General features: G+C 73.4%; 92 protein-coding genes and 1 pseudogene (1 of these 93 running past the window's edge). 51 read left to right on the top strand and 42 right to left on the bottom strand.

Translation table 11 applies throughout. From position 1 onward, the window contains the following. Positions 1-239: the 5' end (the start) of a TetR/AcrR family transcriptional regulator gene (locus tag ACZ55U_RS03500; protein WP_465521953.1), read on the bottom strand. Its footprint begins 424 nt before the window's first position; the window shows 239 of its 663 coding nt (coding positions 1-239); the start codon lies at positions 237-239; its stop codon lies beyond the left edge, outside the window. Between the two features lie 100 nt (positions 240-339). Here ACZ55U_RS03500 and ACZ55U_RS03495 point away from each other — a divergent pair, with 100 nt between their 5' ends. From ACZ55U_RS03495 to ACZ55U_RS03470, 6 genes are all read left to right on the top strand, one after another. Next, a complete protein-coding gene (locus ACZ55U_RS03495) occupies positions 340-1,353 on the top strand; it encodes a zinc-binding dehydrogenase (protein WP_465521951.1) in 1,014 nt (337 codons plus the stop codon). Between the two features lie 88 nt (positions 1,354-1,441). Beyond that, positions 1,442-2,038 (top strand): DUF1349 domain-containing protein, encoded by a 597-nt coding sequence (locus ACZ55U_RS03490; protein ID WP_465521949.1) that lies wholly within the window; start codon positions 1,442-1,444, stop codon positions 2,036-2,038. A gap of 161 nt (positions 2,039-2,199) precedes the next feature. After that, positions 2,200-5,103 (top strand): penicillin acylase family protein, encoded by a 2,904-nt coding sequence (locus tag ACZ55U_RS03485; protein ID WP_465521947.1) that lies wholly within the window; start codon positions 2,200-2,202, stop codon positions 5,101-5,103. A gap of 317 nt (positions 5,104-5,420) precedes the next feature. After that, positions 5,421-5,972: a YceI family protein gene (locus ACZ55U_RS03480; protein ID WP_465521945.1), complete on the top strand. Its 552-nt coding sequence runs from the start codon at positions 5,421-5,423 to the stop codon at positions 5,970-5,972. Between the two features lie 127 nt (positions 5,973-6,099). Continuing rightward, a complete protein-coding gene (locus ACZ55U_RS03475) occupies positions 6,100-7,329 on the top strand; it encodes a threonine synthase (protein WP_465522226.1) in 1,230 nt (409 codons plus the stop codon). A 192-nt stretch (positions 7,330-7,521) separates the two neighbouring features. Continuing rightward, positions 7,522-8,856 carry a hypothetical protein gene (locus ACZ55U_RS03470; protein ID WP_465522224.1) on the top strand — a complete coding sequence of 445 codons (1,335 nt, stop codon included), beginning with the start codon at positions 7,522-7,524 and terminating at the stop codon, positions 8,854-8,856. A gap of 118 nt (positions 8,857-8,974) precedes the next feature. Here ACZ55U_RS03470 and ACZ55U_RS03465 read toward each other — a convergent pair whose 3' ends face one another. The 6 genes from ACZ55U_RS03465 to ACZ55U_RS03440 form a co-directional block, all read right to left on the bottom strand. After that, a complete protein-coding gene (locus tag ACZ55U_RS03465) occupies positions 8,975-10,030 on the bottom strand; it encodes an MDR family NADP-dependent oxidoreductase (protein ID WP_465521943.1) in 1,056 nt (351 codons plus the stop codon). Next, complete coding sequence (locus ACZ55U_RS03460) at positions 10,027-11,736, bottom strand: phytoene desaturase family protein (RefSeq protein WP_465521941.1); 1,710 nt, start codon at positions 11,734-11,736, stop codon at positions 10,027-10,029. Before ACZ55U_RS03460 ends, ACZ55U_RS03465 begins: the two co-directional genes overlap by 4 nt. Continuing rightward, on the bottom strand, positions 11,733-13,517 hold the full coding sequence (locus ACZ55U_RS03455) for a phytoene desaturase family protein (protein WP_465521939.1): 1,785 nt from the start codon (positions 13,515-13,517) through the stop codon (positions 11,733-11,735). Before ACZ55U_RS03455 ends, ACZ55U_RS03460 begins: the two co-directional genes overlap by 4 nt. Beyond that, positions 13,504-22,743, bottom strand: a complete 9,240-nt coding sequence (locus tag ACZ55U_RS03450; RefSeq protein WP_465521937.1) for a non-ribosomal peptide synthetase/type I polyketide synthase — start codon at positions 22,741-22,743, stop codon at positions 13,504-13,506. The genes ACZ55U_RS03455 and ACZ55U_RS03450 overlap by 14 nt, the downstream gene beginning before the upstream one ends. 69 nt (positions 22,744-22,812) lie before the next feature. Beyond that, positions 22,813-23,670, bottom strand: coding sequence for a sterol desaturase family protein (locus ACZ55U_RS03445; RefSeq protein ID WP_465521935.1), 858 nt, complete (start codon positions 23,668-23,670; stop codon positions 22,813-22,815). A gap of 310 nt (positions 23,671-23,980) precedes the next feature. Beyond that, positions 23,981-25,408: a helix-turn-helix domain-containing protein gene (locus ACZ55U_RS03440; RefSeq protein WP_465521933.1), complete on the bottom strand. Its 1,428-nt coding sequence runs from the start codon at positions 25,406-25,408 to the stop codon at positions 23,981-23,983. A gap of 362 nt (positions 25,409-25,770) precedes the next feature. Here ACZ55U_RS03440 and ACZ55U_RS03435 point away from each other — a divergent pair, with 362 nt between their 5' ends. Further along, the gene (locus ACZ55U_RS03435; RefSeq protein WP_465521931.1) at positions 25,771-28,983 is read left to right on the top strand and encodes a M28 family peptidase; all 3,213 of its coding nucleotides are present in this window, start codon (positions 25,771-25,773) and stop codon (positions 28,981-28,983) included. Positions 28,984-29,068: 85 nt separating this feature from the next. Here the strand turns inward: ACZ55U_RS03435 and ACZ55U_RS03430 are convergent, their stop codons facing one another. Then, positions 29,069-29,674: a hypothetical protein gene (locus ACZ55U_RS03430; protein WP_465521929.1), complete on the bottom strand. Its 606-nt coding sequence runs from the start codon at positions 29,672-29,674 to the stop codon at positions 29,069-29,071. A gap of 200 nt (positions 29,675-29,874) precedes the next feature. Between ACZ55U_RS03430 and ACZ55U_RS03425 the strand changes: the two genes are divergently transcribed. Both ACZ55U_RS03425 and ACZ55U_RS03420 read left to right on the top strand, forming a co-directional pair. After that, positions 29,875-31,113, top strand: a complete 1,239-nt coding sequence (locus tag ACZ55U_RS03425) for a cytochrome P450 (protein ID WP_465521927.1) — start codon at positions 29,875-29,877, stop codon at positions 31,111-31,113. 223 nt (positions 31,114-31,336) lie between these two features. After that, positions 31,337-33,139: a penicillin-binding transpeptidase domain-containing protein gene (locus ACZ55U_RS03420; protein ID WP_465521925.1), complete on the top strand. Its 1,803-nt coding sequence runs from the start codon at positions 31,337-31,339 to the stop codon at positions 33,137-33,139. A gap of 69 nt (positions 33,140-33,208) precedes the next feature. Here ACZ55U_RS03420 and ACZ55U_RS03415 read toward each other — a convergent pair whose 3' ends face one another. After that, the gene (locus ACZ55U_RS03415; protein WP_465521923.1) at positions 33,209-34,483 is read right to left on the bottom strand and encodes an RNA polymerase sigma factor; all 1,275 of its coding nucleotides are present in this window, start codon (positions 34,481-34,483) and stop codon (positions 33,209-33,211) included. Then, entirely contained in the window at positions 34,480-34,851 is a 372-nt protein-coding gene (locus ACZ55U_RS03410) for a YciI family protein (RefSeq protein ID WP_465521921.1), read from the bottom strand. The genes ACZ55U_RS03415 and ACZ55U_RS03410 overlap by 4 nt, the downstream gene beginning before the upstream one ends. Before the next feature lie 215 nt (positions 34,852-35,066). Between ACZ55U_RS03410 and ACZ55U_RS03405 the strand changes: the two genes are divergently transcribed. The 3 genes from ACZ55U_RS03405 (at position 35,067) to ACZ55U_RS03395 (ending at position 38,549) form a co-directional block, all read left to right on the top strand. Further along, positions 35,067-36,077 (top strand): hypothetical protein, encoded by a 1,011-nt coding sequence (locus ACZ55U_RS03405; protein ID WP_465521919.1) that lies wholly within the window; start codon positions 35,067-35,069, stop codon positions 36,075-36,077. Between the two features lie 130 nt (positions 36,078-36,207). Next, positions 36,208-37,128, top strand: coding sequence for a glycerophosphodiester phosphodiesterase (locus ACZ55U_RS03400; RefSeq protein WP_465521917.1), 921 nt, complete (start codon positions 36,208-36,210; stop codon positions 37,126-37,128). Next, positions 37,125-38,549: an MFS transporter gene (locus ACZ55U_RS03395; protein WP_465521915.1), complete on the top strand. Its 1,425-nt coding sequence runs from the start codon at positions 37,125-37,127 to the stop codon at positions 38,547-38,549. The genes ACZ55U_RS03400 and ACZ55U_RS03395 overlap by 4 nt, the downstream gene beginning before the upstream one ends. A 172-nt stretch (positions 38,550-38,721) precedes the next feature. Here the strand turns inward: ACZ55U_RS03395 and ACZ55U_RS03390 are convergent, their stop codons facing one another. The 3 genes from ACZ55U_RS03390 to ACZ55U_RS03380 all read right to left on the bottom strand — a co-directional run bounded on the left by ACZ55U_RS03390 (position 38,722) and on the right by ACZ55U_RS03380 (position 42,698). Beyond that, the gene (locus ACZ55U_RS03390; protein WP_465521913.1) at positions 38,722-40,455 is read right to left on the bottom strand and encodes a DUF8189 domain-containing protein; all 1,734 of its coding nucleotides are present in this window, start codon (positions 40,453-40,455) and stop codon (positions 38,722-38,724) included. An 81-nt stretch (positions 40,456-40,536) separates the two neighbouring features. Then, positions 40,537-42,111, bottom strand: coding sequence for a trypsin-like serine protease (locus ACZ55U_RS03385; protein ID WP_465521911.1), 1,575 nt, complete (start codon positions 42,109-42,111; stop codon positions 40,537-40,539). Between the two features lie 65 nt (positions 42,112-42,176). After that, positions 42,177-42,698 carry a hypothetical protein gene (locus tag ACZ55U_RS03380; protein WP_465521909.1) on the bottom strand — a complete coding sequence of 174 codons (522 nt, stop codon included), beginning with the start codon at positions 42,696-42,698 and terminating at the stop codon, positions 42,177-42,179. A gap of 434 nt (positions 42,699-43,132) precedes the next feature. On the opposite strand from ACZ55U_RS03380, the gene ACZ55U_RS03375 reads away from it, so the two are divergent. Both ACZ55U_RS03375 and ACZ55U_RS03370 read left to right on the top strand, forming a co-directional pair. Further along, positions 43,133-46,651: an ALF repeat-containing protein gene (locus ACZ55U_RS03375; protein WP_465521907.1), complete on the top strand. Its 3,519-nt coding sequence runs from the start codon at positions 43,133-43,135 to the stop codon at positions 46,649-46,651. Between the two features lie 116 nt (positions 46,652-46,767). Beyond that, complete coding sequence (locus tag ACZ55U_RS03370) at positions 46,768-47,265, top strand: hypothetical protein (protein WP_465521905.1); 498 nt, start codon at positions 46,768-46,770, stop codon at positions 47,263-47,265. 148 nt (positions 47,266-47,413) lie between these two features. Here the strand turns inward: ACZ55U_RS03370 and ACZ55U_RS03365 are convergent, their stop codons facing one another. The 4 genes and pseudogenes from ACZ55U_RS03365 to ACZ55U_RS03350 all read right to left on the bottom strand — a co-directional run bounded on the left by ACZ55U_RS03365 (position 47,414) and on the right by ACZ55U_RS03350 (position 49,817). Continuing rightward, positions 47,414-47,779 (bottom strand): hypothetical protein, encoded by a 366-nt coding sequence (locus ACZ55U_RS03365; RefSeq protein WP_465521903.1) that lies wholly within the window; start codon positions 47,777-47,779, stop codon positions 47,414-47,416. A 323-nt stretch (positions 47,780-48,102) separates the two neighbouring features. Beyond that, positions 48,103-48,327: pseudogene (locus tag ACZ55U_RS03360) on the bottom strand (helix-turn-helix domain-containing protein); the annotation flags it as partial. 87 nt (positions 48,328-48,414) lie between these two features. Beyond that, positions 48,415-49,455 carry an alcohol dehydrogenase catalytic domain-containing protein gene (locus ACZ55U_RS03355; protein WP_465521901.1) on the bottom strand — a complete coding sequence of 347 codons (1,041 nt, stop codon included), beginning with the start codon at positions 49,453-49,455 and terminating at the stop codon, positions 48,415-48,417. A 218-nt stretch (positions 49,456-49,673) separates the two neighbouring features. Continuing rightward, positions 49,674-49,817: a hypothetical protein gene (locus ACZ55U_RS03350; RefSeq protein WP_465521899.1), complete on the bottom strand. Its 144-nt coding sequence runs from the start codon at positions 49,815-49,817 to the stop codon at positions 49,674-49,676. A gap of 320 nt (positions 49,818-50,137) precedes the next feature. Here ACZ55U_RS03350 and ACZ55U_RS03345 point away from each other — a divergent pair, with 320 nt between their 5' ends. After that, positions 50,138-51,079: an ROK family protein gene (locus tag ACZ55U_RS03345; protein WP_465521897.1), complete on the top strand. Its 942-nt coding sequence runs from the start codon at positions 50,138-50,140 to the stop codon at positions 51,077-51,079. A 293-nt stretch (positions 51,080-51,372) separates the two neighbouring features. Here the strand turns inward: ACZ55U_RS03345 and ACZ55U_RS03340 are convergent, their stop codons facing one another. The 6 genes from ACZ55U_RS03340 to ACZ55U_RS03315 all read right to left on the bottom strand — a co-directional run bounded on the left by ACZ55U_RS03340 (position 51,373) and on the right by ACZ55U_RS03315 (position 56,936). After that, positions 51,373-51,768 carry a DUF2267 domain-containing protein gene (locus tag ACZ55U_RS03340; RefSeq protein WP_465521895.1) on the bottom strand — a complete coding sequence of 132 codons (396 nt, stop codon included), beginning with the start codon at positions 51,766-51,768 and terminating at the stop codon, positions 51,373-51,375. A 307-nt stretch (positions 51,769-52,075) separates the two neighbouring features. Beyond that, positions 52,076-52,672 (bottom strand): acyl-CoA thioesterase, encoded by a 597-nt coding sequence (locus tag ACZ55U_RS03335; RefSeq protein ID WP_465521893.1) that lies wholly within the window; start codon positions 52,670-52,672, stop codon positions 52,076-52,078. Beyond that, entirely contained in the window at positions 52,669-52,938 is a 270-nt protein-coding gene (locus tag ACZ55U_RS03330) for a hypothetical protein (RefSeq protein WP_465521891.1), read from the bottom strand. Before ACZ55U_RS03330 ends, ACZ55U_RS03335 begins: the two co-directional genes overlap by 4 nt. 871 nt (positions 52,939-53,809) lie before the next feature. After that, complete coding sequence (locus tag ACZ55U_RS03325; protein WP_465521889.1) at positions 53,810-55,198, bottom strand: NAD(P)/FAD-dependent oxidoreductase; 1,389 nt, start codon at positions 55,196-55,198, stop codon at positions 53,810-53,812. A 138-nt stretch (positions 55,199-55,336) separates the two neighbouring features. Next, entirely contained in the window at positions 55,337-55,831 is a 495-nt protein-coding gene (locus ACZ55U_RS03320; RefSeq protein ID WP_465521887.1) for a flavoprotein, read from the bottom strand. Between the two features lie 157 nt (positions 55,832-55,988). Beyond that, entirely contained in the window at positions 55,989-56,936 is a 948-nt protein-coding gene (locus tag ACZ55U_RS03315) for an FAD-dependent oxidoreductase (RefSeq protein ID WP_465521885.1), read from the bottom strand. Positions 56,937-57,064: 128 nt separating this feature from the next. Here ACZ55U_RS03315 and ACZ55U_RS03310 point away from each other — a divergent pair, with 128 nt between their 5' ends. Then, the gene (locus ACZ55U_RS03310) at positions 57,065-57,994 is read left to right on the top strand and encodes a LysR family transcriptional regulator (protein ID WP_465521883.1); all 930 of its coding nucleotides are present in this window, start codon (positions 57,065-57,067) and stop codon (positions 57,992-57,994) included. An 85-nt stretch (positions 57,995-58,079) separates the two neighbouring features. On the opposite strand, the gene ACZ55U_RS03305 is transcribed toward ACZ55U_RS03310, so the two are convergent. Next, positions 58,080-58,565 carry a cysteine/serine endopeptidase inhibitor gene (locus ACZ55U_RS03305; RefSeq protein WP_465521881.1) on the bottom strand — a complete coding sequence of 162 codons (486 nt, stop codon included), beginning with the start codon at positions 58,563-58,565 and terminating at the stop codon, positions 58,080-58,082. 264 nt (positions 58,566-58,829) lie between these two features. Here ACZ55U_RS03305 and ACZ55U_RS03300 point away from each other — a divergent pair, with 264 nt between their 5' ends. The 10 genes from ACZ55U_RS03300 to ACZ55U_RS03255 all read left to right on the top strand — a co-directional run bounded on the left by ACZ55U_RS03300 (position 58,830) and on the right by ACZ55U_RS03255 (position 70,602). Beyond that, positions 58,830-59,021 (top strand): hypothetical protein, encoded by a 192-nt coding sequence (locus ACZ55U_RS03300; protein ID WP_465521879.1) that lies wholly within the window; start codon positions 58,830-58,832, stop codon positions 59,019-59,021. 560 nt (positions 59,022-59,581) lie between these two features. Beyond that, a complete protein-coding gene (locus ACZ55U_RS03295) occupies positions 59,582-60,619 on the top strand; it encodes a TauD/TfdA dioxygenase family protein (RefSeq protein ID WP_465521877.1) in 1,038 nt (345 codons plus the stop codon). A 28-nt stretch (positions 60,620-60,647) separates the two neighbouring features. Continuing rightward, positions 60,648-61,886 (top strand): ROK family protein, encoded by a 1,239-nt coding sequence (locus tag ACZ55U_RS03290; RefSeq protein WP_465521875.1) that lies wholly within the window; start codon positions 60,648-60,650, stop codon positions 61,884-61,886. A gap of 94 nt (positions 61,887-61,980) precedes the next feature. Next, the gene (locus ACZ55U_RS03285) at positions 61,981-63,567 is read left to right on the top strand and encodes an ABC transporter substrate-binding protein (RefSeq protein ID WP_465521873.1); all 1,587 of its coding nucleotides are present in this window, start codon (positions 61,981-61,983) and stop codon (positions 63,565-63,567) included. Between the two features lie 21 nt (positions 63,568-63,588). After that, complete coding sequence (locus ACZ55U_RS03280; protein ID WP_465521871.1) at positions 63,589-64,533, top strand: ABC transporter permease; 945 nt, start codon at positions 63,589-63,591, stop codon at positions 64,531-64,533. A gap of 4 nt (positions 64,534-64,537) precedes the next feature. Beyond that, entirely contained in the window at positions 64,538-65,386 is an 849-nt protein-coding gene (locus tag ACZ55U_RS03275) for an ABC transporter permease (RefSeq protein WP_465521869.1), read from the top strand. Further along, positions 65,383-66,981: a dipeptide ABC transporter ATP-binding protein gene (locus ACZ55U_RS03270; RefSeq protein WP_465521867.1), complete on the top strand. Its 1,599-nt coding sequence runs from the start codon at positions 65,383-65,385 to the stop codon at positions 66,979-66,981. The genes ACZ55U_RS03275 and ACZ55U_RS03270 overlap by 4 nt, the downstream gene beginning before the upstream one ends. A gap of 46 nt (positions 66,982-67,027) precedes the next feature. Further along, positions 67,028-69,424 carry an arylsulfatase gene (locus tag ACZ55U_RS03265; protein ID WP_465521865.1) on the top strand — a complete coding sequence of 799 codons (2,397 nt, stop codon included), beginning with the start codon at positions 67,028-67,030 and terminating at the stop codon, positions 69,422-69,424. Between the two features lie 109 nt (positions 69,425-69,533). Further along, entirely contained in the window at positions 69,534-70,187 is a 654-nt protein-coding gene (locus ACZ55U_RS03260; RefSeq protein WP_465521863.1) for a 4'-phosphopantetheinyl transferase family protein, read from the top strand. Positions 70,188-70,218: 31 nt separating this feature from the next. Further along, positions 70,219-70,602 carry a barstar family protein gene (locus ACZ55U_RS03255; protein ID WP_465521861.1) on the top strand — a complete coding sequence of 128 codons (384 nt, stop codon included), beginning with the start codon at positions 70,219-70,221 and terminating at the stop codon, positions 70,600-70,602. A gap of 151 nt (positions 70,603-70,753) precedes the next feature. Here ACZ55U_RS03255 and ACZ55U_RS03250 read toward each other — a convergent pair whose 3' ends face one another. Further along, complete coding sequence (locus ACZ55U_RS03250) at positions 70,754-71,437, bottom strand: polysaccharide deacetylase family protein (RefSeq protein ID WP_465521859.1); 684 nt, start codon at positions 71,435-71,437, stop codon at positions 70,754-70,756. Between the two features lie 52 nt (positions 71,438-71,489). Here ACZ55U_RS03250 and ACZ55U_RS03245 point away from each other — a divergent pair, with 52 nt between their 5' ends. The 3 genes from ACZ55U_RS03245 (at position 71,490) to ACZ55U_RS03235 (ending at position 74,495) form a co-directional block, all read left to right on the top strand. Then, the gene (locus ACZ55U_RS03245) at positions 71,490-71,759 is read left to right on the top strand and encodes a hypothetical protein (protein WP_465521857.1); all 270 of its coding nucleotides are present in this window, start codon (positions 71,490-71,492) and stop codon (positions 71,757-71,759) included. Positions 71,760-72,001: 242 nt separating this feature from the next. Next, positions 72,002-73,684: a CehA/McbA family metallohydrolase gene (locus ACZ55U_RS03240; RefSeq protein ID WP_465521855.1), complete on the top strand. Its 1,683-nt coding sequence runs from the start codon at positions 72,002-72,004 to the stop codon at positions 73,682-73,684. Between the two features lie 316 nt (positions 73,685-74,000). Next, positions 74,001-74,495: a hypothetical protein gene (locus ACZ55U_RS03235; protein ID WP_465521853.1), complete on the top strand. Its 495-nt coding sequence runs from the start codon at positions 74,001-74,003 to the stop codon at positions 74,493-74,495. Between the two features lie 45 nt (positions 74,496-74,540). Here the strand turns inward: ACZ55U_RS03235 and ACZ55U_RS03230 are convergent, their stop codons facing one another. Then, entirely contained in the window at positions 74,541-75,956 is a 1,416-nt protein-coding gene (locus ACZ55U_RS03230; RefSeq protein ID WP_465521851.1) for a hypothetical protein, read from the bottom strand. 225 nt (positions 75,957-76,181) lie between these two features. Here ACZ55U_RS03230 and ACZ55U_RS03225 point away from each other — a divergent pair, with 225 nt between their 5' ends. From ACZ55U_RS03225 to ACZ55U_RS03205, 5 genes are all read left to right on the top strand, one after another. Then, positions 76,182-76,805: a Crp/Fnr family transcriptional regulator gene (locus ACZ55U_RS03225; RefSeq protein ID WP_465521849.1), complete on the top strand. Its 624-nt coding sequence runs from the start codon at positions 76,182-76,184 to the stop codon at positions 76,803-76,805. 144 nt (positions 76,806-76,949) lie between these two features. Next, on the top strand, positions 76,950-77,822 hold the full coding sequence (locus ACZ55U_RS03220; RefSeq protein ID WP_465521847.1) for a hypothetical protein: 873 nt from the start codon (positions 76,950-76,952) through the stop codon (positions 77,820-77,822). A 371-nt stretch (positions 77,823-78,193) separates the two neighbouring features. Further along, positions 78,194-78,988, top strand: coding sequence for a hypothetical protein (locus tag ACZ55U_RS03215; RefSeq protein WP_465521845.1), 795 nt, complete (start codon positions 78,194-78,196; stop codon positions 78,986-78,988). After that, on the top strand, positions 78,985-79,290 hold the full coding sequence (locus ACZ55U_RS03210) for a helix-turn-helix domain-containing protein (protein ID WP_465521843.1): 306 nt from the start codon (positions 78,985-78,987) through the stop codon (positions 79,288-79,290). The genes ACZ55U_RS03215 and ACZ55U_RS03210 overlap by 4 nt, the downstream gene beginning before the upstream one ends. Positions 79,291-79,295: 5 nt before the next feature. After that, positions 79,296-80,369: a hypothetical protein gene (locus ACZ55U_RS03205; RefSeq protein WP_465521841.1), complete on the top strand. Its 1,074-nt coding sequence runs from the start codon at positions 79,296-79,298 to the stop codon at positions 80,367-80,369. A gap of 97 nt (positions 80,370-80,466) precedes the next feature. Here ACZ55U_RS03205 and ACZ55U_RS03200 read toward each other — a convergent pair whose 3' ends face one another. Then, on the bottom strand, positions 80,467-80,925 hold the full coding sequence (locus tag ACZ55U_RS03200) for a DinB family protein (protein ID WP_465522222.1): 459 nt from the start codon (positions 80,923-80,925) through the stop codon (positions 80,467-80,469). Positions 80,926-81,236: 311 nt separating this feature from the next. Between ACZ55U_RS03200 and ACZ55U_RS03195 the strand changes: the two genes are divergently transcribed. Further along, on the top strand, positions 81,237-82,049 hold the full coding sequence (locus ACZ55U_RS03195; RefSeq protein WP_465521839.1) for a class I SAM-dependent methyltransferase: 813 nt from the start codon (positions 81,237-81,239) through the stop codon (positions 82,047-82,049). Positions 82,050-82,199: 150 nt separating this feature from the next. Here the strand turns inward: ACZ55U_RS03195 and ACZ55U_RS03190 are convergent, their stop codons facing one another. From ACZ55U_RS03190 to ACZ55U_RS03180, 3 genes are all read right to left on the bottom strand, one after another. Then, positions 82,200-82,907 (bottom strand): hypothetical protein, encoded by a 708-nt coding sequence (locus ACZ55U_RS03190; protein WP_465521837.1) that lies wholly within the window; start codon positions 82,905-82,907, stop codon positions 82,200-82,202. Positions 82,908-83,124: 217 nt separating this feature from the next. Next, complete coding sequence (locus ACZ55U_RS03185) at positions 83,125-83,406, bottom strand: hypothetical protein (RefSeq protein WP_465521835.1); 282 nt, start codon at positions 83,404-83,406, stop codon at positions 83,125-83,127. Positions 83,407-83,585: 179 nt separating this feature from the next. Further along, complete coding sequence (locus tag ACZ55U_RS03180; protein ID WP_465521833.1) at positions 83,586-84,893, bottom strand: MFS transporter; 1,308 nt, start codon at positions 84,891-84,893, stop codon at positions 83,586-83,588. Positions 84,894-85,200: 307 nt separating this feature from the next. Between ACZ55U_RS03180 and ACZ55U_RS03175 the strand changes: the two genes are divergently transcribed. Then, positions 85,201-86,604 carry a condensation domain-containing protein gene (locus ACZ55U_RS03175; RefSeq protein WP_465521831.1) on the top strand — a complete coding sequence of 468 codons (1,404 nt, stop codon included), beginning with the start codon at positions 85,201-85,203 and terminating at the stop codon, positions 86,602-86,604. A gap of 230 nt (positions 86,605-86,834) precedes the next feature. Beyond that, positions 86,835-87,644: an AAC(3) family N-acetyltransferase gene (locus tag ACZ55U_RS03170; protein WP_465521828.1), complete on the top strand. Its 810-nt coding sequence runs from the start codon at positions 86,835-86,837 to the stop codon at positions 87,642-87,644. 56 nt (positions 87,645-87,700) lie between these two features. Here the strand turns inward: ACZ55U_RS03170 and ACZ55U_RS03165 are convergent, their stop codons facing one another. The 5 genes from ACZ55U_RS03165 to ACZ55U_RS03145 form a co-directional block, all read right to left on the bottom strand. After that, positions 87,701-89,230, bottom strand: a complete 1,530-nt coding sequence (locus tag ACZ55U_RS03165; protein WP_465521826.1) for a M1 family metallopeptidase — start codon at positions 89,228-89,230, stop codon at positions 87,701-87,703. A gap of 171 nt (positions 89,231-89,401) precedes the next feature. Next, positions 89,402-90,922, bottom strand: a complete 1,521-nt coding sequence (locus ACZ55U_RS03160) for a M1 family metallopeptidase (protein ID WP_465521824.1) — start codon at positions 90,920-90,922, stop codon at positions 89,402-89,404. A gap of 180 nt (positions 90,923-91,102) precedes the next feature. Next, positions 91,103-91,975 (bottom strand): sulfurtransferase, encoded by an 873-nt coding sequence (locus ACZ55U_RS03155; protein WP_465521822.1) that lies wholly within the window; start codon positions 91,973-91,975, stop codon positions 91,103-91,105. A gap of 167 nt (positions 91,976-92,142) precedes the next feature. Continuing rightward, entirely contained in the window at positions 92,143-92,466 is a 324-nt protein-coding gene (locus ACZ55U_RS03150) for a hypothetical protein (RefSeq protein WP_465521820.1), read from the bottom strand. Positions 92,467-92,629: 163 nt separating this feature from the next. After that, complete coding sequence (locus ACZ55U_RS03145) at positions 92,630-93,292, bottom strand: polysaccharide deacetylase family protein (RefSeq protein ID WP_465521818.1); 663 nt, start codon at positions 93,290-93,292, stop codon at positions 92,630-92,632. 473 nt (positions 93,293-93,765) lie between these two features. Here ACZ55U_RS03145 and ACZ55U_RS03140 point away from each other — a divergent pair, with 473 nt between their 5' ends. Next, positions 93,766-94,623: an SAM-dependent methyltransferase gene (locus ACZ55U_RS03140; RefSeq protein ID WP_465521816.1), complete on the top strand. Its 858-nt coding sequence runs from the start codon at positions 93,766-93,768 to the stop codon at positions 94,621-94,623. A 54-nt stretch (positions 94,624-94,677) separates the two neighbouring features. Here the strand turns inward: ACZ55U_RS03140 and ACZ55U_RS03135 are convergent, their stop codons facing one another. Next, complete coding sequence (locus ACZ55U_RS03135) at positions 94,678-95,547, bottom strand: Fpg/Nei family DNA glycosylase (RefSeq protein WP_465521814.1); 870 nt, start codon at positions 95,545-95,547, stop codon at positions 94,678-94,680. A 220-nt stretch (positions 95,548-95,767) separates the two neighbouring features. Between ACZ55U_RS03135 and ACZ55U_RS03130 the strand changes: the two genes are divergently transcribed. From ACZ55U_RS03130 to ACZ55U_RS03110, 5 genes are all read left to right on the top strand, one after another. After that, a complete protein-coding gene (locus ACZ55U_RS03130) occupies positions 95,768-96,283 on the top strand; it encodes an SRPBCC family protein (protein WP_465521812.1) in 516 nt (171 codons plus the stop codon). Positions 96,284-96,381: 98 nt separating this feature from the next. Continuing rightward, positions 96,382-97,041, top strand: coding sequence for a hypothetical protein (locus ACZ55U_RS03125; RefSeq protein ID WP_465521810.1), 660 nt, complete (start codon positions 96,382-96,384; stop codon positions 97,039-97,041). Between the two features lie 122 nt (positions 97,042-97,163). Next, a complete protein-coding gene (locus ACZ55U_RS03120; RefSeq protein ID WP_465521808.1) occupies positions 97,164-97,955 on the top strand; it encodes a DsbA family protein in 792 nt (263 codons plus the stop codon). Further along, the gene (locus ACZ55U_RS03115) at positions 97,952-98,572 is read left to right on the top strand and encodes a vitamin K epoxide reductase family protein (RefSeq protein ID WP_465521806.1); all 621 of its coding nucleotides are present in this window, start codon (positions 97,952-97,954) and stop codon (positions 98,570-98,572) included. Before ACZ55U_RS03120 ends, ACZ55U_RS03115 begins: the two co-directional genes overlap by 4 nt. 54 nt (positions 98,573-98,626) lie before the next feature. Further along, positions 98,627-99,220 (top strand): dihydrofolate reductase family protein, encoded by a 594-nt coding sequence (locus ACZ55U_RS03110; RefSeq protein ID WP_465521804.1) that lies wholly within the window; start codon positions 98,627-98,629, stop codon positions 99,218-99,220. 25 nt (positions 99,221-99,245) lie between these two features. On the opposite strand, the gene ACZ55U_RS03105 is transcribed toward ACZ55U_RS03110, so the two are convergent. Further along, positions 99,246-100,229, bottom strand: a complete 984-nt coding sequence (locus tag ACZ55U_RS03105; RefSeq protein ID WP_465521802.1) for an adenosine deaminase — start codon at positions 100,227-100,229, stop codon at positions 99,246-99,248. 56 nt (positions 100,230-100,285) lie between these two features. Further along, positions 100,286-100,474, bottom strand: a complete 189-nt coding sequence (locus ACZ55U_RS03100; protein WP_465521800.1) for a hypothetical protein — start codon at positions 100,472-100,474, stop codon at positions 100,286-100,288. Between the two features lie 104 nt (positions 100,475-100,578). On the opposite strand from ACZ55U_RS03100, the gene ACZ55U_RS03095 reads away from it, so the two are divergent. Together ACZ55U_RS03095 and ACZ55U_RS03090 are read left to right on the top strand one after the other, a co-directional pair. Further along, positions 100,579-100,860 carry a DUF6158 family protein gene (locus ACZ55U_RS03095; protein WP_465521798.1) on the top strand — a complete coding sequence of 94 codons (282 nt, stop codon included), beginning with the start codon at positions 100,579-100,581 and terminating at the stop codon, positions 100,858-100,860. A 145-nt stretch (positions 100,861-101,005) separates the two neighbouring features. Continuing rightward, positions 101,006-102,394, top strand: coding sequence for an NADP-dependent succinic semialdehyde dehydrogenase (locus ACZ55U_RS03090; RefSeq protein WP_465521796.1), 1,389 nt, complete (start codon positions 101,006-101,008; stop codon positions 102,392-102,394). Between the two features lie 30 nt (positions 102,395-102,424). Here ACZ55U_RS03090 and ACZ55U_RS03085 read toward each other — a convergent pair whose 3' ends face one another. Next, on the bottom strand, positions 102,425-102,784 hold the full coding sequence (locus tag ACZ55U_RS03085; RefSeq protein WP_465521794.1) for a hypothetical protein: 360 nt from the start codon (positions 102,782-102,784) through the stop codon (positions 102,425-102,427). 59 nt (positions 102,785-102,843) lie between these two features. Further along, positions 102,844-103,860 (bottom strand): non-homologous end joining protein Ku, encoded by a 1,017-nt coding sequence (gene ku, locus ACZ55U_RS03080; protein WP_465521792.1) that lies wholly within the window; start codon positions 103,858-103,860, stop codon positions 102,844-102,846. A gap of 596 nt (positions 103,861-104,456) precedes the next feature. Between ku and ACZ55U_RS03075 the strand changes: the two genes are divergently transcribed. Next, on the top strand, positions 104,457-105,896 hold the full coding sequence (locus ACZ55U_RS03075) for an amino acid permease (protein WP_465521790.1): 1,440 nt from the start codon (positions 104,457-104,459) through the stop codon (positions 105,894-105,896). 278 nt (positions 105,897-106,174) lie between these two features. After that, positions 106,175-107,353, top strand: coding sequence for a helix-turn-helix domain-containing protein (locus ACZ55U_RS03070; RefSeq protein ID WP_465521788.1), 1,179 nt, complete (start codon positions 106,175-106,177; stop codon positions 107,351-107,353). Positions 107,354-107,456: 103 nt separating this feature from the next. Here the strand turns inward: ACZ55U_RS03070 and ACZ55U_RS03065 are convergent, their stop codons facing one another. Beyond that, on the bottom strand, positions 107,457-108,245 hold the full coding sequence (locus tag ACZ55U_RS03065) for a serine protease (protein ID WP_465521786.1): 789 nt from the start codon (positions 108,243-108,245) through the stop codon (positions 107,457-107,459). A 693-nt stretch (positions 108,246-108,938) separates the two neighbouring features. On the opposite strand from ACZ55U_RS03065, the gene ACZ55U_RS03060 reads away from it, so the two are divergent. The 3 genes from ACZ55U_RS03060 to ACZ55U_RS03050 all read left to right on the top strand — a co-directional run bounded on the left by ACZ55U_RS03060 (position 108,939) and on the right by ACZ55U_RS03050 (position 113,937). Then, the gene (locus ACZ55U_RS03060) at positions 108,939-109,580 is read left to right on the top strand and encodes an aggregation-promoting factor C-terminal-like domain-containing protein (RefSeq protein WP_465521784.1); all 642 of its coding nucleotides are present in this window, start codon (positions 108,939-108,941) and stop codon (positions 109,578-109,580) included. Between the two features lie 251 nt (positions 109,581-109,831). Beyond that, positions 109,832-110,836 (top strand): glycosyltransferase family 2 protein, encoded by a 1,005-nt coding sequence (locus ACZ55U_RS03055; RefSeq protein WP_465521782.1) that lies wholly within the window; start codon positions 109,832-109,834, stop codon positions 110,834-110,836. A 179-nt stretch (positions 110,837-111,015) separates the two neighbouring features. Continuing rightward, positions 111,016-113,937 (top strand): FAD-binding and (Fe-S)-binding domain-containing protein, encoded by a 2,922-nt coding sequence (locus ACZ55U_RS03050; protein WP_465521780.1) that lies wholly within the window; start codon positions 111,016-111,018, stop codon positions 113,935-113,937. Between the two features lie 108 nt (positions 113,938-114,045). On the opposite strand, the gene ACZ55U_RS03045 is transcribed toward ACZ55U_RS03050, so the two are convergent. Next, a complete protein-coding gene (locus ACZ55U_RS03045; RefSeq protein WP_465521778.1) occupies positions 114,046-114,549 on the bottom strand; it encodes a DUF1453 domain-containing protein in 504 nt (167 codons plus the stop codon). A gap of 69 nt (positions 114,550-114,618) precedes the next feature. Here ACZ55U_RS03045 and ACZ55U_RS03040 point away from each other — a divergent pair, with 69 nt between their 5' ends. After that, positions 114,619-115,242: a TetR/AcrR family transcriptional regulator gene (locus tag ACZ55U_RS03040; RefSeq protein ID WP_465521776.1), complete on the top strand. Its 624-nt coding sequence runs from the start codon at positions 114,619-114,621 to the stop codon at positions 115,240-115,242. Positions 115,243-115,343 lie beyond the last annotated feature (101 nt).

The raw sequence follows: 115,343 nt of genomic DNA, 5'->3' as shown, positions 1-115,343 counted from the left end.
CGGGCCAGCAGCGCACCCTTCGAGCCGAAGTAGTGGGTGGCCAGGCCCCGGCTGAAGCCCGCCGCCTCCCCGACCCTGGCCAGGGTGACCCCGGTGCTGCCGTGCTCGGCGATCAGCCGGGCGGCGGCCGCGATCAGCGCCGACTCGGCACGGGCCCGCCGTTCGGCCTGGGTCCGGCGCGCCGGCGCCTCACGAAGCGCCCCGGTGCCACCGGCTCGTTCCCCATCGTGCGTAGACATAACACCATGCTAGTGTCGAACTTGCTTGTTGAATAACAAGTAACTTCCGGGGTGGCGGGCACTCCCCCGACCTGCCGCCCCCGCGAGAAGGGAAGTCCCGATGACCGCCACGATGCTCGCCGGCCGACTCGACGTCGCCAAGGGCGCCTTCGCCGTGGAGGAGGTCCCCGTCCCGACGCCCGGCCCGGGCGAGGTCCTGATCAAGGTCGAGGCCGCCGGCGTCTGCCTCTCGGACGTCCACCTCATCGAGGGCATGCTCAAGCCGCTCTACCTCAAGGGCGACAAGGTCACCCTCGGCCACGAGGTCGCGGGCACCGTGCACACCCTCGGCGAGGGCGTGACCACCGCGGCCGTCGGAGACCGGGTGCTGCTCCAGGCCGGCGAGACCCGCGACGGCGTGGTGTACACCCGCGGTGTGGACTACGACGGCGGGTGGGCCGAGTACGTGCTCGCCACCGCCACCACGCTGGTGCCGATCCCGGACGACCTCCCCTTCGAACAGGCCTGCTTCATCCCCGACGCGGTCTCCACCCCCTGGGCCGCCATCACCGCCACCGGCGCGGTGCGCCCGGCCGAGGCGGTCGGCGTCTGGGGCGTCGGCGGCCTCGGCGCCCACGGCGTGCAGCTGCTGCGGGCGATCGGCGCCTTCCCGATCGTCGCCGTCGACCCGCTGCCGGCCGCCCGCGAGCGCGCCCTGGCCTTCGGGGCCGACGCCGCGCTCGACCCGGCCGACCCCGGCTTCGCCGGGCTGCTGCGCGAGGCCACCGGCGGCCGTCCGCTGTCCGCCGCCTTCGACTTCGCCGGGGTCGCCCCGGTGCGCGAGCAGGCCATGGCCACCCTCGGCCAGAACGGCCGCCTGGTCCTGGTCGGCCTCACGGACAAGCCCCTGACCGTCACCAACGGCACCCGGATGAGCTACCTGCGCCAGGAGATCCGCGGCCACTACGGCTCCCAGGGCGAGGACGTCGTCGACCTGGTCAACCTGGTCCGCGGCGGACGGCTGGAGTTCTCCCGCTCGGTGAGCGGCACCTTCCCGCTGGCCGAGGCCGCCCGCGCGGTCCAGGCGCTGGAGCACAAGGAGGGCAACCCGATCCGCCTGGTGCTGAAGCCCTGACCCGGGCCCCTCGCCGCCGGGGCGGGCAGTCCGGATATCCTTTCGGGAATTTCGGCAAGTTTCAGCAAGTCGGCGAAAGGATGACCGCATGCGCCCGCCCCGCGACATCCCCTGGCACGAGGGAAGCTGGCTCAACGAGCCCGAGGACACCCGGACCGACGGCGCCGACCTCCTGGTCACCGCCCGGGGCCGCAGCGACTTCTGGCGCACCACCGGCTACGGCTTCGTCCGCGACGACGGCCACGCACTGCTCACCGGCTTCCCGCCGGGCAGCGCCACCGAGGTCACCTTCGTCGCCGACTTCGCCGCCCTCTACGACCAGGCCGGCCTGCTGATCCGGGTCGACCCCAGGACGTGGATCAAGGCCGGCGTGGAGATGAGCGACGGCCTTCCCCACCTCGGCGCGGTGGTCACCCGCGAGGTCTCCGACTGGTCCCTCGCGCCGGTCCCGGACTGGCACGGCCGCGCCGTCACCGTCCGCGCCAGCCGCGCCGGCGACGCGGTGACCATCCGCGCCCGCTGCGAGGACGGCCCTTGGCGCCTCCTGCGCCTCGCCCCACTCGACCCCGAGGCGGCGGCCACCGCCGGCCCGTTCTGCTGCTCCCCCGAACGCGCCGGCCTCCAGGTCCGCTTCACCCGCTTCGCCCAGGGCCCCGCCGACTCGGCGCTGCACCTGCCGGACTGAGCCCGGCAGGTGCGGCGCCGTCCCCCTCCCCACCCAGATCGCACCGGCTACCGACCAGGCGCCGGCATCCGAACCCCCCACCGGCAACCGCCCCGCAGCAGCCGCGGCGACCGGCGGCGGCGACGCACCGCCGGGCCCAACTCCGCGCCGCCGCACGGAAAATGGCATGCACGCCACTAGCCAACCGTCCAGTAGCGCCCCTACCGTCGACTCTCCGCGACTCGACGGAGGAGTCCGCTTTGCGTCCACGCCAACGCCCCCGCCCCCGAGCCCTCCGGCTCCCGGCCGCCGCCCTCGCCTCGGCCCTGCTCGTCACCGCAGCCCTCACCGCCCCCGCCGCCACCGCCGCGCCCACCCCCGCGACGACGGCCACCGCCACCGACTACTGCGGCGGCCACTGCGCCGACATCCTCCCGCCCGGCGAGAACGGCAACGCCACCCTCGCCGAGATCCTGCTCAACCGCGCCTTCGGCACCCGTCCCGCGCACACCGACGACCAACTCGGCCCCTACGCCGCCCTCGCCTCCGGCTACCCCGGCCTCACCGAGGCCAAGCTGCGCGACTTCTTCAACGACGCCTCCTTCGGCGTCCCCGCCGACCAGGTCGCCACCAGCACCAGCCCGCGCCCGGACGTCACCATCGTCCGCGACAAGGCCACCGGCGTCCCCCACATCACCGGCACCACCCGCTACGGCACCGAGTTCGGCGCGGGCTACGCCGCCGCCCAGGACCGGCTCTGGGTGATGGACCTCTTCCGGCACGTCGGCCGCAGCCAGCTGTCCGGCTTCGCGGGCGGCGCCGCGGCCAACCGCCAGCTGGAACAGAGCTTCTGGCAGGCCGCGCCCTACACCGAGGCCGAACTGCAACAGCAGATCGACACCATCGCCGCCCGAGGCGGCCGGGCCACCCAGGCGCTCGCCGACGCCACCGCCTACCTCGACGGCATCAACCAGTACGCCAAGGAGGCCTACAACGCCCGCACCTTCCCCGGCGAGTACGACCTGACCGGGCACATCGACCCGATCACCAACGCCGGATCGATCGAGCCGTTCAAGCTGACCGACCTGGTCGCCCTCGCCTCCGTGGTCGGCGCGCTGTTCGGCTCCGGCGGCGGCAACGAACTGGCCTCCGCCCAGGTCAAGTCGGCCGCCGAGGCCCGGTACGGCAAGGACGCCGGGGACGCGGTCTGGAAGTCGCTGCGCGAGGCCGACGACCCGGAGGCCGTCCAGACCCTGCACGACGGACAGAGCTTCCCGTACGCGACCGTCCCGGACCACCCGCAGGGCGAGGCGCTGCCCGACCCCGGCTCGGTGCAGCCCGAACGGGTGGTCTACGACGCCACCGGCTCCGCCAACTCCGCCACCGGCACCGCGGCCGGCACCGCGCCCGGCGTCCTGCCCGGCAACCTGCTGAGCGCCAGGCACGGCATGTCCAACGCCCTGCTGGTCTCCGGCGCGCACACCGACGACGGCCACCCGGTCGCCGTGTTCGGCCCGCAGACCGGCTACTTCGCCCCGCAGCTGCTGATGCTGGAGGAGATCCAGGGCCCCGGGATCAGCGCACGCGGCGCCGCCTTCGCCGGCCTGAGCTTCTACGTACAGCTCGGCCGCGGCCAGGACTACGCCTGGAGCGCCACCTCCGCCGGGCAGGACATCACCGACACCTATGCCGTCCCGCTCTGCACCACCGACGGCTCCCCGGTCACCACCGCCGCCTCCTCCTACCTCTGGCACGGCCAGTGCCTGCCCTTCGACCGGCTGGAACGCAAGAACGCGTGGAAGCCCACCACCGCCGACTCCACCCCGGCCGGCTCCTACACCCTGGTGATGAACCGCTCGAAGTTCGGCCTGGTGACCGCACGCGGCACGGTCGGCGGCTCCCCCGTCGCCTTCACCTCACTGCGTTCCACCTACCGGCACGAAGTCGACTCCATCATCGGCTTCCAGGAGCTGAACGACCCGGGCGCGGTGCACGACGCGGCCGGCTTCCAACGGGCGGCGCAGGACATCAACTACACCTTCAACTGGTTCTACGCCGACTCGCGCGACATCGCCTACTACAACTCCGGCAGCAACCCGGTCCGCGCCCCCGGCGTCGACGCCGGCCTGCCCGTCCTGGCCCAACCCGCCTACGAGTGGGCCGACTTCGATCCCACCGCGAACACCGCCCGGTACACCCCGGCGGCCGAGCACCCGCAGTCCGTCAACCAGGACTACTTCATCTCCTGGAACAACAAGCAGGCCGACGGCTACACCTCGGCCGGCTTCGGCAACGGCTCGGTGCACCGCGGCAACCTGCTGGACGACCGGGTCAAGTCCCTGCTGCGCAACGGCGGGAAGGCGAGCCGGGTCTCGCTCACCCAGGCGATGGAGAGCGCCGCCCTCGCCGACCTGCGCGCCGAGGACGTGCTGCCCGACCTGATCCGGGTGCTGCGCAGCGCGCCGGTGACCGACCAGGCCACCCTCACCGCCCTCCAGCAGCTGGAGGTCTGGCTGTCCAACGGCGCCCAGCGGAAGGAGACTTCACCGGGAAGCCACGGCTACGCGGACGCCACCGCGATCCGGGTGATGGACGCCTGGTGGCCGCTGGTCGCCGACGGCGTCATGCGGCCGGGCCTCGGCGACCAGCTGTTCGGCGCGCTGACCGGCGCCCTCCAGATCAACGAGTCCCCCTCGGGCGGCCAGACCGGCCCCGCGGGCGGCCCGGTCAGCGCCAACGAGGCGATCCCGCACAAGGGTTCGGCCTTCCAGTACGGCTGGTGGAGCTATCTGGACAAGGACCTGCGCGCCGTCCTCGGCGACCAGGTGGCCGGCCCGCTGGCCCGCCCGTTCTGCGGCGGGGGCGACCTCACGGCCTGCCGGACCGTCCTGCTGAACACCCTGAAGCAGGCCGCCGCCCGGACCCCGGCCCAGGTCTACCCGGGCGACGCGGACTGCGCGGCGGGCGACCAGTGGTGCGCCGACACCATCATCCAGCGGCCACTGGGCGGTGTGACCGACGCCAAGACCACCTGGCAGAACCGGCCGACCTACCAGCAGGTGGTGCAGTTCCCGAGCCACCGCTGAACCCCGCCCGGCCGAGCCGCCACCACCAGGCCCTCCACTGAACGCACCGTCCAGCCCCACCACCGTGCTCCACCTCTGGACGCACCGCCCAGCCCCACCACCGTGCTCCACCACTGGACACACCGCCCATCCCCGCCGCCGGGCCCCACCACGGGAGCCCGGCGGCGCCACCGCGCCCCACGGGACCGGCGCGCGCCCGTCCCGACCAGTCCGGCGCGCGGCCCGCCGCAACTGCCCCTAGCGTGGTCCGGGGACCGCCCGGCCACCCCCGGCCGGAGCCCGAGAGCCGAGACCCGCCACCAGGAGGCACGCCGACCATGACCGCCAACCTCGCCGACCTCACCGGTGACTACGTCCTCGACCCGGCCCACACCCGGATCGGCTTCGTCGCCCGCCACGCCATGGTCACCAAGGTCCGCGGTGCCTTCCACCAGTTCGAGGGCACCGCCCACCTCGACGGCGACGACCCGTCCCGCTCCACCGCCCAGCTCGTGATCAAGGCCGAGAGCATCGACACCGGCGTCGAGCAGCGGGACCAGCACCTGCGCACCAACGACTTCCTGGACGCCCCCAACTTCCCCGACATCACCTTCCGCACCACCTCCGTCGAGCCGAAGTCCGACAGCGAGTACCGGGTCACCGGCGACCTCACCATCAAGGACACCACCCGCCCGGTCAGCATCGACTTCGAGTACACCGGCAACGCCGTCGACCCGTACGGCAACCTACGGGTGGGCCTGGAGGGCTCGGTCACCATCAGCCGCAAGGAGTACGGCGTCACCTGGAACGCCGCCCTGGAGGGCGGCGGCGTCCTGGTCGGCGACAAGGTCGTCCTGGAGTTCGACGTCTCCGCGGTCCGCCAGGGCTGACCGACCCCACCGAAAGCGAAACGCCGACCCACCCGATCGGCAGCGAGACCACCGACTGCGAAACCACCGGCATCGAGACCACCAGCTGCGAAACCCGGGCACGCCCCGCGGCCACCCGGCTAGTCTCCTGAGCATGCCGCCAGAAGACTCCCTCGCGACCGGCCAGCGCTCCCTCGGCGACCCCACCCTCCACTACCCCCTGTGGCCCCCGCTCACCGCCGGCTGCCCCCGCGCCGGCACCGAGGACGTCGACTACCCCGTCGAGGTCGACTACGCCTACGACGAGGCCGACCCGGCGGGCCTGTTCGCCCCCGCCCCGGCGCGCGGCGGCCTGGAGCGCTGGGCCCCCCTGCTGCCGCCGCTGCTCGCCCCCGGCCTAGGCGAGGGCGCCACCCCGCTGGTCGAGCTGGAGCCCGGGGTGTACGTCAAGGACGAGTCCCGCAACCCCACCTGGAGCCACAAGGACCGGCTGAACCGCTGCACCACCAGTGCCGCCGTGGGCGTCGGCGCCCCCGGCCTGGCGGTCGCCTCCTCCGGCAACCACGGCGCCTCGGCCGCCGCCTACGCCGCCCGCGCCGGACTGCGCTGCGTGGTCTTCACCGGCCCGGACCTGCCGCCGAACGTCGACGCCTTCCTCAACGCCTACGGCGCGGTGGTGCTCCCGGTGCCGTGGGAGGCCCGCTGGCCGCTGCTGCGCCAGGCGGTCGACCGGCTGGGCCTGCACCCCGTCAGCAACCTGACCACCACCCACACCGGTCACGCCTACGGTCCCGAGGGCTACAAGAGCGTCGCCTACGAGATCTTCCAGGACATCGGCCTGCCGAGCGCGGTGTTCGTCCCCACCGGTTACGGCGAGCTGCTGTTCGGCGTCTGGAAGGGCTTCGCCGAGCTGCGGCGGCTGGGCCTGGCCGACCGGGTGCCGCGCATCCACGCCTGTGAGTCGGCCGCCTCCGGTCCGCTCGCCCGGGCGCTCGCCGAGGACCTGCCCGCTGCCCGGGTGCCGGTCCGCCCGAGCGACGCCTACTCGATCGCCTCCCCGGTCAGCGGCTACCGGGGCGTGCTCGCCGTCCGCGGCAGCGGCGGCCGGGCGCTCACCCTGGACGACCGCCAACTCGCCGAAGCCCAGCGGGAGCTGGCCCGGGCCGGGCTCTGGACGGAGCTGTCCTCGGCGGCCGGACTGGCCGGACTGCGCAGCCTCGGCGACGGCCGCCCGGACCTCTCCGAGGGCCCGGTGGTCTGCGTCTCCACCTCCAGCGGCTTCAAGGACAAGGGCGTCGGCACCCACCGCACCGAGCCGGTCGCCCCGGACTGGGACGCGGTAGCCCGCCGGCTGCGCGCGGCCGGGATCACCGGCTGACCGCCGGCCGGCCTCCCCGCGGAGGCCTGCTGTTCGCCCGCCCGCCCCGCCTCGTAGGGTCCGCGTAGGGCCGGTGTTCGCCGAGCGCCAGCAGGCTGACACCCTCCGTCAACTCCCCACGCCTGCCGAAGGGTAGCCACCGTGTCGCGTTCCCTCCGTCGCCTCCTGCCGCCGGCCCTCGCCTTCGCGGCGGTGCCCGCGCTCGCCCTGCCCGCCCTCCCGGCGGGCGCGGTCTCGTACGGCACCCCGACGATCACCTTCTCGGCCGGCTACCTGTCCGGCGCGGTCGGCGCCACCGGCGACCCGACCGTGACCGTCACGGTCGCCCAGTCCGGTGCCGACGCCTCGGCGCTGACCGTCGCCGCCTCCGCCACCACCCGCAGCGCCGTGGCCCGCACCGGCGACGTCACGGTGACCGGCACGGGCGGCAGCCGCACCCTGGCGGTCGCCGCCCAGGGTGTCGGCTACGCCGACCTCACCATCAAGGTCACCGGCCTCGGCGGCAAGAGCGCCACCCGCACCCTGCACTACGCCGCCTCCCCGGCCGTCCGGTTCTCCGCCACCAGCCGCTACCTGACCGGCTCCAGTGACGCCTCGGCCGCCGTGGACGCGGGCGGCGGCTACATCCTGGTCGGCGACGACGAGTCCAACACCCTGCGCCTGTACGACCGCGGCAACTCCGGTGCGCCGGTCCGCTCCTGGGACTTCAGCTCGGCCCTCGGCGTCTCCAAGGAGATCGACATCGAGGCCGCCACCCGGGTCGGCGACACCATCTACTGGACGGGCTCCCTCGGCAACAACAAGGACGGCGTGGTCAAGCCCGACCGCCACACCGTCTTCGCCACCACCGTCACCGGCTCCGGCGCCGACACCCAGCTCTCCCTGGCCGGTTCATACCGGGGCCTGCGCGACGACCTGATCACCTGGGACGACGCCCACGGCAAGCGCTACGGCTTCGCGGCCAGCGCCGCCGACGGCCAGGTGCCCAAGCAGATCGACGGATTCAACGTCGAGGGCCTGGAGTTCGCCCCCGGCAGCACCAGCACCGCCTACATCGGCTTCCGCGCGCCGCTCACCCCGGCGGTCACCGGCGGCCGGGCGCTGCTCGTCCCGGTCACCAACTTCCCGTCCCTGCTGAACGGTTCGGCCGCGCACGCGACCTTCGGCGACCCGATCGAGCTGGACCTCGGCGGCCTCTCCGTCCGCGACATCCGCCGCAACGACCTCGGCCAGTACCTGATCGTGGCCGGCTCCTGGGCCGCCGAGGACAACTCCGCCCCGTACGCGCTCTACCGCTGGGACGGCCGGCCGGGCTCCCGGCCGACCAAGCTGATCGACCTGCCGACCGGCGACTACGGCGCCTGGGAGGCCGTCGTGGACGTCCCGGACCTGAACGCCCCCGGCGCCCGCGCCCAGCTGGTCACCGACGACGGCTCCGCCGACCTCTACGGCGACTCCACCGCCGCCAAGGACCTCACCCACCCCGAGTGGAAGAAGTCCCGCAGCACCTGGTTCACCCTCAACTGACCGGCACAGAAGGGCCCTTCGGCTTCGAGCCGAAGGGCCCTCCCGCGCACGGCCCCGCACGAAGGGCCCCGCACGTACGACCCGCACGAAGGCCCCGCACGAAGGCCCCGCACGCCGCTCAGAGCTCGACCAGCACCTTCCCCCGGCTCGCCGACCGGTCCAGGTACAGGCCCCGGTAGGCCTCCGGAATGCTGTCGAACCCCTGGTGGACGGTCTCCCGGTGCATCAGCTCCCCGCTGCGGACCAGCGGCCCGAGGTCCCGCCGCAGCGCCGCCCAGTTCTCCTCCGTGAACCACTCCAGCGAGAAGATGCCGCGGATCGTGGTGCGCGGGAACATGATCATCGGCAGCAGCCGCGGCCCCACCCAGTCGCCGCCGACCTGGCTCCCCCACTGCCAGCAGACCGCCACCCGGCTGTCCACCGCCAGCATCCGGAACACCACGTCCGTCAACGCCCCGCCCAGGCTGTCGAAGTAGCGGTCGATGCCCTCCGGCGCCAGCTCGGCCAGCTGCTTCTCCACCTCCTCCGGCGCGTCACCGTCTCGGTACGGCAGCACCGCGTCGAAGCCCAGTCGCCGCAGCCACTCGGCCTTCTCCGGCGTCGCCGTGGTGCCGATCACCCGGGCGCCCCGTTGCTTGGCCAGCTGCCCGACCAGCGAACCGACCGCCCCGGAGGCCCCGCTGACCAGCACCGTCGAGTCGGGCCGCACGTCCAGGAACTTCTCCACCGTCCCCCAGGCCGTCATCCCGGGCCCGCCCAGGATGCCGAGCGCGGTGGACAGCGGAAGGGCCTCGTCGTAGTCGGCCGGGTCCAGCTTCCGGTAGGCCGGGAAGACCATCGGGAAGGTGCCGGTCTGCCAGAGCTTGGGCTCGCCGTCGCTGATCACGTGGGTGCGCCAGCCGCCGAAGCCCTGCACCAGGTCACCGACCGCGAAGCGCGCCCGCGGCCCGGCCTCCACCACCTCCATGATCGAGTCCGCACCCATGTGGTCCCCGATCGGGGTGTCCAGCGCGATGCCCTGGAGGTACGGGTCGACGGAGACGTACCGGGTGCGCAGCAGCATCTCGTCCGCCGCGAGCCGGACGTCCACCTCCTCCACGACCTTCCGGTACACCCGCTCGACGTCCGGCACGCCGTCCGCGTGCTCCTGGACGACCCACTTCTCGATCCTCATGAGGTCACTCCAAACTGTCGGTCGGCGGGGCCGACCCGGTCGATGAGCAGAGTGGGCGGCGGGGCGCTGTCGTCCACCGCCGCCGTGAAGGGCTTGCCGTCGTCCCGGCAGATGAACTGGACGACGTGCCGGCCGGCCGCCGCCGCGCGGATCAGCCCGCCGGTCGTCGCCCAGACTCCGGACTGGTAGAAGTTCGCGAGGCCGGGCAACCCGGGGCCGTTGCGCTTGACCTCCTCCTCCAGCGTCTCGCCGCTCTCCACGAAGGGCTGCCAGCCCAGCACGCTGCCGTCGTGGTTGCCGGTGTAGCGGACCTGGGTGAGCGGCGTGGAGACGTCCTTGACCGCCACCGCCTCCCGGAGCCCGGGGTGCCGGACGTCCAGGAAGTCGACGATGGTGTCGCGCACCCGGCGCTTCTCCCGCTGGTACTCCCGCCCCCGGCCCACCGGCAGGGTGTGCAGCTCCTCGCCGCGCCGCATCCGGGCCGCCTGTTCCGGTCCGGTGCTCAGCTCGCGCCAGGGCGCGATGTCGCAGAAGTAGCTGGCGTACACCACGGTGGTGTCGACGGGCGAGAGTTCCGGGTAGTGGCGGCTGCGGAACTGGACGTTGATGCTCGGGTGCCGGATGCCGGTGAGCCGCGCGGCGACCTCGTCCCCCAGCAGGTAGGTGGTGCACGGGTCCCCGGCCGGGAAGGGCCGGCGCAGGCCGAGGAAGACGGTCACGTAACCGGGGAAGACCATGCCCGGCTCGTTGATGGTCTGGGTGTACAGCCGCCGGTAGGTGTCGCTCAGGTAGCGGCCCTTGAGCAGGTCCATCATGGTGGTCCGGCCGTCGCAGGCGGCCACCACGATGTCCGCCCGCACCTCCTGGCCGTCGCTCAGCCGCACCCCCACCGCCCGGTCGTCCTCGACCAGGATCTCGCTGACCTTGGTGTTGTAGCTGATCTCGCCGCCCAGCCGCAGGTAGCGCTCCTCGATCGACCGGGCCAGCCCCAGCGAGCCGCCCTCCGGCACCCCGGCCGACTGCCCGGCGTGGCAGGCGAGTTGGAAGTAGTTGGGCAGCACCGGGAAGTTGGGGTGCTTCTCGTACAGGATGAAGTTGAACGCCTCGCGCAGCAGCGGGCTCCTGAACCGCGCCGAGTAGTCGCTCATCAGCACCGTGATCGAGCGCCGGATCACGTTGAAGTACGGCAGGAAGGAGGCGAGCATCCGCATCCGCTCCCAGCGCCCCATCAGCCCGACCGGTTTGAGGAAGGGGTAATGGGCCAGCGCCAGACGGAACTTGCGCAGCCCGGCGCAGAACCTCCGGATCTGCCGGGCGTCCTCCGGGGCGAGGTCCAGCAGGTGCGCCTCCAGCCGGTCCGGGTCGGAGTAGAAGTAGACCGCCCGGCCGTCCCGGGCGCGCACCACGTTGAACACGTCGAAGTTGCGCACCCGTTTGCCCTGGAGCGCCCCGAGTTCGAGCCAGATCTGGTGCATCTCGTTGCCCGGCCCGCTGCCCAGCAGCCAGCTGATGCAGCAGTCGAAGGTGAACTCGCCGCGGTCCCAGCCGGTGCAGCAGCCGCCGGGGATCTCGTGCATCTCCAGGATCCGGGTGCGGTAGCCGTTCATCTGCGCGTAGCAGCCGGTGGACAGGCCGCCGAGCCCCCCGCCGATGATCACCATGCTCTGCCGGCCGGCGCCCGTCCCGGTCGTCCCACTGCTGGTCATTCCGCCACTCCCACTTCCGGCAGCCCCACTTCCGGCAGCCCCACTTCCGCCACTCCCATGTCCGGCAGCCCGGCTTCCCGCCGCACGGCTTCCCGTGGGCCGGCTTCCGGCAGCCCCTCGGTGGCCCGGCCGAGTTGCGGCAGCCGGCCCCACTTGCCCGGGTGCCAGGGCTCCTGGTTCTCGCTGGGCCAGGCCCGGAACGGCCGGCCCAACTCCTCGCAGAGGTACTGCGCGGCGAACCGCCCGCTGGTGGCGGCCCGGATCAGCCCGCCGAGCGCCGTCCACTGGCCCGCCATCGAGAAGCCGCTCAGCCCGGGCAGGCGCATCCGCTCCCGGTTGACCAGCCGGTTGGCGGCGTCCTCGGCCTCGGAGAAGGCCTGCCAGGCGAGGATGCTGCCGTAGGTGTTGCCGGTGAACCGTTCGGTGGTCACCGGCGAGGCGACGTCGACGAGTTCGATCCTCCGGCCGAGCCCGGGGTACGTCCGTTCCAGGAACTCCCGGACGAACGCGGCGACTTCCTGCTTGCGCGCCCGGTAGGCCCGGCGGTCGGCGGTGCGCAGGTCCTTCCAGGAGCGGTAGTCGCTGAAGTACGTGCAGTGCAGCACCGACTTGCCGGGCGGCGCGAAGCCGTCCGCGTAGGAGGAGCGCAGCTGCACCACCAGGCTGTGCTGGAGCGAGCCGGGCAGCCGCCGGCCGTCCTCGGGCGCCAGCAGGTAGGTGGTGGCGTGCGGCTCGCCCTCGGGCAGCGGGCCGTCGACGCCGACGAAGGCGGACACCACGGCCGGGTACAGGTTGCCCGGCTTGTCCAGCAGTTCGCCGTACAGCCGCTCGGTGGAGGGGCTGGAGTAGCGCCCCTCCAGCAGCCGGTCGAGCACCGTCGGGCCGTCGCAGGCGGCAACCACGTGGTCCGCGAAGTGCCGTGAGCCGTCCCGCAGTTCCACGCCGATCGCCCGGCCGTCCTCGATCAGCACCCGCTCCACCCGGCGGCGGTAGCCGATCACCCCGCCGAGCGAGGTGTAGCGCTCCTCGACCGAGCGGGCCAGCCCGAGCGAACCGCCCTGCGGGAAGCCCGCGTTGCCGTTGTGCGCGGCGGACAGGGTGTACAGGTACGGCAGCAGCGGGAAGCCCGCCGGCTCCTGGAGGAACATGTTGGGGAAGGCCCGCCGCAGCAGCGGGTCCTGGAAGCGCTCGGCGAAGCCGCTCATCGGGGTGGTCGCGGTGCGCCAGAACAGCCGGAACGCGGGCAGGACGGCGCGCAGGGTGCGCAGCCGTTCCGCCGTGGTGCGCAGCGGCGGCGGGGTGAGCTCCCAGGGCAGGTCGATCGCGGCGAAGCGCCGCAGGTCCCGGCAGAAGGCCCGGATCGGCTTGGCGTCCCCGGGCGCGAGGGCCAGCAGGTGGGCCTCCAGCCGGTCCGGATCGCCGTAGAAGGTGACGGCCCGGCCGTGTTCGTCGACCACCCGGTTGAAGGTCTCGAAGAGGGTCACCGACTTGCCGTCCAGGGCGCCGAGTTCGCTCCACACCTGGTGCGCTCCGGTGCCCTCGGCGGTGCCGATCAGCCAGTCGATGCAGTAGTCGAACAGGTAGCCGTGCCGGGACCACGCGGCGCAGCAGCCGCCGGGCAGCACGTGCTTCTCGAAGATCCGGGTCTCCAGGCCGCTCATCTGGGCGTAGCAGCCGGTGGCGAGGCCGGCCAGGCCGGCCCCGATCACGATGACCCGGGGCGGGCCGCCGGGGGCCCGCTCCCTGGTGGACCAGTCCGGTCCCCGGTCAGCCGCGGCCATCGACGGCGCCTCCGGCCAGGATGGCGCCCGCCAGTTCGGCGTTGCGGGCGGCGAACTCCCCGTCGAGCATCTCGGCGTGGCTGCCGTGGCCGACGTACACCGCGGTGCCGGTGGTGGAGGCGCCGTGCCAGGAGCCCGGTTCGCCGCCCACGTGGACGGAGAGCCGATCGCGTTCGCAGACCACGTCCAACTGGGCCTTGACCGTGCCGGTGTTGGGCGTTCGGCTGCTGAACTCCAGGTAGTCCCTGGCCTGTTCGAGGGTCTCCTGGGCGACGATCCGGGAGCCGGTGTGGCGGTGCAGGTGCTCGTGCAGTTCGCGTTCGAAGGCGGCCAGGTGCTCCTCGCCGAGGTCGAACGCCTCGGTGACCCGGTAGGCGTCCACCAGGAGCACCGAGTCGACGGTGCGCCCGCGCCGCTCCAGCTCCTTGGCCACCTCGTAGGCCAGGTTGCCGCCGAGCGAGTAGCCGAGCAGCACGTACGGCCCGTCCGGGTGCAGTTGCTCGACCAGGTCCGCGTAGCGGGCCGTCTTGTCGTCGCCGGTCAGGTAGTTGAAGGAGGCGATCCGCCGCTCCGGCAGATGGGCGGCGAGCTGCCGGTAGACCAGCCCGTGGCCACCGGCCGGCGGGAAGCAGAAGACCGTGCGGTCCGCGGGCGCTTCGGAGTTGAACCAGAGGTAGGGCTCGCTGCCGGCCACCTCGCCGGAGATGATCTGCTCGACGGTGCGGGCCATGCCGTGCAGGGTGGTGACCTTGAAGAGCAGGCCGACCGGGATGCTGATGTTGAACTCCGTCTGGAGGTGGTGGATCAGCTCGATGAGCCGGATCGAGCTGCCGCCGAGCTCGAAGAAGTCGTGCTGGAGGCCGACTTCGTCCAGGCCGAGCAGGTTGCGCCAGTGCTCGGCGACCCTGGTCTCGTAGAGGGTGACCGGCGGTTCGTGCTGGGCCCCGGCCGTGTCGGCCTTCGGCTCCGGCAGCGCCGCGAGGTCCACCTTGCCGTTCGGGGTGAGCGGCAGGGCGGGCAGTTCGGTCAGGAAGGAGGGGATCATCACGGTGGGCAGGTGCTCGGCCAGGTGGCGGCGCAGCTCCCGGCGGTCCAGCACGGTGCCCTCGGCCGGCACCACGTAGGCGGCGAGCGCGGCCTCGCCCCGGGCGTCCGGGCGGACCGTCACGCAGGCCTGGGCGAGTTCCGGGCGGGCGGTGAGGTGGGCCTCGATCTCGCCCAGCTCGATCCGGTGGCCGCGGACCTTCACCTGGTTGTCGATCCGGCCGAGCAGGTGCACGGTGCCGGTGGTGTCCCAGTGGCCGAGGTCGCCGGTGCGGTAGAGCCGGACGGTCGCGCCGTCGAGCTCCCGGGTGACGAAGCGCCGGGCGGTCTGCTCCGGGTCGTTGGGGTAGCCGGCCGCGACGCCCGCGCCGCCGATCCACAGCTCGCCGGGCACGCCCACCGGGACGGGCTCGCCGTAGGGGTCGAGGACGTACACCGCGCTGTTCGGGAAGGGCCGGCCGATCGGCACCATCCGGCCGGGCTCCAGCCGCTCGGCCGCGCCCTCGTAGTAGGTGCTGTCGACGCTGGCCTCGGTCAGCCCGTAGGAGTTGACCAGCCGGGTCTGCGGGCCGCACAGGGCGCGCAGCCGCTGGTGCTCGGCGGCTTTCCAGGAGTCGGAGCCGACGATCAGCAGCCGCAGGAAGTCCAGCGTCAGGCCGTCGCGCTCGCAGTGCGCCAGCAGGGCGCGGGCGACGGCGGGCACGAACTCGCCGCCGTCCACGGCCTCCTCGCGCATCACCCGGTACAGCCGGGCGGTGTCGAAGAGCAGCTCGCGGTCGACCAGGACGAGGGTGCCTCCGGTGCTGAGCGCCCGGGCGAGGTCGCCGGAGAAGACGTCGAAGGCGGTGCCGGCCATCTGGAGGTGCACCCGGACCTCGGTGTCCAGCCGGTACTCGGCGCGCCAGCCGGCGGTGACGGCGGCCAGGTTGCGGTGGTCGACCCGGACGCCCTTCGGGCGGCCGGTGGAGCCCGAGGTGTGGATCACGTAGGCGGCCCGGTCCGGGTCGGCGGCGGGCAGCGGCCGGGCCGTGCCGGCGGGCCGGTCCAGTTCCTCCAGGGTGACCAGTTCGGCGGGCAGGTCGGCCGCGAGCGGGCGCCGCTGGTCGACCACCACCAGCGCTGCCCCGGCGTCGGCCACCTGGTGGGCGAGCCGGTCGGCCGGGTGGCCGGGGTCGAGCGGCAGGTAGGCGGCGCCGGCCCGCCAGATCGCCAGCAGCGTGGTGATCAGCTCGGGTGACTTCTCCAGGCAGACCGCGACCACCGAGCCCTCGGCGACGCCGAGTTCGCGCAGCCGCAGGGCGGTGCGGTGGGAGCGCCGGTCCAGTTCGCCGTAGGTCATCCGGCGGGTTTCCTCCCGGCCGGGCGCGACCACCGCGACGGCCTCCGGACGCTCGGCGGCGGCCTTGGCGATCAGCTCCGGCACCGGGACGTCGTGCTCGACCCGGCGTTCGGCGCCGCTGAAGACGGTGAGGATCTCCCGGCGCTCGGCCTCGCCCAGCATCCGCAGGCGCCCGACCGGCTCGGCCTCGGCGGCGCGGGTCATGGCGTCCAGCAGGTTGCGGTAGTGCGCGGCGAGCCGCTGGACGGTGGCGGGCTCGAAGAGGTCGGAGTTGTACTTGAAGACGCAGTGGAAGCAGCCGTCCGCGCGGTCCTCGTAGGCGGACAGGGTGAGGTCGAACTGTCCTTCCTCCTCCGGGAGTTCGATGTACTCCAGGCGGTAGCCGAAGCGCTCGACGGCGACCTTGTGGGTGAGCAGGATGAACATCGCCTGGAACACCGCGGAGCGGCTCGGGTCGTGCTGGAGCCCCAACTGCTCGACCAGCAGCGGGAAGGGGTACTCCTGGTTGTCCAGGCCGCCGAGCACGCTCGTGCGCACCCGGGCCAGCAGCTCGGCCACGTTCGGCTCGCCGGCCAGGCTCACGTGCAGCGGCAGCGGGTTGACGAAGTAGCCGTAGACGGAGGCGAACTCCTCCTGGGTGCGGCCGGTGACCGGGCTGCCGACCACGATGTCCGGCTGTCCGGACCAGCGGTGCAGCAGCAGGTAGTAGGCGCTGAGCAGCACCATGAACGGGGTGGCGCCGTTCGCTCGGGCCAGTTCGTGGACCCTGGCGGTGAGTTCCTCGTCCAGCTGGAAGAACTCGGAGGCCCCGTTGTGGGTCTGCACGGCCGGGCGCGGCTTGTCGGTGGGCAGCGCCAGCACCGGCATCTCGGTCGGCAGGTGGCCTCGCCAGTAGTCCAGCATCCGGCGGGCCTCGGGCCCTGCCAGGAAGCGGTTCTGGTGGTTGAGGAAGTCGAGGTAGCGGGCGGGCACCGGGGGCAGTTCCGGGGTGCGGCCCTGGCGCAGCGCCTCGTAGACCTCGAAGAGCTCCTCGATGAACGTGAAGGTGGAGATCGCGTCCGAGACGATGTGGTGGACGGCCTTCATCAGTACCCAGCGGTCCGGCCCGCGCCGGAACAGCCGCAGCCGCACCAGCGGGTCCTCGGCGAGGTCGTACGGGCGCCGGTACTCGCGGACGATCAGGTCGTGGATCTCCTCCCACGGCCGGCCCTCGACGTCGAACAGCCCGGTGTCGGCCTCGGCGTCCTGCCGGATCAGCTGGACCGGGCGGCCCTCCTCGGTGGTGAAGGCGGCGCGCAGCTCGGGGTGCCGGGCGACCAGGAAGCGGAAGGCCTCGAACATCAGCTCGGGGTCGATCTCCGCGCGCACCTCGACGGCGCCGCCGATGTTGTACGCGAAGCCGTCCGGGTGCAGCAGGCGCAGGAACCAGAGCGCCTGCTGGTTGTGGGTGAGCGGGTAGCGGGACTCGTCGGTGTACAGCTCCACCTCGGCCTCGGCCGGGCCGCCGTCGGCGAGCCGCTCGGCCAGGCCCTCGGTGAGCAGGTCGACCAGGTCGCCGACGGTGCCGTTGCTGAGCAGGGCCACCACCGGCAGGGCGACGCCCAGTTCGCCGTGGACCCGGGCCCGCAGCTCCATCGCGAGCAGCGAGTCGAGGCCGTGCGCGCCGAGCCTGGTCTCCGCGTCGATCCGCTCGGCGGCGATCCGCAGCACGGCCGCGGCGGCGGCGGTGAACCGCTCGGTGACCAGCTCCCGGCGGTCCTGCGGGCCGGCCGCGCGGTAGGCGTCCAGGAAGCCGCCGGTCTCGGCGGGGGCCTGCTCGGCGGCGTCGGCGGCCAGCTCGGCGACCAGCGGCGGCGGCGCCGGGTACCAGGCGAGGAAGGTCGGCCAATCGACCACGGTGGCGACCAGCAGCTGGGCGCGGTCCTGGCCGAGGACGCGTTCCAGGACGGCCGTCCCGGCGTCCGGCGGCAGCGAGCTCATGCCGCGGGCGTCGCGGTAGTGGGCGACCAGGCCCAGCTCCTCGATCATGCCGGTGGCCCAGGGACCCCAGTCGAGGCTGAGCCCGGGCAGGCCGTCGGCCCGGCGGTGGTGGGCGAGGGCGTCCAGGAAGGCGTTGCCGGCCGCGTAGTTGGTCTGCCCGGCGGTGGTGAGCAGCGACGCGACGGAGGCGAACAGCACGAAGTGGTCGAGCGGTTCGTCGCGCAGCAGCCGGTGCAGCAGGTGGCCGCCGACCACCTTGGGGGCGTAGCCGGCGTCGAAGGCGGGCCGGTCCATCTGGGCCAGCAGGGTGTCCTTGACCTGCCCGGCGAGGTGGAACACGCCACGGATCGGCGGGCGCTGGCGCTGGCGGTAGTCCGCGAGCCAGTCGGCGAGGGCGGCCTCGTCGGTGACGTCCACCGGCGCGAGCAGCGGTTCGGCGCCGAGCGCCTGGAGTTCGCGCAGGAAGGCGATCCGCTCCCCGGCGGGGCTGTCCGGGTCGGTGTACGCCCACTGGGAGCGCTCGGGCAGGGCGGTGCGGCCGACCAGGATCAGCCGGCGGGCGCCGCGCCGCACGAGGGTGCGGCAGAGCAGCCGGCCGAGGGCGCCGAAGGCTCCGGTGACGAGGTAGCTGCCGTCGGGGCGCAGTACCGGCGGCAGCGGGCGGGTGAGGCCCTCGGCCCGGCGCAGCCGGCTGGTGAGCCGGGCACCGGCCCGCAGGGCGATCTCCTGCTCGTCCCCGGCGGCGAGTTCGGCGAGCAGCGCCTCGGCCTGGTCGGCGGGGTCGGCGGCCGGGTCGAGGTCGATCAGGGTGCCGCGCTGGGCGACCAGCTCCTGCTGCCACAGCACCCGTCCGATGCCCCAGGCGGGGGCGCCGAGCGGTTCGACCCGGTCGCCGGGGGCGGCGGGCTGGGTGCCCCGGGTGACGATGTGCAGCCGGCCGTCCGGGCGGGCGTCGGGCAGGGCCTGGGCGAGGGTGATCAGGGAGTAGGCGCCGAGGGTGGCGAGCGGGCCGAGCCGCTCGGCGGTGGCGGCCTCCAGGGCGGGCAGGTCGAGGTTCCAGAGGTGGACGACGGTGCCGAAGCCCGGGTCGAGGTCGGCGAACAGCCGTCGGACGTCCTCGGCGGAGTCGGGCCGTACGGTCGAGTGGTCCTCGCCGTGCCGGTATCCGGTGCCGGGCCGGACGAGGTGGCAGCGGGCGCCGCGCGCGGTGGCCAGGGCGGCCAGCCGTTCGGCGAGGCCGCCCTCGTCGGCGAAGAGCAGCAGGTCGCCGGGCTCCCCGTCGGCGGCGGGCTCGGCCGCGGCCACCCAGGCGACCTCGGTGAGCCAGCCGTCGATGGTGGCCAGTCCGACGGAGGCCGGGGCCTGGGCGACGTCGGCGACCTTGAAGCCGGTGACCTTGCCGACCGGGGTGCCGTCCTCGGTGAAGAGCGCGAGGTCCCCGACGAGTTCCTCGCCGCTGTCCCGGGTGACGGTGGCGTGCACCCACAGCGGGCGGTCGCCGATCCCGTCGAGCCGGACCTCCTCGATGGAGACGGGCAGCCGGACGCTGCCGCCGTCGGGCGCGTGCAGCCGGGTGGTGAGCAGGGCCTGGAAGCAGCCGTCCAGCAGTACCGGGTGCAGGTGGTGGGCCGGGGCGTCCGGGCCGAGTTCCCCGGTCGGCCGGATCCGGGCGAGCGCCTCGTCGGGGCCGGCCCAGACCTCGGCGATGGTCCGGAAGGCGGGGCCGTAGTCGTAGCCGAGCTCGGCCAGCCGCCGGTAGCAGTCCGGGCCGTCGAGGTGCTGCCCCCGGGCGCGCAGCGCGTCCAGGTCCGGCACGGGGCCGTAGGTCCGGCGCTGGCCGGTGCGGACCCGGCCGGCGGCGTGCACGGCGGGCTCGCCGCCCGCCGGGGCGGAGGCGATGGTGAAGCGGGCGTCCTCGGGCGCGTAGCCGAGCTGGACGGGGACGGGTTCGGTCTCGGAGAGGAACAGTGCCCGGTTCAGCTCGATCTCGGCCAGCGTCACCTCGGTGCCGCCGGTCAGGGTGCGGACCGCCTGGGCGGCCATCTCCAGGTACCCGGCGGCCGGGAAGACCACCTGGCCCTCGATCCGGTGGTCGGTCAGGTAGGGCAGCCGCTCGGGGTCGAGGGTGCCGGTCCAGCCGGGCTGGGCGCTCGCGGTGCGGCGGCCGAGCAGCGGGTGGTCGAGCTTCCCGAGGCGGACCTGCTCGACCGGTTTGGGCTCCACCCAGTAGCGGTCGCGCCGCCACGGGTAGGTCGGCAGCGGTACCGGGCGGCCGGCCGGGTGCAGCGCGTCCCAGCTGAACTCGACGCCGAGGGTGTGGAGTTCGGCCAGGCTGCGGGCGAGGCGCTCGGGCTCGTCCTGCTGCCGGCGGATCGAGGGCAGGGTGTGCGCCTGCTCGGCGCACTCGCGGATCGCGTGGCCGAGCACCGGGTGCGGGCCGAGCTCCAGGAACAGCGCGTGGCCGTCCTCGGCCATCCGCTCGACGGCGGCGCGGAAGCGCACCGGGTTGCGGACGTTCTGCCACCAGTACTCGCCGTCCAGCTCCGGGCCGCGGGCGAGCCCCTCGCGGGCGGTCAGGTAGAGAGGCAGCCGCGCCTCCTGCGGCTTGATGGCGGCGAGCGCGGCGACGAGCTCGTCCCGGATCGGGTCCATCCGCACGCTGTGGTAGGGCACTTCGACGTCCAGCAGCCGGGCGAAGACGCCCTGCTGCTGGAGTTCCCCGGCCAGTTCGCCCAGCGCCTCGGTGTCCCCGGCCAGGGTCACCGCGGAGGGGCTGTTGATCGCGCCGAGCGAGATCCGGTCGCGGTACGGGCGGATCCGGCGCTCGGCCTCCGCCTCCGGCAGGCCGACGGCGAGCATGCTGCCGGTGCCGGCCAGGCGCTGCTGGAGGCTGCTGCGGGCGAGCACCACCCGGACGGCGTCGGCGAGGTCGTACACCCCGGCCTCGTGGAAGGCGGCGACCTCGCCGGTGCTGTGCCCGACCACCGCGTCGGGGCGCAGGCCGTGGCTCCGCCAGAGCGCCGAGAGCCCCACCTGGACGGCGAAGTTGGCGGGCTGGGCGAGCCAGGTCTCGGCCATCCGGGAGTCCGCCTCGTCCCGGGCCAGTTCGGTCAGCAGCGACCAGCCGGCCTGCTCGCGGATCTCCCGGTCGACGGCCCGCACCGCCTCCCGGTAGACCGGCTCGTGCTCGTACAGGCCCCGGCCCATTCCCCACCACTGCGGGCCCATGCCGGTGAACACCCAGGCCAGGCGCCGCTGCCGGCGCTCCCGGGCGCGGCCCTGGACGACCCGCGGGTGCTCCTCGCCGCGCCCGTACGCGGCCAGTGCCTCGTCCAGGTCCTCGCGGGTGGAGTAGACGACGGCGAGCCGCTCGGGCAGGTGCTGGCGGCGGTGCGCCAGGGTGTGGCCGAGGTCGGCCAGGGGCGTCCCGCCGGTGAGCTCCTGCCGTACGGCGGCGGCCAGTTCGGGCAGTCCGGCGGCGTCCTTGGTGCTCAGCGGCAGCACCGTGCGGGCCGGCTCGGCGGCCGGCGGGGCGGACTCGGGCCGCGGCGGCTCCTCCAGCAGGACGTGGGCGTTGGTGCCGCCGAAGCCGAAGGAGTTGACGCCCGCGCGGGCGGGCCCGCGGTGCTCGGGCCAGACCGTCGGGGCGGTCGGGATCTCGAACGGAAGCGCGGCCAGGTCGATGCCGGGGTTGGGCCGTTCCAGGTTGAGGTGCGGCGGGATGCGGCGGTGCTTGAGCGCGAGGGCCGTCTTGATCAGCCCGGCGACGCCGGCCGCCGCCTCGGTGTGCCCGATGTTGGTCTTGACGGAGCCCACGTAGCAGCGGTCCCCGGCGCGGCGGCCGATGCCGAGCACCCGGCCGAGGGCGGCGGCCTCGATGGGGTCGCCGACCGGGGTGGAGGTGCCGTGCGCCTCGACGTACTGGAGGCTGCCGGGCACCACCCCGGCCTCGGCGCAGACCCGCTCGATCAGGGTGACCTGGGCGTCCGCGCTGGGGACGGTGATGCCGTTGGTGCGGCCGTCCTGGTTGACGCCGCTGCCCAGGATGACGGCGTGCACCGGGTCCCCGTCGCGCAGCGCGTCGGACAGCCGCTTGAGCACGACCACCCCGACGCCCTCGGCCCGGACGTAGCCGTCGGCGGAGGCGTCGAAGGCGCGCGAGCGGCCGTCCGCGGAGAGGAAGCCGCCCTTGGTCTCGGCGATCGTGTACTGCGGCGTCATGTGCAGCAACGCGCCACCGGCCAGGGCGAGTTCGGTCTCGCCGCGGAGCAGGCTCTGGCAGGCGAGGTGGACCGCGACCAGCGAGGAGCTGCACGCGGTGTCGATCGACACGCTGGGCCCGCGGAAGTCGAAGCAGTGCGAGATCCGGTTGGACACCATCGTCATCATGGTGCCGGTCGCGGTGTGCGCGGCGATGGTGGAGAAGTCCAGGTCGGCGAACTGGAGGATCTTCCAGTCGAGGGTGAAGGCGCCCATGTAGACGCCGACCTCCCGCCCGGCGAGTTCGTCGGGGCGCAGCCCGCCGTCCTCCAGGGCCTCCCAGCTGACCTCCAGGAGCTTGCGCTGCTGCGGGTCCATGTGCTCGGCCTCGCGCGGGCTGATCCCGAAGAAGTCCGGGTCGAAGGTGTCGAAGCCGTCGATGTAGCCGCCCCGGCCTCCGATCAGCCGCCCGGGCTTGGCCCGGTCCCTGCTGCCCAGGGTGCCGGTGTCGTAGCGGTCGGCGGGCGTCTCGGTGAGACAGTCCCGGCCCTCGATCAGGTTGCGCCAGTAGGAACGGTGGTCGTTGGCGTGTCCCGGCAGGCGGCAGCCGATACCGGTGATCGCGATGCGCTCGCGGGGCACGGCGAAGGGCGAGGAGGTCATGATCCAATCCGAGGGTGATGGCGTGGCGCCGGGGGCACGGGCAGGTGGAGGGGCCTCGTGGGCCGGGGTTCAGACGGACTGTTCGGTCGTCTTCGGCCGGCGCCAGGGATGCAGAAGGGTGGCGCCGAGCTCTCCGGTGGCGGGGAACGCGGCCGGGTCGGTGAGGCCGACGGCCTTCGGCACTCTGCCCGGCCGCCAGGTGAAGCTCCCGAACACGTGATCCCAGAGCGAGAGGTCGGAGGCGTAGTGGCCGGCTTCGGCGAGGTCGGTGCTGTGGTGCAGGCGGTGGAGTTCCGGGCCCGCCAGGACGTGGCCGAGCGGGCCGATTCGGACGTCGATGTTGGCGTGGACGAAATACCCCTGAGCCAGGACGAATATTCCGACCACGAACACTGAATCCGGTGAGAATCCGATGAGTGCCAGCGACAGTTGGACCACGGACTGCGCGACGGCCACGTCCAGGAAGTGATTCACGCCGTTGTTCGCGACGTTCACCTTGTCCGGGACGTGGTGCACCCCGTGCAGCCGCCAGAGCCACCGGTTGCGGTGGGACCAGCGGTGCACGAGGTAGTCGCCGAGCGAGCCGATCACCAGCGCGAGCGGGGCCTCCACCGCGAACGGCAGCGCCGGGTGGGCCGTGCCGAGCAGTTCCACCAGCGTCGACACCAGCCCCTGGGCCAGTGCGCCGCCCACCATGCTCAGCACGAAGTAGACGCTGTACCAGCCGAGTTCGCGCCTGCTCGGGTGCCAGTCGGTCCGGTAGGGGATCACCCGCTCCAGGAACGCCAGGTATCCGAGCACGCTGATCAGGAAGAGCGGGGAGACCCGATCCGGCGCCCAGTGGAAGTGCAGGGTCGCGACGGCCGTGCACAGCACACCCAGCAGCAGCAGCGGATGAGCGAGCCGGCTGGCAATGGCTGACAGCACGCGCCCCCCGTTCTTCGCGAACCAACGACTGGAAACGTCAGAGACTCTAGCGGGACTCTCGCGCCGTGACAGTCATTCGACGTGTTAAATCCATGAATGACCCGATCGGCGGACTATACGCGCACGAAGTTGACGTCTGTACGGCGCGAAGGGGGCGCATTTTCGAGAACGAGCGGGAATTGACGGCGTGTGATGCCTGCTGTTGGACCTCTTGAGCGCCGCCGTGCGCCCCTTCTGCGCCGCTCTGCGCGGCTACCGATCCGGCCAACCCCCGCCAGCCTCGCCCCGGGCACCCGGTGACGGCCGCCGGTCAGGAGCGGGCCGGCTCCGCCAACCGGTGTGCGGCACGGGGCGCGTGCGCCGCGAGACGGTCGCGCAGACCGCGCAGCTCGTACTCGACGAGGGCGGGCAGGGCGGTGGCCCCGGTCGCCTCCAGGGCCGGGCCGAGCAGGTCGACGGCCGCCCCCGGGTCGTGCGCGCAGACGTGGCAGTCCGCCGCCCGGACGACGAAGAGCAGTCGGCTGGCGGGCAGTTGCTCCGGGCCGAGCAGGTCGAGCGCGGTCTCGGCCGCGCTCAGCGCCCGGCGGGCCAGCCGGGGGTCGTCGGTGGCCGCGGCCAGGTCGCGCAGCGCGGCGGCGGCCGCGGCCTCCACCCGCACCCGCATCGAGGCGATGGAGAGCCAGGGCACGTCCAGCTCGTCGTCCGCGCCGATGTGGTCCAGGTGCGCCCGGGCCAGACCGATCTGCCGGACGGTCGCCCGCACGTCCCCGGCCAGCGCGTGCGCCCGGGCCCGGCTGATCCGGCCCATCGCTCCGGCCCAGTGCCGGCCCGGGGCGACCCGGTCGATCTCGCGGGCGTAGCCGAGGGCGGCCACCGGGTCGCCGTCCAGCCGGGCCAGGATGCTCATGTCGCTGAGCGTGCCGACCTGGGTGGCCTGGTCCCCGGCCAGCCCGGCCCAGGTGAGCGCGCGGTCGTAGCAGGCCATCGCGGTGGCGTTGCGCCCGTCCTGCATCCGCAGTGCGCCGGCCGCGTGGGCGTGCTCGGCGGCCAGCCGGACCAGCGGGCCGCGCTGCGCGGTGGGGGCCGCGGCGAGGCGGGCGAGCACCGCGTTCAGGGTGCGCTCGACGGCGGCGGCCAGGCCCGGCCGGTCGCCGGTCTCGCCGGAGCGCAGGTGGGCGGCGAGCAGCCCGGTCAGGGCGTGCGTGGTGGCGGCGTCCAGCGGACGCGCCGCGGACGGCTCGTCGAGCGCCCCGGGGGCGCAGAACTCCGCGTGCAGTGCGGCGACCTCGGCGGGTCCGGGGACCGCGCAGCCCTCGGCGCCATGCAGCGGGCAGAGCAGGCCGTAGTCGGGCAGCCGCGGCGGCGCCGGGGCCGGGGCGGGCGCGCCGAGCGGCGCCGCGCCCGGCAGCGGGGGCTGGAGCAGCGCGGGCGACAGGGCGTCCAGGACGCACAGTTCGGCGTTCTCCGCGCGCAGACAGGCGGCGCTCAGCTCGCCGCCGGCCCCGAGCAGCTCGTCGATCCGGTCGGCGACCCGGGGGGTGACCCGGCGGGCGCCGTGCTCGATCTTGCTGACCGCGGTGTGGTCGTAGCCGATCCCGGCCCCGAGCTGGGCCTGGGTGAGGCCGGCCCGGCGCCGCCAGTGCCGCAGCCGGGCGCCGAACTCGCGCCAGGCGTCCCGCACCCGACCGGTCGGCGGTGCCGGAACCCCTGCCGCGGGGGTCACGCGGTTCCGCTGCACGGCTGCCTCCCGGGCGCGTCGTCCCCGGGCGGTCCGCAGGGCCCGCCGACGCGACGATTCCAGTGATTCGGACGACTCCGATGACGAGGACGGTACTCGATCGCCACCCACCCCGTACATGACGTGGTCTCAACCACTTGAGAAACGGCGCAGCTTGGCGCGAAGCCGGACCGGCGGTCTTGACGGAATTTGCCAACCCCGTGCCGCGCGCGCACCGGCCATTGACCCGAGCATGACGCCATGTGAGGGTTCGGGCACCCGAGCGCGGACGGCCCGCACGGCCGTCCCCCCGGATGCGGCCCTGCGGAGCGCCACCAGCCACGCCGTCCGCGGTCGAGGACCCCCACATGCGAGGAGCCTCGATGCAACGCAGAGTTTCCGCAGGTCGGTTGCTCACCACCGCGACCACCCTGACCGTGCTGGCCGGCATGATCGCCGCCACCGCCGGGCCGGCCACCGCCGCGCCCGCTCCCACCCCGGCGCCGCCGAGCGCCCTGGCCGCCGCCGTGAACGCCGCCGACGCCGCCGCCGCGGCCGGCCTGGACGCGCTGGCCAAGGGCCCGGACGAGACCTACGAACGCAAGGCCGTCACCCCCTGGGTCGGTGGCCTCTACTCCGTCGCGTACGAGCGCAGCTACCGCGGTCTGCCGGTGGTCGGCGGCGACGCGGTGGTGCTCGCCGACGGGCAGGGCAAGGTCCGCGGCCTCCAGTCGGCCGCCACCGGGCCGGTCGGCGGCTCGACGAAGCCGCAGATCAGCGCGGAGCAGGCGGAGAAGGCCGCGCGCGCCGAGCTGCCCGGCGCGGAGTCGGTGGAGTCCCACCGCCTGGTCGTCCGGGTCAAGGACGGCGGCGACGGCCGGCTCGCCTGGGAGACCGTGCTCACCGGGCACAACGGCAGCGCCCCGAGCCGGCTGCACGTCTTCGTGGACGCGGCCACCGGCGCGATGATCGACAGCTACGACGAGGTCCGCGCCGGCACCATCAACAGCGAGTGGAACGGCCCCGCCCCGGTCACCATCAGCACCACCGGCTCGGGCGGCTCGTACTCGCTGCGCGACCCCAACCGGCCGGGCCTGAGCTGTTCCGACTACAGCACCGGCCAGGTGTTCAGCAAGAGCTCCGACTCCTGGGGCACCGGCAGCGCCTCCAGCAAGGAGACCGGCTGCGGCGACGCGATGTTCGCGGCCCAGAAGGAATGGGACATGCTCCGCGACTGGCTCGGTCGCAACGGGCACAACGGCAACGGCGGCAGCTGGCCGGTCAAGGTCGGCCTCAACGACGTCAACGCGTACTGGGACGGCAGCACGATATCCATCGGCCACAGCCAGGCCAACAAGTGGATCGCCTCGATCGACGTGGTCGGCCACGAGTTCGGCCACGGCATCGACCAGTACACCCCCGGCGGCGCCAACAACGAGGCCGGCCTCGGCGAGGCCACCGGCGACATCATGGGCGCGCTCACCGAGGCCTACGCCAACGAGCCGGCGCCGTACGACAGCCCGGACTACACCGTCGGCGAGATGATCAACCTGGTCGGCAACGGCCCGATCCGCAACATGTACAACCCCTCGCTGGTGAGCAACAACCCCAACTGCTACTCGGCCTCCATCCCGAACACCGAGGAGCACGCGGCGGCCGGCCCGCTGAACCACTGGTTCTACCTGCTGGCCGAGGGCTCCAACCCGGGCGGCGGCAAGCCCACCAGCCCCACCTGCAACAACTCCTCCGTCACCGGCATCGGCATCAAGGACGCTGGCCGGGTCTTCTACGGCGGCATGCTGCTCAAGACCAGCGGCATGACCTACAAGCGCTACCGCACCGCCACCCTGACGGCGGCCAAGAACCTCGACCCGAGCTGCACCTTCTTCAACCGGGCCAAGGCGGCCTGGGACGCGATCAGCGTGCCGGCCCAGACCGGCGACCCGAGCTGCACGCCGTCCGGCACCAACGACTTCTCGCTGTCGCTCGGCCCGGCGTCCGGCTCCGTCCAGCCCGGCGCCTCCACCACGGCGACGGTGAACACCGCCGTCGTCTCGGGCACCGCGCAGACCGTCGGCCTGACCGCCTCGGGGCTGCCGTCGGGCGTCACCGCCACGTTCAACCCCTCGTCGGTGCAGGCCGGTTCCTCCGCCACCCTGACCCTCGCGGCCTCCTCGACGGCGGCCTCCGGGACGTACCAGATCACCGTGACCGGCACCGCCGGCGCCACCACCCACACCGCCCAGTACGGCCTGACGGTCGGCGGGGGCGGCGGCAACCCCAACGGGCCCGCGCCCGACATCGACGTCGCCAAGGTCCAGGCCCACCTGGCCCAGCTGAACACCATCGCCAACCAGAACGGCGGCAACCGCCGGGCGGGCGGCGCCGGGCACAGCCAGTCACTGGCGTACATCAAGGGCAAGCTCCAGGCGGCCGGCTACACCGTCACCGAGCAGACCTGCACCTCCTGCACCTACCAGTCCAACAACCTGATCGCCGACTGGCCCGGCGGCCCGTCCGACCAGGTCACCATGTTCGGCGCCCACCTGGACAGCGTCTCGGCCGGCCCCGGCATCAACGACAACGGCTCCGGCTCGGCCACCCTGCTGGAGAACGCGCTCGTGCTCGCCCAGCAGAACCCCAGCCTGACCCGGCACGTCCGGTTCGCCTGGTGGACCGGTGAGGAGCAGGGCCTCCAGGGCTCGCAGTCCTACGTGGGCCAGCTGAGCTCCGCCCAGCGCTCGGCGATCAAGGCGTACTACAACTTCGACATGATCGGCTCGCCCAACGCCGGCTACTTCATCAACAACATCTCCTCCTCGGCCTCCGCGCCGATGAAGGCCTACTGGGACTCGCTGAACCTCCAGCCGGAGGAGAACGTCGAGGGCCAGGGCCGCTCGGACGACTACTCCTTCCAGCAGGCCGGCATCCCGACCTCGGGCTACGCGGCCGGCGCCAGCGCCACCAAGTCCTCGGCGCAGGCGGCCAAGTGGGGCGGCCAGGCAGGCCGTTCCTACGACTCCTGCTACCACCAGTCCTGCGACACCACCGCCAACGTGGACGCGACGGTGCTCAACCGCAGCGCCGACGGCGTGGCCTACACCATCTGGAAGACCTCGGTCGGCGGCAGCACGCCCGCCAACGACTTCTCCCTCTCGGTGAACCCGGCCACCGCCACCGTCCAGCCCGGTGACACCGCCACCGCGACGGTCGCCACCACGACCACCTCCGGCTCGGCCCAGACGGTCAACCTGACCGCCTCGGGCGCCCCGGCCGGCGTGACGGTCTCCTTCAGCCCCTCCTCGGTGCAGTCCGGCGGCTCGGCGACGCTCACCGTCGCCACCTCCGCCTCGACGGCCACCGGCACCTACAACATCACCGTGACCGGGACCGGCTCGGCCACCCACAGCACCAGCTTCTCGCTGGTGGTGGGCAACGGCCCGACCAACCCCGGCGGCACCTGGACCGTCGGCACCACCTACCAGGCGGGCGACGTGGTGACCTACAACGGGGTCAGCTACCGCTGCCTCCAGAGCCACACCGCCCAGGTCGGCTGGGAACCGCCGATCGTCCCGGCGCTCTGGCGGCAGGTGTGACGGGCGCTCGCTGACGCCCGATGAGCAGCTGCGCCGCGGTCCGTCGAGGGGGACGGACCGCGGCGCAGCCGTGCTCAGGCGGCGCTCAGAGGGTGCTCTCGGGGCCGCCGGGGGTGGCGCCCCCGCCCGGGGTCGCGCCGCCGGTGGTGGGTCCGTCCGACGGGCTGGTGATCACCACCGAGCCGACCGCCTCGAACCGCTTGCTGGAGTCGTCGGCCGTCACCGTGAGGCAGATCTTCCGGGTCCGGCTCCCGGGCTTCGACGGCGGGAGCCGGAACTCGACCTGGTCGCTCTCGCCGTCCGTCACCTCGACCTCCTGCGAGGCGGGGGTGGCGTACGCCGATTCGCCGCAGTCGGCGACCTTGTCGATGGTGGCCTTGAAGTCGCTCTCCGCGGGGAAGGACAGGCTGATCCGGGCGGTGTCACCGGCGCCCTCCACGTTCGCCGAGGGCTCGCCGACGTTCCGGAAGCCACCCTGGCCGCCCTCGCCCTCGGCCCGCTGGTCGTCCGGCTGCACCGCCGCACCGCTCTGCCCGGCCTGGCCGTTCTGCCCGGTCGGGGTGGCGTCCGCCGGAGCGGAGCCGCCGCCACCGCCGCCGCAGGCCGCGAGGGCCGGGACGAGCAGGGCGGCCGCCAGCCATCGGGCCGCCCGTCGGGTCCTGCCGCCTCCGAAGTGCCTTGTCCCGGCCATGCGTTCTCCCATCCGCGCCGCGAGCGATGCCGCTCGGCCCCGCCGCACGGTACGCGTCCGGGTGCTTCCCGCCGGGCCGCCGCGCGGGACGGGCCGGGGCCACCACCCGTTCGGGGCAATCCGGGCGGGCCAGGCCTGACATAGAGTGCGGGGCGGACACGTAGCCGACGTACCGTCAGCGGACCGGAGGGAACCGACCCGTGAGCACCGAAACCCGCCCGGTCCCGGAGCTGGCCGCCGAGGTCGTCGAGCAGTGGCGCTCCGAGGAGGCCGAGCTCGTCGACCTGCTGGCCCGGGCACGGCGCGGCGTCGGCGGCGTCGCCGCCTTCCGGCTCGGCCCGACGCCGACCGTGCTGGTCACCGACCCGGCCGCCGTGCAGCACGTCCTGGGCCGCCACCCGGACCGGTACGTCAAGCGCTCGCACCGCGCCCGGATGCTGGTCGGGGACGGCGTGCTGTCCGCCACCGGAGAGCCCTGGAAGGGCCAACGGCGTCTGCTGCGATCGCAGTTCACCGGCACCGGGATGCGCCGCCACGAGCGGCGGATCGCCGCCGCGGCACGTCGGACCGCCGAGCGCTGGGAGGGCTACCGGCGCACCGGAGAGACCTTCGACGTGGCGGAGGAGATGCGCGGCTTCGCCCTGGACACCGTCTGGCGGGCGCTCACCGGGCTGCCGATGGACGACCGCACGGACCACGAACTCCGCTCGGTGGAACGGGTGGTGGCCGCCATGCCGACGCTTCCGAGCAACGCGGCGGACGCCCGGGACGCGGTCGCCGAGGACCTGGCCCGGATCGACGCGGTGGCCCGGGCGGCGATCGACGCGGCGCGCTCGGCCGGCCCGGCCGAGGAGCCCGGGGTGCTCCGGGTGCTGGTCGAGGCGGGCGAGCGGTTCCCGGAGTACACCGACCGGTTGATCCGGGACGAGCTGGTCACCCTCCTCGTCGCCGGGCACGAGACCACGGCCACCACCCTCACCTGGCTCTTCCTGCTGCTCGACCGCCACCCCGAGGCCCGGACGGCCGACCCGCAGGCGCTGGTCAGCGAGACCCTGCGGCTCTACCCGTCCGCCTGGCTGCTCCCCCGGCACGCCGTCGAGGACGACGTGATCGCCGGGCACCGGATCGCCGCCGGGACGGACGTCCTGGTCTGCCCGTACCTCACCCACCGCGACCCGGTGCTGTGGCCCGACCCCGAGCGCTTCGACCCCGCCCGCTTCGCCCCCGGCGGGGAGCGGCCCGGACAGCTCGGCGCCTACTTCCCGTTCGGCCTCGGCGCCCGCGCCTGCCTGGGCACCCAGTTCGCCCTGCGGGAGACCACGGCGCTGCTGGAGCTGCTGCTGCCGATGGGGCTGCCGGCGTTCCGGTCGCGCCCGACCGGGGCGGCGTACAGCATCACCGTGCGGCCGGACGGGCCGACACCGGCGGTGCTGGGCTGAGGCGGTCCGCGCCGGCGGTGGTCTCCGGGGTGGAAAGTCGCCTGCAACCTTCCCGGCCCGAGGCGCATCAGTGACGTGGGCCGGTCCCGTAGTCGACCGATCACCCGGATCGGCATAGGCTGATCCGCGCTCGAACCGCCGTTCCCTCCGGTCATCGGGCCCGGCCCGGCGCACCGGAGGGGCACGTCGGCAGCACACGGAAGATCACAGGGGGGATGGAAGCGTGTTCAAGGAGCACCCGGACGGCCGGAACGACGGCTACGACGACCGGCACGACGGCCACGAGGGGTTCGACCGGCTCGCCGACGACGACGCCGAGCCCGGCCGGTACGGCCCGTACCAGGAGGAGGACGACGGCGACGGGGCCCGGCGCCGCTCGACCACCCGCCGGATCGTCATGGTGACGGCGGGCGGGGTGTTCGCCGCGCTGCTGGCGGTCGGCGGCTACGGCGTCTACAACGTGGTGAGCGCCGTGTCGGACGGCGGTTCCACCACCGCCGGCGGCCAACAGGCCGCCGGCACGCCGGCGAAGGCCACCGAGACGGCCCCGCCGACCGCGGAGCAGGCCGAGGCGGCGGCCAAGGAGTTCCTGGCGGCCTGGGGCCGCGGCGACCTCGCCGCCGCCGGCGCGCTCACCGACAAGCCGGAGAGCGCCCGGGCCGCGCTGACGGCGTTCCACGACCAGGTGGGGCCCCGCTCGCTCACCCTGACCGGGACGGGCCGCGCTCCGGGCGACGGCCCGAACGAGCCGGCCCTCGGCTTCCGGGTGAGGGCGGAGTTCGAGGGCATCCCGGACGCCTGGGAGTACGACGGCGTGCTGGGCTTCGCCCGCTCCGGGGACGGGCGGCCGGTGGTGCGCTGGAAGCCGTCGGTGATCCACCCCCAGCTCGCCCCGGGCAAGACCATCGCGGTGAAGGCGCTGCCCAACCCCGTGTCCAAGCCCACCGACCGCGGCGGCCGGCCGCTGGACGCCTTCCCGTCGCTGCGCGGCGTCCTGCCCCAGATCACCCCGCCGGACGGCTCCGCCGCCGCCCCCGGCCGGGCCGTGGTGCTCACCGGCCCGAGCGGCACCGGCACCGAGCCGGAGCAGCTGTTCGTCCTGACCCCGGCGAGCGCCCCGCAGGTCAGGCTCACCCTGGACGCCGACCTCCAGCAGGCGGCCGAGGACGCCGTCAAGCAGCAGTCGGCGAACGGCAATCCGGCCTCGCTGGTCGCCATCCAGCCGAGCACCGGCCACATCCTGGCGATGGCGTACTCCCAGGGCGGGTTCAACCGGGCGGTCGCGGGCGGCCAGGCGCCCGGCTCGACGATGAAGGTGATCACCTCGGCCGCGCTGCTGGAGGCCGGGGTGAGCCCGGACACCGCGGTGCCGTGCAAGGCCACCACCTACTCCCCGCGCGCCTGGCACAACGACGAGCCCGGCGACTTCCCGTCCTACACGCTCGCCGACGACTTCTCCCACTCCTGCAACACCGGCTTCATCGACAAGGGCCTGGAGAAGCTCCAGCCCGGCACCCTCGGCAAGGTGGCCCGCGACCAGTTCGGGCTCGGTCTGGAGTGGCACATCGGCATCCCCAGCCGGGACGCCACCATCCCGACGCCCGGGAACAAGGACGAGGCCGCGGCCCAGTACATCGGCCAGGGCCAGATCCAGGTCAACTCGCTGCTGATGGCCTCCGTCGCCGCCACCGTGCAGAACGGCACGTTCCACCAGCCCGTGCTGCGCGACGACGCCAAGCGCGTGACGGCGCCCGCCAAGCTCCCCGCCGACGTCGCCCGGGACCTGCGCGCCATGATGGCCAAGACCGCCACCCAGGGCACCGCGCGCACCCCGATGGCCGGCCTGTCCGGCCAGATCGGCGCCAAGACCGGCACCGTCGAGGCGGGTGGGCAGGCCACCAACAGCTGGTTCATCGCCTACCGGGGCGACCTCGCTGTCGCCGCCGAGGTCGAGGGCGGCGGCCACGGCTTCAGCGCGGCGGGCGTGGCCGCGGCCCAGGTGCTGAAGGCGGGTGGCAAGGGCTGAGACCCGCCGCCGGGACCGCCGTGGCCACTGGGACCGCTGGGGCCGCTGAGCCGCTCCCGCCGGAGCGGCTCAGCCGGTCGTCGGCCGTACCCGGGCCGCCCGCGCCTCCAGGTAGCGGCGCTCCGCGAGGCTCGCGGTGGCCCGGGCGGCGCGCCGGTAGTGGTCGTACGCCCCGTTCGTGTCCCCGGTGCGCTCCAGCAGGTGCGCCCGGACGGACACCAGCCGGTGGTGCCCGGCCAACCGGGGGTCGGCGTCCAGGGTGGCCAGGAGGGCCAGGCCGGCCTCCGGGCCCTCGACCTCGGCCAGGGCGATCGCCCGGTTGAGGGTGACCACCGGGTTGGGCGCGATCCGCTCCAGGACCAGGTACAGGCCGTGCACCTGCCGCCAGTCGGTGGCCTCCGCGGTGGCCGCGTCGGCGTGGGTGGCGGCGATCGCGGCCTGGAGCCGGTACGGGCCGAGCTCCGGTCCGGCCAGCGCCTCCTTGACCAGCGCCGTTCCCTCCGCGATCAGCGCGCGGTCCCACAGCGCGCGGTCCTGCTCGGCCAGCGGGACGAGGTCGCCGGAGGCCGTGGTGCGGGCGGCCCGGCGGGCGTCGGTCAGCAGCATCAGGGCGAGCAGCCCGGCGACCTCACCGTCCCCGGGCAGCCGCGCGCGCACCATCCGGGTCAGCCGGATCGCCTCCCGCCGCAGGTCGAGGCGGTGCACACGGTCGCCCGAGGAGGCTGTGTAGCCCTCGTTGAAGATCAGGTAGAGCACGTGCAGGACGACCCGCAGCCGTTCCTCGAACTCACCCGCCGGGAGCTCCGGCAGGGCGCCCTCGGGCCCGGCCCCGTCGGGCCAGGCACCCTCGGGCAACGCGAACGAGCCGCCGGCGGCCCGGATCCGCTGCTTCGCCCGGCTGATCCGGGCCGCCATCGTCGCCTCCGGCACCAGGAACGCGCGGGCGATCTCGGCCGTGGTCAGCCCGCCGACCGCCCGCAGCGTCAGGGCCGTCCGGGAGGCGGCGGTCAGCGCCGGGTGGCAGCACAGGAAGAGCAGCAGGAGCGTGTCGTCGGTGTCCGGCACCTCCGGCGGCACCACCTCGGCGACCGCCGTCGCCCACTCCCGCTCGCGCCGGGCGCGGTCGCCGCGCAGCTGGTCGATCAGCCGCCGCGAGGCCACCGTCACCAGCCAGCCGCGCGGGTTGTCCGGCACCCCCTCGGACGGCCACTGCACGGCGGCGGCGAGCACCGCCTCCTGCACCGCGTCCTCGCAGCCCTCGAAGCGGCCGTACCGTCGTACCAACGTGCCGAGGACCTGCGGCGCGAGCCCGCGCAGCAGGTCCTCGAAGTCCGGTGCTGTCATGCCTCCAAGTGTCCGTCGCAGAACATCACCTGGCGCACCTCGACGCCCAGCCCCTCGATCCCGGTGTCCGGGATGCGGGTGGCCACCTCGATGGCGCGCTCCCGGTCCTCACAGTCGATCAGGTAGAAGCCGCCCAGGAACTCCTTGGACTCCAGGAACGGCCCGTCGGTCACCACCGGCTGGCCGTTGCGGACGGTCACCACGGCGGCCTGCGAGGGGTCGACCAGCGCCTGGGTGTAGATGAACTCGCCGGACTCCTTCAGCTCCTCCATGAACCGGACGTGTCCGGCACCGAGCGCCGCCTTCTCCTCCTCGGTCAACGCGTCCAGCACGGCCGGGTTGATGTGCAGACTGATCAGGAACTTCATCGCGTCCTCCTCGGGTGCGGCGCGGGCCCGGCAGGGACCGCCTTCGACCGGTGGTCGGAGCGGCCACCGCCGTCTTGACGTCCTCCGCCGAAGAATCTCGCACGGATCTCCCACCCCCGGCGCACCGGACCGCGCCCCGTCGCCGCAGCAGTTCGGTGATCTCCTCCTCGGCCCCGGATCAGGAGAGCCGCCGGCCACTGCCTAAGGTCGGCCCCATGCCGAGAACCACGCCGCCGCGCCCGCTCGATGTCGAGGCGCTGTTCCCCGAGTTGGCGCAGCACCGGGGCACCACCACCAGGCTCCATCCGCGCCCGGGGCGGCCGGACGCCACGGCCAGTTCCGTCGGCGGGCCGCTGCTGTGGCCCGCCGACGAGCCCTGGCCGGTCTGCACCGACCCCCACCCGCACGCCCGCGGCCGGCGGCCGGCGGACATCCACCGCCGGCGGGCGCTCCTGGACACCGCCTGGAACCGCGAGCAGGACCCGGGCCCGACGGACGAGGAGCGGCGGCTGCTCAAGGAGCTCGATCGCCGCCACCGCGTCGAGGGGCCGGCCGCGGAGGGTCCGTTGCCGCTGATCGGCCTCGCGCAGTTCTACCGGCGGGACGTCCCTGACCTCCCCGATGGGCCGGACGACTGCGACCTGCTCCAGGTGTTCTGGTGCCCCTTCGACGCCCACGGCCCGGGCCGCACCGAGATGCTGCTCGATCTGCGCTGGCGCCGGTCGTGGGAGGTCACCGAGGTCCTGGCCGCGCCCCCGGCGCCGGAGGTGGTCGGTTTCGACGGGTACGTGCCCGAGCCGTGCGTGCTGCACCCCGAGCAGGTGACCACCTACCAGTTCGGCGCCCTCCTCCCGGAGGAACTGGACGCCCGCATCCGCGACTGGGAGAAGGCGGCCCGGGTAGGCGGCGACGACCTTCCCCGTTACCAGTACGACCTGTCCATCCCTCTGGGCTGGCGCATCGGCGGCTTCGCCTCCTGGCACAGCACCGACCCCGGTCCGATGGACTGCCCCGACTGCGCGACGCCGATGCGGCTGCTGCTGACCGTCGACAGCTCGGAGTGGGACGGCGGCAGCGGCAGCTGGCGTCCGCTGGAGGACGAGGCGTCGGCGGACCGTCACGGCGCCGGGACCCCGACGGAGGTCACCGTCGGCAGCTGGGGCTCGCTCAACGTCTTCGCCTGCCCCGCCGACCCTCGCCACCCGCACGGCCTGAGCATCCAGTAGCCGGCACCCGCCCGTCGACTGACCAGCGTTACGAATTGACAAGATGCGTCATACTGTAACGCGCTGTCGCCCGACGGCCTCGGCCCCGCCGGACCCGTCGGGCCCCTCCCCCAGCGGCTCGGAGCACGCCATGCACCCCTTCCTCGACCACCCCGGACCGCTCGCCTTCGCCCACCGGGGCGGCGACCTCGGACACCCGGAGAACTCGCTCGCCGCCTTCGAGGCCGCCGTCGCGCTCGGGTACCGCTACCTGGAGACGGACGTGCACGCGACCGCCGACGGCGTGCTGGTGGCCTTCCACGACACGCACCTCGACCGGGTCACCGACCGCACCGGGGCGGTGGCGGAGCTGCCCTGGGAGGTCGTCAGGAAGGCCCGGATCGGCGGGAGCGAGCCGGTGCCGCTGCTGGAGGACCTGCTCGGCGCGTTCCCCGGGGCCCGTTTCAACATCGACGTCAAGGCGGCGCCCGCCGTCCGCCCGCTGGTCGAGGCGGTCCGCAGGACCGGCGCCTGGGACCGGGTCTGCGTCGGCGGCTTCTCCGACTCCCGGCTCGCCGCCGTCCGCGCCGCCGCCGGGCCCCGGTTGGCCACCTCGCTGGGGCCGCGCGAGGTGGCCCAGCTGCGGCTGCGTTCGCTTGCCGAATCGTTTCTGCCCTTCCTTCCCTTTCCGCCGTGTCCGCCCACGTCCACGTCCACGTCCACGTCCACGCCCACGCCCACTCATTCACCGTCCGTTCAGCCCTCGTTCGGCAAGCGGTCGCCCGACCAGTCGCCCCCCGGGCTACCGTTCGCCGGGCTGTGCGCGCAGGTGCCGGAGCGGCACCGGGGCGTCCGGGTCGTCGACCGGGCCTTCGTGCGCACCGCCCACCGGCTCGGCCTCCAGGTGCACGTCTGGACTGTGGACGATCCCACACGGATCAGGGCTCTCCTGGACCTGGGTGTGGATGGCATCATGGCCGATCGCATCGACGTCCTGCGGGACGTCCTCGGCGAGCGCGGCTGCTGGAGCGACGGCAGCACCGGCTCCAGCACGGCAATGGGGACTCCATGAGCACCACGAACCCGGCGACCCACCCGCCGGCCGATCCACCGACCGGCCCGGCGGGCGCCGCCACCGACAACGCCCGTGCCCTGCGCCGGATGCAGTTCGGCTGGTACGTCAACGACTGGGCCAACGCCGCCTTCTCGGCCACCGTCCTGACGGTGTTCCTGGGCCCGTACCTGACCACCGTCGCCAAGGACGCCGCCGACGCGGCCGGCAATGTTCACCCGCTCGGACTGTCGATCCGCGCAGGATCGTTCTTCCCGTACACGGTCTCCTTCTCCGTGCTGCTCTCGGTCGCGGTGATGCTGCTGACCGGCACCCTCGCCGACCGCACCGGACGGCACAAGGAGCTGATGTGCGGCTTCGCGTACGTCGGCGCGCTCGCGACGATGGGGATGTTCTTCCTCAGCGGTGACCGCTACCTGCTCGGCGGCGCGCTGCTGGTGGTCGCCAACATCTCGTACGCGGTCTCGGTCGCGCTCTCCTACGCCTACCTGCCCGGCCTGGCCGCCCCGGACGAGCGGGACAAGGTCTCCTCCAAGGGCTGGGCCTACGGGTACGCGGGTGGCGGACTGCTGCTGATCGCCAACCTGGCGCTGTTCCAGGGCCACGACGCGTTCGGCCTGGACTCCGGCACCGCCGTGCGGATCTGCCTGGCCTCGGCCGGCCTGTGGTGGGCGCTGTTCACCGTCGTCCCGCTGCTGCGGCTGCCCTCCCGGGCCGGCGTCGCCCCCGCCCCCGGCCCCGGCACCGTGACAGCCGTCTCCGGGGACGGCCGGCCCGCCGCCGGCAGCCTGCGCGAACTCGCCCGCACCCTGCGCGGCATGCGCGAACACCCGCTCACCCTGCTCTACCTCGCCGCCTTCCTCTGCTACAACGACGGCATCCAGACCGTCGTCTCCCAGGCCTCGCTCTACGGCAGCGAGGAACTCGGCATGGAGCAGACCTCGCTGGTCACCGCCGTCCTCCTGGTCCAGATCGTGGCGATCGGCGGCGCCCTGCTGCTCGGCCGGATCGCCCACCGCCACGGCGCCAAGCGGACCATCCTCGGCTCGCTCGTCGGCTGGGTGGTCACCCTCGCCCTCGGCTACTTCATGCCCGCCCACCAGCCGATCTGGTTCTACGCCCTGGCCTGCATGATCGGCCTGGTGCTCGGCGGCAGCCAGGCGCTCTCCCGCTCGCTCTTCTCCCACCTCATCCCGCCCGGCCGGGAGGCCGAGTACTTCAGCTTCTACAAGGTCAGCGACCGCGGCACCAGCTGGATGGGCCCGCTGGTCTTCGGCCTCGCCTACCAGCTCACCGGCAGCTACCGCTCGGCGATCATCTCGCTGCTGGTCTTCTTCGTCATCGGCTTCGTGGTCCTGCTGAAGGTCCCGGTGCGCCGCGCCATCGAGGCCGTCGGCAACCCGGTGCCCGAGCGGCACTGACGTCACGTCAATCCGGCGTCCTCCACCGGCCTTTCGCCGATGCTCGCGGTGGACTTCCACGTCGGCGCACCGGGAATCGAGAGTGACAATCGACGGCACCCCCCGCGGTTGCGAGGGGTGCCGATGGGTGGGGAACCGGACGGTCGTACGACGACGGTCCTTGCCGCGCCGATCAGGGGGCGGACGGGCCACCGTGGTAGCGGACCCAGCCCGGTCCCTGCGGGTCGGCGGACCACAGGGTGTTGTTGGCGTCCCGCACGAAGGTGACCAGGTGCCCGGTGGCCGGGTCGAGGACGGTCTGCGGGACGGTGTCCGCGGCCAGCGCGGTGCCGGCCGGGGTGAGGGTGAACTCGGTCCACTTCCCGGTGGAGAAGTCGAGCGAGTTCAGCCGGTTGTTCGGGCCGTTGACGTACACCATGGTCCGCTTGCCCGCCTGGTCGGCGATCGCGACCGGGTCGGTGGCGGCCATCCCGCCCCAGTCGCGCCAGCCCGGGCCGAACGGGTCCACGGACCACAGGTGGTTGGCGGCGTCCCGGACGAAGGTGGTGAAGTGCCCGGTGGCCGGGTCGACCACGGTCGAGGGGACGGCGTCGGGAGCCATCGCCGGCGGGACGAACTCGACCCGGCCGGCACCGCGCCGGTCGATCGAGTTCAGCCGGTTGTTCGGCCCGTTGACGTACACCACGATGTGGCCGTCGTTCGGGTTGATCACCGGCACCGGGTCGGTGGCGGCCAGCGGGCCGAGGTCGTACCAGCCCTCGCCCTGCGGGTCGACCGACCACAGATGGTGAGCGGTGTCCCGGACGAAGGTCACCAGGTGCCCGTTGGCCGGGTCCACGACCGTGCGCGGCACGGCATCCGGGGCCAGCGCGGTGCCGGCCGGGGTGAGGACGAACGCGGTCCACTTGCCGGTGGTGCGGTCGTAGGACCAGAGCTTGTTGTCCGGCCCGTTGACGTACACCATCACGTGGTTGTCGGCCGGGTTGACGATCGCGGTGGGGCGGGTGGCGGCGTAGCCGCCCAGGTCGGTCCAGCCCTCGTTCCGCGGGTCGACGGACCACAGGTGGTTCTTGCTGTCCTGGACGAAGGTCACCGGATGCCCGGTGACGGGGTCCACGACGGTGAACGGCGCGGCCTTCACCACCGTCCCCGAGGGCGTGGAGTGCCGGACGTTGGTGATCCACACGCCGAGGTCGTCGACCCGGGTCGCGTACGCGCCGGTGCGGGTCTCGGTGGCGGGGGTGCCCAGGCAACCGCCCTGCCAGGAGCGGGAGGCGACGGCCACCAACTCGGCCTTGCCGTTGACCTCCCGGACCGCCGGGGCGCCGGTGTCACCCTTGCAGACCGCCGCGCCACCGGTGCCCGTGATGCCGACGCCGGTCGCGCTCACCGTGTCGAGCGAGAACGCGCCCAGGTGCGGCTTGCCCGGCACCCACTCGTCCTTGGTCCGGCCGAACCCGGGCACCTGAAGCGCCTGCCCCGCGGCCGGGGCCGCGGTGCCGACCGCCAGCGGGGCGACGCCCTCGACGGGCGCGGCGAGGCGGGCCATCACCAGGTCGCGGTCCTGACGCGGTACCAACTCGACCACCTGGGCCGACTTGGCACCGACGGTGGCGGTGGTCTTCCACTTCGGGGCCCCGGCGGCCAGCGCCTGCGGCTGCGCCGGGTCGTCGGCGAAGCACGACGCGGCGCTGATCACCCAGTACTGGTCGATCAGCGCACCGGTGCAGCCGCGCAGGCTGTCGCCGACGACGATCCGCGCGGTGGTGGCGTACGTGCCGTCGGCGGCCGCGTCCCCGGACACGGCGCCGGCCGGGGCGAAGGTGGTCAGCGTGCCGGCGGCCGCGGCGGCGACCGCTGCCAGCACACCGGCCTGCCTGGAACGGGACTGGGACTTGCGGGACATGGGTTCTCTTTCGGAGAAGCCCGTGGGGGCGGCCGGGTTCGCACCGACCGCCCCCGCGGGGGACGGACACGGGGGGCGGGATCAGCCGATGGTGGCGGCGATGCCCTGGATGGCGCTGCTGGCGACGCCGAAGAAGGTGGTCCAGCTGCCATCCGCCTTCTTGTCGGCGGTCCAGATCTTGTCGTCGTTGCCGATGGCGAACAGGCGGATGCTGTCGCCGATGGTGGTGGTGGCCACCTGCTTGACCCCGACGACGCCGGGGACCTTGTCGAAGGTGGTCCAGGGGCCGTTGCCGGTGCTGTCGGTGGTCCAGATATGGCTGTCCGCGCCGACGGCGAACAGGCGCACGGAGTTGCCGATCGTGGTGGCGGCGATGTGCTGGATGGCGCTGCTGGGAATGGCCTCGAAGGTGCTCCACGTACCGGCGGTGTAGTCCCCGGTGGAGGTCCAGATCCGGCCGTCGCCGCCGATCGCGAACAGGCGCACCGTGTTGCCGACGGCGGTGGCGGTGATCTGCTTGATGCCGCTGCTGGGCAGGGGGCTGAACCCGCTCCAGGTGCCCGCGGCGTAGTCGCCGTCGGCGCCGTAGATGCGCCCGTCGCCGCCGATCGCGAACAGGCGGACCTTCTCGCCCATGGCGACGGCGGTCACCTGCCGGATGCCGCTGTTGTTCGGCACGACCTGGAACGGCGACCAGGTGCCGGTGGCACTGTCCTTGGTGGTGGTCCAGATCCGCTGGTCGGCGCCGACCGTGTACAGGCGGACCTTGTCGCCCATCGTGACCGCGCTGACCTGCCGCGTGCCACTGCTGGCCGGTACGGCCTCGAAGGTACCCCACGTGTTCGTGGTGTACGCGCCCTCGTTGGTCCAGATCTGGTTGTCGCCGCCGATAGCGAACAGCTCGCTGGCCGGGCGGGAGGCCTTCACCTGCTTGACCCAGTCGCCGAGGTCGTCGACCCGGGAACTGTACGCGCCGGTGCGGGTCTCGGTGGCGGGGGTGCCCAGGCAACCGCCCTGCCAGGAGCGGGAGGCGACGGCCACCAACTCGGCCTTGCCGTTGACCTCCCGGATCGCCGGGGCACCGGTGTCACCCTTGCAGACCGCCGCGCCACCGGTGCCCGTGGTACCGATGCCGGTCGCGCTCACCGTGTCGAGCGAGAACGCGCCGGTGTGAAGCTTGCCCGGCACCCACTCGTCCTTGGTCCGCCCGAAACCGGGCACCCGCAGGCTCTGCCCGGCCGTCGGCGCGCTGGTCGCCAGCGGCAGCGGGGCGACACCGTCGACGGCGGAGACGAGGCGCGCCATCACCAGATCACGGTCCTGACGTGGCGTCAGCTCGGCCACCTGGGCGGACTTGCCGCCGACGGTGACGGTGGTCTTCCACTTCGGCGCACCGGCGGTCAGCGCCTGCGGCTGCGCCGGGTCGTCCGAGAAGCAGGACGCGGCGGTGAGGACCCAGAAACGGTCCACCAACGCCCCCGTACAGGCACGCAGGTTGTCACCGATCACCAGACGCGCGGTGGAGGCATGGGCGCCGTCGGCCGCCGCGTCGCCTACCACGGCGCCGGCCGGAACGAAGGTGCTCAGCGTGCCGGCGGCCGCGGCCGCCACCAGCACACCGGCCCGCCAGGAGCGGGACTGAGACTTACGGGACATCACTTGGACTTCCTCAAAGAGCGGAGCGAACTGCAACGAGGCCACTGTCGGACGGGTCGGCTCGGTCACCGGTGGGCGACCAGACGCAGCAGCATGTGGTCGTTCTGGTCCGGGTCCGCGGCCTCACCGATCGGCGTCCAGATGTAGTCGTTGGGCCCGTTCTTGGTGATGTCGAAGGTCTTCTCGGTCCCCTTGACCACCGCCGTCGCCTGGGTCGTGTAGTCGTTGCCCCGGATCCCGACGACCTTGGGAAGCTCCAGCTCGAGGAATCCGCCCGTCCCGGTGACCTTGAAGCAGACTCGATCCTCCCGGCCGCGCGCCCACACCTCGATCAGGTTCTGCCCGTCGACGCAGTCGGCGAGCAGAACGTGCCCGTCGCCACGCTTCAGCACCAGGTTGCGGTCCTTGAGGATCTGCTCGGCACCCGGGTAGGCGAAGTCTTCAACGGCCGGAGGCGGAGTGTCGGGACCCGTCGCGGCCGCTGCGGCGCCGCCGGAAGCACCCGCCGCGGCCCCACTGGAAATTCCGATGGCCAACGTCGCGGCGGCCAGGGCACCAACGATGACAGGGCGGTGTCGCATACGCATGAAATCCCCCTCTTTAGGAATCTTTGGATGTCGGCGCCGGCGAGCGCACGACTGCTTCTGAAGCAGGTCATTCATATCACCGCGCCGGCACCGAAGTTGATCACCCTTCGCACACGAAGCTCGTTGTCTTTGCCGTCATCCATGGATATATGTCCGTTTTGCCATCACGGCGATTTTCAGCCGCCCTGTCCGGAACTATTCGCTCTGAGGTCAGGGGTCGATTTATCTGCCACTCGCTCTGTATGGTCGCGAACCGCGCGCATCGACGCGCCAGGCTGCGCCGCACGTGGCGGTCCGCCGCAGGCGGTGAACGGCGACTTCATCGAGGGGACATGGGGATAAAGACGAGCGAAAGCTCGGTTAAACTGCCGCGTAATCCGTGGCGGGCACGCGCGGCAGTCGCAGGGCTGTGTGCCGTGACACTGTTGATGGGAATGACGAGCGGTTCCGCGGTGGCGCTGACCGCGGAGGCCACGGCGGAGACGCCGGCCGCACCGAGCGACCGGGAGAAGGTGTTCACGGCGTGGCGCGATGGCGGCCGCGCCACCAAGGCGGCCGCCCAGAATGCCCTGTTGGGGTCGGACCAGGACGTGAAAGCTTTCCTGGACGGCAAGTTGAAATCAGTTCAGGCCGAGGACGACCGGGTCGCCGCGCTGAAACTGATCAACACCAGCGGCCGGGGGGTGCGCGAGGCTGCCGGCAAGGCGCTCAGCGGCACGCCCGAGGAACTGCACACCTTCCTCGCCACGGGCTATGAAGGACCGTGGAAGGAGGACCTCCGGGTCGCCGTGCTGACCTCCATCAGCCTGGACGGACGGGGCGCGCGCGACGCGGCGCAGGCCGCCCTCAAGGACGGCTCGCTGGATGCGTTCCAGTCGTTCCTGGAAAGCGGCCGGGCCAAGGCACAGGAGGAGGACGACCGGGTCGACACCCTGCGGCTGATCGCCGTCGGCGGTCCCCAGGTCCGTGCCGCCGCCCAACTGGCCCTCAAGAACGGGCCGGCGGAGGTGAAGGAGTTCCTGCGCAACGGCCAGCACGTGGCCCGGGCCCGCGACCAGGAGAAGATGACCGTCTCCCAGCTCGCGGAGGAGGCGCGCACTGCGGGCCAGCAGGCCCTTCAGGAGACCGAGGCCGCGAAGCAGGCCTCGGCCCGCGCCGTGGAAGCCGCTCAGCAGGCCAAGGCCGATGCCGAACGCGCCGCGAAGGAGGCCGCCGCCGCCAAGGACTCCGCACAGCAGGCCAGCGAAGCCGCCGGCCGTGCCGCGGATGCCACGAACCAGGCCGCCCAGGCAGCGGCCACCGCGATCGAGGCCGCCAATACGGCTCACTCGGCGACCCGGGTGGCGGCCAGCGCCGCCTCCGCCGCCGCGGCGGCCGCGACCGCGGCCGGCAACGCGGCGTCCCGGGCCTACCAGGCGGCCACCGCGGCCGGCGGGGACGCCAGTCAGGCGGCCAACGCGGCCGCTGCTGCCACGGTTGCGCGGGACGCCGCCGCGAACGCGCAGCGTGCCGCGGAATCCGTCGACCACGCGATCACCGCGGTGAACAACGCGGTCGACGCGGCCAAGTCCGCCGCCAGCGCGGGGGCGAACGCGGCCGCGGCCGCCGATGCCGCCGCCCAGGCCGGCGGCTATTCGCAGGCGGCCGGTGCCCAGGCCGAGCGCGCGAAGAGCGCGGCGGCCAAGGCTCGTGCGGCCGCCGCCACCGCGACCAACGCCGCGAACTCCGCCGAGACCCTCGCCAGGCGTGCGGCCACCGCCGCTCAGCAGGCCAAGACGGCGGCGAACGAGGCTGCCACCCACGCCAACAACGCTGCTCAGGCGGCAGAGGACGCCGCGGCGCACGCCGGTCAGGCGGCCGGCGACGCCAACCAGGCCACTCTCCACGCCCAGGCCGCCGTGGCCGCGGCCAACACCGCCTCCAAGGCCGCGACCGCGGCCCGCGAGGTCGAGGAGACCGCGCGCGCCGCGGAGACCGCCCAGCTGGCGGCTGAGAAGGACAAGCGGATCCAGCAGGCCCAGGACCTGAAGAAGCAGTACGACGACCGCCGGGCCCAGGACCGCGAGGACCGGGCCGAAGCGGTGCGGGTCGACACCGCGACCAAGCAACTGCTGTCCGACGCCGTGGCGCCGGGCACCGACCCGGCCGCCGCCGCGCGGATGGGCCGTCAGGCCGCCTTCAACCTCGTCTCCACCGGCGGCCCCTGGACCAGCCAGGCCGCCAAGGACGCGCTCACCGGGTCCGACAGCGACGTGCTGGAGTGGCTGAAGCAGCGCCGGGCCCTCGCTTCCGAACACGACGACATGTCCCGTGTCGCCCACCTCGCCGAGTCCACCAACCCACGCCTGCGCGCCGCGGCCTTCACCGCACTGAACGGGGCCCCGCAGGACGTCCAGGCCTTCCTCAACGGGGGCCAGGACGCGGCCATGGCCGAGGACAACAGGGTCGAGATCCTGCGGATCATCAGCCAGGGCGGCCGGGCGGTCAAGGAGGCCGGCAGCAAGGCCATCGACGCCAACACGGCTGCGGCCTTCCACCAGTTCCTCGACACCGACCAGTACCGCGCCCGGGAGGAGGACGACCGGGTGACGGCGCTCTCGCTGACCGCGGCGAGCGGTCCCCAGCTGGCCGCCTCCGCCCAGGTCGCCCTGGCCGGACCGCCCACCCAGCTGCGCAACTTCGTCGCCGTGGCCCAGTACCGGGCCGCCGAACAGGACCAGCAGAGTGCCGTCCACGCCGCCGACATCCAGCGGATCGTGGCGGACGCCTCGACCAGCGCCGCCAACGCCCAGGAGACGGCGGCGACGGCGACCGCGGCGGCACTGACGGCCCAGGGCGCTGCCACCGAGGCCCAGAAGTACGCCGCCCAGGCCCGCCAGTCCGCCGATGAGGCCAAGGGCTACGCGAACCAGGCTCGTCAGTCCTCCGACCAGGCGGACAAGTCGGCCCAGCAGGCCGCGGCGTCCGCACAGCAGGCCAGGACCGCCGAGAAGTCGGCCCGCGCCGATGCCGCGGCCGCGACCAAGTCCGCGGCCTGGGCGTCCTACTCCGCGTCGAAGGCGGCCGCGTACGCGAACTCCGCCTACGGCTCCGCCGCCCAGGCCCGCAACTCGGCGCTGGCCGCGGGCCGGAGCGCCCAGGAGGCGGCGCAGGCCGGCACCGACGCGATGCGCAGCGCGTCCGACAAGATCGCCGCCGAGGAGCGTGCCCGCGCCGCCCAGCAGAACCAGTCGTCGTCGACGCCGCCCCCGCCGGGCACGATCACCGTCACTGACGACAAGGGCCACGAGTACGTCAGCGACGAGGACAACGCGACCAAGCACCCGCCGTTCCACGAGCCGAGCGGCTGGGAGAAGTTCATGCGCAACCTCGGCAACCAGGGGCAGCAGGACCCGATGCTCACGATCGTCGGCGGCGCCGAGCTGTTCGCCTGCTACGAGGGGCCGATGGCCTGCCAACTGTTCAAACACTGGGAGCAGAAGTCGGGCAAGCCGGTCATCTTCACGGAGGACCAGATGCGGGAGCTGTACAACAACCCGACCTTGCAGAAGGACCTCAACGACCGGGCCGCCAGCTACGCGAACTCCGCGGCGGCGAAGTGCACCGGCGGGGCCGGCACCACGTGCGCGGTGAAGCTGGACACCAACTGGATCGATTTCACATACGTGGCCCCCGGGTCCAAGGACCACATCTGGGCCCTGCACAGCGTGGAGTACCGCATCAGCGGGGACGTGACGGCGACGGTCGTCGGGCCCGGCAAGGTGCGGCTCTCCGGGGGCTACCGGTTCGACCTGAAGAAGGAATACAACTACGACACGGACAAGGCGCCGATCGACCTGTACGGCATCCCGATCGACGTGACGATGCTGGCTCTGGCACCGAGCCAGGGCTACGCCCGCGACTTCACCGTCCAGGGAAGCACCAACGGGAAGATCGACTTCACCACTGGTTGATCGCCCGATCCGGATCGGGTACCGTCCCGCGGGACCTTCCCCGCGGGACGGTACCCGTCCGGGAGAGGACACTGATGCGAGTACGGAACACAGCAGGACCGCACGGCTACGGAGCGGTGCGACGCACAGCGGCGGCAGCTGCGAACCTGGTCGTCGTCATCGCCCTGGCGGTCGGCTGCGCGGCGGCGGACCCGGACCCCCGGGCGTACCCGGGGTCCCCGAAGGGTCAGACCCTCGAAGGGGTCGCGAAGGCCTTCGGTCTGGACCTCCCCGCCTGCGACCTCCAGGGCGTCGGGTTCTTCGGAAACTCGAAGTACCCCGAGCAGAACCTGAACCTGAGCTTCCGGGCCCCGAAGGACTGTGTGGACCGCTTCCTCGCCGCCCACTCGGCCGACCCCGCCAGCCCTGTGCATTGGACCCCGGGGCACGGCAACAAGATCGGGTTCGACGACGCCGAGACCCGCGGCTTCGGCTGGTCCTTCGACCAGGCCGTGACCTACGACCTCTTCGTGGACTTCACGACCGCGAACGGGAGCCGCTTCAGCGTGGTGGCGGACCCGGGACAGACGGAGCGGACGGTGTACATGGAGTCCCGCTACGTGGGCGGCTCCTGACCAGGGGCCCGCTGCCACAGTGCACAGCCTCCGGGCCGAACGCTTCCTGCCGAGGAGCCCCGCCAGGACATCTGGCGGGGCTCCTTCGCGTCTCGATGAGCTGCCGGACGGCGTCCGGCCGGGAGCGGGTGCCGTCCGGGGTCCGCCGTCAGCAGTTGATGTAGCGCATGGTGACGTCGGTGAAGTAGGTGCCCGACGGGGCGTACAGGGTGATGGCGCGGGACTTGCCCTTGCCGCCGGCCCAGTCGCTGTCGACATGGCCGCCGCTGGAGAGGGTCCCGCGCACGTAGGGACAGCGGCCGTCGGCCTTGGTGTCGTGCACCGAGCCGACGAGCTTGGTGTGGTTGTTGCACGTCTTGCCGTTCGCGTAGCCCTCGTTGGAGCGGATGCTCCAGTTCTGGGTGCAGGAGTCGGCGGCCGGCGCGGCGTTGGCACCGGCGGCCGGGAGGAGCAGGGAGGCGAGGGTCAGGGCGGCGACGGCGATTCCGGGGACGGCGAGACGGCGCTTGGGCATGGCGGTACCTCCACACGGGCTTGCTCAGTGGACATCCGGGCCGGGCATCGGGGCCGACGGACGCAATGGTCGACGGCACGGAATGGCCGACGGACGGAGTGGTCGGCGGCCCGGTCTCAGCGGTCCATCGAGCGTGACGTGCTCGAACTAGCCTCGTCAACCGCAGAGTTGGACGCGGAAATCGGTCGGCCATCCCTGGGGAACCGGGACGGCCCGGGTGCCCCAAGGGGCTCCTCCCACACCAGACGGGCGAGGCGGCGGACCGACTCGGTGTACGAATGTCGGCCTGGGGTTCGCCAGTTGACACGGCCGTCGATCTCATCTCAGGGGCCGCTCCCCCGACCTCGCCCGGTGCGCGGCGACCCGGACACCGGTGGCGCAGCGGGGCGGGCAGTAGCGCTGCGGGGTGCGGCGAGCAGCGCCGCACCGAGGTCGGTCAGTGACACCCGGCGGCTGGCACGGTGGAACAGCCGCCCGCCGAGGCCGTTATCCTGGCGGCGGATCGCGTCGCTGACGGTGGGCTTCCCTCGTTGCAGACGCTCGGCGGCGCGGCCGAATTCGAGGCCGTCCGAGGCCGACTGAGGCCGTTGCCGCCCGGCGGCGGGCCCGCCGCCGGAGGCTCGGCCCGGGCGGTGTCAGCGGCCCGTGGTGAGGACCATGCGGAAGCGGGCCCGGCCGTCGGTCATCTTCGCCACTGCGTCGGCGGCCCGCTCCAACGGAACCTCCTCGATCCATGCTCGGACACCCGTCAGCGCCGCGAAGCGCAGGGTGTCCTCCGTGTCGACGGCGGTGCCCGAGGCGTGGCCGTAGACCCGGCGGCCACCGCCGATCAGCTGGAGCGGGGTGATCGCCAGCCGATCGGTCGAGGCGCCGACGATGACGAGTTCGCCGCGCCGGCCGAGCCCGTCGACGGTGGCGGACATCGCGTCGGCGTTGGTGGCGGTGGCCAGGACCACCTTCGCGCCGCCGAGGCCCTGGAGCGCCTGGGCGACGTCACCGACGGTGCTGTCGACGTAGTACTCGGCGCCGAGTTCGTGCGCCAGCGGCTGCTTCTCCGTGCCCCGGGCGACGGCGACCGTACGGAATCCCATCGCCCGGGCGAACTGGACACCCAGATGGCCGAGCCCGCCCAGGCCCAGGACGGCGACGGTGTCACCGGGCCGGGCGGCGGAGCTGCGCAGCGCGTTGAAGACGGTGACCCCGGCGCAGGCCAGCGGTGCGGCCTCGGCGGCGCTCAGCCCGTCGGGGATCGCGGCCGGCGCCATCGCCGGGACGACGACGCTGTCGGCGTAGCCACCGGGGTAGGCCGCACCGGGGACCCTCAGCTCGGGGCAGTGGATGCCATCACCCGAACGGCAGGCCTCGCAGCGCCCGCAGCTGCCGCCGTACCAGCCGACGGCGACCCGGTCGCCGACCTTCCAGCCCCCCACCCCCTCGCCGAGCGCCTCGATGCGGCCGGCGATCTCGTGACCGGGAGTGACCGGGAAGGTCGTCCCGGGCAGCGCGCCTCCGGCGATCAGCAGGTCGGAGTGGCAGACCCCGCACGCCTCGACGGCGATCCGCACCGCCCCGGGCCCCGGCTCGCGGACCGGGACCTCGGACAGTTCGAGCGCCGAGCCCGGCGCGGCGACCCGCGCGGCGCGCTGCGGGTGGTCGGACGAGGAGGTGGCAGCCATGGTGGAACACCCTTCGGTACGGGATCGTGGGCGGTTACGGGATCGTGGGCGGTTACGGGATCGTGGGCGGTTACCGGATCCGGGACGGCCGGCAACCGGCGCCCGCCGGCCTCCTCCAGCTTCATACGTCCGGCGCCGTTTGTCCCCGCACGGCCACTCCGGCGGCGAGCGCCTCGCGCCTCCTGTCCGGGTCAGCCGGATCATCCGGGTCGTCCGGGTCAGCCGGTGTCCGACGCGCTGCTGACGTGGAAGAGCGCGGCGCGCAGGTCGCGGACCGCCTGTTCCCGGTCCACCGGGGCGTGCAGGGGCAGCACCACGTCGTCGGCGGCGCCCATCAGCCGGGCCGCCCGCAGGAGCGTCACTCCGCAGGGAGAGAGCAAGCGATCAGAGCAGGGCGATCAGGGCACGGTCGGGCCCGCCGACCGGCTTCCGGATGCCACGTCGGCGCCTGCCGCGACGGGCCGGGCCCTGGTCCCCCGTACGCGCCCGCCCACTGCTCGACTGCCGCCGCGGCCACCGCACTTCGCCCGTCCCGCCGTGCCGAGGACCGGCGGGACGGGCGAAGCTCCGGTCCCCTGCCGAGCCGACCGGTCCCCGCTTCCCGGCGGCCACCGAGGACCGGCGCGGCGGGCCCGAGCCCTTACGCTGTTCGACGCCCCGTCGACCGTCCCTGGAGCCCGCCGTGCCCGCCGTACCCGCCGCCCCGCTGTTCGCCGCCCTCGACATCGGCGGCACCAAGATCGCCGGGGCGCTGGTCGACACCGCCGGACGGCCGCGGCACCGGCTCCAGCTGCCCACGCCCGCGGCCGAGCCCGGCGCCGCCGTGCTCGGGGTGGTGCACCGGGTGCTGGCGCGGCTCGCCGCAACGGCCGACTGGGCCGCCGTGACGGCCGTCGGCATCGGCAGCGCCGGCCCCGTCGACCTTCTCGCCGGCACCGTCAGCCCGGTCAACATCCCCGGCTGGCGGGACTTCCCGCTGGTCACCGCCGTCGCCGCGCACCCGGCCGTCGCGGCGCGCTCGCTGCCCGTCCACCTGGCCGGGGACGGCGTGGCGATGGCCGCCGCCGAGCACTGGCAGGGCGCGGCCCGGGGCGCCGCCAACGCGCTCTGCCTGGTGGTGTCGACCGGCGTCGGCGCCGGGCTGGTGCTCGACGGAGCGGTACGGCCCGGCCCCAGCGGCAACGCCGGCCACCTCGGCCACATCACCGTCGACCTGGACGGCGAGCCCTGCCCGTGCGGCTCGCGCGGCTGCCTGGAGGGCCTCGCCAGCGGCACCGCGATCGCCCGCCGGGCCCTCGCCGACGGCTGGCGGCCCCTGGACGGCGACCGGACGGCCCGCGCCGTGGCCGCCTCCGCCGCCGCCGGAGACCCGGTCGCGCTCGCCTCCTTCGACCGCGCCGCCCAGGCGCTGGCCGCCGGGATCGCCGCCACGGCCGCCCTGGTGGACCTCTCCCGGGTCGTGGTCGGCGGCGGCGTCGCCACGGCCGGGGACGTGCTGTTCGCCCCGCTCGCCCGTCACCTGGACGGCTACGCCGCCCTCCCGTACCTCCGCGGCCTGGACGTGCGCCGTGCCGAACTGGGCACCGACGCCGGGCTGATCGGTGCGGCGGCGCTCTGCCGCTGAGCCGTCCGCCGTTCCGACCGGGCCTCCTCCCGCGGCGACGGGACGGCCTCAACTGGTCGGCGTGCTCGGCGAATTGGCGGCGCCGCCCGGCTTCCGTCCGGCCCCTTCGGGGCGCCCCCGCTCCGCTTCCCGGCAGACGGGCAGGCCGACACGCCTCCGCCGCCCGGACCCCCTCGGCGCGCCGGGCGGCCGAGCCGGGTCAGGCCGAACGCCGAGCCGGGTCAGACCGGGTCAGGCCGAACGCCGAACCGGGTCAGCCGGGTCAGGCCGAACGCCGAACCGGGTCAGCCGGGTCAGGCCGACGCCGGGTGCCCGAACAACAGGTCGTAGCCCTCCGGGAGTTGCTCGACCACCCGGTCCACCAACCGCTCGGGGACGAGGTCCGCGACGGTGCTGAGCACGGCCCCGATGTCCCACTGCGCCGTCGCCGGGGTCGCCCCGTCGATCCACCCCACCACGGCCTGCACGAAGCGCTCGGCGGTCAGCGGCTCGTCCGCGGGCCGGGCGTCGCGCAGCAGCGAGGCGTACGCGTCGGGCAGCGCGTCGGCGAGCTCGCCCCGCTCGGATCCCACCAGGTGCTCGCCGAGCAGGGCCAGCACGACCCGGGCGGCGTGAGCCGCCTCGGCCTCGCCCCGGTACTCGCCGCGCTCCACGATGCGGGCGAGGAAGTCGTCCGAGGAGATGGTCATCGCGTCCTCCTTCCGGTCGGCGGGCTCCGGCCGGACCGGCGGCGGTCCGCCCCTGGGCCAGGAGGAAGGTCGCAGCGCGTGGCCACCGGGGAGGTACCGGTGCCCGTGCTGCTCAGCGTAACTCGCCCCGGCGCCTTCGTAACCGGCCGATCGGCCCGGACTCGTACGGGCGCCGGTGCGGCCGGGTCCCGTGCCGGAACCGGCTCCGGAGGATGGCCGGCGGGCAAGGCCGACGGAAGCCGACGGGGCGGATCGACGCCGCGACCGGTCCCGCCGGCGGCCCCGCCGTCGGCCCGGGGCCGCGGGCTCACAGCGAGGCGTGACACCGCCTGCGCGGCCGGCGGGACGGGGTCACCGCACCGACCGGTACGCGCTGGGCCGACGTGATCGCCTGTACGGGGACCGCCGGCGCGGAGGCCGCCGGCGTGGTGACGGTCGCCGCGGTCACCGTCGTGGCCGCCAGGGCGGCCTGGGCCCGGCCGGCGTCCGCCATGAACCCCGAGAGAAAGATCCGCTCGGCCGGGCTCAGCGCACGCGAGCGGCCGGATTCGCGGTCCCGCGCGACCACCACGGTCCGCGCCCGCATAAAGACCAACCCGTCCCGGCAGACATTGACCTCGATCTGCGCGGAACTCCGCCCGAGCCGCTCCACGGTGAGCAGCACCGACAACGGCTCGGGCCGGTGGTGCAACTGTTCCAGGTAATCGATCTCGTGTCTCGCGATAATGAACCCGGCGGGGAACAGCGATTCCCGGACGGCGGTTTCGTGGTGGCGGAGCAGGTCGTAAATCCCCTCCTGGATGTAGCCGACCAGACGGGCGTTGTTGATGTGGCCGTTCTCGTCGACGTCGCTCCACCTGGTGGGGCAGGACAGCACGTGAGGGCCCGTCTGCACCGCGTTCACTGCCGGTTCAGCCCGGCACCGGCGGGGAGCAGCGCACGCTGCAACCTGGCGTAGTAGCCGGAGTGTTCGGCCGCCATCCGGGCCGCGGTCCAGCCCTCTTCGGCCGCCTCGGCGGCCGCCTGGACGACCAGGGTGTCCAGCACCGTGTCGACCGCCCGGCACAGGTCGTGGACGGCCGCGAGCCGCTCGGTCACGTCCGCCCCGCTCCCCACGTTCCGGGACGGGAAGGCGGCCAGGGATTCCATCGCGAGCTGAAGGTCGTCCACTCCGTCTGGCCGGTTTTCCACAGGGAAATGCCGCATGTTTTTCTCCATGACTCATTCGGCCGTTACGGCCCGGTAGCTAGCGTTCGAATACACCGGATCGGTGTCGACCCCCCGACCCCACGACGCTATCCCAGGCGAAGGGGGTCGACTGATGGTTTGCGGACCGCGACGGGAAACTGACCACCATCGGAGTAGTTTGTCGGTGTACACAATATGCCCCGTCAGTCGAATGCCGTCCGCAATTCGGGTGGTATCGCCGACGCGCGCCCCCGGATGGACGGCCTCGGGTAGAAAATCTGCTACTGGCCACTCCACCACCTCACCTGGTCCGGCCGCGTGCCGCGCTCACCCGCTCGCCGACGGCCGGCGCGGCCGGGCCCCGAGGGCGCACCCGTCGCGGCCCCGCCCGTCGAGGGTCCACCGGCCGCGGCTCCCCCGGCCGCGCGGAGCCGGGTGCTCGGGCGCCGCCCCGAGTGGCCGGCCGGCGCCGGGCTCGCGTCCGGCACGGTCGGGTCCCGGCCGGCGGCGGGATCGGCCGGATCAGGCCGGGTGCGCGGCGGTCGAGCGATCGGCGGGTGGCGCCGCAGGGCCGCCGACGCGGTGACCCGCGACCGCCCGGGAGCCTCCGGGACGGGGCCGGGTCGGGCCCGCCAGGTCCGGGCGGCGGGGGTGCGCGGAGCAGCGGAGCGACGTGACAAGCCCGCACGGCGCTCCTCCGCACGCCTTCACCGTCGTCGCTGCGGGCCGTCTCCGCTCGGCGGCGCGTCCGAACGGACGACTGGGCGTTCGTGGGACGTCCGGGCGGCCCAGGTGAGGCACTGGTCCGGGCGCCCCGCCGCAGTCGGCGCCACCGGACCTGACGGCCCCGGGCTCAGCGCCCCGAGACCAGGTCCGCGACCCGGGCGATCGGCGAGGTGGTGGCCCGACCGGCCGCTTCCTGCCGGTCGGCGGCGTGGTAGGCGGCGTACATCGCGTGCACCCCCAGCCAGCGCAGCGGTTCCGGCTCCCAGCGCCGTACGGTGTGGCCCACCCACGGCAGCCCGGTCAGCTCCGTGTCCCGGCCGAGCACCAGGTCCCGCAGGGTGCGACCGGCCAGGTTGGTGGTGGTCACCCCGCTGCCGACGTACCCGCCCGCCCAGCCGAGCCCGCTCACCCGGTCCAGCTCGACGGTGGCGCACCAGTCCCGGGGGACGCCGAGCACGCCCGCCCAGGCGTGGTCGATCCGGGCGTGCGCGGCGGCCGGGAAGAACCGGTTGAGGATTCCGCGCAGCTGGCGCACCGTCTCCACCTGGGTGCTGCCGTCCGAGTCCGTCCGCGAGCCGAACCGGTACGGCACGCCGCGCCCGCCGAGCGCGATCCGGTCGTCGGCGGTGCGCTGCGCGTACATGTACGCGTGCGCGAAGTCGCCCAGCACCTCGCGGCCCTGCCAGCCGGTCTCGGCCCAGAACTCGGCGGGCAGCGGCTCGGTGGCGACCATCGCGGAGTTCATCGGCAGCCAGGTCCGCCGCTCGCCGCGCAGCCCGGCGGTGAACCCCTCGGTGGCGCGCAGCACGTGGTCCGCGGTGACGGTGCCGCACGGGGTGACGGCGCGCGGCTTGCGGTGGCCGGAGCCCGGCAGGATCGCGGTGACCGCCGTCCCCTCGTACACCTCGACGCCCAGCTCGCGCACGGTGCGGGCGAGGCCACGGGCGAGCTTGGCGGGCTGGATGCGGGCGCCGTACCTGGTCCAGCAGCCGCCGAGGGTGCCGGCCACGTCGACGCGCTCGGCCGTCTCCTTGGCGCCCAGCAGCTCGACCCGGCCTTCGCCGTAGGCCCGCTCGTTTCGGACGTGCTCCCGCAGGCGGTCCAACTGCGGCTTGCTGCGGGCGACTTCGAGCACGCCGCCGCGGACGATGTCGGCCTCGATGCCCTCGGTGGCGGCGATGTCGACGACCTCGCCGACCGCCTCGTCCATCATCCGCTGCATCGCCACCGCGCGCTGCCGGCCGTACCGCTTGGCGAACGCGCCGCGGCCCGCGAAGCCGTTGTACAGCCAGCCGCCGTTGCGGCCGGAGGCGCCGTAGCCGCAGAAGCGCTGTTCGAGGACGGCGATCCGGAGGGAGGGGTCGGCCTTCTTCAGGTAGTAGGCGGTCCAGAGTCCGGTGTAGCCGCCGCCGACGACGCACACGTCGACGTCCCGGTCCCCCGGCAGCGCGGGGCCCGCCTCGGGCACCCCGTCCGCCGCGTACCAGAACGACACCTGACCGTTGACCGCCGCCACCGGATACCTCCCGCACCCTCGCTGACCTGCCCGGACGCTACCTCCGGCGGGCCGGCGCGGGCCACCCCCCACACTGCAAGGATCGCCGGGCCCGACCAGCCACCCTGTCAGTCCCGGCCGGGCCGCGGTGGCTCCCGGTCAGTCCCGCAGCAGCTCCAGGGCACGGGTCCAGTCGTACGAGCCGGGCACGAAGTCCGCGATCCGCACGCCCATCCGCCGCAGCTTCGCCAGGCTCTCCGCGTAGGCGGGGTGCGCCGCCTGGGCGGCGCTGAGGCACGGCTGCACGGCGACGGGGATGCCCCAGCCGTACGACTCGCAGAGGATGCCGAGGGCGAGGGTGTCCGAGACCCCCAGGGCCCACTTGTTGATGGTGTTGAAGGTGGCGGGCGAGACGACGATCGCGTCCGGGTCGGGCAGCGGGCGCGGTTCGCCCGGCTTCCGCCAGGCCGAGCGGACCGGGAACCCGGTCTGCCGGACGATCGCGTCGGCGTCGATCAGCGCCATGGCATTGGGCGTCGCCACCACCCCGACGTCCCAGCCCTGTTGCCGCGCTTCGGAGATCAACTCCCCCACCCCGCCCGCGACTCCCGCCGCACACACCACCACGTACAGCACCGGCTTCCTGGCCGCCATGCGCAACGCCCCTCTCGTCACCGCCGGCCTGCTGTCAGGCCGGCATGCACCACCTTCCCAAACCCCTCGGGGAGCGCACCCCAGCGCCCCGGCCTCAGACGCCCGACGAGCGCGAGCCCCCGGTGCCCCTCGTCGCCATCGCCCGCCGCCCGACCGGTCAGCGGACCAGCGCGGCCACCGCGTCGGCGCAGCCCCAGCTGAGGGTGACTCCGGCGCCGCCGTGGCCGTAGTTGTGGATGGTCCGGCCGTCCGGTTCCGCCTCCAGGCGGGGTCCGCCGTGGCGGGCGGGCCGCAGGCCGACGACGTGGTCGATGACCCGGGCCCCGCGCAGTTCGGGGACGTGGGCCGTGCAGCGGGCGATGATCGCCTCGGCGGTGGCCGGGTCCGGCGCGGTGTTCCAGTCCCCCGGTTCGAAGGTGCCGCCGAGGACGACGTCGGCGCTGCGCGGGTGGACGTAGGTGTAGCCGCCCGGGTCGTCCTGGATGCGGGTCGAGGTGGGCAGTCCGGGGTTGCGGACCAGGACGAGCTGGCCGCGCACCGGGTGCACGGCCTCGTCGTCGCAGAGCTGTCGCGCGGCTATCCCGGTGGCGTTGACCACCACGGGCGCCCAGACCCGCGCCTGGTCGAGGACGTCGAGGCGGCGGTGGACGATCTCGCCGCCGTTGTCGATGAACCGCCCGAGCAGCCACGGCAGGTAGAGCGGCATCTCGATGGCGGGGGCCGTGAACGACCAGCCGTCCGCGCAGTTCGGTCCGCGTTCGGCCGCCGTCAGCCGGCGCAGGTCCGGCACGGCGGCGCCCCACCAGGGCTCGCCCGGCTGCCCCTCGTGGGACAGCATCCGGGTTCTGCGCATCGAGACGCCGGGCACACCCCCCTCCGCCTGGCGGGCGAACTCGGCGAAGGCGGTCGCCGACCAGGCCGCGACCTCGCCGCTCGTGCCCGTGGCGACCGGGAACCAGACGGCCGCCGCCACCGCCGAGGTGGTCGACAGCAGGCCGTCGGCCGTCACGACGACGACCCGGAGTCCCTTCTCCTGAAGCCGGATCGCCGTGGTGAGCCCGATGACCCCGCTGCCGACCACGACGACGTCCACCGCACCATCCATCGCGTTCTCCTCCTCCGACGGGCCGCCCGCTGGGGTGGCGGCCTCCGCCTTCAGGAAAGCCGCCCGGCGCGGTATCCGTCCAAGACCAGATCTGTCCCACGCCGATCGGCCGCGCTTATCATCGCCGGATGGATCTGCGGATGGACCTGCGCCGGATGCACTACTTCTCCACGCTGGCCGAGGAGTTGAACTTCACCCGGGCAGCCCGTCGGCTGCGCGTGGCACAGTCCGCGCTCAGCCAGCAGATCAAGACGCTGGAGCGGCAGCTCGGCGCCCGGCTGATCGAGCGCACCAGCAAGGGCTGCGTGCTGACCCCGGTCGGCCGGGCGGTCGCCGAGGAGGCGCGCCGGGTGCTGGGCGAGGTGGCGGAGGCCGAGAAGCGGGTCGAGGCGGTGGTGCGGGGTCGGGAGGGGCGGCTGCGGGTGGCGTACACCCGCTCCGCGCGCGGCGGGGTCTGCGACGCGCTGGTGACGGAGTTCCGCAACCGCTACCCACGCCTGGACGTCGCGTTGCAGACCGGCTGGACGTCGCACAACGTCGGGGAGTTGCTCGCCGGGCGGCTGGACGCGGCCTTCGTCCGGCCGCCGCTCGACGTCCCCGGGCTGGCCTGCCGGATCATCGCCGAGGAGGAGTTGCTGCTGGCCGTTCCGGCGGGCCATCCGCTCGCCCGCAGCAGGGCCCGGATCGGGCGGCACCGCATCGCCGACGAGCCGGTGGTGCTCTGGCCGCGCGAGAACGGGCCCGGGATGCACGCGCTGATCACCGGGCAGCTCTGGCCCGGCCGTTCGCCGCGGATCGTGCGCGAGGAGCCGGACGACGAACAGCTCCTGCTGGCGGTGGCGGCCGGCTACGGCATCGCGCCGATCCCCGAGGGCCGGGCCCGGGTGTTCCGGATTCCCGGCATCTGCCTGCGCCGGCTCACCGCGCCGGTGCCGACCGTCACCCTGGGGCTCGCCCACGATCCGCGGACCGCCCCGCCGGCCGTCCAGCTCCTCCTGGCGATGGCTCCGCCGCTCGTGTCGGCCGCCGCGGCACCGCCCGAGGCCGGACAGCCCTGATCCGCCGCGGGCACCGTGCCCGCCCCCGTCCGGCCGGCGGGGGCGGGCACGGCCGTCGAGGGCGGGCACGGCCGTCGAGGGGGCCTCAGCCGAGGGTCGAGCCGGTGATCGGGGCGGAGAGCTCGATGGTCTTGCCGTTCAGGCCGGTCTTGACGAACTGCCAGCTCAGGCCGTTGATGACGCCCTGGCCCAGTGGCGCGAACGTGGCGAAGGCGGGCTGGCTGAGGTCGATGTGGGTGGAGTCGCAGGACGGACACTGGTCCTTCACCGGCACGGTGATGGTCTTGCCCTGGTAGGTCACCTTGACCGAAATGCCCTTGCACAGCGGGTCGTTGTTCGGGTTGGCGGAGGTCCACCAGGTGTGCGAGACGGCGACCAGCATCTGGGTGGCGGCGTTGATCTGGGTGCCGCAGGCGCCGTAGCCGGCGTCGTTGTAGTAGGTGGCCTTGCCGGTCATGGGCGTGTTGATCGGTATCGCGGCGCTGGCGGAGCCGGCCGTGAGGGCGATGAGGGCAGCTGCGGCGAGCGGGGCGCCCGCGAGGATCCTGAGGTTCTTGCCGATGGCACGCATGGTTCGTTCCCTCCGGTTGCAGTGCAGGTCATGAGCATGACATTCACAAGTCGACGGATTCGCACGACAGTTCGTCGACCGAACGTCCGGCCCCTGGGGAGGAAAGCTATGCGCCGGTCCGCATCGCGGTCCAGACCTCCGCGCTGTCGGCAGGAACACAAGGCAGGCATCTTTACCAATGCGCCCGAAGGGGCGAAGATACGTGACCGCCTCGCCACGGAGGGTGTTGACAGGCCGTCACCCGACTCTCCGGAGGCCCCTCAGATGCGCACCACGTTCACCGCCCTGCTCCTGGGCACCGTCCTGCTCCCGACGGCCGCACCCCTCACCGCCGGGGCGGCGCCCCGCGAGGTGAACCAGGGCTACAGCATCCCGGTCGCCGGCGTGACCGATCTCGGCGCGCTGCCCGTCCTGGCGAGCCTCGGGATGGACTTCGCCCGGCTGCTCGGACAGTAGCGCTCCCGCGCCGCCCTCACCGAGCGTCACGACCGCACCGCGCGCCACGATCGCACCGACGTCCGGGCAGGCGTCGGCCCCGGCGGGGGGAGCGCCCGCGCCGGCCCGGATTTCTTCCGCTCCGAAAATTAGTAACCCGCGTACCCGGGTGACAAGCCCGAACGCCCTCCCGCAGCAGGACCGTCATCGGCCCGCCATCCGCCGCAACATGCCGAAAGAAACCGCAAGCAGCCGAAACGAAGCGGCAACACCCTTTCCCACCAGCCAAGATGACGATTGACAGCAGGCCGGGCGGCTGCGCACCATGAGGCCCGAGCCCATCCAGCAGCGACCCGGAAGGAGGGCCGATGCACACCGCCGTCCGCCCCGCCACCCGCCGCTGCCCGCGCCGCTGTTGTCGCGGCGCGCTCGCGTTCTGACCGTCCGCCGCAGCGGACCGCCGCACCCGTACCCCGCGCCCCGCCCTGCGGAGCCGTACGCCCAGCGCTGCCCGAACGCCCCTCCCCGCACCCTTCGCTCATCACTCACGGTCACCGACCCCACCCCGAAAGGGCCCCGCCATGACCACCACCGCCCCCAGCCCGACCGCACTGCGCCTCACCCCCGTCGCCGGCCGGATCGGCGCGCTCGTGCACGACATACGCCTCGGCGGCGACCTGCCCGCCGAGACCGTCGCCGCCCTCGAAGCCGCCCTGTACGAGCACAAGGTGCTCTTCTTCCGCGGCCAGCAGCACCTGGACGACGCCGAGCAGGAGGCCTTCGCCCGGCTGCTCGGCCACCCGATCGGCCACCCCACCGTGCCCAGCGTGGACGGCCGCTACGTCTTCGAGCTGGACGCCACCAAGGGCGTGCGCGCCAACAACTGGCACACCGACGTCACCTTCGTCCCGTCCTACCCCAAGGCCTCGATCCTGCGCGCCCTGGAGCTCCCGCCGGCCGGCGGCAGCACCGTCTGGGCCAACACCGCGGCCGCCTACCAGGACCTGCCCGCCCCGCTGAAGGCGCTCGCCGAGAGCCTGCGCGCCGTCCACACCAACGACTACGACTACGCCGCCCGGCTCGCCCTGCGCCCGGAGCTCGCGGACAACGCCGAGGTCGCCAAGCTGTTCCGGGAGGTGTTCGTCTCCACCGCCTTCAAGACCGAGCACCCGGTGGTACGGGTCCACCCGGTGACCGGCGAGAAGACCCTGCTGCTGGGCGCCTTCGCCCAGCGCATCCAGCAGTTGTCCGGCGATGACAGCAGGGCGCTGATCGACCTCTTCCAGCGCTATGTGGAGCGGCTGGAGAACACCGTCCGCTGGGACTGGCAGGTCGGCGACGTGGCGATCTGGGACAACCGCGCCACCCAGCACTACGCGGTGGCCGACTACGGCGACGAGCCGCGCCTGGTGCGCCGGATCACCCTGGACGGCGACCTGCCGGTCGGCGTGGACGGTGTCCCGAGCCGGCTGCTGGAGCCCGCCGAGCCGCCGCGGGTGCCCGGCCTGGTGCCCGCCCCGGAGCTCGAAGCCGAGGGGCTCCAGGCCGAGAGGATCAAGGCCGAGAAGGCCCGGGGCCTCGGAACCGACGCGCCCGACGCGCCCGACGCGGCCAACTGACCCCGACGCTCCGAGGAGAACGACGTCCGTGACCACGTCCACCGCCCTCCGCGCCGGCGACGACCGCCGGGAGGCCAACGCCTCCGCGGTGCTGCGCACGGTGCTCGACCACGGGCCGATCGCCCGCAGCCGGGTCGCCGCGCTCACCGGGCTCAGCGCCTCGGCCGTCTCCCGGCAGGCGGTGGACCTGGTCCGGCTCGGAATCCTCCACGAGCGGCCGGAGTTGGCGGTCGGCGGCACCGGGGCCCTGGGCCGCCCCCAGCTCCCGCTGGACCTCGACCCGGACCGGCTCGCGGTGGCCGGGCTGCACATCGCCGTGCCGTTCACCACCGTCGCCCTGCTCGACCTGCGCGGCCGGGTGCTGCGCCGCAAGGAGGTTCCGCACCGCGGCCGGACCGGACCGGAACTGCTGAAGGCGCTGCTGGCCCGGCTGCCCCGACTGGTCGACACCCTGCGCGGCCACCGCACGGTGGTGGGGCTGGGCGCCGTCACCGGCGGTTCGGTCGACCCGGACAGCGGCCTGGTCATCCATCACGAGCCCTTGGAGTGGCGGAGCTTGCCACTGCGCGAGCTGCTGTCCGACGCCACCGGGCTGCCCGTCCGGGTGGACAACCACGCCCGGGCGCTCGCCCTGGCGGAGATCCTCTTCGGCCGCCCGGCGGCCCGCCGCAGCATGGTGCAGCTGTTCGCCGGCCACGTGGTGGACGCGGCGCTGGCCGTGGCGGGCACCGTCCATCAGGGCCCCTCCTCGGCCACCGCCGGGCTCGGTCACCTCCCGGTCAGCGGTACCGTCACCGACCCGGACACGGACAGCCGGGAGCGCTGCCACTGCGGTCGGCTCGGCTGCCTCTCGGTGGCCGCCTCGGACACCACGCTGTTCGCGGCGGCGGCGGCCGAAGGGGTCACCGCCGAGCCGGACCGCGAGCAGGTGGTCGCCGCCGTCCGCCGGGGCGACCCGACGGCGAACCGCCTGGTACGCAACCGCGCCCGGCTGCTCGGCCGGGCGCTCGCCCTGCTCGCCGACGTGGTCAACCCCGACCTGCTGGTCCTGACCGAGCACTTCACCTCCCTCGATCCCTCCCTGCTCGACGTCGTCCGGGCCGAGTTCGCTCTGCACTCGCACCTGGACCGGGACGCCGGCCTGCTGGTCTCCCAGCGGCACGGCGCGGACGTCCTCGCCATGGCCGCCGGCTCGCCGGTGCTCGGCGAGCTGTACGCCCGGCCGGTCCACGCGCTCGCCGCACCCCGCGCCGCCCACCGTCCGTAGCCACCCGCCGCCCGCAGACGGGCACCGCCCACGAACAGCCACCGCCCACCGGCCCGCAACCGCCCGCCATCCGCACCGGCCCCGAAGGACCGCCATGACCGCGCTCGCCCGTCCCCCCGCCCCGAGCCGTCGCGCCCTGCTGCGCGCCGGCCTCGCCGGAGCCGGCCTGCTGACGCTCGCGAGCTGCCGCTCCGCCGTCGAACACGCCCGGAACGCGGCCGCGGCGGGCGCCGCCGACTCCCCGCGCCGGGGCGGCGTGCTGGCCGTCGCCACCAGCATCGACATCACCCCGAGCCTGCTCTTCGCCCAGAGCGCCAACGTCCTGGTCCAGCGGCTCGTGTTCAACACCCTGACCAGGTACGACGACCGGCTCCAGCCGCAGCCCGAACTCGCCACCTCCTGGGACGTGGCCCCCGACGGCCTGAGCGTCACCCTCAAGCTGCGCGAGGACGTGCTGTTCCACAGCGGCCGCCGGTTCACCGCCGACGACGTCGTGTTCGCCGTCAGGAACCTCCAGAACCCGGCCCGCTCGGCCCAGTTGAGGTCCACCGCCGCCACCGTCACCGACTTCCGCAAGAACGGCGACTTCGAGCTGACCCTGGTGCTCGCCCATCCGGTCAGCAACCTCTTCGACCTGTTCGAGTTCATGATCATCCCGGACCCGGCGACGGTCGAGGAGGCCGTCGCCGGCACCCGGCTGATCGGCACCGGCCCGTTCACCCTCACCGAGCGCAAGCCCGGGTCCTCGCTCTCCTTCGCCCGCAACGAGCAGTACTGGAACCCCGGCCGCCCCCACCTCGACGGCGTGGAGATCCGGATCATCCCGCAGGCCGAGTCACTGCTGTCCTCGCTCAAGACGGGGCAGACGCACCTGTCGTACAACGTCCGCGGCAAGGACGCCGCCATCCTCCGCGACGACCCCCGGTTCCACGTCAAGCAGTACGACACCGGCTCCGGCGCCTACTACATCGGCGTCGACGTCACCGCCGAGCACGTCAGCGACAAGCGCGTCCGCCAGGCCATCGCCTGGGCGATCGACCGCGACCGCCTCGTCCAGCAGGCCCTCGGCGGCTACGGCAGCGTCTCCTCGGTGCCCTGGCCCAAGTCCTCCCCGGCCTACACCGAGGCCGGCGCGACCCACTACCGGCACGACCCGGAGCGGGCGCGGGCGCTGCTCAGGGAGGCGGGCGCCGAGAACATCACGCTCCCGTTCGCGCACGCCACCGAGCCCGGGCCCACCGCCATCGCGCAGATCCTCCAGTACGACCTCAAGCAGGTCGGCATCGAGACGGTGCTCCAGCCCGCCGACTCGCCGACCATGCAGAAGCAGCTCATCTCGCAGACCATGCCCGCCCTCTGGTCGCTCAGTCACGGCTTCGCCCAACTCCACCCCGCCACCCTCGCGGTGAGCGCCTACCCCTTCAACGAGGCCAAGAACAGCTCGCGGTTCTCCTCCCCCGCCTACACCGACGTCGTGCAGCGCGCCTGGAACCGCAGCGACAGCGACAGCCCCGAGGCCAGGGCGCTCTACCAGCGGATCACCGACGTGCTGCTGGACGAGGAGTTCGTGATCGACCTCGCCATCGCCGGACTGGTCGAGGTCACGGGCCCCCGCGCCAGGGGCGTGACGCTCAACAAGTTCGGCTACCTCAACCTCGACGACGCCTACCTCACGGCCTGACCAGGACGGCCCCAGACAACCATGCGCACGTTCCTCCTGAAACGCCTCCCCAGTGGACTGCTCGTCCTGGTCCTCGCCTCCTTCCTCGTCTTCCTCATCCTCCGGCTGATCCCCGGCGACCCGGCCACCACGCTCGCCGGACCGGACGCCACCCCCGCCGCCGTCGAGGCCATCCGCTCCCAACTCGGCCTCGACCAGCCGGTGTTCAGCCAATACGCGAGCTGGCTCGGCCGGCTGCTCAGCGGCGACCTCGGCCCGAGCTACGCGATCGGCGGCGAGGTCACCGACCTGATCGGCAACGGCCTCGGCGCCACCGCCCAACTCACCCTCGGCGCCCTGCTGCTGGTCGTGCTGATCGCCCTGCCCCTGGCCGTGGTCGGCGCCACCACCAGGCGCCGCCCGGTCGCCGCCGCCGTCCGGGCCGTCACCACCGGCGTGCTGGCCGTCCCGCCGTTCGTCACCGGCGTGCTGCTGGTGCTGGTCTTCGCCGTCGGCTTCGAGCTGCTCCCGGCCGGCGGTCACGAATCCCTGCTGTCCGAACCGGACTTGGCCGTGCAGTACCTGGCGATGCCCGCCCTCTGCCTGGCCCTGCCCAGCGCCGCGGTACTGGCCCGCTACCTCAAGGACGGCATCGAGCGCGCCCTCGCCGAGGACTACGTGCGCACCGCGACCGCGCTCGGCGTCTCCCGGCGGCGGATCGTCTGGCGGCACGCGCTGCCCAACGCCCTGCCGTCCGCCGTCACCGTGCTCGGCCTCCAGATCGGCCACCTCGTCGCCGGGGCCGTCCTGGTGGAGCGGATCTTCGCCTGGCCGGGCCTGGGCCAGCTGATCGAGCAGGGCGTGGTCCGCCGGGACTACCCGGTCGTGCAGGACCTGCTGCTGCTCGTGGTGGCGGTCTACGTGGCCGTCCAACTGCTCACCGACCTGGCCTACACCTGGCTCGACCCCCGGATCCGCTGGGAGTGACCCGATGACCACCGCCACGATTCCCCTCAAGCCCGCCGCACCGCGCGGCCGTTACCGCACCGCCCTGCTGAGCGGGCGCGGCCTGACCGGCCTCGCCCTGGTCGGTCTGGTCGCCCTCGCCGGGCTGCTCGCGCCCCTGCTCACCGGCACCGACCCCAACGCCCAGGGCCCGCTCGCCCTGGCCTCCCCCAGCGCCGACCACCCCTTCGGCACCGACGACCTCGGCCGCGACCTGTACAGCCGGGTGCTGCACGGCATCGGCACCGACCTCGCGCTGATCGTCACCGCCGTCCCGATCGGCGCCCTGCTCGGCTGCTCGGCCGCCCTCCTCGCGGCCACCTCCCGATGGGCCGACCTCGCCGTCCAGCGGGCCTTCGACCTGCTGCTCGCCTTCCCCGGGCTGATCCTCGCGCTGGCCGTCACCGCCGTCCTCGGCCCGGGCCGCTGGCCGGTGGTGATCGTGATCGCACTGGCCGAGATCCCCGGCTTCGGACGGCAGTTGCGGGCCGGCATCCTGGTCCAGCGCGAGCGCGAGTACGCCCTCGCGGCCCGGGTCGGCGGGGCCTCCCGGGCCCGGGTGCTGCTACGGCACGTGCTGCCCAACGCCGTCGACCCGCTGATCGTGCAGACCGCCGTGGCGCTCTCGCTCGGCGTGTTCATCGAGGGCGCGATGAGCTTCCTCGGCCTCGGCGTCCGCCCGCCCGAGCCCACCCTGGGCAGCATCCTCAGCCAGTCCGTCGCCTACCTGGCCACCGACCCGACCTTCGCGGCGGCCCCGCTGGCCGCCACCACCGCGCTGGTGCTCGGCTTCACGCTGATCGCCGAGGCCCTGAACCGGGGGATCCGCCGATGACCACCGTGCTCCGCGTCACCGACCTCACCGTACGGTTCGACCAGATCCCGGGCGCCGCCGCGGGCGCCGCCGCCGTCGACGGCGTCAGCTTCGACCTCGAAGCCGGCGACACCCTGGGCATCGTCGGGGAATCCGGCTCCGGCAAGTCCACCACCGCCCTCGCCCTGCTGCGGATGCTGCCGTCCGGCGGCCGGATCACCGCCGGCTCCGTCGAGCTGGCCGGGCAGGACCTCGCCGCCCTCCCCGAGGACGCGCTGCGCGCCCTGCGCGGCCGGCGGATCGCCATGGTCTTCCAGGACCCGATGTCCTCGCTCAACCCCGTCCTCACCGTCGGGCGCCAGCTGGACGAGGCGCTGCGCGCCCACGGCGGGAAGCTGCGGAAGGCCGAACGGCGCGCCCGCGCCGCCGAGTTGCTCGACCTGGTCGGCATCCCGGACGCCACCGGCCGGCTGCGCGACCACCCGCACCAGTTCTCCGGCGGCCAGCGCCAGCGCATCATGATCGCCCTGGCCCTGGCGCACGACGCCGAGGTGCTGGTCGCCGACGAACCGACCACCGCCCTGGACCCGACCGTCCAGCAGCAGATCCTGCGGCTGCTCGCCCGGATCAACCGGGAGACCGGCACCGCGCTCGTGGTGATCAGCCACGACCTCGGGGTGATCGCCCGGACCTGCCGCCGGCTGCTGGTCATGCGGCACGGCCGGGTGGTCGAGCGGGGCGCCACCGCCGATCTCCTCGCCCGGCCGGAACACCCTTACAGCCGCGAGCTGTTGGACGCCGTACCACGCCTGGAGGAGCCCTCCCGGGCAGCCGCCAACAGCACCCCGGGCGCCGAGCCGCTGCTCACCGTCCGCGGCCTGACCAAGACCTACGGCTCCCGGCGGCGCGCCGTCACCGCGCTGCACGGCGTCGACCTCGACCTGCACCCCGGCGAGACGCTGGGCCTGGTCGGCGAGTCCGGTTCCGGGAAGTCCACCCTGGCCCGGGCCCTGGTCCAGGCGCACGCGCCGTCCGCCGGAAGCATCCGCTTCCGCGGCCAGGAGATCGGCCGCTCACCCCGGCGTGACGTCCAACTCGTCTTCCAGGACCCGTACTCCTCGCTGAACCCCCGGATGACCGCCGGGCAGATCATCGCCGAACCGCTGATCGCGCACCGCCTCGGTAACCGGGAGCAGCGCGCCGCCCGGGTCGCCGAACTGCTGGAGCAGGTCGGCCTGGACCCGGCCACGGCCGACCGCCACCCGCGCGCCTTCTCCGGTGGCCAGCGCCAGCGCATCGGCATCGCCCGGGCGTTGGCGCCCGAACCGAGTGTGCTGATCTGCGACGAGCCGGTCTCCGCGCTCGACGTCTCGGTGCAGGCGCAGGTGATCGAGCTGCTCGCCCGGCTCCAGCGCGAACTCGGCCTGGCCATCCTGTTCATCGCCCACGACCTGGCGGTGGTCCGCCAGGTCAGCCATCGGATCGCCGTGATGCACCGCGGGCGGATCGTGGAGACGGGGCCGGCCGACCGGGTCGTCACCGCGCCCGAACACCCGTACACCGCCGAGCTGCTGGCGGCCGTCCCGACGCTGGAACCCGCCGCAGCCGCCCTCTGAACCCGCCCGCCCTCTGAACTCGCCCGCCCTCCTCCGGAGCCGCCCCATGAGCACCGCACCCGAGCCGGACCCCCATCGCCGCGACCCGTACGCCGGGTTCCCCGGCACCGTCGGCCGCACCTTCGCCGAGTCCACCCCCGCCTGGCCGCAGCCCGTCCGCCCCCGCGAGGGCGCGCCCAACATCGTGGTCGTCCTGATCGACGACATGGGCTACAGCGACATCGGACCCTTCGGCGCCGAGATCCCCACCCCGACCCTGGACCGCCTCGCCGCCAGCGGCGTCCGGCTCGCCAACTACCACACCATGCCGCTCTGTTCACCCGCCAGGGCGGCCCTGCTCACCGGCCTCAACCCGCACCGGGTCGGCTACTCCTTCGTCGCCAACGCCGACCCGGGCTTCCCCGGCTACGGCATGGAGGTCGCCGGGGACATACCCACCCTGGCCGAGCTGCTGCACGATGCCGGGTACGCCACCTACGCGGTCGGCAAGTGGCACCTCACCCGGGACTCCGCCTCCAGCGCCGCCGACGACCGCGCCAACTGGCCGCTCCAGAAGGGCTTCGACCAGTACTACGGCGTCCTGGAGGGCCTCACCAGCCTCTTCCACCCCCACCAACTCGTCCGCGACAACAGCCCGTTGGACATCGACGAGTTCCCCGACGGCTACTACTACACGGACGACATCACCGACCAGGCCATCAAGATGGTCACGTCACTGCGCGCCCACGACGACGCCAAGCCGTTCTTCCTCTACCTCGCCCACAACGCCGTGCACGGCCCGCTCCAGGCCAAACCCGAGGACCTGGCCCGCCACCGGGGCCGCTACGACGGCGGCTGGGACGAACTGCGCCGCACCCGCTTCGCCCGCCAGCTGGCCGCCGGCCACTTCCCGCCCGGCACCGAACTGCCCGAGCGCAACTCCGAGGCCGGGTACGAGGTCGGCCCCTGGGACGAACTCTCCGACGTCCAGCAGAAGTTGTACGCCCGCTACATGGAGGTGTACGCGGCGATGGTCGACAACGTCGACCAGAACCTCGGCCGGCTCACCGACACCCTGGCCGCCCTCGGCGAACTCGACAACACCATCATCGTGTTCACCAGCGACAACGGCGGCACCGGCGAGGGCGGCGCCGAGGGCACCCGCAGCTACTTCAGCCGCTTCGTCCACCACCCGAACCTGCCGGACGACTGGAATCCGGACGTCCAGCGCGAGATCGACCTGATCGGCGGCCCGCGCAGCCTGGTCCACTACCCGCGCGGCTGGGGCATGGCCTCCAACACCCCGTTCCGCCTCTACAAGGGCCAGACCTACGCGGGCGGCGTCCGCGTCCCCTTCGTCCTCTCCTGGCCGGCCGGTCTGCCCCGCGCCGAGCAGGACAACGGCGTCCGCCCCCAGTACCAGTACGTCACCGACATCCTGCCAACCCTGCTCGAACTCGCGGGCGTGGAAAGGCCGTCGGAGCGCCGCGGCCAACCGGTCCAGACCCTCGACGGCATCAGCTTCGCCTCCGTGCTGCGCGACGGCGCCGCGCCCAGCACCCACCACGAGCAGTACTGCGAGATGACCGGCAACCGCAGCTACTACCGCGACGGCTGGAAGCTGGTCACCCTGCACCGCCCCGGCGCGCCGTACGACGACGGCGAGTGGGCGCTGTACGACCTGCGCACCGACCCCACCGAGATCCACGACCTCGCCGCCGAACGCCCGGACCTCGTCAAGGAGTTGTCCGCCGCCTGGGAGGCCGCGGCCTGGCGGAACGGGGTCTTCCCGCTCGCCGACGGCAGCGGCGCCCTCGCCCTGCGCGGACCGGAGGCGGAGCGGCTGCGCCGCCCGGTCACCCTGCTCGCCGGCACCCCCGAGCTGGAGCGCTACCGCTCCTCCCGGCTGGTCTCCTTCCGCTCCTTCACGGTCGAGGTCGCGCTCGACGGCTACCAGGAGGGCGACCAGGGCGTCCTGGTCTCGCACGGCGACCAGGGCGGCGGCTACAGCCTCTACGTCGAGGACGGCCGGCTGCGCCTCGCCTACAACCAGTACGGCGACCTCCTGGAGGCCGACGCCGGCCCGCTGCCGGCCGGCACCCGGCTGATCACCCTGGAAGCCACCGCGGTCGCCGACCTCAAGTGGGAGTTCCGGCTGCTCGTCGACGGCCGGGCCACGGGCGGCGGCCTCGCCGGGGGCGGCGGGGAGGGCCGGGCCGCCGGCGGTGGTGAGGGCCCGCTGCTCGGCCCGGTCCACCAGCTGATCGGCATGGCGCCGTTCCAGGGCATCAGCGTCGGCATCGACCGCAAGTCCCCGGTCTCCTGGCCGGTGCACGAGCGCCACCGCTCCTTCCGCTACACCGGCGCCCTGCGCTCCGTCCGCTACCTGCCCGGCGAGCCGGCACCGTACGACCCGGAGACGGTCGCCCGGGCCCTGCGCGAGGCGGCGGCGGCCTTCGAGTAGCCGGCCACCCGGCAAACAGGTCCCCGATCCGCCCACCAAGATCCGCCGCGCGGGTTACCCTCGTCCCGCGCGGGCACCCACCCCGCGCGGACTTCCGAGGGGGGAACGAATGATCGGGGACCTGCTGCCGGACGCCGTGGTGACCGAGGTGGCCTACGACGACCCGCCGGAGGCCCGGCTGGAGCCCGAGGAGGAACCGGCCGTCGCCCGGGCCGTCGACAAGCGGCGGCGCGAGTTCACCACCGTCCGGCACTGCGCCCGGGCCGCCCTGGCCCGGCTCGGCGTCCCGTACCGCCCGCTCGTCCCCGGCCTGCGCGGCGCACCGAGCTGGCCGGACGGCGTGGTCGGCAGCCTCACCCACTGCGACGGGTTCCGCGCGGCCGCCGTGGCCCGGACCGACGCCCTGGCCTCCCTCGGCATCGACGCCGAGCCGGCGCTGGCGCTGCCCGAGGGCGTCGAGGAGGCCGTCGCACTGCCCGCCGAGCGGCAGCGGCTCGCCAAGCTGGCCGCCGAGCACCCGGGCGCGCCGTGGGACCGCGTGCTGTTCAGCGCCAAGGAGTCGGTGTACAAGGCCTGGTTCCCGTTGACCCTGCTCTTCCTCGACTTCAGCGAGGCCGAACTGGACCTCCACCCCGACGGCACCTTCACCGCCCGGCTGCTGGTCCCGGGCCCGGTGGTCGGCGGCCGGCGGCTCGACGGCTTCGAGGGCCGCTGGGCGGTCCGGGACGGGCTGCTCGCCACCGCGATCGCCGTCACCCACTGAGGCCCCGGCGACCCGGCATATCCTCGACCCCGTGACGGTGACCTATGTGATCGACGGGGACGAGATCAGGACCCTGGAGGACTTCTGGGACGTGGTCGGGCGGACGATCGGGGTCGACGGCTACTTCGGCCGCAACCTCGACGCCTTCGCCGACTGCCTGCGCGGCGGCTACGGCACGCCCGAGGACGGCGACTGGGTCATCGAGTGGCGCCACCACCGGGTCTCGCGCCGCAACCTCGGCTACCCGGAGACGGTCCGCCAACTGGAGCTGCGGCTGGCCCGCGCCCACCCCACCAACCGGGCGCACGTCACCGCCGAGCTGAACGCCGCCCGGGCGGGCAGGGGGCCGACCGTCTTCGACTGGCTGGTCCGGATCATCGAGGAGGAGCACCCGGGCGGTCTGCGGCTGGCGTGAGCCCTGGCGTCGCGGCGATCTCCGTACGCTACGGGCGCTCTCCGCTGACGGCGCACGACGTGCGCGACGGCGCTCTCCGCTCACGGCACCCCGGCTCACCCCCGGCTCACGGCGCACCCGCCTACAGCCTGCCCGCCCACGGCAGGTCCGTTCACAGCACGTCCGAGAGCCGCACGAAGCGCCGTCCCTCCGCCAGCAGCCCCGGCACCGCCGCCGCGACCCCGGGGGCGGTTCCGCCGCCCGGGTGGTTCATGTGCCCGATCACGATCGCGCCCCGGGGTGCGGCGGCGACCTCCTGCCGCACCTCGTCGGCCGGCAGCGTCGCCCCGCCGTCCCCGTTCACGGTGAAGCCCGCCACCCGCTGGCCCAGGTCGGCGACCACCCGGGTGGCGACGTCGTCGTAGTGCGCGGTGCCGGAGCGGAAGAACCGGGGCGCGTGTCCGAGCAGCCCGGCGAGCTTCTCCGCGTTGCCCGCCACCTCGTCGTACACCTCACCGACGTCGCCGGTGCCGGCGATGCCGTAGGCGGAGCGGCCGGTCACCGAGAGCGGGAGGTGGAGGGTGCCGTGGTTGCCGATCTCGAACAGCGGGTCGGCGGCGAGCTGTCCGAACTCCTCCGGGTTGGCGTCGATCCAGCGGGCGTTCAGGAAGAGCGTGGCCGGGACGTCGTGCTCCCGCAGGAAGTCGATCAGGTCGGCGTCGTAGCCGTTGCCGCCGCGTCCGCCGCAGGCGTCGAAGGTGAGCGCCATCGCGCTCCCTCCCTCCGGCAGCTCGGTGAGCACGCCGGAGACCTCCAGCCCCCACTCGCTCGGGGCCAGGCCGCCGTAACGCTCCACCACCTCGTCCCGGGTCGGCCCGTGCGGCTGTTGCGCGGGCTCGGACGCGGACGTGGCCGCCGGGCCCGACGGCGTCGCGGCGGCTTCGGCGGGCCCCTCGGACGGCGTCGCGGACGACGCGGCGGACGGTGGTGCCGCCGAGCCCGCCGGCTCGGTGGCCGACGGCGAGGACGAGCCGGCGCCGGACGACCTGCCCCGGCACCCCGTCAGCGTTCCTCCGGCCACCGCCATGAGCAGCGTCCGCCGACTCACCGACACGGCCGCCTCCCGTCCGATCACTGTTCCGATCACCGTTTCGATCATTGGTCAGATAAACAGATGACATCACTATGAACGGACCACTCGTCACTCCCCGCAACTCGCCCCCACCCGCGCCCGGCCCCTCTTCACCGACCCGCCCCGCTCCGGTGGGCCCCGACTCACCCCCGGTTCACTCACCCGGGTAGGCACGCGAGCGACCAGCGCCGCCGATCCGCCCGCCCGATCCGCCCGCCCGATCCGCCCGCCCGATCCGCCCGCCCGATTCGCCAGCCCCGATCCGCCAGCCCCGAACCGGAGGCCCCGATGCCGACCGAGCCCAGCAGCCCGCGCCCCGACCAGCCGCCGACCGCTCACCCCGCCGCGCCACCGACCCTCCCGGCCGCCGCCCGGCCCGTCCCGACCCCCCGGCCCGCCCGTCGCGACCTGCTCCGCACCGGCCTCGCCACCGGCGCCACCACCGCCCTCGGCCTCGCCGCCGCCACCGGCCCGGCACACGCCGCGACCACCGATGCCCCCGCGACCGCCGATGCCCCCGCGCCGGGCGCCACCGCCGCCGACCGCGTCCTCACCCTCACCGGCCACCTCCCCACCGGCGCCCCCGACTTCGTCTACCTCCCGGTCGAAGTCCCCGCCGGCGTCCGCGAGATCGCCGTCTCCTACGGCTACGACAAGCCGCAGGTCCCGCCCGGCACCCCCGGCAACTCCTGCGACATCGGCATCTTCGACGAGCGCGGCACCGACCTCGGCGGCCCGGGCTTCCGCGGCTGGTCCGGCGGCTTCCGCACCGAGTTCGCCCTCGCCCGCGACACCGCGACCCCCGGCTACCTCCCCGGCCCGATCAACCCTGGCACCTGGCACGTGGTCCTGGGCCCCTACCAGGTCGCCCCGCAGGGCCTGGACTACCGCGTCCAGGTCACCCTCCGGTTCGGCAAGCCCGGGCCGAGGTTCACCCCGCACTACCCGGCCGAGCGGGCCCGAGGCCGCGGCCGGGCCTGGTACCGGGGCGACTGCCACCTGCACACCGTCCACTCCGACGGACGGCGCACGCCCGGGGAGGTCGCCGCCGGAGCCCGCGCGGCCGGCCTCGACTTCATCGTCTCGACCGACCACAACACCAGCTCCTCGCACGGCGCCTGGGGCCCGCTGGCCGGCCCCGACCTGCTGGTCCTCCCGGGCGAGGAGATCACCACCCGCAACGGCCACTGGCTGGCCCTCGGCCTGGAGCCCGGCCAGTTCGTCGACTGGCGCTACCGCTCGCGCGACGAGGAGTACCCGCGCTTCGTCCGCCAGGTCCACCGCGCCGGCGGCCTGGTGGTGCCCGCGCACCCGTACTGCCCGTACGTCGCCTGCCAGTGGAAGTTCGGCTACGAGCAGGCCGACGCCGTCGAGGTGTGGAACGGCCCCTGGACGTACGACGACGAGTCGGCGGTGGACACCTGGGACGGCCGGCTCGCCGTCGCCCTGCGCGAGGGCCGCTCCTGGCTGCCCGCCATGGGCAACAGCGACGCCCACAGCGAGCCGCAGCCGATCGGCTCCCCGCACACCGTGGTGCTGGCCGAGGACCTCACCCGGGACGCGATCCTCGACGGGCTGCGCGCCGGGCGCAGCTGGCTGGCCGAATCCAAGGCGGTCGCGCTGGAGTTCACCGTCACCGGGCACGGCCGGCAGGCCGGCATCGGCGAGGAGCTGACCGTGCCGGCCGACGCCCCGCTGGACGTCCGGCTCACCGTCTCCGGGGTGCCCGGCGGGACGGTCCGCCTCCTCACCGACGAGGGGCAGCTGCACCAGGAGTCGCTGCCCGCCGACGGCTCCGGCACCGTGGTCTGGCGCACCACCGCCTCGCTCGCCGCCTACGTCCGGGCCGAGGTGCGCCACCCCCGGGCGGACGGCACGCCGGGCAGGGGCAACTCGATGGGCCCGGACCTGCCCTGGGGGCCGATGGCCGCGCTCACCAACCCGATCGTGCTGCACGTCGGCGACCGCTGACGGCTCCCCGAGGCCCTTCCTTTCCGGCCCCGACCCGGTCCGGACTCGGCCCCGACCCGGTCCGGACTCGGCCCCGACCCGAGCCCGACCAGGGCACGCCTCGGTCCCGCCCTGGCCCCGACCGCCGCGCCGACCCGCCCAGGAACCGGGTGGGGGACGACTCGGACCACCCGTTTGGACTAGGTTGATCCCCGAAACGCATCAGTCGTAGGGACGAGGCGGTCGGTTGTCCGATGCGGGCCGACCAGCCCCTTCGCACGCCGACCGCCCGCCCCGGCTACCCGTCCGTCCCCGGCCCGCGAAGGGATCAGCAGCTGTGAACCGTACGACCGTAGGTGGGCCGGAGCTCGGGGGCGGCCGGGGCGCCGGGGGCGTCCTCGTCCTCGTCGACCCGGCCGGGGCCGGGAACAGCCCGGTCGCGGAGCTGCTCGTCCGGGAACTGACCCCGAGCGTCCACCTGCGGACGGACGACTTCCTGCGGGTCATCCACAACGGCCCGCTCCCGCCCGACCTGCCCGAGGCCGTGCGCCAGAGCGCCACCGCCCTGGCCGCCGCCGCCCAGGCCGCCTTCGCCTACGCCACCCGCGGCTACCGCGTCGTCGTGGAGGCCGCCGCCGCACCGGCCGCCCTCGACACCTTCCGCCGCGAGAGCCGCACCACCGGCGCCGCCCTCCACTACGTCGTGCTCCACCCCGGCCCGGCCCCCGAGGACGCCACCCACACCCTCGACACCACCGGCCTCACCCCCGGGACGACCACCACCGCCGTCCTCGCCGCCCTCACCGACCGCACCCACCTCCTGGGCTGGTAGGCCCGCCGGGGTGCCTGAGGTCCCGGGACCTCAGGCACCCGAGGGTCACCGTTCGGATGGGGCAGTTTCCTTCTTCTCGTCACACTCCGGCATGATCCGAACAGCGATGACGGTCCCGTCGTCACCGAACGACACCGTGCCCCATCCGTTGGCTTCCGTGCCACCAGGCAGTTCCTCGCGCAGGGCGTAGGCCTGACGCCGGTACTCCTCGACCTCCCCTCCGACCAGGAGTTCGTACAGGTCCTTCGCCACCCCGGAGAACGCTTCGACGCGTCGGCCTCCCAGTCGAAACACCTGGTCCGTACCGACGAACGTCACACTGCCGAACCGGTGCTCCGCGTCACGTACGCTGGACGACCCGGCGAAGGTGTCTTCCTTGTAGTGCTTGTGCCCCTGCCCCTCCGTGAGGTATTGGGCAATCTCCTTGCCGGTACCGGCGAACGCGAGTTGGCCGGCCGCACCGGTCCTGACGAGCACCTTCCCGAACCAGTCGACCCGGTTCCGCGGGATGAAGAATCCGTCGTGGACCCGGGCGCCCCGGCCTCCCGACACCGGGACCTTCACGGAGTTGACGTACGGTGGGTTCCGCTGCCTGACCACGACGTCAGCGCTGTCCGGCCCACCGGACGGCCGTACAGGCAGCATCCCCGTCCCGGGGGCCTGCAAGGCATTGACGGTGATGCCTCCCTCTGCCAGCAACTCGGTCGACAAGAGCAGGCAAGGCGTGCTGTTCCACCTGCCGATGTGGAAGTACTCAGCACGCTCGGCACCTCGGGCCAGTTGACCGAATGCGGTTCTGTCGGCCACGGACGTCCGACTCCCGCTGGCCTGATGGTTCCCGTTGACCGTGACGGCGAACACCACGGAGGGCTCTCCCGGCCGCCATGCCTCGATGAAGAAGTCAGGCCGCGGCCGAGCACCCAGAGTCGGTCGTGGCCCAGGCCGCGCGAAACCCGCCAGGAGCACCATCTCGGCATCCACCACAGAGACCAACCGGTCAGGGAATCGGTTCCGAACGACCCGCTCAGCTACCGCGAGCCCGAACGCCCGGCCCAACTCCCGTGCTTGCATGGACCGGTACCACTGTTCGGGAAGCAGTCCCGTCGCCGTCAGGGCCATCCGTCCGTGGGCGCCTGCTCCCAGCGCCCGGCAGTACTTGAGGGCCTGCCACTGCTCGGCCAACCCTCGGCCGTGCCCGTGTCGGGCCAGTGTCGTGGCCCTCGCGAACGTTCCGATCAGTTCCCACGGGGTGACGACGAGATCGCCGCCATCCTCATGCGGCAGTGCGCCCAAACCACTCCTGCGGTGGCTCGGCTCGCCGTCGCCGTCCTTCCGACCACGCTTGCGGTCGATGGCAGCCGCGGCTTTCGACACGTTCGCCACCAGCGACGGTGCTGAAAAGACGCGCACACGCAGAGAGCGGCCGAGCCGCTCAAGCATTTCCTCGGTTGTTGGCTCCATGTGTCGAGACGGTAGGGACCTGCAACGGGGCGCACGCAAGTGCGCATAGAGCAAACCGAACCACTTCCCGATGCACGAGTACATTTTCACACCATTACTTCGATCCCCTCGCGCTCTTCTTCGACTCCCGGCCAGCCCCCATGATTCCTTTCGGGATTCAGCCCAGCCCATCCAAATCATTCGGTCGACCCCGATCAGAAAATGGGCAAACCCGGAAGGAGAGCCATGGACGTCGAACAAGGTTGGAAGGCCCTCTTCGATTCGGGCCGCAAGCGGACCTTCGAGCCTGACCACCTCATCCTCCGCAAGGGCGAGGAAATGGGCGCGGTCCTGTTGATCCGGAGCGGTTGGGCCGTAGCGACGGACCCGCATCGGGACGGCAGCGAGACCACCCTCGAACTGCGCGGAATGAACCAACTCCTCGGCGAGACGTCCGCCCTGAGCGGATGCCGCCGCAACGCCCACGTCCGGGCGGTCTGCCGAACCGTCGTGTCCGCCGTGACCAGCGACCGCTTCCTCGCCTACGTGCAGGAGCACGGCCTTCTCAAGGAACTCCTCCTCAACTCCCACGATCAGCAGCGCGCAGCCAACCAGCGCATCGGCTCCCGGCGCTTCGGGGTCACCACCTGTCTCAGCCGGCTGCTCCTCGACCTCTCCCGACGGTGCGGCTCCCCAATCGTGCAGGGAATCCCCCGGAAGGTAATCGCGGATCTGATCGGAGTGACCCCCAGGACGCTTCACACGGCGATCACCAAGCTGTCTGAACTCGACGCCGTCCATTCCAAGCGATACGGGATCGAAATCCGCAACGAGGGCACCCTGCGCGCGATAGCCCACATCGACGACTGAGGCAAGCCCAGCCATCGCCAACAATGAAGTGATTCACCTCACCCCGCGGCGCGGAAATATTTCCGCCCCGAAAAGCGAGGCCACACCGATCCTCGAAGCAGCCGGAATTCACGGCACCGAGAGACCAGCCTTCGAGGAGCGAAAATGCCCGAATCGTACTGGCCCGCCCCGGCCGCGAGCCGCCCCCTCCCGCCCCGCCACGGCCTTCTGGCGGTGGACGCGAAGGACTCCACCGCCCTGCCCTCTGTGAGGCAGGCCGCACTGAGCCGTGCGATCACCGAGACCCTGGACCGGGCCCTCGACTGCGCAGGGCTTGGCTCGATGCCCCGGCCGTTCATCACCAACACCGGCGACGGTCTGTCCTTCGGATTCCCTCCGGAGTACCTCCCGATGGTCGTTCATCCCTTCATCGACCGGTTCAACGACCTCCTCCTCCAGCACAACACCCACAGCACCGGCGTACCGATGCGGCTGCGCATGAGCCTCCACTCCGGCGCCGTGCCCCTCGCCTACGGGCAGCCCGGTGACGGCAACGCGACGCCGCGCAGTGAGAGCCAGCGGCTGCTGGACTCGGGGGTCGCACGCCGTTACCTCGCGTCCGGCAGCGCGAACGCCACTCCGCTGGTCGCGATCGTCTCCGACGCCGTGTTTCAAGAGGTGGTCGTAGGGGGCTACTGCGCGCTCCCACCGGAGCGGTTCATCGAGGTCAGCGCCGAGTGCAAGAACTACTCACAGCTGGCCTGGATGTACGTCCCCACGCCCTCGGGCGGCCTGCTACGGTCCCTGCCCGGCACGGATCCCGACCCGGGCGCCCCGGCCCCGGCCGGCCCCGGGCCGCGCCCCGGCACGGACACTCCCGGACGAGCCTCCGCTTCACCCGGCCGGGACCGGGGCTGGTCGACGGGACCGGTGATCCGTACCCAGCAGGTTGAGAACGGCATCATCGCCACGGATTCGATCATCCACAGCGTCGAGAACCACGTGACGGCCGGCCTTCCTCCTCTGGAAATCAGGTGAGCACGACAGCTGCCGGAGGGGAGGTCTCGGGCGGTGGCACGCCTCCACCTGGGACCTCCTCCTCCCACCAGCGCGTCGGGCACGGCGCCAACTTCCACGGCACGCAGGTGGGAACGGTGAACATCTACACCGTGTCGCCCTCGCCCGTCCGCTCGGGCCTCCGGAGCGGCACGAGTGGCTCCCCTGCCAACCGAACGCCCCAGCAGCCCAGCCCTCCGACGAAGCACCTGCTCATGCTGGCCGCCAGGCTCTCCGAACTGGCCGATCCGGCCCGTCGGGCCTCCGTAGCGCTCCGGCTCCTCACCCCACCGCCGCCTCCCCCCAGCAAGCCCTGACAACCCAGTGTCTCCGACCAAGACGAGGAGGAGCCGATGGCTCCACTCACCACTACCCGGCTCTTCGATGCGATCGAGTCCCGCGTCACCCAGCCGGAGCCCTCCCGCCCGGCCGTCTTTCGCGTCACCATGGCGGACGGTCCCATCGAACTCACTCCGGAAGACGCGCGGGAACTCGTCCACGGCCCCGGCCGCGATGGTTCACAGGCCGAAGCCGTGTGGCGCTCCGCCATCGCCCTGGCCCGCGCCGGAGCCACAGACGCCCCTGTGCCACAGCCGTACTGGGACGTGCTGCCGGTATGGCTGACGCTGCCCCGACTGCGCCGGATCGTGCGCCGTATCATGCTCCGATTCCCTGTCGACCGAAGCGAGTTGGAAGCCGCGACGGTCCTGGGCGTGATCGTTGGGATTCATCAGATCAACAACAACCAGCACCCGATCGGGAGCGGGATCGATGCCTCCGAGGTGCGCACCGGGGCACGCCTCATGGTCTCCGCGAGCAGGCACGCCTGGGAGTTCGCACGGCAGGGCTACCACGAGCGGCCCGTCTCACCCCGCTCCACCATCGCCGAAGAGCTGCAAGCTCTGTGGCACTTGCCCGCTTCCGAACCCACCGACTGGGAACTCCACATCTCGCCTCCCTGTCGGGAGGACGGCAGCCTCGCCGCACCCATCTGCTTCACGGTCTCCCGCCAACGTCTCGCCGGCGAGCGACTCGGTGCACTGGCCACCGGGATCGGACTGCACGAGATCGTCTACCGCGCCCGCCGCCCGCGAGCCGGTCGGCGCATCGGGACCCTCTCCCTGCGACCCTCCAGGAGCCCACGATGAGCTACTCTCCCGAACGCGCGCTGAGCTTCGCGGAGGCCTTCGACCTCCCGCTCTGCGTCGACCTCGGCACCGCTGCCCGAGCCCTCGGTGTGTGCCGTGCCACCGCGTACCGGCTCGTCCACTTCGATGGATTCCCCTGCCGGGTCATCCGACTCGGCCACCAGTACCGTGTCCCCACTGCCGCGCTCCTCCGCGCCCTCGACATCGAGGAGCTTCCCGTCTACGCCAGTCACCTGGCCGCTGGCGCCGAACACGCCGCCCGCATCAACGAGCCGAACCCCGACACGGAGGTCCCACAGTGACGGTCATGACCATTGCCGCCGCCGAACCGGACCAGCCGAACGTGCCGACCTGCTTCGTGATCGGCCCCATCGGAGACGAACACGCCGAGCTCGGCAGCCCCGAACGAAGCACCTACGAACAGGCCCTGGTCGTCTACGACGAGGTCATTCGTGCGGGCTGCAAACCGCACGGCATCGTTCCCCTTCGCGCCGACGCCATCGCCGACGTCGGCGAGATCACCGAACAGATCCGCATCCACCTCATCGAGGCTGACATCGTCATCGCCGACGTCAGCGGTGGTAACCCCAACGTGATGTACGAGCTCGGGTTCCGGGACGCCATCGGCAAGCCCATGATTCTCATCGGGGAGAGCGGGCAGTTGCCCTTCGACATCGCCCGCAAGCGGACCATCAGGTTCCGCCGGGACGCCAGCGGCATGTTCCAAGCCCGTGAGCAGCTCCACCGCTTCCTTTCCGAGGGCATCACCAAGGGGTTCGGCTCCTTCACCGCGGTCGGCTCGTCGTCCGATCTTCGACCTGCCGCAGCCTCAGGGGAGCAGGAAGACGAACCAGGGCTGTTCGACCGAATCGCCCATGCCGAAGCCCAGATGGAGGCTGTCCTGGTCGACATGGAGGAGATGACGGAGGCCATGACCCTCATCGGGGCCCTCAGCGCGGAGTTCACGCCGGACCTGACCGCTGACAACTCTCCCAGCGCGAGGCTCGCGATCGTCAAGCGTTATTCCGACGCCATCACGGCCCCGGCCGCTGCCTTCCGTTCCAGCGCCGACGCCTTCGCCCAACGAATGGCCGACGTGAACGAGGGAATCCACGCGACACTCGACTTCGTCGAGCAGCAGCCCCCGGAGGAGCGAGACCCGACGACTCCGGACCAGCTCGAAGGCCTCCTCCTCGCCAGCGAGAAGTGGCTGACGGGTACTGCCGAGATCGTCGGTCTCGGTGCGGTCATGAAGCAGGCGTCCGGCTACTCCCGCTTCCTGCGCGCTCCCGCCCGGGACGTGCACGAGGCGGTCCGCGCTGTCCTCACCGTTATCCAGGGCGTCGAGTCCTGGGACAGGCGGGTCCGTTCGCTTCTCTAGGGACGCTCACTCAAGAACGCTTCCTTCCCGAATGGGCGCCGACCGCTGAGTGGTCGGCGCCCACCGCCCCTGAGCCGGCACGGCTGGTAGGCCCGCGCTACGCGCCCGTCACCCCGTCGATCGCCTCCCGCAGGAGGTCCGCGTGCCCGTTGTGGCGGGCGTACTCGTGGATCAGGTGGAGCATCACCAGCCGCAGCGACACCTCGGCGTCCCACCGGGCCTGGTAGCCCGTGACGTCGAGGGAGCCGGCGGCGAGCTCGATCCGGCGGGAGTGCTCGACCTCGTCCCGCCAGGCGGTGAAGGCCTCGGCCCGGGTGGCGCCGGTGGGGTCGTACGCGGCCTGGTAGTCGCCGTCCTCGGACCAGACCAGTGGCAGCTCCTCACCGTTGATCACCCGGCGGAACCAGGTCCGCTCCACCTCCGCCATGTGCCGGACCAGCCCGAGCAGGCTGAGCGTGGAGGGCGGGCCGGCGCGCCGGCGCAACTGCTCGTCGGTCAGGCCCTCGCACTTCATGGCGAGGGTCGCCCGGTGGAAGTCGAGGAAGCCGCGCAGCATCTCGCGCTCGCCGCCGGTCAGCGGCGGGGCGGGGCGTTCGTCGGGGACGTTCACGGTGGCGCTCTCCTCGGGGTGGCCGACAGTTCTCCGTGGACGGTAACGGACCGTCCGCCCCACCCGGAACGCCTTTTCCGCCGGGGCGGAAGGGGGCGTGCGACGGGGCTTCAATCGCCCTGGGGTGCCCCCGCACGCCCCCTCTACCACCTGGACACCGGACGATCACTTACCGTGTTCAGGCCACCACAGGTTTGGGTACGTACCCCGGCGCACCCGATGGCCGGGCGCCCACCGAGCAGGAGACCCAGCGGCCCATGGACCACAACCGCATCCCCAAGACCGTGCGCCAGACCTATGGCGTCGACGACCTCAGCACCGCCCCGTCGTTCGCCGGAGGTTTCATCAACTTCGGCTACTGGCAGGGGATCGACCTCGCCGACCCGACCCCCGAGGACCGGGTGCGCAGCCAAGAGCAGCTCTACCGGCGGGTGTTGCGGGAGTTCCCCGAGCCACGCGAGCAGCTGCGGCTGGCGGAGGTCGGCTGCGGCCGCGGTCTGGGGGCGGCCCTCGCCCTGCGGGAGTTCCGCTTCGCGGCGGTGACGGGGGTGGACATCCACCCCGACCAGATCGAGCGCGCCCGCGCCGTCAACGCGAGAGCACTCGCGACGTACCCCGATCGGCTGGCGTACACCCTCGGCGCGGCCGACGAACTCCCCTTCTCCGACGGCTACCTGGACGGCGTCTTCTCCGTCGAGGCCGCCCAGCACTTCCGCGAACTCGCCGGCTTCGCCCACGAGTCCGCCCGCGTCCTGCGCCCCGGCGGCCGGATCGCGGTGACCACCTTCTTCACCGCCCCCGGCGACGACGCCGCCGAACGCCTCAAGATCATGCTCGCCAGCTTCGCCGACGGCCTCGACATCGCCCACCCCGTCGACGGCTTCGCCGACGACCTCACCCGGGCCGGTTTCACCGACATCACCACCGAGTCGATCGGCACCGACGTCTGGCCCGGCTTCGACCGCTACCTCGCCGACACCCTCCCCGCCGCCCACTGGTCCCGCCACTTCCTCACCGCCTGGCGCGACGGCCTCCTCGACTACCACGTCATCACCGCCACCCGCGCCTGACCGGCCGCCTCGCCCTTCGTCGCAGCCCTCCGCCCACGGAGGAACGGCGGAGCCCCACGAGGTTCTCGTGGGGCTCCGCCGTCCGACCGCGCTGCCGTCAGGAGGGCCCGAAACCCTCAACGGAACGGTAGCCCGGCATGGGTTCCGTGGTCAGGGCACGGAGATGATCCGCCGGATCCGGACCGGAACACGCATCTCGACTCGTTCGGACCTCTCCCGGCACCACTCCCGGCCGGCCCGGGAGCTCGACCTCCAGCCATCCTTCAGGTACCGCCGTACGAGCCACGGCCTGAGCACGATCGGAAGCTCCTGCGGATACGGAATCCGATGACAGACGTCGGCGATGGCCCCGATCCTCTCCATGGCTTCGCCGTCCACGGCACCGCGACGTCGCTCGGCTATCGCGAGGATGTCCTCGAACCCCGCCGAGAGGAGCTCGTCGCACCAGGCAGCCGAACCCGACCGACGCCGGTCGGCAAGCGGGCCGCGCTTGGACCCGGTGGCCGGCTCCACTGTTCGCCGCCCGTCACGGCAGGCCGCGGCAAGATGACCTGCCGCAGTCTGCCCGACGTAGATCCGGACTGTCTCCTCCAGCCAGTACCGCCCGACCGGGTCTGCGTTCGACCAGCCCTGGACAAGTGCCGTCAGCCCGTCGGCTCCCCCGGCAGCGGCGTTTCTCACCGCGTGGCAGACACCCGCGACCCCGGTGACATAACGTCCTGCTCCCAGGGTTCCCGGAGCGATCCCCCAGGCCGCAGCCTCTGCTTCGGGAACTCCGTGCCGAACCGTCGACCGAATCCCCAGGAAGCCCTGAACGGTGCACCGCCACAGCGCGCGCCTGATGTCGGAGCGCTCCATACACTGACCTCTCTTCGAGGGACGGGGAGTCCTTGGGGCAGGCATGCCGTCCAGTGCCCCTACCTGAGCCTGTGCAGATAGATGGGCTCATCCCAACTGATCTTGCCCTGTTCCGCGAGCTCCTTGAGGACGAACGGGCGATGGTTTCCGTTGTCCACGGTCCTGCCGTCGCTCATCAGCGACGGATACATCCCGTCGCGCGGGCGGAAGATCGACTTCAGCAGCTTTCCCTTGCTCGCGACCGGGAGCCGGACTTGCTGGTGTCCAGGGTGAGTTCGTCGACCCCGAGGTTGAGCGTGGTGCGACCGGGGTCGCGCCGGATCAGCTGGTCGCCGTCGGCGTCGTAGAGGCACGAAGTCCCCTCCGGCTCCCCGGCCTTGGCGACCGACGCGAGTTTTTCCTCGCTGCCCCAGATCAGGGACGTGGTGCCGGTGGTGACCCCTGGGGCGGAGTGGTGTCGGTGCGGTCGACGCCGGGGTAGGCCGTCACCGTCGCCCACTGCTGCTGCCCGTAGGAGACGAACGACGCCGACCAGGTCTGGCGCTTCTGACGGGCGGCCTCCCGCGACCGGGGCCCAGGGGCCGCCCGTGAGCGGGCCCGCCACCTGAGCGGCGCCTTCCGCACGACAGTTGCGGAGGGCGCCGCTCGTCTCCTCGGGCCCCTCCGCGCCCGCGCCGCTCAGCCCGCGGCCTTTCCCGCCGCCTGCGGCCGCGGCTGTGCGGCCTCCGCCCGGCCCAGCTCCGCCAGCCGCCGCAGGCTGGCCCGGCGCTGGAGGGCGCCGAGGCCGACGGTCGCCGCGCCGAGCCCCAGCCAGCCGGCCGGCCCGGCCGCCATCACCACCCCGGTCAGCAGCAGCGGGCCCGCCGCCTTCTGCACCGACTGGGACATCCCGGCGACCCCCAGGTACGAGGCCCGGGCGCCCGGCGGTGCCAGCACGACCGCCAGTTCCCAGGAACTCACCGAGCGCAGCAGCTCCGCCAGGGTGACCAGCATCGCCGCGGCCAGCAGCAGCACCGAGGCCGGCCACGGCCCGGCGCCGGTGGCGAGCACCACCAGCACGCAGCTCGCCAGCACCGCCACCCCGTACCAGCGCACCGCCGCGGCCGCTCCGCGCGGGCCGTCCGCCCAGGCCGAGACGCGCAGTTGCAGCAGCACCACGAGCACCGTGTTGAGCACCAGGACGACCGGGACGACGGCGTGCGGCGCGCCGGTGTGGTGGACCAGCCAGAGCGGCAGACCGACGTTGAGGATCGAGTCGTCCAGGTTCAGCGGCATGTCCAGCAGGACGAAGCGCAGGTAGCCACGGTCGCGCCAGGGGCTCGGCGCCGCCGACGGCTCCCCGCCGCCCGCGCCGGGCCGCGCCCCGGACCTCGCGGCGACCAGGCCGTGCCCGGACGGCTCCCGGGTGCGCCAGACCAGGACGGCGGCCAGCACGAAGGACAGCCCGTTGGCCAGGATCAGCGCCCGGTAGGCGGCCGTGGTCCCGGCCGCCAGCCCGATCGCGGCGATGCCGGCGCCGAGTGCGTACCCGGCGTTGGCGACGCTGCGGAACAGCGCCTGGTAGGTGGCCCGCCGCTCGCCCGCCACCCGGGTCGCGAACAGCATCTCCAGCGTCTTGGCCGCCCGCTCGGCCAGGCAGATCAGGGCCACGACGGGCAGCAGCGCCGCGAAGTCGCCGACCACCAGCAGCAGCACCATCGCGCCCAGCCGCAGCAGGTGGCAGCCGATCAGCAGCCATCGCACCGGAACCCGTTCGGCCGCCCGCCCGGCCAGCGGGGAGCCGGCGACCCCCGCCACCGCGCCCACCCCGAGCAGCAGCCCCAGCTGCCGCGCGTCCATCCCGCAGACGTAGGTGAAGTACAGCACCGAGGCGGCGGCCCACAGCCCCGTCCCGGTCCGGTCGACGCACTGCGCCAGCAGCATGATCCGCGCGTCCCGCCCGCCCGGGGGCCGCCGCAGCTGCGCCATCAGTCCGTTCTCCCGCATGGCAGGCCCCCCGTCGCTTCAGTCGTGCGCGTCGCACCCTCGACATCAATCTCGACATCAAGATACTTCATATCAAGAGACTTACGGAACCCTCGCACCATCGGCAGCACCGCCGGCCCGCCCCCAGGCGCCTTCCTCGGCTCCTCGGCTGCGCCCGGATCGGCCACCGCCCCGCGACCCTCGACGCACGGCGGGCGGTGCGCCACACTCTCCCCAGCAGCACCCGCGCTCCCAACGCACCCGCGCTCCCAACGCACCGGCACGACGCCACGACGCCACGACCACCGCACTACGGAGAGCCCACACGGTGACCACTCGCCAACTGCTGGAGATCGCCCTCTCGTCCGGCCGCTCCGGGACCGGACCGGCCACCTGGGGCCAACGGGCCATCTGGGACGCCGTGCGACAGCTGCCGCCGGCCGACGCGCCGCGCTACAACATCGCCACCGCGGCGCCGCTGGACCCCGGACTGCCGCTGCCCGTGCTGCTCACCGCCCTGGAGCAGCTGCTGCACCTGCACGACTCGCTGCACACCCGGCTGCTCCCGGACGAGGACGGCGGCCTGCGCCAAGTCGTCGACCCCGACGGCGCCCTGGGCGTCCACCTGCTGCCCGCCACGGCGCACGAGGACCCGGCGGAGCTCGGCGCCCGGCTGCACGGGGAACTGGCGGCCCAGTCCTTCGACACCGCCGAGCAGTGGCCCGTCCGAGTCGGCGCCGTGACGACCCCCGACGGCCTCGTCCGGCACATCAGCCTGGTGCTCTCGCACACCGCGGTGGACGGCTCCGGGATGAGCCGTCTGGTCGCCGACCTCTCCGCCCTCTGCCTCGGCAGCTCCCCCGAGCAGCTGGCCGGCGCCCGCATCCCGGCCCGACAACCGCTGGAAGAGGCCGAGTTCCAGACCTCCGAGCGGGGCCTGCGACGCGACGCGGCGGCCCGGCAGCAGTTCGTTCGCAAGCTCCGGCTGGGCCCGCCCCGGCTCTTCCCGCCGGTGGCCGAACCACCCGGCACCGAGCCGCCCGCCGTGGAACCGTCCGACACGGAGCGACCCGACGCCGAGCCGCCCGCCCGGTTCCCGAACGCGGTGCTCCGCTCCCCCGCCCTGCCCCGCGCCCTGGAGCGGGTGGCGGCCACCCACCGGGTCAGCACCGGCTCGGTCCTGCTCGCCGCGACGGCCACGATGACCGCCCGGCTCTCCGGCTCGGCCGAGGCCGTGCTGAACGTCGTGGTCAACAACCGCTTCCTGCCCGAGCTGGCCAACGCGGTGAGCGTGGTCGCGGGCGACGGACTGTTCCACCTCGCCGACGCCACCGCCGAGTTCGGTGACGTCGTGCGCCGCACCCACGCCGCCGCGATCGGCACCTACCGCCACGCGTACTACGACAAGTCGGCCCTGGCTGCGGAGGTCGCCCGGCTGACCGCCGAGGGCGTCCCGCTCGCCGACCGCTCCTGCGTCTTCAACGACACCCGGGAGCTGCTCCCGGCCGCGGCCGACCCCGGCAGCGACGGGACCACCCTCACCTGGCCGGTGGAGTTCGAGCCGCGCCCGGGCCTGACCTACGCCCTGGACGCGCTCCAGTCCGCGCAGGCGCTGAGCCTGGCCATGACGGCCGATCCGGCCGTGCTCCCGCGCGCGGCGATGGAGCGCTTCCTCTACGGCGTCGAGGAGCTGATCCTCACGGAGGCCGGGGCGGGGCGAGCGCCGGCCTGATCACCCCCGGTGGGCACCCGGCCGCACCGCCCGGACACACGACCGGTTCGCACCGCCCGTGCGCACGACCGGTTCGCACCGCCCGGCCGCACGACCGGCCGCCCGGCGGCGCCCCACCCCAGCCCGAGCTGACGCTCGGTACCCCCGCCCTGACCGACTGTCAGTGGCACCCGCTATGGTCGGCCCCGAACGATCCCGCACCAACCTCACCGCCGTCACCAGGAGGCACCATGACGACACCGGGCACCGCCCCGCTCACCACCGCCGACCTCGTGGAGGGCTGGCGCCGCGTGGGCGTCCGCGACGGCATGGCGCTGATCGTGCACTCCTCGCTCTCCAGCCTCGGCCGGGTCGAGGGCGGCGCGGCGGCGGTGGTGGCCAGCCTGCGCGAGGCGGTCGGCCCGGAGGGCACCGTCGCCGTGCCCGCCTTCACCTCCGACACGGTCCGCGACCCGGCCCCCGGGCACAGCGGCCCGCCCAACGCCGACATAGCCGAGCGGCGGGCCGCCGTCCCGCTGTTCCATCCCGAACTCCCCTCCACCACGGGCGCGGTGGCGGAGGCGCTGCGGGCCCTGCCGGAGAGCCACCGCAGCTCCCACCCCCAGGTCTCGGTCGCCGCGGTCGGCGCGCACGCCCGGGAGGTCACCGCCCGCCGCTCGCTCGGCTTCGCCGTCGGCCGGGAGTCGCCGTTCGGCGCGCTGCACGACCTCGGCGGGTACGTGCTGCTGGTCGGTGTCGGGCACAACCGCAACACCTTCCTGCACTACGCCGAGACGTTCGCCCCCAACCGCCGGCTCAAGCTCCGCCGCTTCCCGATGGCGATCCAGGGCGAGCGGGTCTGGATCGAGGCGCCGGACGTGGCGGACGACAACGACACCCACTTCCCGGTGGTGGGGCGGGAGTTCGAGGAGCGGGCGGGCATCCGGGAGGTCCTGGTCGGCAACGCGCCCTGCCGGCTGGTCCCGGTCCGCGACCTCATACCCTTCGCCGTCCGCCGCCTCACCGAACTGCTGGCGGCGGACGGCCCGGGAGTGGCATAGCCCCGGGCCGGCGGTTCCCGCGCGTGCGGGAACCGCCGACCGGACGGTCCGTGCCGTCAGTTACGCGCTTCGTGCTCCTCGTTGCTCTCCTGGATCTTCTTCCAGGACTTCGGCTCCACCGGCACCTGCCCCTGCGCCCCGTCCGCGCCGAGCGCCGGCGCGGCCGAGGCCGGGGCGCCCTTCGGCACCGGTCCGACGGCCGGCTTGCCGGGGGTGAACAGCCAGGTGTTCAGCACGTCCCCGAGCTTCTGGCCCGAGACCTTCTCCGCGTACGCCTGGAACTCCGGAATGGTGGCGTTCCCGTAGCGGCGCTCGGTCGGCCAGCCCTTGAGGATCCGGAAGAACTTCTCGTCCCCGACGGCATGGCGCAGCGCCTGGATGGCCATCGCGCCCCGGTAGTACACCGCGCTGGAGAACTGGTTCTCCTCACCCGGGTCGCCCGGCTTGACGCTCCAGAACGGGTCGCTCGCCGGGCGGGAGGCGTAGATGTAGTCGACCAGTTCCTGGACGGTGCCCTCGTTCTCGTGCTCGGACCAGAGGAACTGGGCGTACGTGGCGAAGCCCTCGTTCAGCCAGATGTCGCTCCAGCGCGAGAGCGAGACGCTGTCCCCGTACCACTGGTGGGCCAGTTCGTGGGCGACCACCGAGGTGTTGGAGCCGTCGGCGAACATCCCGGGGCTGTAGCGGACCCGGGTCTGGTTCTCCAGGGCGCCACCGCTGGTCACGTTGGGCACGTAGCCGCCGACGGAGCTGAACGGGTACTGGCCGAAGTAGCCGCTCAGCCAGTCCACCACCTCACCGGTGCGCTCGACGCTCGCCCGCGCCGCGCCCGCTTCCTCGCCGAGGTCCTTGCTGTAGGCGTTGTAGACCGGCACCCCGCTCGCCGTGGTGCCCTGGGTGACGTCGAACCTGCCGATCGCCAGGGTCGCCAGGTACGTCGCCTGCGGCTTGTTCTCGCGCCAGTTGTACCGGGTCCAGCCCGCCTGTGAACTGGTGCCGGTCAGCACGCCGTTGCTGATCACCTGGTTGCCGTCCGGCACCAGCACCGAGACGTCGTAGGTCGCCTTGTCGCTCGGGTGGTCGTTGCTCGGGAACCACCACCCGGCCGCCACGGGCTCGCTGGACGCCACCCCGCCGTCCGGGGTGCGGCGCCAGGCGGTGAAGCCGCCGTACCGCGTCACCGTGGACGGCACGTCCTTGTACCGCACCACGACGGTGGCCTGGGAGCCCTTGGCGAGCGGCCGGGCGGGGGTGATCTCCAGCTCCTGGTCGCCGCTGGTGGCGAACTTCGCGACCCGCCCGTTGACCAGGACCTCGGAGACCTTCAGGTTGAAGTCCAGGTTGAACCGGGAGAGGTTCTGGGTGGCGGTGGCCAGGATGGTGGTGGTGCCTTCGAGCTCGTCGGTGGCGGGCTGGTACTTCAGCCGGATGTCGTAGTGCGACACCTTGTAGCCGCCGTTGCCGAGGGTCGGGTAGTACGGGTCCCCGAGGCCGTCCGCACCGGGCTGGAAGCCGGTCGCCGAGGCGGGGACGGCCAGGAACAGGCTCAGGGCACCGGCAGCGGAGACGATCAGCCTCTTGCGCACATGGTCCTCCAGGGATCACCAGAGTGGTCGGGTTGGATCGATCCTTGCCCCGAAGTCCCCCACCCACCTTCCGTTTGTAGGACTTTCATGAAAAGAAACGAGCCGAAATGACGGCTCCACGGCGATGCCGCCGCGCCGCGAAGCCGCCACTTCGGACGTCACGACGCTCCGTCAGCTGTGCGCCTCGTGCACGGAGTTGGTCGCCTGGATCTTCTGCCAGGACTTCGGCTCGGCCGCCGGCTTCGCCTGCGTCTGGTCCGCACCCGCCGCCAGCGCCGCCGGGGTGCCCTTCGGCACCGGTCCGACGGCGGGCTTGCCGGGGGTGAACAGCCAGGTGTTCAGCACGTCCCCGAGCTTCTGACCCGAGACCTTCTCGGCGTACGCCTGGAACTCCGGAATGGTGGCGTTCCCGTAGCGGCGCTCGGTCGGCCAGCCCTTGAGGATCCGGAAGAACTTCTCGTCCCCGACGGCGTTGCGCAGCGCCTGGACGGCGACGGCCCCCCGGTCGTACACGGCGCTCGAGAACTGGTCGTCCGGGCCCGGGTCGCCCGGCTTGACGCTCCAGAACGGGTCGTCGGCCGGGTGCGAGGCGTAGACGTAGTCGGCCAGCTCCTGCGCGGTGCCCTCGTTCTCGTGCTCGGACCAGAGGTACTGCGAGTACCGGGCGAAGCCCTCGTTCAGCCAGATGTCGCTCCAGCGCGAGAGCGAGACGCTGTCCCCGTACCACTGGTGGGCCAGCTCGTGCACGACCACCGAGGTGTTGGCGCCCCTGGCGAACTGCCGGGGGCTGTAGAAGACCCGGGTCTGGGTCTCCAGGGCGTACCCGGTCGTCACGTTGGGCACGTAGCCGCCGACCGAGCTGAAGGGGTACTGGCCGAAGTAGCCGCTCAGCCAGTCCACCAGCTCGCCGGTGCGCTCGACGCTCGCCCGGGCCGCGTCCGCGTTGTCACCGAGGTCCTTGCTGTAGGCGTTGTAGACCGGCAGCCCGCTCGGCGTGGTGTCCCGGGTGATGTCGAACTTGCCGACCGCCAGCGTGGCCAGGTACGTCGCCTGGGGCTTGTTCTCGCGCCAGCTGTAGCGGGTCCAGCCGGCCTGGGAGGAGGTGCCGGTCAGCACGCCGTTGCTGATCACCTGGTTGCCGTCCGGCACCAGCACGGAGACGTCGAAGGTCGCCTTGTCGCTCGGGTGGTCGTTGCTCGGGAACCACCACCAGGCCGCCTCGGGCTCGTTGGCGGCCACGGCGCCGTCCGGGGTGCGGTGCCAGCTGGTGAAGCCGTACTTCTTCACGGTGGACGGCACGCCCTTGTACCGCACCACGACCGTGGCCTGGGAGCCCTTGGCGAGCGGCCTGGCGGGGGTGATCTCCAGCTCCTGCTCCCCGCTGGTGGCGAACTTCGCGACCCGCCCGTTGACCAGGACCTCGGAGACGTTCAGCGCGAAGTCAAGGTTGAAGCGGGAGAGGTCCTGGGTGGCGGTGGCCAGGATGGTGGTGGTGCCTTCGAGCTCGTCGGTGGCGGGCTGGTACTTCAGCCGGATGTCGTAGTGCGAGACGTCGTAGCCGCCGTTGCCGTAGGTCGGGTAGTAGGAGTCGCCCACCCCGGCCGCACCGGGCTGGAAGTCGGATGCCGAGGCGGGGACGGCCAGGAACAGGCTCAGGGCACTGGCAGCAGAGACGATCAGCCTCTTGCGCACGTGGTCCTCCAGGGATCACCGGAACGATTGGATTGAATCGATCCTTGTCCCGGAAGGCCTCGCTCCACTCCCCGATTGTGAGATGTTCATGAAAAGAAACGCGCCGACATCACACCGTCGCACTCACCCGGGCCGCGCTCACACCGTCGCGCCCATGCCGCCGCGCTCCTGCCGTCGCACTCACGCCCCGAGCGCCACCGGCGCCCGCACCAGCGAGCCGTACTCCGTCCACGAGCCGTCGTAGTTCTTCACGTGCGGGTACCCGAGCAGTTCGGTGAGCGCGAACCAAGTGTGCGCGGACCGCTCGCCGATCCGGCAGTACGCGATCACCTCGCGCTCCGACTCCACGCCCTTCCCCCCGTACAGCGCCCTCAGCTCCTCGGCCGACCGGAACGACCCGTCGTCGTTGGCCGCCTGTGACCAGGGGACGTTGACCGCGCCGGGGATGTGCCCGGGCACCTGCGCCTGCTCCTGCGGCAGGTGCGGCGGCGCGATCAGCTCGCCCCGGAACTCGGCCGGCGAACGGACGTCCACCAGCACCGCGTCCGCCCCGGGCTTGGCGAACACCTCGGCCTTGGCCAGGACCTCGTCCCGCATCGCCCGCAGCTCCGGCCACTCGGGCCCGCTCAGCCGGTAGTCGGTGTGCTGGTAGTCCATCACCTCGTGGGTGAGCTCCCGCCCCTCCAGCTCCCACTTCTTGCGCCCGCCGTCCAGCAGCCGCACGGGCCCGAAGCCGCGCAGCCGCAACAGCCAGTAGGCGTAGGCGGCGAACCAGTTGTTGTTGCCGCCGTACAGCACCACGGTGGTGTCGTCCTCGACCCCGGCCGCCCGCAGCAGGTGCTGGACGCCGTCCCGGTCGATGTAGTCCCGGCCGACCTGGCTGTGCAGGTCCGTGGTCCAGTTCCAGCCGACCGCGCCGGGAATGTGGTCCCGGTCGTAGGCCTCGGTGTCCTCGTCCACCTCGACGACCCGGATCGTCCCGTCGTCCAGGTGGTGGGCCAGCCACTCGGTCCGGACCAATGCCTCGGGGTGCGCGTAGCCGTTGCCGGTCATCCCAGGCCCTCCTTCGCTCTGCCCAGGGCTGCGGCGCCCGACCACGGGCACTGCGGGCCGCACGACCACGGCAGGACGTACGGGCACGGCGGGGCGCCGGCGACCGGGCCGGACAGTACGAACCTACGCCGACCGTCCGGCCCGGTCCACCCCTCACCCCCCGGCGCTCAGGAGAAGACCACCGAGCGCAGCTTCAGCCGGTCGCTCGCCTTCTTTCCGGGGTTCAGGACGTAGTACTCACCGTCGCAGTCGAAGTCCAGGAAGACCGTGGCCGTGGACCGGGTGATGTTCTCCGGCGCGAACGCCGGCTCCTGCGCCGTGGCCTCCGGGATGTCGATGCACCGGCCGCTCGGCGGGTTGAAGAGCCCGCTCGTGGAGCCGAAACCGTACTTGTAGCGGAACTCGCCCTCGGCGGCGTGCGCCGAGAACGGAACGGCGAGGACGAGGGCGAGGGCGCTGGCGGCGGCGAGCACGGCGTTGCGGAGACGCATGAGTGAGGGCCTTTCAGGTGGTACTCGGCGGTACCCGGTTCATTGGTGCGAGAACACCCTAGAGCCCTCAAAAACGCAGAAACGGTTCTCTCAATCCACCCTTTTGGGTGGTTTAAACCTCAAAGCCGCTACCCTCCGTCGCCGGATGATCCACTCGGATCGCTCAGTTCGGCGGGGCCGTGAAGGAGTACCCCGAGTCGATCAGCACCGGCAGGTAGGCCTTCAGCGCCGCCACCGTCTGCGACCGGTCCCCGCCGCCGTCGTGGTTGAGCACGATCGACCCGGGGCGGACGTTCTTGAGGACGCGGTCGATGATCGCCGAGGTCCCCGGCCGGGCCCAGTCCCGCGGGTCCACCGACCAGGCCATGTTCCGCATCCCGAGGTCGGCGGCGATCCTGAGGGAGGCCGCGGACCAGTCCCCGCCCGGCGCCCGGAACCAGGTGGGCTGCCGGCCGGTGGTCCGCTGCAACAGGTCCGAGGTGCGCTCCAGCTCGTCCCTCACCTTGGCCTCGGACAGGTGCCGCAGCTCCGGGTGGGTCCAGGTGTGGTTGGCGATGTGGTGGCCGCGGTCCGCGATCTCCCGCACCAGGGCGGGGTGCTCCACCGCGTTCTCGCCGATCAGGAAGAACGTCGCCCTGATCCCGTACTGCTCGAACAGCGCCAGCACGGTCGGCGTGTACCGGGGGTCCGGGCCGTCGTCGATGGTGAGCGCCACGACCCGCTGCGCCGGGTCCAGGTCGTACACCGGCTTGGCCTCCGCATCGGTGAGCACCCGGCGCACGGGCACCGCGTCCGCCGGGGCGGTGGGGGACGCGGACGGCGGCACCGGCGAGGGCACGGTGGACGGCGTGCCCGCCGGAGTACCCGGCGAGGGCGCGGCCGGGGCGGAGTCCGGGACGCCCGGCGCTCCCCCGGGCCCGTCCGGAGCGGACGGAGCGGACGGAGCGGCGGCATCGGTCGCGCCCGGTTCGCCACCCTCCCCGCCACTCCAGGGACTCCGGCATCCGGCGGCCATCCCCAGAAGGGACATTCCGGCCGCAACCAGCAGCAATCTTCGCGAAGTAATCTGACGATCTGACAGCATTCTGGATGCTTCCCCCGGCCGCCACCGCCCCTCCCCGTGGGCAACTCCGACGGACCCGATCACCACTCCGACGGCCCAAGGACACCGCCCGCACACCTCGCGTCCCGGGTTCTTCCACCGATCTTCCCCGACCGGACGCTCCACCTCCCGTCCGGACCGCTACGCTGTGCCTTCCCCAGTGTGATGATCTGCCATCAGAGTCAGAGGACGTGGCCATGACGACGAGTCAGGACTCCCCCCGCCCGCGCCCGCAGGACGACGCCGCCGAGCTCAGCCAGTGGGAGCGCTTCGGTGTCGACACCACCGCCCCGCACTCTGCGCGCGTGTACGACTACTGGCTGGGCGGGAAGACCAACTTCCCGCCCGACCGCGCCATGGGACAGGCCATCGAGCAGGCCGTGCCGAGCGTCAAGGAGATGGCCAAGGCCAACCGGGCCTTCCAGGGCCGGGCCGTCCGCTACCTGGCCCAGGAGCACGGCATCCGCCAGTTCCTCGACCTCGGCACCGGCATCCCGACCTCGCCGAACACCCACGAGATCGCCGAGGCCGTCAGCCCCGGGACCCGGGTGGTCTACGTCGACAACGACCCGATCGTGCTCGCCCACGCCCGCGCGCTGATGGTCTCCAGCCCGGCCAGCCGCACCACCTACATCCACGCCGACCTGCGCAAGCCCGAGGAGCTGTTCGCCGACCCGGCGCTCACCGCCACCCTCGACCTCACCCAGCCGGTCGGCCTGCTGATGATCGCCGTGCTGATGCTGATCGCCGACGCGGACGACCCCTGGGCGCGGGTCGCCGCACTGCGCGACGCCCTGCCGGCCGGCAGCTGCCTCGCGCTGACCACGCCCACCCCGGACTTCGACCCGGAGGCCGTCGGCCAGGTCGCCGCCGCCGCCCGGGCCGGCGGGATGACCCTGGTGCCGCGCGGCTACGACGACGTGGTCCGCTTCTTCGACGGCTGGGAGCTGATCGAGCCGGGCGTCACCCCGGTGCTGGCCTGGCGCCCGGACGGCGAGCCGCCGGCCGACCCGAAGGCCGCGTACTACTGGGGCGGCGTCGCGATCAAGCGCTGACGCCGCCGGGCGGGTGGGACGGCCCGCGACCGCCGCCCCATCCCGCCCCGGAGGTCACTTCAGCAGCCGGGACAGCCGCCGGTCCGCCAGCGGCTTGCCCCCGGTCTGGCACGTCGGGCAGTACTGGAGGGAGGAGTCCGCGAAGGACACCTCCCGGATGGTGTCCCCGCACACCGGGCAGGGCTCGCCCGTGCGGCCGTGCACCCGCAGCCCGAGCTTCTTCTCCGCCTTCAGCTCCCCCGCCGCCAGTCCGCGCGAGCGCTCCACCGCCTCGCGCAGCGTGTCACCGAGCGCCTCGTACAGCCGGGCCACCTCGTCCTCGGTCAGGCTCGCGGCCACCTTGTACGGCGACATCCGGGCCGCGTGCAGCACCTCGTCCGAGTAGGCGTTGCCGACTCCGGCCAGCACGCTCTGGTCCCGCAGCACGCCCTTGATCCGCCGCCGCTCGCCGCGCAGCAGGGCGGCGAAGTCCGCCGGGGCGAAGGCCGGATCCAGCGGGTCCGGGCCGAGCCGGGCCACCCCGGGCACCTCGGCCGGGTCCCGCACCACGTAGACCGCGAGGCCCTTCTTCGATCCGGCCTCGGTGAGGTCGAAGCCGTCCGCCGCCTCGCCCTCCAGCCGCACCCGCAGCGCCAGCGGGTTCCGCGGGCTCGGCCGCGGCGGCTGCTCGGGCAGGCCGTCCTTCCAGCGCAGCCAGCCGGCCCGGGCCAGGTGGACCACCAGGTGCAGCCCCTCCGCCTCGATGTCCAGGAACTTGCCGCGCCTGGTCACCGGGCCGACCCTCCGCCCCTCCAGCGCCGTCACCGGCGGGTCGTACGTCTTCAGCGCGCTGATCGCCACCGGCTGCACCCGGGCGATCACGCGCCCGGTCAGCCGCTCGGACAGGAAGGCGCTCAGTGCCTCCACCTCGGGCAGCTCCGGCATGCGGCCAGTCTCCCGCAGTCGGCGGCCCGCCGCGCGCGCACCCGGCCCGTCCGCCTCCGCCCGCGGGGGAGCGCACCCACCCACCCCGCACCCACCCACCCCGCACCCACCGTCAACGCCCACGCGCTCACCCTCCGCGTCCCCTCTCCCCCGCGCCCACCCGCTTTTGCCCGCCCCCACCCCGAGGCGCAGGCTGGATGCGAGGAGGTGCCGCGCCGCCATGAGCACCCTTGAGGAACAGATCGACATCGCCGTCCCCGTCCTCGCCGCCTGGGAGCAGTTGCACCGGGTGCACGAGTACCCGCGGTTCGTCGACGGCGTCCGCAGCGCCCAGCCGCACGGGCGGAACCTCGCCCACCTCGGGGTGGCGATCGGCGGCGCCGAGCGCTCCGTGGACACCGAGATCACCGACCGCGGCCGGGGCCGGGTGATGGCCTGGCGGACGCTCGACTCCCTCCGGCTGCGCGGCGCCTTCGCCTTGCGGCCGCTCGACTCCCGGCACACCCGGGTGCAGATCCGGGTGGAGTACGACCCGGAGGCGGTGCACCGGGAGTTCGGCGGACCGCGCGGCTTCGCCCAGGCAGGGGCGATCGAGCGGGCGGTGCGCGAGGACCTGGACCACTTCCGGGAGCTGGTCGAGGCCCGGGTGCACGCCGCCGACGCCCACGCCACCGGCCCCGGCACCCACGCCACCGGCCCCGAGGCCCGTCCGTCAGACCCCGGCGCGCGCCCGTAAGGACCGCATAAGCCCAGCTCAGCGCGGGTGGTGAGGCTGTTCACAGCGCGCCGCCGGGCCGACCGTCCGGCTTTCAACCTGTGGCAGACTCGGAAGCCATGGACATCGGCCCGGTCACCAGGACGCTCCGCGCGGCGGTCTTCGCCGCGCTGGTCGTGCTGCTCGCCGGGCTCGGCCAGGTGCTGGTCACCGGCCGCGCGCTGCCGGTCGGCCCGATGCTGCTCACCTCGGTCGCCGTCTTCGCGGTGGCCTACGCGCCGGCCGGCCGCGAGCGCGGCTACCCGGCGATCGCCGCGGTGTTCCTGCCGCTGGAGCTGGCCGCCGGCGCGCTGTTCGGCCTCGCCCAGAGCACCTGTCCCTCCCTGCCGCCCGGTGCCGGGCACGGCCTCCAGCCGCTGCTGTGCGGTGGCGGCTCGCTCGGCGGCTTCCTGGTCGGCCACGGCGTCTCCCCGCGGGCCGGTGTGCTGCTGCTCCTGCTGCTGCACACGGTGATCGCGCTGGCCGGCGCCTACTGGCTGCGCCGTGCGGACGCCGCGCTGGGCTGCCTGACCGGTGCCGTGCGGATGCTGGGCGAGTTCCTGCACCGCCACCTGCCGGCCGCCGCCCGCTGGCTGCGGCTGCTGCTCGCGCCGCTGCCGTCCCGCCCGGTGGCGCGGGTGCCGTTCCCCCGGGCCAGCCGCGCGCTGGTCCCCGCCGAGGACGTCGTCGTCCGCCCGGCCGTCCGGCGCGGCCCGCCGGTGTTCGCCCTGGCCGCCTGAGCCGCAGCGCCGAGCCCGTAGCGCTCCCGCCCCGCTCAGCAGTCGGCTGCCTCTCCCCCTCGCACGGCCCCGAAGCGCCGTGCGCCTTCCCGTACGCCCGAGAGCACAGGACGACGACACCCATGAGCAACACCCGCAAGACCGACAAGAAGACCTCCGCCACCGAGCGCATGCGCACCGCCCGCGCCCAGGCCGAGCGCTCCGACCGGATCCGCCGCCGGGTCGTGATCGGCGGCGCCTCCGCCGCCGTGCTCGCCCTGGCGGCGGGCGTGGCCTTCGCCGTCGGCGGCTCCTCCGGCTCCGGTTCGGGCGCCGCGAACGGCCCGCTGGTCGTCCCGGCCAACGCGAGCGGCACCGACGGCACCGTGATCACCTACGGCAAGGCGGACGCCCCGCACACGCTGGAGGTCTACGAGGACTTCCGCTGCCCGTTCTGCGAGCAGCTGGAGACCACCACCGGCAAGGCGGTGCAGCAGCTCGCCGACGACGGCACGTACAAGATCGAGTACCACCTGGCGACGTTCCTGGACAACAACCTCGGCGGCAAGGGCTCGCGCACCGCGCTGGCCGCCGCCGGCGCCGCGCTGAACGAGGGCGTGGACAAGTTCAAGCAGTTCCACGACGTGCTGTACGCCAACCAGCCGGACGAGCGCAGCGACTCCTTCGGCGACGTCAACCACCTCCTGGACCTGGCCGGCCAGGTGCCGGGCCTGAAGACCGACGCCTTCGTCAAGGCCGTCCAGGACGGCACCTACGCGCCGTGGGCGGCCAAGGTCAACGCCGAGTTCAACAAGAGCGACGTCACCGGCACCCCGACCGTGAAGCTGGACGGCAAGAAGCTGGACGTCCTCACCAACGGCAAGGCCGTCTCCCCCGAGCAGTTCACCGCGATGGTCAAGCAGGTGACCGGATGACGGCCGGGGCCCCCACCGTCCGGCCCTCCTACGGCGCGGGCCGCCCGTTCGCCTGGCTGCTGCTGATCGGCGGCGCGGTCGGCCTGTTCGCCTCGGCCGTCCTCACCCTGGACAAGATCAAGCTGCTGAAGGACCCGTCCTACGTCCCCAGCTGCAACATCAACCCGATCATCAGCTGCGGCTCGATCATGCGCAGCGAGCAGGCCGAGGCCTTCGGCTTCCCCAACTCGCTGATCGGGCTGGTCGCCTTCGGGGTGGTCGTCGCGGTCGGCGCCGGGCTGCTCTCCGGCGCGGCGTACCGGCGCTGGTTCTGGCTCGGCCTCCAGGCCGGGACCGTGTTCGGCATCGGCTTCGTGACCTGGCTGATGTACCAGGCGCTGTACCGGATCGGCGCGCTCTGCCCGTACTGCATGGTGGTGTGGGCCGCGGTGATCCCGCTCTTCTGGTACACCACGCTGCACAACCTGCGCTCCGGCGTGATCCCGGTGGGCCCGCGCCTGCGGGTGGTCGTCCGGGAGGCGGCCCGCTACCACTGGGTCCTCCCGGCGCTCTGGTACGCGGTGATCGCGCTGCTGGTCCTCAACCGGTTCTGGTACTACTGGAGCACCCTGATCTGATCCCCGTCCGCCGCCCTGCCGTTCCCTCGGCGAGGGCGGCGGACCGTCCTCCCGGTGGGTGCCGTGCGCCGCAGGATCGTCCTCTTCGTGTCCCTCTCGGTCGACGGCTACTTCGAGGGCCCCGGCCACGACCTCGGCTGGAACCTCGTCGACGACGAGGTGCACACCCATTTCAACCACGTGCTCGCCCGTATGGGTGGTTTCGTCTCCGGCCGGGTGACGCACGAGCTGATGGCCTCCTACTGGCCCACCGCCGACCAGGATCCGGCCGTCGACCGCCCGACGGCCGAGTTCGCGGGCATCTGGCGCGCGATGCCGAAGACCGTCTTCTCCCGCACCCTCGACCGCGCCGACTGGAACACCACCGTCGTCCGCGAGGTCACCCCCGAGTCGGTCGCCGCGCTCACCGCCGGCCCCGGCGGCGACCTCACCCTCAGCGGGGCGAACCTGGCCGCGTCCTTCCTCGCCCAGGACCTGGTCGACGAGTTCCGCTTCTACGTCCACCCCGTCGTCCTGGGCCGCGGCACCCTCTTCTTCCGCCCGACCGACAGCCCCACCCCGCTCGCGCTGAAGGACACCCACCGCTTCACCAACGGCGTCACCCTGCTCCACTACGAGCGCGGCGGCCCGTCACCCCTGGACGGGTGACGAGCCGCGGTGCCGGGCGGGCCGGTCAGAAGACGTAGGCCTCGACCTCGGCGAGGAGTTCGGCACGGCGCCGCTCGTCGATGAACGAGGCCCGGAAGGAGTTGGCGGCCAGCAGGCGCAGCGTCTCCTGGTCGAGCGAGAGGGCCTCGCGGACGGCGCGGAAGTTGTCCTCCACGTAGCCGCCGAAGTACGCCGGGTCGTCGGAGTTGACGGTGACCAGCAGGCCTGCCTCCAGCATCTCGTCCAGCGGGTGGTCGGCGATCGTGTCGATGCAGCGCAGCCGGACGTTGGAGAGCGGGCAGAGGGTCAGCGGGATCTGCTCGCGGACCAGGCGGGCGACCAGCTCGCCGTCCTCCAGGCAGCGCAGCCCGTGGTCGATCCGCTCGACGCCGAGGACGTCCAGCGCCTCGGTGATGTACGAGGCCGGGCCCTCCTCGCCCGCGTGGGCGACCCGGCGCAGCCCGGCCTCGGCGGCCCGGCGGTAGACCTCGCGGAACTTCACCGGCGGGTGGCCGACCTCGGCGGAGTCCAGGCCGATGCCCGCGATCCGGTCGAAGTACGGGCGGGCGGCCTCGAAGGTCTCCAGCGCGGACTCGGCGGACTCGTCCCGCAGGAAGCACATGATCAGCTGGGTGCTGATGCCGTAGCGCTCCTCGCTGCGCTCCAGCGCCCGGGTCAGCCCGTCGACCACCACGCCCAGCGGCACCCCGCGCGCGGTGTGCGCCTGCGGGTCGAAGAAGATCTCCGCGTGCCGCACGCCCTGCTCGGCGGCCCGGGCCAGGTAGGCGTCGGCGAGGTCGGCGTAGTCGTCCTCGGTGCGCAGCACGGCCATCAGCGCGTAGTAGAGGTCCAGGAAGGACTGGAGGTCGCTGAAGGAGTAGGCCTCGCGCAGCGCCTCGGTGTCGGCGTACGGCAGCCGGACGCCGTTGCGGGCGGCGAGCTCGAAGGCGAGTTCGGGCTCCAGGGTGCCTTCGATGTGCAGGTGGAGTTCGGCCTTGGGAAGCGGCATGTGCGATCTGTGTCCGAGCAGTAGGCGTGGACCCGAAGGTCATGGAAGGAATCATCCTATGAGCTGCCCGATTTGGGGGCGGTAGGCAGCTCCCGGAGGGTGCGCAGCGGCGAGAGCAGCGGCACCGCTCCGGCCAGGACGAGCAGGCCCGCCATCACCCACATGGTGGCACGCAACCCGACGGCCTCGCCCAGCCACCCACCGGCCAGGGCGCCGAGCGGAATGGTGGCGTAGCCGGCGAACATCGCGCCGGTCGCCACCCGGACCAGCAGCTCGGGGGCGAACGGGTGCAGCGGCGGCGGTCGGGCGGCACCCTGTAGGAGGGGACTTCCGCCGAGGAGGCACCGAGATGCGGCACGCCGAAGACCCGCACATCCGGCCCGCGGGCATCTCCGCGCACGCCCTGGGCAACGACACGCTCCTGCACGAGCTGGAGCAGCTGCACCGCACGCGCCACGAGACCTTCCTGTACGGCTCGGAGGAGGCGCTGAAACGCCACACGCTGCGCACCGGGGAGCTGGAGGCCGAGTACCTGCACCGCTTCCCCAACCGGCAGGTCACCGCCGCCCGGACGAGGGCCGGGGCCCGGGCCCGGGAGGCGGCGGCCCGGGTGGAGTCGCTGCCGGAGTAGCCCGGGCGGCCGACCCGACCGCACGCGCGACCGCGCGCCCGACGACGGGACACGCCGGGCGCGCGGTGGTGTGCCCGGAGCCGGGCCGTCGGGGAGGGTGGAAGGACAGACGCACGGACCCTCGAACCCCTCCAGGGAGCCCCGCATGCCCATCGCCAGCGTCAACCCCGCGACCGGCGAGACCCTCCAGACCTTCGAACCCCTCGACGCGGCCGGCATCGAGCGGCGGCTGGCCCGCGCCGAGGCCTCCTTCCAGAGCTGGCGCGGCACCTCCTTCTCCGCCCGCGCCGCCCTGATGCACCGCGCCGCCGACCTGCTGGACCAGGGCCAGGAGACGGTCGCCCGCACCATGACCGAGGAGATGGGCAAGCCGCTCTCCGCCGCCCGCGCCGAGGCCGCCAAGTGCGCGAAGGCGATGCGCTGGTACGCGGACAACGCGGAGGCGCTGCTCGCCGACGAGCACCCGGCCGACGGCGACGTCGCCGACTCCGGCGCCGCCCGCGCCTATGTCCGCTACCGACCCATCGGCCCGGTTTTGGCCGTCATGCCCTGGAATTTCCCCTTCTGGCAAGTCGTCCGGTTCGCCGCGCCGGCCCTGATGGCGGGCAACGTCGGGCTGCTCAAGCACGCCTCCAACGTCCCGCGCACCGCGCTGGCGCTGGAGGACCTGTTCCAGCGGGCGGGCTTCCCGGAGGGCTGCTTCCAGACCCTCTTGATCGGCTCGGGCGCGGTCGAGGACGTGATCCGCGACCGCCGGGTCGCCGCCGTCACCCTCACCGGCAGCGAGCCGGCCGGGCGGGCGGTCGCCGCCACCGCCGCGGACGAGGTGAAGAAGGCCGTCCTGGAACTCGGCGGCAGCGACCCGTTCGTCGTCCTGCCGAGCGCCGACCTGGACGCCGCGGTGCGCACCGCCGTCCGGGCCCGGGTGCAGAACAACGGCCAGTCCTGCATCGCCGCCAAGCGCTTCATCGTGCACACCGACGTGTACGACCGCTTCACCGCCGCCTTCACCGAGGCCATGCGCGCGCTGCGGGTCGGAGACCCGATGGACGAGGACACCGACGTCGGCCCGCTGGCCAGCCGCCAGGGCCGGGACGACCTGGAGGAACTGGTCGAGGACGCCCGCACCCGCGGCGCCCGGGTGGAGTGCGGCGGCGGGCGGCCGACCGGCTGGGACACCGGCTGGTTCTTCGAGCCGACGGTGCTGACCGGCATCACCCCGGCCATGCGGATCCACCAGGAGGAGACCTTCGGCCCGGTCGCCACCGTCTACCGGGTGGCCGACCTGGACGAGGCGGTGGCGGTCGCCAACGACACCCCGTTCGGGCTCAGCGCCAACGTCTGGACCACCGACGAGGCCGAGCGGGAACGCTTCGTCCGGGACATCCAGGCCGGCGGGGTGTTCTTTAACGGGATGACGGCCTCCCACCCGGCGCTGCCCTTCGGCGGCGTCAAGCGCTCCGGGTTCGGGCGGGAGCTGTCCGGGCACGGGATCCGGGAGTTCTGCAACGTCACCACGGTGTGGATCGGCTGAGCCCTCCCGGCCCCGCCCACCCCGGCCGGGTCAGGACACCACCCGGTGCCTGCCCGGTCCGGGGGTCATCCAGCGGGCGACCACCCCGCCCAGGGCGACCAGCGTCAGACCCCAGAAGATCGCCATCGGCACCAGCACCGGCAGCAGGCTCACCTGGACGGCGACCATGCAGAGGCCGATCGACAGCGCGACCATGAACGTCACCACGGTGGGGCTGAGGCTGAGCAGCCAGTGCCAGGCGAGGTGGCCGAAGCCCCGGCTCCTGCGGGCTCCGGGGCGGGCCCCGGGCTTCGCTCCGGTTCCGGTTCCGGTTCCGGCTTCGGTCCGGGCCGCGGCCTCGGCCTCGGCTTCGGTCCGGGCGTCGAGTTCCTTGTAGGTCAGCAGGTCCATCGGGATCGCCTCCAATGCTGGACGGCTGGACGTTCGCGGGAAGCCTGACCCGGAGGGGGTCAGGACGCCTTGCGGGGGGCCGCGGACTTCCGGGTGGTGGTCTTCTTCGCCGCCGAGCCCTTCGCTGCCGAGTCCTTGGCGGCGGTCTTCGAGTCGCTCTTGGAGGCCGCCGTCTTCGAAGCCGTCTTCGAGGCGGACTTGGAGGCGGATTTCCCGGCGGCCGGCGCGCTCTTCCTCGCCGGGGCCCGCTTGCCCGCCGAAGGACCCGGCGAAGGCTCCTCCTCGGCCCCGGCACCCCGCCCGCCCTTGGCCTGCTTGAGGCTGCTGCGCAGCGCCTCCATCAGGTCGATCACGTTGTCCGGCGCCTCGCCCGGCTCCTCCTCGTGCGGCACCTCGACGCCCTCCAGGCGGGCGGTGATCACCTGCTGGAGCGCCTGCTGGTAGTCGTCGTGCAGCTGGGAGAGGTCGAAGTCCTCGGAGAGGGTGTCCATCAGCGACCGCGCCATCTTGAGCTCCTGCGGCCGGACGGTGACGTCCCCCTCGGGCCCGATGCCGGCCGACGGGCGGACCTCGTCGGGCCAGATGCAGGTCTGGAGCACCAGGGTGTTGTCGTGCACCCGCAGCACCGCGGGCGACTCCCGGGTGCGCAGCGCGATCTTGGTGACGGCGATCTGCCCGGACTGGGTGAGCGCGTCGCGCAGCAGCGCGTACGGCTTGGCGGCGGCCTGGTCGGCGACGCCGACGTAGTAGGCCTTGGAGAACATCAGCGGGTCGATCTCGCCCTCGTCCACGAAGGCCAGCACGTCGATGACCTTCTTGCTGGGCAGCGGCAGGTCGGCGAGGTCCTCGTCGGAGAGCGTGACGGTCCGCCCGTCGGGGGACTCGTACCCCTTGGCGATCTCCGCGTACGGGACCTCCTTCTCCTCCCGCTCGCAGTACCGCTTCATCCGCACCCGGCCGCCGTCCTTCGCGTGCACCTGGTGCAGCGGGACGTCGTGCTCCTGGGTCGCGGAGTACAGGTGGACGGGGATGCTGACCAGCCCGAAGCTGATCGTCCCCTTCCAGGTGGTCTGCATGGGGTCGCTCCTACGGCATCCCCCCGGGAGTCCCACTGTGCCCGGATTTGCGCGGATCGGCCACACCGCGCCGACAATGGGCCGAGGAGGTCGATGCGGATGACCGCCCGCGGCCGGGAGGACCGGCAGGACCGTGACCAGGCGCCGCCGCCGGAGCGGTACGGCTACCTGGTGACGTACGCGGTGCGGGGCGAGCCCGGCGTCCGGCGCGCGGAGGTGACCGTGGTGCCCGGATACTCACAGGAGGAGGACATCCCCCGGATCCTGGCCGCCCGGCTGACCGGGCGGGCCTCGGACGCGGAAGCGCTCACCGTCCTCGAACTGCGGCCGATCCGAACAGGCCGACCTGAGCACCAACAGGGCCTGGAGGCCTTATCGATCACTGACGATGCGTCAGATTTGAGGTTTCCATGCCACCTTTCCACCCACTCTGACCAGGACTTTTGTGTTCGTTCAGCGAACAGTTACCAAGACATTGTTCCGATCATCGGTGCACAGAAGTTAGGTTGCGACGCAACGCGCGGTTCAGTCCCCCACCCTCAGGCACATCGAGCCGAGGGACGTACGCCGCGCTGGAAAGGCACAGGGCACCCTTGATGAGTGCGGACACCACCAGGCCCGTGGCGGCCACGAAGGTCCCCCACCAGCCGGGACCGATCGGACACGGTGGCGACGGCCACCTGAAGGCGGGTCTCAAGAACCGCCACCTCTCGATGATCGCCATCGGCGGCGTGATCGGCGCCGGCCTCTTCGTCGGCTCCGGCGCGGGCATCGCGACCACCGGCCCGGGCATCCTGCTCTCCTACACGATGGCCGGCGTGCTGGTCGTCCTGGTGATGCGGATGCTCGGCGAGATGGCCGCGGCCGACCCGCAGAGCGGCTCCTTCTCCGCGTACGCCGACCGGGCGCTCGGCCGCTGGGCCGGGTTCACCATCGGCTGGCTGTACTGGTTCTTCTGGGTCGTGGTGCTCGCGGTCGAGGCGACGGCCGGCGCGAAGATCCTCAACGGCTGGATACCCGGCGTGCCGCAGTGGGGCTGGGCCCTGATCGTCATGGCCGTGCTGACCTCCACCAACCTCTTCTCGGTCGCCTCCTACGGCGAGTTCGAGTTCTGGTTCGCCGGCATCAAGGTCGTCGCGATCGCCGCCTTCCTGGTGATCGCCACCCTCGCCGTCTTCGGCGTGCTGCCGGGCACCCACGCGGTCGGCGCCACCAACCTCACCGGCCACGGCGGCTTCCTGCCGCACGGGGTGGGCGCGGTGTTCACCGGCATGCTCACCGTGGTCTTCGCCTTCATGGGCAGCGAGATCGTCACCCTGGCCGCCGGCGAGTCGGAGGACCCGGAGAAGGCGGTCAGCAAGGCCACCAACAGCGTCATCTGGCGCATCGGGATCTTCTACCTGGGCTCGATCCTGCTGGTGGTCACCCTGCTGCCGTGGGACTCCGCCGACGTCAAGGCGAGCCCGTACGTGGCCGTGCTGGACCACGTCGGCATCCCGCACGCGGGCCAGGTGATGGACGTGATCGTGCTGACGGCCGTGCTGTCCTGCCTCAACTCCGGGATGTACACCGCCTCCCGGATGGCCTTCTCGCTCGGCCAGCGCGGGGACGCCCCGAAGTCCTTCGCGACCGTCACCGGGCGCGGCGTGCCGCGGGTCGCGATCCTGGCCTCCGTGGTGTTCGGCTTCGTCGCCGTCTTCCTCAACTACACCTCGCCGGACACGATCTTCGCCTTCCTGCTCAACTCCTCCGGCGCCGTCGCGCTCTTCGTCTGGCTGGTGATCTGCTTCTCCCAGCTGCGGATGCGCAAGATCATCGAGCGCGAGATGCCCGAGCGCCTGACCGTCCGGATGTGGCTGTACCCGTACCTGACCTGGGCGGCCATCGGCATGATCGGCTTCGTGGTGGCGTACATGTTCACCGACGCCGGCGGGCGCAAGCAGATGTACCTGTCGCTGGTCGCAGCAGCCATCGTGCTGGCGGCCTCGGCCGTGGTGGGCCGACGGCGGCGGGCCGCGGTGGCGGCGGGCTCCTGACCCGCCCGCCCCGCGCGTGAACGCCGGGCCCGGGAGCCGATGCGGAGGCTCCCGGGCCCGGCGCCGTCGTACGTCCGGACCGAACAGGCCGGGCCCACCGGCCGGACCGGGCCGACCGGCCGGACCGGACCCACCGACCGCGCCGGGCTGACCGGACCCACCGGCCGGACCGACCCGTCCGGCACCTCCCCGCGCCGTTTGACCGGGGCAGGACAAGGGGGATACCAGGGCAGCGGCGCTCCCCCACGAGCGCCCCCACACCCGCCCCGGGAGACCTCGTGCCGCCCTTACCCACCCCCACCCCTCCCCCGCCGCCCCCGCCCCGCACGGCACCCGAGTCCGCGCGCCTGCGCTTCGGCCGCCGGCTGCGGCACTGGCGCGAGGCCCGCGGCCTCAGCCAGGCCGAGTTCGGCCGGCTGCTCGGCTACCACGACTCGCTGATCAGCCGGGTGGAGAACGCCCGCCGCTGGCCGCCGCCCGGGATGCCCGCCCGGGCCGACGAGCTCCTGCTCGCCGACGGCGAGCTGGCCGAGCTCTGGCAGGCCGTCCAGCGGGAACGCGAACGGCTCGGCGAACGCGCCGCCGCCCGGCCGCCGCTCGCCCCCGGCGCCGCCCCGCCGGACGCCGCCACCGTCGAGGTGCTCGCCCACCTGCTGGCCGTCTACCGCTCCGCCGCCGTCCGGATCGGCGCCGAGGGGCTCGCCGCCGTCCTGGAGCACCACGCCCACAGCCTGCTCGGCCGGCCGCGCTCCGCCCCGCGCGAGCGCCTCACCGCCGGCCGCTCGCTCGCCGCCCAGTACGCCGAGCTCGCCGGCTGGGCCCACTTCGAGGGCGACCGCCACGCCCGAGCGCTCAGCTGGTACGCCACCGGCCTGGAACGGGCCCGTGCCGCCGGAGACCGCGCCACCGCGGCCGCGCTGCTCACCAGGCAGAGCACCCTGTACTGGTGGCACGGCGACCCGGCCACCGCGCTCGCCCTGGCCGAGGCCGCCCGGGCCGCCGCCCCTCCGCTGCCGGGGCCGCACGCCTGGGCCGCCGTCGCCCAGGCCCACGCCCATGCGCTGGCCGGCCGGGCGCTCCAGGTGCGCCGGGCACTGGCGGACGCCCGGCGGCTGACCGAGGCCGCGCCGCGCTCCGGCGAACCGACGCCCTGGTCGGCGCGGGCCGAGCTGGTGCTGGCCGTGGCCGACGGCACCTGCCACCGGGACCTCGCCGTCCGCACCGGCCGCGCCGTCCACGCCCGCACCGCGGCGGCCCGGCTGGAGGACGCGCTGCGCCTCCTCGACCCGGCCGCCCATCCGCGCGACCACGCCCTGGTCACCGCCCGCCTCGCCGGCGTCCACGCCCTCACCGGCCGGGCCGGGGCCGCCGCCGCCCTGCTCGCCCGGCTGCCGCCGCACGCCACCGGCCGGATCGCCCGGGAGCGGCGGCGGGCCGAGGAGTGGCTGCGCCGGTGAACCTCCCGGCGCAGCGGGCGCATCCGGTCCACCGCGCGGCGACGGGGCCGGCCACCACCCTCGGGGGTGGTGGCCGGCCCTGCCGTACCGGTGCCGCCGGCGCTCAGAGGCGGGCCGCCGCCGCGGCGATGGCGGACGCGTAGGTGCTCACCTGGGTGTAGACGCCCGGGTAGCCCGGGCGGGCGCAGCCGTTGCCCCAGCTGACGATGCCGACCTGGACCCAGCGGCCCGCCGTGTCCTGGCGCACCATCGGGCCGCCGGAGTCGCCCTGGCAGGTGTCGACGCCGCCCTGGGTGACGTAGCCGGCGCAGAGCGAGCCGGCGGTGTTCAGGCCCGGGTAGGCGCGGGCGCAGGTCGCGTCGTCGACGAACGGCACGGTGGCCTTGAGCAGGTACCGCTGCTGGGCGCCGCCCTCGCGCGCCGCGCCCCAGCCCATGATGGTGAAGGTGCCGCTGTCATAGGCGGTGGAGGTGGCGATCGGCAGGGTGCTGACCAGGCTGCTGTTCACCGGCGAGGCCAGCTTGATCAACGCCCAGTCGTTCCCGTTCTCGGCGCCGGTGAAGGCAGGCGACTGGTAGACGTACGAGGAGCGGACCGTGATCGCGCTGCCGCTGTTCAGGTCGACCGCCCCGAAGGTGGCGGTGATGGTGCTGTCGGCACCGGTGCCGTCGACGCAGTGGGCCGCGGTGAGCACGATCTGCGAGGTGTAGAGCGCGCCGCCGCAGCCCATCGAGAGCCGTGCCATGAACGGGAACTCGCCCTGCGCCGCCCGGGTGCCGCCGACCACGGAGGGGGACGGCGCGGGCGAGGCGGCGGCGGGCAGCACCAGCAGGCCGACGCCGAGCACCAGACCTGACAACAGGCTGACCATTCGGCCGAGTTGACGCTTCATCGGGCTCCTCCTCGACAGGTGGGGGAGCACCGAGGGTGGCCGAGCGGGCGGCGCGGCGGGAGGGGTCGGGCCTTGCCGCCCGGAACTGGCAGGAACACGGCAATCGGGGTTCCGGGCCCGGCGCCCCCGGGTCCCGCACCCCGGCCACCCGCGAACCCGTGTCCACCCGCTCACACCGCGTCGACGCCGGGGCCGCGAGCGTGTGAGCCCGCCCACAGGGGGTTCGCCGTCCACGATCCCCGATAGTGGACGGGCACCCCGCCACTCCCGCCCCGGCCCGGTCTGGGCGCCTCAACCGGGCCGTCCACGACCGGGCTCCGCCTGAAGAGCGCAGGCCACCGGGCCCGATGCCCTCGGGTTCCACTTTCGGCGCCGCGCGTGGGCCCTGGATGGATAAAGCGGACAAATCTCAGCAAACACGCCGCCAGGCTCCGCCATGACCGTCCCGTAGCCACGACCCGGCGTAGTAGCGAACGCCTTTGCCACCCGTCCCCGGCCCTGCCAAGAATGGCCCGTCGCCGGGCAGCGCCGGCCGGCCGGCTCCACCGCGCAGCCCGTCCGCCCCGCCGCTTCCGCCGGCGCGACACGGCCGTCCAGGGCGGCCGCACGGCCCCGCTCACCCGGGGTTCCACGCGATGCCCCGCCCCGGTGCCCCACCGGCCCGGCCCCCGACGGAGAAGGAACGTCCGCTTCATGCAGCTCAGCCACGCCCGCCGCAACTCCCTGATCACCGGCGTCGCCACCCTCGTGGTCTCCGCCGCCGCCACGGCCGCCCTCGCCATCCCGCAGGTCGGCGACCCGGCCGAGGCCGCCCCCGTGGCCGCCGTCTCGCTCGACGGGCAGCCGGTCGCCGACCAGGGCCAGGACGGCACCGCCGCTGCCGAGCAGGCCGCCCAGGAGGCCCGGGCGAAGGCCGACGCGGACGCCGCCGCCCAGGCCCAGGCCGAGGCGCAGGCCCAGGCGGACGCCAAGGCCAAGGCCGACGCCGAGGCCGCGGCCTCCCGCTCGCAGGAGCGCCAGAACCTGAACAGCGCGCCGGCCACCTACTCCGGCACCCCGCAGCAGATCGCCGCGCAGATCGTCCCGGCCGGCCAGCTCCAGTGCTTCAGCAACATCGTGTTCCGCGAGAGCAGCTGGAACCCGCTCGCGGTCAACGCCTCCTCCGGCGCCTACGGCCTGGTGCAGGCCCTGCCCGGCTCCAAGATGGCCTCCGCCGGCGCCGACTGGCGCACCAACCCGGCCACCCAAATCAAGTGGGGCCTGAACTACATGAACACCCGCTACGGCAGCCCCTGCGCCGCCTGGTCCTTCTGGCAGACCCACCACTGGTACTGAGCCCTCCCGTTCGGACCCGAGCCCAACCCACCGGCCCGGCCCGCGACGCACCGAGCGTCGCGGGCCCGGTGCGTCGCGGGCCCGGTGCGTCGCGGGCCTGGCGCGCATCGCCGCAGGTCGGAGCCCGTGGACACGGCCGGAAGACGGCGTGAAGATATGGCGCACGCCCGGACGATTTGCCACCGATTGCTCCGAATCACCCACCGTCACGGCTTTGCCACCCTTCTCGGGCCCTCCTACGCTCCGGCGTCATGCGCCCACCCCTGATCAGCGTCGTGCTCCCCGCCTACGACCAGCACGAGCAGCTCGCCGACTGCCTGGACTCGCTGCTCGCGCAGTCCCTGGCCGACGTCGAGGTGATCGTGGTCGCCGACCGCTCCCCCGAGACCGCGACCGGGCTCGCCGAGGCGTACGCGGCGCGGCACCCGCGGATGTCGGTGCTGCGCCTGAACGCGGCGGTCGGCGTCGGGGCGAGCCGCAACGCCGGGGCGGCCCGGGCCACCGGCGAGTACCTGCTGTTCCTCGACGCCGACCACCTGCTGCCCCGGGACGCCCTGCGCACGATCGCCGACCGGCTGAAGCAGACCGGCCCGGTCGACGTCCTGCTGTTCGGCCACTCCCGCCGGCACCAGGGCCGCGACTGGCCCGGCGGCGCGGAGGCGCTGCTCGCCGAGGCCGGCCACGAGCCCTTCGCCCCCTTCGACCGCCCGGCGCTGTTCGGCGCCCCGCCGCTGGTCTGGGACAGGCTGATCCGCCGCGACCACTGGTCGCGGCTCGGCCTGGCCTTCCCGCCCGGCCGCTACGAGGAGGTCCCGGTGGCGCACGCCGCGCTGCTCGGCGCCCGGACGGCTGCCGTGCTGGCGCGCGAGTGCGTCCAGCTGCGCCGCCGGGAGACCGTCCACCCGGCGAGCGGCCCGGGCAGCAGCGTCTTCGACCTGTTCGAGCAGTACGAGCGCAGCTTCGCCCTGCTGACCGACCAGCCGCACCTGTACGCGGTGCGCGACGCGCTGTTCGTCCGGATGGTCCGGCACTACCTGTTCGTCCTCGACCTGGCCGGCTGCGTCACCCGCGCCGAGCGCCCGCAGTTCTTCCACCGGGCCGCCGAGCACCACCGCCGTTTCCAGCCGCCCGGCCACCGCAGGCCGGGCGGCCGCGAGGGGATCAAGTTCTCGTTGCTGGCGGGCGGCGCCTACCCGGCCTTCGAGGTCGCCAAGCTCTCCCACATCGCGCGCGGCACGCTCACCGGGAGGAAGTGACCGGCCCCGGGCAGGTGCCCGGCCGCCGGTGCCCACGGCCGCGGACTCCGGCCGGCGTGATCGCCGGGAGCGCCGCACGACACCCCGTCGGCGGTACGCCCGTCGCGCCCGGTACCCGGCGGGCCCCGCGCCTGCGATCATCGGCGGAGCCGTCGCCGCACCCGCCCGGGAGGTCCCTGGTGAGCCGTCCGTCCGCCGACCCCGGGGCCGCGCTGGCCCGCGAGCTGGCCGCCGTGCTGCGCGGCGAGGTCCGCTTCGGCGCCGCCGAGCGCACCGTCTACAGCCAGGACGCCTCCAACTACCGGCAGTTGCCGCTCGGCGTGGTCAAGCCCGCCGACCTGGACGACGTGCGCACCGCGCTGGCGCTGTGCCGCGAGCACCGGGTGCCGGTGGTGGCGCGCGGGGCCGGGACCAGCATCGGCGGGCAGGCGGTCGGCCCGGGCGCGGTGGTCCTGGACTTCCGCCGCCACCTGGGCGCGGTGCTGGAGATCGACCCGCAGGCCCGCACCGCGCGCGTCCAGCCCGGCACCGTCCTGGACGACCTCCAGCGCGCGGCCCGGCCGTACGGGCTGCGCTTCGGCCCGGACCCGTCCACGCACAGCCGCTGCACCCTCGGCGGCATGATCGGCAACGACTCCTGCGGCTCGCACTCACTGGCCTGGGGACGCACCGCCGACAACGTCGAGCGGCTGGAGCTGCTGCTCGCGGACGGCACCGAGCTGACCGTCGGCGGGCGGCTCACCGCCCGGGAGCGCGCCGCGCTCGCCGAGCCGCCCGGGCGGGTCGGCCGGCTCCACGGCCGGCTCCAGGAGTTCACCGACCGCAACCTCGCCGTCATCCGCCAGGGCATGCCCGAACTGCCGCGCCGCACCTCCGGCTACCCGCTGGACGCGCTGCTGCCCGAGCGCGGCCACGACCTGGCGCGGGCGCTCACCGGCACCGAGGGCACCTGCGCGCTGCTGCTCGGCGCCACCGTGCGCCTGGTCGAGGACCCGCCCGCCCGCGCCCTGGTGGTGGCCGGCTACCCCGACGAGGGCGCCGCCGCCGACGCCGTCCCGGCACTGCTGCCGTACGGGCCGCTGACCGCCGAGGGCATGGCGGCCGACCTGATCGCCGCGCTGCTCGCCGCCGGCCCCCGACCGCCCGCGCTGGACCGGCTGCCGGCCGGCGAGTGCTGGCTGTTCCTGGAGACCGGCGGCGCCACCCCCCGGGAGGCCTACCAGGCGGCCCGCCGGCTCGCCGACGCGGTGCGCCGCGAACGCTCGGCCGGCGTCGCCCTGGTCACCGACCCGGACGAGCAGCGCCAGCTGTGGGCCGTCCGGGAGGCGGGCGCCGGGATCGTCACCCGGCTGCCCGGGGGCGGCGCGGCCTGGCCCGGCTGGGAGGACTCCGCCGTCCCGCCCGAGCGGCTCGGCGACTACCTGCGGGACCTGCGCGCCCTGCTGCGCCGGCACAGCCTGCACGGCGTCCCGTACGGGCACTTCGGCGACGGCTGCGTGCACCTGCGGATCGACTTCCCGCTGGAGGAGCCCCAAGGGGTGCTGGTCTTCCGGGAGTTCCTGGAGCAGGCCGCCGATCTCGCGGTCTCGTACGGCGGTTCACTCTCCGGCGAGCACGGCGACGGACAGGCCCGGGCCGAGCTGCTGCCGCGCATGTACCCGCCCGAAGTCATCGCCCTGTTCGGCGAGTTCAAGCGGATCTGGGATCCGGAGAACCTGCTCAACCCGGGCGCCCTGGTCGATCCCCGGCCGCTCGACGCCGACCTCCGCTTCGTCACCGCCCCGCACCGCACCCTGCCGCCGGCCCTTCCGTACGAGCAGGACGGCGGCAGCCTGGCCAGGGCGGTGCACCGCTGCGTCGGTGTCGCCAAGTGCGTGGCCCCCGGCAGCGGGGTGATGTGCCCGAGCTACCTGGCCACCGGCGAGGAGCGGCACTCCACCCGGGGGCGGGCCCGGCTGCTCGCCGAGATGCTGCGCGGGGCGGGCGCGCCTCCCGGCCACCAGGGCGGGGCGGCGATCGCGGACGGCTGGCGGTCGGAGGAGGTCCGGGAGGCGCTGGACCTGTGCCTCAGCTGCAAGGGATGCGCGAGCGACTGCCCGGTCCACGTCGACATGGCCACCTACAAGGCCGAGTTCCTGCACCAGCACTACCGGCACCGGCCGCGCCCGCTCGCGCACTACTCGATGGGCTGGCTGCCGCTCTGGCTGCGGGCCGTGGCGCTCGCGCCGGGGGCCGCCAACGCGCTCGCCCGCTCCCGGGCCGGCGCCCTGGTCAAGCGGCTCGGAGGGATCGACCGGCGCCGGGTACTACCGGTGTTCCCGCCGCAGACCTTCACCGCCTGGTACCGGCGGCACCGTGCCGAGCACCCGGCACCGGCGGGCGCCCGGCCGGTGCTGCTGTGGCCGGACACCTTCTCCGACCACCTCCAGCCGGACGTACCGCGCTCCGCCGTCGAGGTGCTCGAACATCTGGGCTTCGACGTCCGGCTGCCCTCCGGCCCGGTCTGCTGCGGCCTCACGTGGTACTCCACCGGCCAACTCGGCATCGCCCGCCGGGTGTTGCGGCGCAGCCTGCGGGTGCTGGCGGCGGACGGGCTCCGGGCCGACACCCCCGTGATCGGCCTGGAGCCGAGCTGCACCGCGACCCTGCGCGAGGACCTGCCCCGGCTGCTCGGCGCGGAGGGCCGCCCGCTCGCCGACCGCACCCGCACCTTCGCCGAGTTCCTCGACGAGTACGCCCCGGACGCCCCGCTCCCCCGGACCCGGCTGGACGCCCTCACCCAGACCCACTGCCACCAGCACGCGGTGCTCGGCAGCGCCGCCGACCGCCGGGTGGAGGCCCGACTCGGCCTCGACAACCGGGTGCTGGAGGCGGGCTGTTGCGGCCTGGCGGGCGACTTCGGCTTCGAGCGGGGCCACTTCGAGGTGTCCGAGGCCATCGCGGAGCGGGTGCTGCTGCCCGAGCTGCGCGCCGCCGGGCCGGGGACGGTGGTCCTGGCGGACGGCTTCAGCTGCCGCACCCAGATCGCCCAACTCGCCGACGGGCGCCGGGCCCTGCACCTGGCGGAGCTGATCGCCCGGGAGCTGCGGGGCCGGTCGTAGGACCTGGGCCGCGTCTCATCGTTCGCGTCGGATCAGGGCGCCCGGCGGGAACGACGCGGCACGGCCCAGCCGTGCGCCGCGTACCGGTTCGGGTTTCGACGACCGGAGTTACCGACGGAGCCGCTCCAAGGGGCTCGGATCCCGCCGCTCGGGCGCGAACGGAACCTGCGAGGTGAGCCCCCGGTAGCCGACCACCAGGGCCTCGCCCAGGAAGCCGACGCCGATGGACAGTTGGACCGGACGGGCGTCGGCGGCCAAACCGAAGTGCGCGGCGAGCGCGGCGAAGCCGGCCATTACCGCGAGCGAGACCGCCGCGACCAGGAAGGTGCGGCCGGTGTAGCGCTGCCACAGCACGCCCTCCCGTTCGTAGACCCGGATGGTGGCGCCGCGCACCGCCCCCAGCGCGACACCGAGCACGGAGCCCGCCACGATCCAGCCGTAGTCGGCGGCACCGAGCCCGTGGCGCTGGGCGACCGCCCACACGCCGAGACCGGTGAGCACCACCGGCGCCCCGAAGAGGTCCCGGACGTTGAGCGGTTCGCCGCGCAGCCGCCGGATCACCACCACCACGACCACCGCGGCGATCAGCCCCGCATGGACCCAGCCGTTCATCCCCACTCCCCTTTTGTAGCTCGACCGTGCTAAATCAGCAATTTAGCTCGGCCGTGCTATAACGGCAACATGCCGAAGATCGTCGACCCCGTGGAGCGCCGCCAGGCCGTCGCCGACGCCGTCCTGCGCGTCGCGGCCCGGGAGGGGCTGGAGCACACGTCACTGCGCAACGTCGCCGAGGAGGCCGGACTGGCCGTCGGCTCGGTGCGGCACTACTTCGCCGGCAGCTCGGAGCTGATGATCTTCGCGATGCGGGAGCTGGCCCGCCGGATCGAGACCCGGATCCGCGCCCACGCCGCCGTCCTGCTCGACCCGGCCGCCGTCGGCACCGAACGGCGCGAGCGGACCGTCCGGCTGCTCGCCGAAACCCTCCCGCTGGACGCCGAGCGCCGGGAGGAGTCCGCGCTCTGGCTCTCCTTCGTCACCGCCGCCCGCACCCGGCCCGACCTGCGACCCCGCGCCGCCGAGATGCAGGCCGGGCTCGACGACCTGGTCCGGCGCGTCCTCGCCGAGGCCGAACGCGCCGGAGGCCTGGCCCCCGGCCTCGACCTCGGCATCGAGACCCGCAGGCTCTCCGCCCTGCTCGACGGCCTCACCCTCCAGGCCGTCCAGCACCCCGACCTGGTCGGCCCGGAGGAGCTGCGCGCGGTGCTCCGCCGCCACCTCGACACCCTGGCCGCGCCGTCGGCGTGACGGGCCCGGGGGGGGGGGGGGGGGGGGGGGGGGGGGGGGGGGGGGGGGGGGGGGGGGGGGGGGGGGGGGGGGGGGGGGGGGGGGGGGGGGGGGGGGGGGGG

This window comes from Kitasatospora sp. NPDC034533 (assembly GCF_055575155.1).
This window is presented reverse-complemented; position numbering and strand designations above follow the sequence as displayed.

What these genes read in the sequence shown, in the direction of transcription:
- ACZ55U_RS03495 (WP_465521951.1), top strand. Translation starts at nt 340, where the DNA reads ATGACCGCCACGATGCTCGCCGGCCGACTCGACGTCGCCAAGGGCGCC.
- ACZ55U_RS03490 (WP_465521949.1), top strand. Translation starts at nt 1,442, where the DNA reads ATGCGCCCGCCCCGCGACATCCCCTGGCACGAGGGAAGCTGGCTCAAC.
- ACZ55U_RS03485 (WP_465521947.1), top strand. Translation starts at nt 2,200, where the DNA reads ATGGCATGCACGCCACTAGCCAACCGTCCAGTAGCGCCCCTACCGTCG.
- ACZ55U_RS03480 (WP_465521945.1), top strand. Translation starts at nt 5,421, where the DNA reads ATGACCGCCAACCTCGCCGACCTCACCGGTGACTACGTCCTCGACCCG.
- ACZ55U_RS03465 (WP_465521943.1), bottom strand. Translation starts at nt 10,030, where the DNA reads ATGAGGATCGAGAAGTGGGTCGTCCAGGAGCACGCGGACGGCGTGCCG.
- ACZ55U_RS03460 (WP_465521941.1), bottom strand. Translation starts at nt 11,736, where the DNA reads ATGACCAGCAGTGGGACGACCGGGACGGGCGCCGGCCGGCAGAGCATG.
- ACZ55U_RS03455 (WP_465521939.1), bottom strand. Translation starts at nt 13,517, where the DNA reads ATGGCCGCGGCTGACCGGGGACCGGACTGGTCCACCAGGGAGCGGGCC.
- ACZ55U_RS03450 (WP_465521937.1), bottom strand. Translation starts at nt 22,743, where the DNA reads ATGACCTCCTCGCCCTTCGCCGTGCCCCGCGAGCGCATCGCGATCACC.
- ACZ55U_RS03435 (WP_465521931.1), top strand. Translation starts at nt 25,771, where the DNA reads ATGCAACGCAGAGTTTCCGCAGGTCGGTTGCTCACCACCGCGACCACC.
- ACZ55U_RS03430 (WP_465521929.1), bottom strand. Translation starts at nt 29,674, where the DNA reads ATGGCCGGGACAAGGCACTTCGGAGGCGGCAGGACCCGACGGGCGGCC.
- ACZ55U_RS03415 (WP_465521923.1), bottom strand. Translation starts at nt 34,483, where the DNA reads ATGACAGCACCGGACTTCGAGGACCTGCTGCGCGGGCTCGCGCCGCAG.
- ACZ55U_RS03410 (WP_465521921.1), bottom strand. Translation starts at nt 34,851, where the DNA reads ATGAAGTTCCTGATCAGTCTGCACATCAACCCGGCCGTGCTGGACGCG.
- ACZ55U_RS03405 (WP_465521919.1), top strand. Translation starts at nt 35,067, where the DNA reads ATGCCGAGAACCACGCCGCCGCGCCCGCTCGATGTCGAGGCGCTGTTC.
- ACZ55U_RS03400 (WP_465521917.1), top strand. Translation starts at nt 36,208, where the DNA reads ATGCACCCCTTCCTCGACCACCCCGGACCGCTCGCCTTCGCCCACCGG.
- ACZ55U_RS03395 (WP_465521915.1), top strand. Translation starts at nt 37,125, where the DNA reads ATGAGCACCACGAACCCGGCGACCCACCCGCCGGCCGATCCACCGACC.
- ACZ55U_RS03390 (WP_465521913.1), bottom strand. Translation starts at nt 40,455, where the DNA reads ATGTCCCGCAAGTCCCAGTCCCGTTCCAGGCAGGCCGGTGTGCTGGCA.
- ACZ55U_RS03385 (WP_465521911.1), bottom strand. Translation starts at nt 42,111, where the DNA reads ATGTCCCGTAAGTCTCAGTCCCGCTCCTGGCGGGCCGGTGTGCTGGTG.
- ACZ55U_RS03380 (WP_465521909.1), bottom strand. Translation starts at nt 42,698, where the DNA reads ATGCGTATGCGACACCGCCCTGTCATCGTTGGTGCCCTGGCCGCCGCG.
- ACZ55U_RS03375 (WP_465521907.1), top strand. Translation starts at nt 43,133, where the DNA reads ATGACGAGCGGTTCCGCGGTGGCGCTGACCGCGGAGGCCACGGCGGAG.
- ACZ55U_RS03365 (WP_465521903.1), bottom strand. Translation starts at nt 47,779, where the DNA reads ATGCCCAAGCGCCGTCTCGCCGTCCCCGGAATCGCCGTCGCCGCCCTG.
- ACZ55U_RS03355 (WP_465521901.1), bottom strand. Translation starts at nt 49,455, where the DNA reads ATGGCTGCCACCTCCTCGTCCGACCACCCGCAGCGCGCCGCGCGGGTC.
- ACZ55U_RS03340 (WP_465521895.1), bottom strand. Translation starts at nt 51,768, where the DNA reads ATGACCATCTCCTCGGACGACTTCCTCGCCCGCATCGTGGAGCGCGGC.
- ACZ55U_RS03320 (WP_465521887.1), bottom strand. Translation starts at nt 55,831, where the DNA reads ATGGCGGCCAGGAAGCCGGTGCTGTACGTGGTGGTGTGTGCGGCGGGA.
- ACZ55U_RS03315 (WP_465521885.1), bottom strand. Translation starts at nt 56,936, where the DNA reads ATGGATGGTGCGGTGGACGTCGTCGTGGTCGGCAGCGGGGTCATCGGG.
- ACZ55U_RS03310 (WP_465521883.1), top strand. Translation starts at nt 57,065, where the DNA reads ATGGATCTGCGGATGGACCTGCGCCGGATGCACTACTTCTCCACGCTG.
- ACZ55U_RS03305 (WP_465521881.1), bottom strand. Translation starts at nt 58,565, where the DNA reads ATGCGTGCCATCGGCAAGAACCTCAGGATCCTCGCGGGCGCCCCGCTC.
- ACZ55U_RS03300 (WP_465521879.1), top strand. Translation starts at nt 58,830, where the DNA reads ATGCGCACCACGTTCACCGCCCTGCTCCTGGGCACCGTCCTGCTCCCG.
- ACZ55U_RS03295 (WP_465521877.1), top strand. Translation starts at nt 59,582, where the DNA reads ATGACCACCACCGCCCCCAGCCCGACCGCACTGCGCCTCACCCCCGTC.
- ACZ55U_RS03285 (WP_465521873.1), top strand. Translation starts at nt 61,981, where the DNA reads ATGACCGCGCTCGCCCGTCCCCCCGCCCCGAGCCGTCGCGCCCTGCTG.
- ACZ55U_RS03280 (WP_465521871.1), top strand. Translation starts at nt 63,589, where the DNA reads ATGCGCACGTTCCTCCTGAAACGCCTCCCCAGTGGACTGCTCGTCCTG.
- ACZ55U_RS03275 (WP_465521869.1), top strand. Translation starts at nt 64,538, where the DNA reads ATGACCACCGCCACGATTCCCCTCAAGCCCGCCGCACCGCGCGGCCGT.
- ACZ55U_RS03270 (WP_465521867.1), top strand. Translation starts at nt 65,383, where the DNA reads ATGACCACCGTGCTCCGCGTCACCGACCTCACCGTACGGTTCGACCAG.
- ACZ55U_RS03265 (WP_465521865.1), top strand. Translation starts at nt 67,028, where the DNA reads ATGAGCACCGCACCCGAGCCGGACCCCCATCGCCGCGACCCGTACGCC.
- ACZ55U_RS03260 (WP_465521863.1), top strand. Translation starts at nt 69,534, where the DNA reads ATGATCGGGGACCTGCTGCCGGACGCCGTGGTGACCGAGGTGGCCTAC.
- ACZ55U_RS03240 (WP_465521855.1), top strand. Translation starts at nt 72,002, where the DNA reads ATGCCGACCGAGCCCAGCAGCCCGCGCCCCGACCAGCCGCCGACCGCT.
- ACZ55U_RS03230 (WP_465521851.1), bottom strand. Translation starts at nt 75,956, where the DNA reads ATGGAGCCAACAACCGAGGAAATGCTTGAGCGGCTCGGCCGCTCTCTG.
- ACZ55U_RS03225 (WP_465521849.1), top strand. Translation starts at nt 76,182, where the DNA reads ATGGACGTCGAACAAGGTTGGAAGGCCCTCTTCGATTCGGGCCGCAAG.
- ACZ55U_RS03220 (WP_465521847.1), top strand. Translation starts at nt 76,950, where the DNA reads ATGCCCGAATCGTACTGGCCCGCCCCGGCCGCGAGCCGCCCCCTCCCG.
- ACZ55U_RS03215 (WP_465521845.1), top strand. Translation starts at nt 78,194, where the DNA reads ATGGCTCCACTCACCACTACCCGGCTCTTCGATGCGATCGAGTCCCGC.
- ACZ55U_RS03210 (WP_465521843.1), top strand. Translation starts at nt 78,985, where the DNA reads ATGAGCTACTCTCCCGAACGCGCGCTGAGCTTCGCGGAGGCCTTCGAC.
- ACZ55U_RS03205 (WP_465521841.1), top strand. Translation starts at nt 79,296, where the DNA reads ATGACCATTGCCGCCGCCGAACCGGACCAGCCGAACGTGCCGACCTGC.
- ACZ55U_RS03200 (WP_465522222.1), bottom strand. Translation starts at nt 80,925, where the DNA reads ATGCTGCGCGGCTTCCTCGACTTCCACCGGGCGACCCTCGCCATGAAG.
- ACZ55U_RS03195 (WP_465521839.1), top strand. Translation starts at nt 81,237, where the DNA reads ATGGACCACAACCGCATCCCCAAGACCGTGCGCCAGACCTATGGCGTC.
- ACZ55U_RS03190 (WP_465521837.1), bottom strand. Translation starts at nt 82,907, where the DNA reads ATGGAGCGCTCCGACATCAGGCGCGCGCTGTGGCGGTGCACCGTTCAG.
- ACZ55U_RS03180 (WP_465521833.1), bottom strand. Translation starts at nt 84,893, where the DNA reads ATGCGGGAGAACGGACTGATGGCGCAGCTGCGGCGGCCCCCGGGCGGG.
- ACZ55U_RS03170 (WP_465521828.1), top strand. Translation starts at nt 86,835, where the DNA reads ATGACGACACCGGGCACCGCCCCGCTCACCACCGCCGACCTCGTGGAG.
- ACZ55U_RS03155 (WP_465521822.1), bottom strand. Translation starts at nt 91,975, where the DNA reads ATGACCGGCAACGGCTACGCGCACCCCGAGGCATTGGTCCGGACCGAG.
- ACZ55U_RS03150 (WP_465521820.1), bottom strand. Translation starts at nt 92,466, where the DNA reads ATGCGTCTCCGCAACGCCGTGCTCGCCGCCGCCAGCGCCCTCGCCCTC.
- ACZ55U_RS03140 (WP_465521816.1), top strand. Translation starts at nt 93,766, where the DNA reads ATGACGACGAGTCAGGACTCCCCCCGCCCGCGCCCGCAGGACGACGCC.
- ACZ55U_RS03135 (WP_465521814.1), bottom strand. Translation starts at nt 95,547, where the DNA reads ATGCCGGAGCTGCCCGAGGTGGAGGCACTGAGCGCCTTCCTGTCCGAG.
- ACZ55U_RS03130 (WP_465521812.1), top strand. Translation starts at nt 95,768, where the DNA reads ATGAGCACCCTTGAGGAACAGATCGACATCGCCGTCCCCGTCCTCGCC.
- ACZ55U_RS03125 (WP_465521810.1), top strand. Translation starts at nt 96,382, where the DNA reads ATGGACATCGGCCCGGTCACCAGGACGCTCCGCGCGGCGGTCTTCGCC.
- ACZ55U_RS03120 (WP_465521808.1), top strand. Translation starts at nt 97,164, where the DNA reads ATGAGCAACACCCGCAAGACCGACAAGAAGACCTCCGCCACCGAGCGC.
- ACZ55U_RS03115 (WP_465521806.1), top strand. Translation starts at nt 97,952, where the DNA reads ATGACGGCCGGGGCCCCCACCGTCCGGCCCTCCTACGGCGCGGGCCGC.
- ACZ55U_RS03105 (WP_465521802.1), bottom strand. Translation starts at nt 100,229, where the DNA reads ATGCCGCTTCCCAAGGCCGAACTCCACCTGCACATCGAAGGCACCCTG.
- ACZ55U_RS03100 (WP_465521800.1), bottom strand. Translation starts at nt 100,474, where the DNA reads ATGTTCGCCGGCTACGCCACCATTCCGCTCGGCGCCCTGGCCGGTGGG.
- ACZ55U_RS03095 (WP_465521798.1), top strand. Translation starts at nt 100,579, where the DNA reads ATGCGGCACGCCGAAGACCCGCACATCCGGCCCGCGGGCATCTCCGCG.
- ACZ55U_RS03090 (WP_465521796.1), top strand. Translation starts at nt 101,006, where the DNA reads ATGCCCATCGCCAGCGTCAACCCCGCGACCGGCGAGACCCTCCAGACC.
- ACZ55U_RS03085 (WP_465521794.1), bottom strand. Translation starts at nt 102,784, where the DNA reads ATGGACCTGCTGACCTACAAGGAACTCGACGCCCGGACCGAAGCCGAG.
- ku (WP_465521792.1), bottom strand. Translation starts at nt 103,860, where the DNA reads ATGCAGACCACCTGGAAGGGGACGATCAGCTTCGGGCTGGTCAGCATC.
- ACZ55U_RS03075 (WP_465521790.1), top strand. Translation starts at nt 104,457, where the DNA reads ATGAGTGCGGACACCACCAGGCCCGTGGCGGCCACGAAGGTCCCCCAC.
- ACZ55U_RS03065 (WP_465521786.1), bottom strand. Translation starts at nt 108,245, where the DNA reads ATGAAGCGTCAACTCGGCCGAATGGTCAGCCTGTTGTCAGGTCTGGTG.
- ACZ55U_RS03060 (WP_465521784.1), top strand. Translation starts at nt 108,939, where the DNA reads ATGCAGCTCAGCCACGCCCGCCGCAACTCCCTGATCACCGGCGTCGCC.
- ACZ55U_RS03055 (WP_465521782.1), top strand. Translation starts at nt 109,832, where the DNA reads ATGCGCCCACCCCTGATCAGCGTCGTGCTCCCCGCCTACGACCAGCAC.
- ACZ55U_RS03045 (WP_465521778.1), bottom strand. Translation starts at nt 114,549, where the DNA reads ATGAACGGCTGGGTCCATGCGGGGCTGATCGCCGCGGTGGTCGTGGTG.
- ACZ55U_RS03040 (WP_465521776.1), top strand. Translation starts at nt 114,619, where the DNA reads ATGCCGAAGATCGTCGACCCCGTGGAGCGCCGCCAGGCCGTCGCCGAC.